89 protein-coding genes, 1 tRNA gene and 7 pseudogenes (1 of these 97 running past the window's edge) are annotated in these 115,343 nt (G+C 38.6%); 72 read left to right on the top strand and 25 right to left on the bottom strand.

The window, feature by feature from the left end; genetic code table 11:
* On the top strand, positions 1–1,877 hold the 3' portion of the coding sequence (locus AAHB15_RS17890; RefSeq protein ID WP_342042996.1) for a triple tyrosine motif-containing protein. 427 nt of this gene lie to the left of the window's left edge; the window shows 1,877 of its 2,304 coding nt (coding positions 428–2,304); its start codon lies beyond the left edge, outside the window; the stop codon is at positions 1,875–1,877.
* 73 nt (positions 1,878–1,950) lie between these two features.
* Here the strand turns inward: AAHB15_RS17890 and AAHB15_RS17885 are convergent, their stop codons facing one another.
* A complete protein-coding gene (locus AAHB15_RS17885; protein ID WP_342042995.1) occupies positions 1,951–2,934 on the bottom strand; it encodes an LCP family protein in 984 nt (327 codons plus the stop codon).
* 393 nt (positions 2,935–3,327) lie between these two features.
* Between AAHB15_RS17885 and AAHB15_RS17880 the strand changes: the two genes are divergently transcribed.
* From AAHB15_RS17880 to AAHB15_RS17765, 24 genes and pseudogenes are all read left to right on the top strand, one after another.
* Entirely contained in the window at positions 3,328–4,080 is a 753-nt protein-coding gene (locus AAHB15_RS17880; RefSeq protein ID WP_342042994.1) for a YveK family protein, read from the top strand.
* Entirely contained in the window at positions 4,070–4,789 is a 720-nt protein-coding gene (locus AAHB15_RS17875; protein ID WP_342042993.1) for a CpsD/CapB family tyrosine-protein kinase, read from the top strand. Before AAHB15_RS17880 ends, AAHB15_RS17875 begins: the two co-directional genes overlap by 11 nt.
* A 375-nt stretch (positions 4,790–5,164) precedes the next feature.
* Positions 5,165–6,058: a UTP--glucose-1-phosphate uridylyltransferase GalU gene (gene galU, locus AAHB15_RS17870; RefSeq protein ID WP_342042992.1), complete on the top strand. Its 894-nt coding sequence runs from the start codon at positions 5,165–5,167 to the stop codon at positions 6,056–6,058.
* A gap of 22 nt (positions 6,059–6,080) precedes the next feature.
* Positions 6,081–6,758: a sugar transferase gene (locus tag AAHB15_RS17865; RefSeq protein ID WP_342042991.1), complete on the top strand. Its 678-nt coding sequence runs from the start codon at positions 6,081–6,083 to the stop codon at positions 6,756–6,758.
* A 20-nt stretch (positions 6,759–6,778) separates the two neighbouring features.
* Positions 6,779–7,720 (top strand): GDP-L-fucose synthase, encoded by a 942-nt coding sequence (gene fcl / locus AAHB15_RS17860; RefSeq protein WP_342043022.1) that lies wholly within the window; start codon positions 6,779–6,781, stop codon positions 7,718–7,720.
* 18 nt (positions 7,721–7,738) lie between these two features.
* Positions 7,739–8,818 carry a GDP-mannose 4,6-dehydratase gene (gene gmd / locus AAHB15_RS17855; protein ID WP_342042990.1) on the top strand — a complete coding sequence of 360 codons (1,080 nt, stop codon included), beginning with the start codon at positions 7,739–7,741 and terminating at the stop codon, positions 8,816–8,818.
* Between the two features lie 82 nt (positions 8,819–8,900).
* Positions 8,901–9,704 (top strand): WecB/TagA/CpsF family glycosyltransferase, encoded by an 804-nt coding sequence (locus AAHB15_RS17850; RefSeq protein ID WP_342042989.1) that lies wholly within the window; start codon positions 8,901–8,903, stop codon positions 9,702–9,704.
* 243 nt (positions 9,705–9,947) lie between these two features.
* Positions 9,948–11,015: a glycosyltransferase family 4 protein gene (locus AAHB15_RS17845; RefSeq protein ID WP_342042988.1), complete on the top strand. Its 1,068-nt coding sequence runs from the start codon at positions 9,948–9,950 to the stop codon at positions 11,013–11,015.
* 92 nt (positions 11,016–11,107) lie between these two features.
* Complete coding sequence (locus tag AAHB15_RS17840) at positions 11,108–12,148, top strand: glycosyltransferase family 2 protein (protein ID WP_342042987.1); 1,041 nt, start codon at positions 11,108–11,110, stop codon at positions 12,146–12,148.
* A 124-nt stretch (positions 12,149–12,272) separates the two neighbouring features.
* Positions 12,273–13,574, top strand: coding sequence for a hypothetical protein (locus tag AAHB15_RS17835; RefSeq protein ID WP_342042986.1), 1,302 nt, complete (start codon positions 12,273–12,275; stop codon positions 13,572–13,574).
* The gene (locus AAHB15_RS17830) at positions 13,567–14,301 is read left to right on the top strand and encodes an acyltransferase (protein WP_342042985.1); all 735 of its coding nucleotides are present in this window, start codon (positions 13,567–13,569) and stop codon (positions 14,299–14,301) included. The genes AAHB15_RS17835 and AAHB15_RS17830 overlap by 8 nt, the downstream gene beginning before the upstream one ends.
* Positions 14,302–14,319: 18 nt before the next feature.
* The gene (locus AAHB15_RS17825; RefSeq protein ID WP_342042984.1) at positions 14,320–15,291 is read left to right on the top strand and encodes a DUF6625 family protein; all 972 of its coding nucleotides are present in this window, start codon (positions 14,320–14,322) and stop codon (positions 15,289–15,291) included.
* Between the two features lie 140 nt (positions 15,292–15,431).
* Positions 15,432–16,466, top strand: a complete 1,035-nt coding sequence (locus tag AAHB15_RS17820) for a glycosyltransferase family 2 protein (RefSeq protein ID WP_342042983.1) — start codon at positions 15,432–15,434, stop codon at positions 16,464–16,466.
* 86 nt (positions 16,467–16,552) lie between these two features.
* Complete coding sequence (locus tag AAHB15_RS17815; protein WP_342042982.1) at positions 16,553–17,563, top strand: glycosyltransferase; 1,011 nt, start codon at positions 16,553–16,555, stop codon at positions 17,561–17,563.
* A gap of 40 nt (positions 17,564–17,603) precedes the next feature.
* Positions 17,604–18,686, top strand: a complete 1,083-nt coding sequence (locus tag AAHB15_RS17810; RefSeq protein ID WP_342042981.1) for a polysaccharide pyruvyl transferase family protein — start codon at positions 17,604–17,606, stop codon at positions 18,684–18,686.
* A gap of 154 nt (positions 18,687–18,840) precedes the next feature.
* Positions 18,841–20,358, top strand: coding sequence for a lipopolysaccharide biosynthesis protein (locus AAHB15_RS17805; RefSeq protein WP_342042980.1), 1,518 nt, complete (start codon positions 18,841–18,843; stop codon positions 20,356–20,358).
* A gap of 142 nt (positions 20,359–20,500) precedes the next feature.
* On the top strand, positions 20,501–21,889 hold the full coding sequence (locus AAHB15_RS17800) for a sugar phosphate nucleotidyltransferase (protein WP_342042979.1): 1,389 nt from the start codon (positions 20,501–20,503) through the stop codon (positions 21,887–21,889).
* 60 nt (positions 21,890–21,949) lie between these two features.
* Entirely contained in the window at positions 21,950–23,035 is a 1,086-nt protein-coding gene (locus AAHB15_RS17795) for a glycosyltransferase family protein (RefSeq protein WP_342042978.1), read from the top strand.
* A 17-nt stretch (positions 23,036–23,052) separates the two neighbouring features.
* A pseudogene (locus tag AAHB15_RS17790) lies at positions 23,053–24,754 on the top strand (phospho-sugar mutase).
* Positions 24,755–25,384: 630 nt separating this feature from the next.
* Positions 25,385–26,407, top strand: coding sequence for an acyltransferase family protein (locus AAHB15_RS17785; RefSeq protein WP_342042977.1), 1,023 nt, complete (start codon positions 25,385–25,387; stop codon positions 26,405–26,407).
* Between the two features lie 433 nt (positions 26,408–26,840).
* Entirely contained in the window at positions 26,841–28,430 is a 1,590-nt protein-coding gene (locus tag AAHB15_RS17780; RefSeq protein WP_342042976.1) for a hypothetical protein, read from the top strand.
* A 530-nt stretch (positions 28,431–28,960) separates the two neighbouring features.
* Positions 28,961–29,131, top strand: a pseudogene (locus AAHB15_RS30250) (DapH/DapD/GlmU-related protein); the annotation flags it as partial.
* A 1,302-nt stretch (positions 29,132–30,433) separates the two neighbouring features.
* On the top strand, positions 30,434–30,580 hold the full coding sequence (locus AAHB15_RS17770) for a hypothetical protein (RefSeq protein WP_342042974.1): 147 nt from the start codon (positions 30,434–30,436) through the stop codon (positions 30,578–30,580).
* A gap of 210 nt (positions 30,581–30,790) precedes the next feature.
* On the top strand, positions 30,791–31,261 hold the full coding sequence (locus AAHB15_RS17765) for a VanZ family protein (protein WP_342042973.1): 471 nt from the start codon (positions 30,791–30,793) through the stop codon (positions 31,259–31,261).
* A gap of 212 nt (positions 31,262–31,473) precedes the next feature.
* On the opposite strand, the gene AAHB15_RS17760 is transcribed toward AAHB15_RS17765, so the two are convergent.
* From AAHB15_RS17760 to AAHB15_RS17735, 6 genes are all read right to left on the bottom strand, one after another.
* A complete protein-coding gene (locus tag AAHB15_RS17760) occupies positions 31,474–32,826 on the bottom strand; it encodes a glycosyltransferase family 2 protein (protein ID WP_342042972.1) in 1,353 nt (450 codons plus the stop codon).
* A 450-nt stretch (positions 32,827–33,276) separates the two neighbouring features.
* Positions 33,277–33,618 carry a helix-turn-helix domain-containing protein gene (locus tag AAHB15_RS17755; RefSeq protein ID WP_342042971.1) on the bottom strand — a complete coding sequence of 114 codons (342 nt, stop codon included), beginning with the start codon at positions 33,616–33,618 and terminating at the stop codon, positions 33,277–33,279.
* A gap of 164 nt (positions 33,619–33,782) precedes the next feature.
* A complete protein-coding gene (locus tag AAHB15_RS17750) occupies positions 33,783–34,352 on the bottom strand; it encodes a competence protein ComK (RefSeq protein WP_342042970.1) in 570 nt (189 codons plus the stop codon).
* Positions 34,353–34,684: 332 nt separating this feature from the next.
* Entirely contained in the window at positions 34,685–34,822 is a 138-nt protein-coding gene (locus tag AAHB15_RS17745) for a YvrJ family protein (RefSeq protein WP_098996039.1), read from the bottom strand.
* Positions 34,823–34,925: 103 nt separating this feature from the next.
* The gene (locus AAHB15_RS17740; RefSeq protein WP_342042969.1) at positions 34,926–35,144 is read right to left on the bottom strand and encodes a DUF2922 domain-containing protein; all 219 of its coding nucleotides are present in this window, start codon (positions 35,142–35,144) and stop codon (positions 34,926–34,928) included.
* A 37-nt stretch (positions 35,145–35,181) separates the two neighbouring features.
* A complete protein-coding gene (locus tag AAHB15_RS17735) occupies positions 35,182–35,400 on the bottom strand; it encodes a DUF1659 domain-containing protein (protein WP_098996041.1) in 219 nt (72 codons plus the stop codon).
* 357 nt (positions 35,401–35,757) lie between these two features.
* Between AAHB15_RS17735 and AAHB15_RS17730 the strand changes: the two genes are divergently transcribed.
* The 3 genes from AAHB15_RS17730 to AAHB15_RS17720 all read left to right on the top strand — a co-directional run bounded on the left by AAHB15_RS17730 (position 35,758) and on the right by AAHB15_RS17720 (position 39,485).
* Positions 35,758–36,282, top strand: coding sequence for a type 1 glutamine amidotransferase domain-containing protein (locus AAHB15_RS17730; protein ID WP_251571366.1), 525 nt, complete (start codon positions 35,758–35,760; stop codon positions 36,280–36,282).
* A 713-nt stretch (positions 36,283–36,995) separates the two neighbouring features.
* Complete coding sequence (locus tag AAHB15_RS17725; RefSeq protein ID WP_342042968.1) at positions 36,996–38,012, top strand: extracellular catalytic domain type 1 short-chain-length polyhydroxyalkanoate depolymerase; 1,017 nt, start codon at positions 36,996–36,998, stop codon at positions 38,010–38,012.
* Positions 38,013–38,612: 600 nt separating this feature from the next.
* Positions 38,613–39,485: an SH3 domain-containing protein gene (locus tag AAHB15_RS17720; RefSeq protein WP_335572052.1), complete on the top strand. Its 873-nt coding sequence runs from the start codon at positions 38,613–38,615 to the stop codon at positions 39,483–39,485.
* A gap of 354 nt (positions 39,486–39,839) precedes the next feature.
* Here AAHB15_RS17720 and AAHB15_RS17715 read toward each other — a convergent pair whose 3' ends face one another.
* The 3 genes from AAHB15_RS17715 to AAHB15_RS17705 form a co-directional block, all read right to left on the bottom strand.
* A complete protein-coding gene (locus tag AAHB15_RS17715; RefSeq protein WP_342042967.1) occupies positions 39,840–40,871 on the bottom strand; it encodes a DnaD domain protein in 1,032 nt (343 codons plus the stop codon).
* A gap of 103 nt (positions 40,872–40,974) precedes the next feature.
* Positions 40,975–41,193, bottom strand: coding sequence for a DUF2922 domain-containing protein (locus AAHB15_RS17710; RefSeq protein WP_342042966.1), 219 nt, complete (start codon positions 41,191–41,193; stop codon positions 40,975–40,977).
* Between the two features lie 37 nt (positions 41,194–41,230).
* The gene (locus AAHB15_RS17705; protein ID WP_342042965.1) at positions 41,231–41,449 is read right to left on the bottom strand and encodes a DUF1659 domain-containing protein; all 219 of its coding nucleotides are present in this window, start codon (positions 41,447–41,449) and stop codon (positions 41,231–41,233) included.
* A gap of 920 nt (positions 41,450–42,369) precedes the next feature.
* Here AAHB15_RS17705 and AAHB15_RS17700 point away from each other — a divergent pair.
* The 16 genes from AAHB15_RS17700 to AAHB15_RS17625 all read left to right on the top strand — a co-directional run bounded on the left by AAHB15_RS17700 (position 42,370) and on the right by AAHB15_RS17625 (position 69,677).
* On the top strand, positions 42,370–45,045 hold the full coding sequence (locus AAHB15_RS17700) for an endo-beta-N-acetylglucosaminidase (protein ID WP_342042964.1): 2,676 nt from the start codon (positions 42,370–42,372) through the stop codon (positions 45,043–45,045).
* 130 nt (positions 45,046–45,175) lie between these two features.
* Positions 45,176–48,184: an endo-beta-N-acetylglucosaminidase gene (locus tag AAHB15_RS17695; RefSeq protein ID WP_342042963.1), complete on the top strand. Its 3,009-nt coding sequence runs from the start codon at positions 45,176–45,178 to the stop codon at positions 48,182–48,184.
* A 201-nt stretch (positions 48,185–48,385) separates the two neighbouring features.
* Positions 48,386–51,085, top strand: coding sequence for an alpha-mannosidase (locus tag AAHB15_RS17690; protein ID WP_342042962.1), 2,700 nt, complete (start codon positions 48,386–48,388; stop codon positions 51,083–51,085).
* Positions 51,086–51,097: 12 nt separating this feature from the next.
* Positions 51,098–52,423 carry a glycoside hydrolase family 125 protein gene (locus tag AAHB15_RS17685; protein WP_342042961.1) on the top strand — a complete coding sequence of 442 codons (1,326 nt, stop codon included), beginning with the start codon at positions 51,098–51,100 and terminating at the stop codon, positions 52,421–52,423.
* Positions 52,424–52,450: 27 nt separating this feature from the next.
* Positions 52,451–53,071, top strand: coding sequence for a YesL family protein (locus tag AAHB15_RS17680; protein ID WP_342042960.1), 621 nt, complete (start codon positions 52,451–52,453; stop codon positions 53,069–53,071).
* A gap of 38 nt (positions 53,072–53,109) precedes the next feature.
* Positions 53,110–54,990, top strand: a complete 1,881-nt coding sequence (locus tag AAHB15_RS17675; protein ID WP_342042959.1) for a beta-N-acetylhexosaminidase — start codon at positions 53,110–53,112, stop codon at positions 54,988–54,990.
* Between the two features lie 25 nt (positions 54,991–55,015).
* Complete coding sequence (locus tag AAHB15_RS17670) at positions 55,016–58,126, top strand: alpha-mannosidase (RefSeq protein ID WP_342042958.1); 3,111 nt, start codon at positions 55,016–55,018, stop codon at positions 58,124–58,126.
* A gap of 176 nt (positions 58,127–58,302) precedes the next feature.
* Entirely contained in the window at positions 58,303–59,232 is a 930-nt protein-coding gene (locus AAHB15_RS17665; RefSeq protein WP_342042957.1) for an ABC transporter permease, read from the top strand.
* 159 nt (positions 59,233–59,391) lie between these two features.
* Positions 59,392–60,270, top strand: a complete 879-nt coding sequence (locus AAHB15_RS17660; RefSeq protein ID WP_342043021.1) for a carbohydrate ABC transporter permease — start codon at positions 59,392–59,394, stop codon at positions 60,268–60,270.
* A gap of 23 nt (positions 60,271–60,293) precedes the next feature.
* On the top strand, positions 60,294–61,751 hold the full coding sequence (locus AAHB15_RS17655; protein WP_342042956.1) for an ABC transporter substrate-binding protein: 1,458 nt from the start codon (positions 60,294–60,296) through the stop codon (positions 61,749–61,751).
* A gap of 158 nt (positions 61,752–61,909) precedes the next feature.
* Entirely contained in the window at positions 61,910–63,706 is a 1,797-nt protein-coding gene (locus AAHB15_RS17650; RefSeq protein WP_342042955.1) for a sensor histidine kinase, read from the top strand.
* Positions 63,699–65,201: a response regulator transcription factor gene (locus tag AAHB15_RS17645; RefSeq protein ID WP_342042954.1), complete on the top strand. Its 1,503-nt coding sequence runs from the start codon at positions 63,699–63,701 to the stop codon at positions 65,199–65,201. Before AAHB15_RS17650 ends, AAHB15_RS17645 begins: the two co-directional genes overlap by 8 nt.
* A gap of 56 nt (positions 65,202–65,257) precedes the next feature.
* Complete coding sequence (locus AAHB15_RS17640) at positions 65,258–66,664, top strand: glycoside hydrolase family 1 protein (protein ID WP_342042953.1); 1,407 nt, start codon at positions 65,258–65,260, stop codon at positions 66,662–66,664.
* Positions 66,665–66,703: 39 nt separating this feature from the next.
* Complete coding sequence (locus AAHB15_RS17635) at positions 66,704–67,612, top strand: ROK family protein (protein ID WP_342042952.1); 909 nt, start codon at positions 66,704–66,706, stop codon at positions 67,610–67,612.
* A gap of 20 nt (positions 67,613–67,632) precedes the next feature.
* Positions 67,633–68,499 carry an ROK family protein gene (locus tag AAHB15_RS17630; protein WP_342042951.1) on the top strand — a complete coding sequence of 289 codons (867 nt, stop codon included), beginning with the start codon at positions 67,633–67,635 and terminating at the stop codon, positions 68,497–68,499.
* 548 nt (positions 68,500–69,047) lie between these two features.
* Positions 69,048–69,677, top strand: coding sequence for an isochorismatase family cysteine hydrolase (locus tag AAHB15_RS17625; protein ID WP_179602073.1), 630 nt, complete (start codon positions 69,048–69,050; stop codon positions 69,675–69,677).
* 735 nt (positions 69,678–70,412) lie between these two features.
* Here the strand turns inward: AAHB15_RS17625 and AAHB15_RS17620 are convergent.
* The 4 genes from AAHB15_RS17620 to AAHB15_RS17605 form a co-directional block, all read right to left on the bottom strand.
* Complete coding sequence (locus tag AAHB15_RS17620; protein WP_335572035.1) at positions 70,413–71,006, bottom strand: dienelactone hydrolase family protein; 594 nt, start codon at positions 71,004–71,006, stop codon at positions 70,413–70,415.
* 274 nt (positions 71,007–71,280) lie between these two features.
* A tRNA-Ala gene (locus AAHB15_RS17615) sits at positions 71,281–71,352 on the bottom strand.
* A 149-nt stretch (positions 71,353–71,501) separates the two neighbouring features.
* Positions 71,502–72,080 carry a recombinase family protein gene (locus AAHB15_RS17610; RefSeq protein WP_342042950.1) on the bottom strand — a complete coding sequence of 193 codons (579 nt, stop codon included), beginning with the start codon at positions 72,078–72,080 and terminating at the stop codon, positions 71,502–71,504.
* 57 nt (positions 72,081–72,137) lie between these two features.
* A complete protein-coding gene (locus AAHB15_RS17605) occupies positions 72,138–72,287 on the bottom strand; it encodes a hypothetical protein (protein ID WP_176541384.1) in 150 nt (49 codons plus the stop codon).
* 284 nt (positions 72,288–72,571) lie between these two features.
* Here AAHB15_RS17605 and AAHB15_RS17600 point away from each other — a divergent pair, with 284 nt between their 5' ends.
* From AAHB15_RS17600 to nagA, 7 genes and pseudogenes are all read left to right on the top strand, one after another.
* Positions 72,572–72,835, top strand: coding sequence for a hypothetical protein (locus AAHB15_RS17600; RefSeq protein WP_342042949.1), 264 nt, complete (start codon positions 72,572–72,574; stop codon positions 72,833–72,835).
* Between the two features lie 615 nt (positions 72,836–73,450).
* A pseudogene (locus tag AAHB15_RS17595) lies at positions 73,451–74,685 on the top strand (IS110 family transposase).
* A 608-nt stretch (positions 74,686–75,293) separates the two neighbouring features.
* Positions 75,294–78,293 carry an endo-beta-N-acetylglucosaminidase gene (locus tag AAHB15_RS17590; RefSeq protein WP_342042948.1) on the top strand — a complete coding sequence of 1,000 codons (3,000 nt, stop codon included), beginning with the start codon at positions 75,294–75,296 and terminating at the stop codon, positions 78,291–78,293.
* Positions 78,294–78,415: 122 nt separating this feature from the next.
* On the top strand, positions 78,416–81,535 hold the full coding sequence (locus tag AAHB15_RS17585; RefSeq protein ID WP_446715883.1) for an alpha-mannosidase: 3,120 nt from the start codon (positions 78,416–78,418) through the stop codon (positions 81,533–81,535).
* 32 nt (positions 81,536–81,567) lie between these two features.
* Positions 81,568–83,850 carry a glycoside hydrolase family 3 N-terminal domain-containing protein gene (locus AAHB15_RS17580; RefSeq protein WP_342042946.1) on the top strand — a complete coding sequence of 761 codons (2,283 nt, stop codon included), beginning with the start codon at positions 81,568–81,570 and terminating at the stop codon, positions 83,848–83,850.
* A gap of 110 nt (positions 83,851–83,960) precedes the next feature.
* Positions 83,961–84,905, top strand: coding sequence for a mannose-6-phosphate isomerase, class I (gene manA / locus AAHB15_RS17575; RefSeq protein ID WP_342042945.1), 945 nt, complete (start codon positions 83,961–83,963; stop codon positions 84,903–84,905).
* A gap of 59 nt (positions 84,906–84,964) precedes the next feature.
* Positions 84,965–86,149, top strand: coding sequence for an N-acetylglucosamine-6-phosphate deacetylase (gene nagA, locus AAHB15_RS17570; protein WP_342042944.1), 1,185 nt, complete (start codon positions 84,965–84,967; stop codon positions 86,147–86,149).
* A gap of 397 nt (positions 86,150–86,546) precedes the next feature.
* Here nagA and AAHB15_RS17565 read toward each other — a convergent pair whose 3' ends face one another.
* The 4 genes and pseudogenes from AAHB15_RS17565 to AAHB15_RS17550 form a co-directional block, all read right to left on the bottom strand.
* Complete coding sequence (locus AAHB15_RS17565) at positions 86,547–86,765, bottom strand: DUF2922 domain-containing protein (protein ID WP_335574645.1); 219 nt, start codon at positions 86,763–86,765, stop codon at positions 86,547–86,549.
* A gap of 37 nt (positions 86,766–86,802) precedes the next feature.
* Complete coding sequence (locus AAHB15_RS17560) at positions 86,803–87,021, bottom strand: DUF1659 domain-containing protein (RefSeq protein WP_098532575.1); 219 nt, start codon at positions 87,019–87,021, stop codon at positions 86,803–86,805.
* A 311-nt stretch (positions 87,022–87,332) separates the two neighbouring features.
* A pseudogene (locus AAHB15_RS17555) lies at positions 87,333–87,639 on the bottom strand (DNA replication protein DnaD); the annotation flags it as partial.
* Between the two features lie 136 nt (positions 87,640–87,775).
* Positions 87,776–87,894 (bottom strand): annotated as a pseudogene (locus AAHB15_RS17550) (YvrJ family protein).
* A gap of 74 nt (positions 87,895–87,968) precedes the next feature.
* On the opposite strand from AAHB15_RS17550, the pseudogene AAHB15_RS17545 reads away from it, so the two are divergent.
* The 5 genes and pseudogenes from AAHB15_RS17545 to rfbB all read left to right on the top strand — a co-directional run.
* A pseudogene (locus tag AAHB15_RS17545) lies at positions 87,969–88,502 on the top strand (phospho-sugar mutase); the annotation flags it as partial.
* Between the two features lie 138 nt (positions 88,503–88,640).
* Positions 88,641–89,519, top strand: coding sequence for a glucose-1-phosphate thymidylyltransferase RfbA (gene rfbA / locus AAHB15_RS17540; protein ID WP_335574644.1), 879 nt, complete (start codon positions 88,641–88,643; stop codon positions 89,517–89,519).
* A 15-nt stretch (positions 89,520–89,534) separates the two neighbouring features.
* Positions 89,535–90,095: a dTDP-4-dehydrorhamnose 3,5-epimerase gene (gene rfbC, locus AAHB15_RS17535; protein WP_335574643.1), complete on the top strand. Its 561-nt coding sequence runs from the start codon at positions 89,535–89,537 to the stop codon at positions 90,093–90,095.
* 3 nt (positions 90,096–90,098) lie between these two features.
* Positions 90,099–90,923 (top strand): annotated as a pseudogene (gene rfbD, locus AAHB15_RS17530) (dTDP-4-dehydrorhamnose reductase); the annotation flags it as partial.
* 27 nt (positions 90,924–90,950) lie between these two features.
* Positions 90,951–91,973: a dTDP-glucose 4,6-dehydratase gene (gene rfbB, locus AAHB15_RS17525; RefSeq protein WP_335574653.1), complete on the top strand. Its 1,023-nt coding sequence runs from the start codon at positions 90,951–90,953 to the stop codon at positions 91,971–91,973.
* Between the two features lie 75 nt (positions 91,974–92,048).
* Here rfbB and AAHB15_RS17520 read toward each other — a convergent pair whose 3' ends face one another.
* Together AAHB15_RS17520 and AAHB15_RS17515 are read right to left on the bottom strand one after the other, a co-directional pair.
* Positions 92,049–92,165 (bottom strand): YvrJ family protein, encoded by a 117-nt coding sequence (locus tag AAHB15_RS17520; RefSeq protein ID WP_335574652.1) that lies wholly within the window; start codon positions 92,163–92,165, stop codon positions 92,049–92,051.
* A 205-nt stretch (positions 92,166–92,370) separates the two neighbouring features.
* Positions 92,371–92,652: a hypothetical protein gene (locus tag AAHB15_RS17515; RefSeq protein WP_335574642.1), complete on the bottom strand. Its 282-nt coding sequence runs from the start codon at positions 92,650–92,652 to the stop codon at positions 92,371–92,373.
* A 508-nt stretch (positions 92,653–93,160) separates the two neighbouring features.
* Here AAHB15_RS17515 and AAHB15_RS17510 point away from each other — a divergent pair.
* The 7 genes from AAHB15_RS17510 (at position 93,161) to AAHB15_RS17480 (ending at position 101,278) form a co-directional block, all read left to right on the top strand.
* A complete protein-coding gene (locus tag AAHB15_RS17510; protein WP_342042943.1) occupies positions 93,161–94,075 on the top strand; it encodes an acetamidase/formamidase family protein in 915 nt (304 codons plus the stop codon).
* Positions 94,076–94,088: 13 nt separating this feature from the next.
* Positions 94,089–95,504: an APC family permease gene (locus AAHB15_RS17505; protein WP_342042942.1), complete on the top strand. Its 1,416-nt coding sequence runs from the start codon at positions 94,089–94,091 to the stop codon at positions 95,502–95,504.
* A complete protein-coding gene (locus AAHB15_RS17500; RefSeq protein ID WP_342042941.1) occupies positions 95,497–96,306 on the top strand; it encodes a carbon-nitrogen hydrolase family protein in 810 nt (269 codons plus the stop codon). The genes AAHB15_RS17505 and AAHB15_RS17500 overlap by 8 nt, the downstream gene beginning before the upstream one ends.
* Before the next feature lie 167 nt (positions 96,307–96,473).
* A complete protein-coding gene (locus tag AAHB15_RS17495) occupies positions 96,474–98,048 on the top strand; it encodes a PucR family transcriptional regulator (RefSeq protein ID WP_342042940.1) in 1,575 nt (524 codons plus the stop codon).
* Between the two features lie 151 nt (positions 98,049–98,199).
* Positions 98,200–99,657, top strand: a complete 1,458-nt coding sequence (locus tag AAHB15_RS17490) for a CoA-acylating methylmalonate-semialdehyde dehydrogenase (protein WP_342042939.1) — start codon at positions 98,200–98,202, stop codon at positions 99,655–99,657.
* Positions 99,658–99,672: 15 nt separating this feature from the next.
* A complete protein-coding gene (locus tag AAHB15_RS17485) occupies positions 99,673–101,022 on the top strand; it encodes an aminotransferase (protein ID WP_446715881.1) in 1,350 nt (449 codons plus the stop codon).
* Between the two features lie 67 nt (positions 101,023–101,089).
* Entirely contained in the window at positions 101,090–101,278 is a 189-nt protein-coding gene (locus tag AAHB15_RS17480) for a hypothetical protein (RefSeq protein ID WP_335574635.1), read from the top strand.
* A 56-nt stretch (positions 101,279–101,334) separates the two neighbouring features.
* On the opposite strand, the gene AAHB15_RS17475 is transcribed toward AAHB15_RS17480, so the two are convergent.
* Positions 101,335–101,661 (bottom strand): winged helix-turn-helix transcriptional regulator, encoded by a 327-nt coding sequence (locus tag AAHB15_RS17475; protein ID WP_342042937.1) that lies wholly within the window; start codon positions 101,659–101,661, stop codon positions 101,335–101,337.
* A 163-nt stretch (positions 101,662–101,824) separates the two neighbouring features.
* Here AAHB15_RS17475 and AAHB15_RS17470 point away from each other — a divergent pair, with 163 nt between their 5' ends.
* From AAHB15_RS17470 to AAHB15_RS17455, 4 genes are all read left to right on the top strand, one after another.
* Positions 101,825–102,751 carry an aldo/keto reductase gene (locus AAHB15_RS17470; RefSeq protein ID WP_342042936.1) on the top strand — a complete coding sequence of 309 codons (927 nt, stop codon included), beginning with the start codon at positions 101,825–101,827 and terminating at the stop codon, positions 102,749–102,751.
* An 81-nt stretch (positions 102,752–102,832) separates the two neighbouring features.
* Positions 102,833–103,672, top strand: coding sequence for an aldo/keto reductase (locus AAHB15_RS17465; RefSeq protein ID WP_446715880.1), 840 nt, complete (start codon positions 102,833–102,835; stop codon positions 103,670–103,672).
* Between the two features lie 16 nt (positions 103,673–103,688).
* Positions 103,689–103,811 (top strand): SDR family NAD(P)-dependent oxidoreductase, encoded by a 123-nt coding sequence (locus AAHB15_RS17460; protein ID WP_335574631.1) that lies wholly within the window; start codon positions 103,689–103,691, stop codon positions 103,809–103,811.
* A 2-nt stretch (positions 103,812–103,813) separates the two neighbouring features.
* Positions 103,814–104,062, top strand: coding sequence for a hypothetical protein (locus tag AAHB15_RS17455; protein ID WP_335574630.1), 249 nt, complete (start codon positions 103,814–103,816; stop codon positions 104,060–104,062).
* Between the two features lie 226 nt (positions 104,063–104,288).
* Here AAHB15_RS17455 and AAHB15_RS17450 read toward each other — a convergent pair whose 3' ends face one another.
* Positions 104,289–104,465, bottom strand: coding sequence for a DUF2187 family protein (locus AAHB15_RS17450; protein ID WP_098532599.1), 177 nt, complete (start codon positions 104,463–104,465; stop codon positions 104,289–104,291).
* Positions 104,466–105,162: 697 nt separating this feature from the next.
* Between AAHB15_RS17450 and AAHB15_RS17445 the strand changes: the two genes are divergently transcribed.
* Together AAHB15_RS17445 and AAHB15_RS17440 are read left to right on the top strand one after the other, a co-directional pair.
* Complete coding sequence (locus tag AAHB15_RS17445; protein ID WP_342042934.1) at positions 105,163–106,596, top strand: MDR family MFS transporter; 1,434 nt, start codon at positions 105,163–105,165, stop codon at positions 106,594–106,596.
* A 214-nt stretch (positions 106,597–106,810) separates the two neighbouring features.
* Positions 106,811–107,797, top strand: a complete 987-nt coding sequence (locus AAHB15_RS17440) for a DUF3231 family protein (protein ID WP_342042933.1) — start codon at positions 106,811–106,813, stop codon at positions 107,795–107,797.
* Between the two features lie 159 nt (positions 107,798–107,956).
* Here AAHB15_RS17440 and AAHB15_RS17435 read toward each other — a convergent pair whose 3' ends face one another.
* From AAHB15_RS17435 to AAHB15_RS17425, 3 genes are all read right to left on the bottom strand, one after another.
* Complete coding sequence (locus AAHB15_RS17435) at positions 107,957–109,132, bottom strand: N-acetylmuramoyl-L-alanine amidase (protein WP_342042932.1); 1,176 nt, start codon at positions 109,130–109,132, stop codon at positions 107,957–107,959.
* 231 nt (positions 109,133–109,363) lie between these two features.
* Positions 109,364–110,434 carry a sensor histidine kinase gene (locus tag AAHB15_RS17430; RefSeq protein WP_342042931.1) on the bottom strand — a complete coding sequence of 357 codons (1,071 nt, stop codon included), beginning with the start codon at positions 110,432–110,434 and terminating at the stop codon, positions 109,364–109,366.
* Complete coding sequence (locus AAHB15_RS17425; protein WP_335574624.1) at positions 110,431–111,111, bottom strand: response regulator transcription factor; 681 nt, start codon at positions 111,109–111,111, stop codon at positions 110,431–110,433. The genes AAHB15_RS17430 and AAHB15_RS17425 overlap by 4 nt, the downstream gene beginning before the upstream one ends.
* A gap of 294 nt (positions 111,112–111,405) precedes the next feature.
* On the opposite strand from AAHB15_RS17425, the gene AAHB15_RS17420 reads away from it, so the two are divergent.
* The 3 genes from AAHB15_RS17420 (at position 111,406) to AAHB15_RS17410 (ending at position 114,944) form a co-directional block, all read left to right on the top strand.
* Positions 111,406–112,431, top strand: a complete 1,026-nt coding sequence (locus AAHB15_RS17420) for an ATP-binding cassette domain-containing protein (RefSeq protein WP_342042930.1) — start codon at positions 111,406–111,408, stop codon at positions 112,429–112,431.
* Positions 112,428–113,234: an ABC transporter permease gene (locus AAHB15_RS17415; RefSeq protein ID WP_144568286.1), complete on the top strand. Its 807-nt coding sequence runs from the start codon at positions 112,428–112,430 to the stop codon at positions 113,232–113,234. Before AAHB15_RS17420 ends, AAHB15_RS17415 begins: the two co-directional genes overlap by 4 nt.
* A 498-nt stretch (positions 113,235–113,732) precedes the next feature.
* Entirely contained in the window at positions 113,733–114,944 is a 1,212-nt protein-coding gene (locus AAHB15_RS17410; RefSeq protein ID WP_342042929.1) for a DUF3298 and DUF4163 domain-containing protein, read from the top strand.
* Positions 114,945–115,343 lie beyond the last annotated feature (399 nt).

Below are 115,343 nucleotides of genomic sequence, written 5' to 3'. Positions count from 1 at the left end.
AGAATGGCGATGCAACAGCCCCGGTATTGGAAAAAGTGGAGTTGGGTAAAACGGAAATCAAAGCAGGAGAAAGTAATACAATCTATATTACGACAAAAGATGATCTATCTGGAGTAGATTATATCTGGTATCAGGTTAAAAGTCCTTCTGGAAGCCAAACTTATTCAACGATTAGCCGGACAAGAGATACGCAAGGCAGATGGTATGGATCCATTCCGACCAATATAAATGCTGAAAGCGGAACGTGGAAGATTACGGCCATTGCCTTGCAGGATAAAGCCGGAAATTCAAAATTCTACTACTACGGACAGGATTATATAGCAAATTTTATAGTAAACAATGAGAATGGAGATGCAACAGCCCCAGTATTGGAAAAAGTGGAGTTGGGTAAAACGGAAATCAAAGCAGGAGAAAGTAATACGATTTATATTACGACAACAGATGATTTATCTGGAGTAGATTATATATGGTATCAGATTAAAAGTCCTTCTGGTAACCAAACCTATTCAACGATAAGCCGGACAAGGGATACGCAAGGCAGATGGTATGGATCGATTCCAACCAATATAAATGCTGAAAGCGGAACGTGGGAAATTTCGGCTATTGCCTTACAGGATAAAGCCGGAAATTCAAAATTCTACTACTACGGACAGGATTATACACTTGGCTTTACAGTTAAAAATGAGCCCTCAAAAGTGAATTCGGTTACTCTGTCAACGGATCTTCCAAGTCCACAAAAAGCAGGTTCGAACATCCAATTAAAAGCAACTTCAGATGGCAGTGACACTCCAGAGTACCGTTTTATGATTCGAGATGAAAAAGGAAACCTGACAACTCTTCAGGAATATGGATCAAGTGATACAGCGGTATGGACACCTGCAAAAGAGGGAACATATACGATCATTGTTCACGCAAAAGATAAAAGTAAGTCTGGTTCAAACTACTACTATGAAGCAAGGTCAGAAATGATCTATAAGGTAGAACCAGCAAAAGTGACCAGCGTTGGATTAACAGTGGACAAACCTTCTCCACAATTGGCGGGAACCTCTATTAGCATAAAGGCATCCTCACAAGGAAGTCCAAATCCAGAATATCGATTCTTCGTTAAAGATGAAAAAGGTAACCTGATTACCCTTCAGGAATATGGAAGCAGTGATACAGCGACATGGACACCAACGGAACCAGGAACGTATACCATCATTGCTCATGCAAAGGATAAAAGTAAATCCGGAGCCAATAATTATTACGAAGCTCGCAGTGAAATGGTCTATAAGATTAATGCTGGAAAAGTATCAAGCGTTTCAGTGCTTGCCAGCAAGTTATCACCACAGGTGGAAGGCACAACCATCAGTTTAAAAGCTGGGTCACAAGGCAGTGCAAACCCAGAATATCGTTTCTATATTCGAGACGAACAGGGGAATCTAACGACCCTACAGGATTTTAGCAGCAATGATACAGCGACATGGGTCCCAACAAAGCCAGGAACGTATACGATTATTGTCCATGCGAAGGACAAATATAAAACTGGATCGAGTAGTTACTATGAAGCTCGGACAGAAATAGTCTACAAGGTGAATTCGGCAAAAGTGACGCAGGTAAGTATGCTGGTAAGTAAGCTGTCCCCTCAATTAGCGGGTACCGCTATCAGTATCAAGGCAGAATCACAAGGAAGTCCAAATCCAGAATATCGTTTCTATATTAGAGACGAACAGGGTAACCTCACAACCCTGCAGGAGTATAGCAGTAATGATTCAGTGGCATGGACCCCAACAAAGCCAGGGACTTACACCATAATTGTTCATTCAAAGAACAAATATAATTCAGGATCGAATTATTATTTTGAAGCTCGGACAGAAATGATTTATCGTGTAGATTAAGATAGTTAAATTAAAAAAGCTACCATCGGCAATCACATAATTATGATTGCCGATGGTAGCTTTTGTCTATTTATTACTGAAAATTATTAGTTATATATTTTACCTGTTCTTGGTTAATAACAATTTGATAGTTGTTTGCTTCTAATATATCATCGTAAAGCTTCTTACTTTCACCACGTATTTGGTGATAAGCCAACTGTGTTTTTGGATCGAAATCCTTTGCAGTTAGTCCAAGGCTTAACATATCAGATGTCGACATATTAGTAGCAATTACAAATTGCGGGATCGTTTTAACAAGGGCTGGCAATTTTGTAATATTGCTAGGACTTAGAGCTTTTTTTGCAATTCCTTTTAGCGCCTCTTCTTGTAATTGCTGGCGCCCGTATTCACCGTTTTTAAGGGAATAACGCTCATGGACAACCTCTGCGACCATTTTTCCATCAAATGAATGAGTACCAGCACTAATTACTTTGTTTTGATTCTCACCATACCATGGATGAGTTAGTTTCACATCGAAAGGTACTTCCATTTTGATTCCGCCTAATGCATCAACCATTGATTGAAAGCCCCAATAGTTGGTTTCGACATAATAATTAATAGGGACACCCATAAATTCACTAACAGCTTCAACCGCAGCTTCTACACCTTTTTGAGAGCCATGTTTAGCTTGCATGATATACTGAACACTTGTTAGTTTTGTGTACCCATAGCCATCTAAGTGGACACGGGTATCACGAGGAATGCTGACTGCTTGATACTTATTTTTATTTAAATCTACATGAACTAGGACCATTGAATCAGAATGTCCTAATTTATCGCCTTTTCTTTGATCGGATCCTATTAAAAGCACATTAAATACAGGTGTTTTTACTTCAACATTTTCATCCGCGGCAGTGGAACCAGATGTCTTCTTTGCTCCCACTACAGGTACCGTTGCAAAATGATTCTTAGGCTGTAATTGATAGTATTCATATCCAAATGCAGCAACTCCTAAAACAAAGATTCCTAGAATGCTAAAGCCAAGAATTATCCACTTTCTTCTTCCATTTTTCTTCATTTTTTCCTCCGATGTATTTTATATGAACTTGATTATTAATTTAGACTTATAATTACTGACTAATCTTACTATTTTTGGAGATTCGGTTCAATATAATTAAATTGGTAATACGTAATATTTGTAGAAAATTCACGAATCAAAATTGGAAATTTGTGGGTAAATAGTAAGCGTTATTTTGCTGAATGTCAATATTCCTAGAGACCATCGCCCCTGAATGGGTATTCATCTTTATAAAAATTGTAAAAAAATTAATTCAAAATTCCTAATACCCCTTCAATTTTCTTACAAAAAGGTGTTTAATAGATAAAGAGCATTTAATGTGACACAAATGTTAAAAATATGACAATTTATGATACAATCATTTTGCACGTTTTATAAAACAGGGAGGACATCATGGAAGAAACAATTGATTTAAAAGAAATATTACAACTATTAAGAAAACGGCTGTTCTTAATACTTGCTATAACCATCGTAGCTGGTATTTTGATGGCACTGGTCAGCTTTTTTTATTTAACCCCCATTTACCAATCATCGACAAAATTATTAATTAACCAAACGAAAAGTGACTTAACAACACAAAATTCATCCAATTTACAGTCAGAGGTACAAGGGAATTTACAATTGATTGATACCTATAACGAAATTATTAAGAGTACTGCGATTCTTGATAAGGTTGCTGATAAGCTTGGTACTGGTATTACATCGGCACAATTAAACAATGAAATTTCAATTGCAAGTACGGAGAATTCGCAAGTCATAACAATCGTCGTACAGGATGCTAATGCTAAACAAGCAGCAAAAATAGCAGATACGACAGCAGAGGTTTTCCAAGCGGAAATCGTAAAAATTATGAAAATAGATAATGTAAATATCCTTGACTATGCAAAGGTAGACCTATCGCCGATTAAACCTCGATCATTAATGAATATTGCCATTGCTCTTGTGGTTGGTTTAATGGCTGGAGTAGCGGTTGCATTCTTACTACATTATTTTGATCGGACCCTAAAAACGGAAAAGGATATCGAAAATGAATTAGGACTTCCAGTCATCGGTCTGATTTCGAAAATAGACGAGTCGAAATCAGTTGATTTCAATCGAGGAAGTTCAAAAAGAACAGCAGCAAGGAGTGAAAATTTTGGCTCTTAAAAAGAAGAAACTTACAAATCATTCAGTAAATAAAAATAAACTAGTGGCAAGTCTTAACCCAAAGTCACCGATTACGGAGCAATTTCGCTCTTTTAGAACGAATATTCAATATTCATCGGTAGATGAGGAATTAAGGACTATTATGGTAACTTCTTCAGAACCCGGAGAAGGGAAATCTACGACAATTGCAAATTTAGCCGTTGTATTTGCTCAACAAGGAAAAAAAGTATTAATTGTCGATGCCGATCTACGGAAACCTACCTTACATTATATCTTTAATGTGAATAATACATTTGGGTTTACCACTGTACTGACAAAACAAAAGACTTTATTAAAAGCAATAGAACAAACGGAAGAAGAAAACTTATTCTTGCTAACCAGTGGACCTACTCCCCCGAATCCAGCAGAACTATTGAGTTCCAAATCGATGGAGCAGTTTATCGTAGAAGCAAAAGAAGAGTTTGATATGATTTTATTTGATACTCCGCCATTGTTAGCTGTTGCAGATCCACAAATCATGGCTAACCAATGTGATGGATCTGTTCTAGTTGTCCTGAGTGGGAAAACGGAAATTGACCATGGTAAAAAAAGCAAAGATTTACTAGAAAACGCAAAAGCTAAATTACTAGGCGTAGTCCTTAACCAGGTAGAAGCGGAACAAGGTGGATACTACTATTATTATGGCGGCTCTAGCAGCAAAAAAAATTAGTTCAGGGCTCCATTTAAGGGGTTCTGACTCCAAAAAGACTAGGAAGAGTATTTTAATAAGGTGTCGAACAAAAGCTGCAAACTTTACTAAACATCAATTTCAGGATGAATTACCTGAACGGCGAGGCTCCCCTGTCCGTTATCCATGGGGGCACTCGGTCATACTGTGGGTCATAGAAAAGGCCTTAGACGCGTGTCGTCAATAGCATGATGTGAGGACGGGTTAGATGCCCATTTAAAACTAGTAAATATCTAATGAAAGAATAAGCGGATGAATTCGCTTGCAATTCCATTAGGTATTTATTTTTTTGCCCCAGTACTTTAATGGAGCAAAGAGTTCAGTAGATAAACAAATGAAAATTGGGGGGTATATGGTTTGAAGAAAGTTAGAAAAGCAATCATCCCTGCAGCTGGGCTAGGGACTAGATTTTTACCAGCAACAAAGGCAATGCCGAAGGAAATGTTACCAATCGTTGATAAGCCGACTATTCAATACATAATTGAAGAAGCAGTAGCGTCAGGTATTGAAGATATTATAATCGTTACAGGTAAAGGCAAGCGTGCCATCGAGGATCACTTCGATATGGCAATGGAGCTAGAGGAAAACTTAATTGGAAAGAAAAAATTTGATCTGCTAGAAAAGGTTCAATTTGCAACGAATCTAGCAGATATCCATTATATCCGCCAAAAGGAACCTAAAGGACTTGGACATGCGGTATGGTGTGCAAGAAACTTTATTGGAAATGAGCCATTTGCGGTTCTTTTAGGCGATGACATTGTTCAAGGCGAGACACCTTGCCTACGTCAGTTAATTAATCAGTACGAAGAGACTTTCTCTTCTGTTATTGGCGTTCAATCTGTACCTGATCAAGAGACGCACCGTTATGGGATTATTGATCCTTCTTCACAGGACGGAAGATTATATCAGGTTAACAACTTTGTAGAAAAGCCAAAACCAGGTACAGCCCCATCGAATCTAGCAATTATGGGCCGATATATATTGACCCCAGAAATTTTTATGTTCCTTGAAGAGCAAGAAAAAGGCGCTGGCGGAGAAATCCAATTAACAGATGCGATTCAAAAATTAAATCAGATTCAAAGAGTATTTGCTTATGATTTCGAAGGGAAACGGTATGATGTGGGTGAAAAGTTTGGTTTTGTCAAAACAACTGTAGAATTTGCCTTGCAGCATAAAGACCTCCATGATGACATGATTGATTACTTGAAAAATCTCGTTTCTACTTTAGATAAAGAAAAAGTCATCTTATAGATAGAGAAGGAAGGGGTCCAGGTTGCCTGATTTAGCAAATCAAGATGTTGTATATTTAGAGAAACAAAATGCCAAGTTTCCGGTTAATAACCGGAAATTCTACTTAATTGTTAAGAGATTGATTGATATCATCGGTGCTTCATGTGGAATTATATTTTTGAGTCTTCTATTTATAGTTATCGCCTTGTTAATCAAGATTGAAGACCCCAAAGGAAAAGTATTTTTCTCGCAAAAGCGTGTTGGTTTGAATGGCAAAGAATTTAAAATGTATAAGTTCCGTTCGATGGTCTTTAATGCGGAGGAAAGATTACAAGAACTGTTAAAGTATAACGAAGTATCTGGTGCCATGTTCAAAATGAAAGAAGACCCTCGCATTACCAAAGTGGGGAAGTTCGTAAGGAAAACAAGTATCGACGAACTCCCGCAGCTATTCAATGTGGTTAAAGGGGAAATGAGCTTGGTGGGACCGCGTCCTCCTCTTCCAAGGGAAGTGGCCATATACTCCAACCATGACAAACAGAGGTTATTCGTTGCCCCTGGCTGTACAGGACTTTGGCAAGTAAGTGGAAGGAATAGTTTAGGGTTTGAGGAAATGGTGGAACTAGATATTCAATATATTCGTGAACGTTCTATATTATTTGATATAAAAATTATTCTCAAAACGGTCTTAGTATTATTTGGTTCGAAAGATGCATTTTAGGAAAGAGGTACAAAAATATGATGAATACAAACTCCAAAATATATGTGGCTGGCCACCGCGGTCTTGTCGGGTCTGCGATTGTTAGAAAACTAGAAGAAAAAGGATATACTAATTTAGTGTATCGTACGAGTAAAGAATTAGACCTTAGAGATAAAAATGCAGTGGATCAATTCTTTGCCGAAGAAAAACCTGAATTTGTTTTTCTTGCAGCGGCAAGGGTTGGCGGTATTGTAGCAAATAATGAATACCCAGCTGACTTTATCCGTGATAATCTTTTAATTCAAACTAATATCATTGATGCTGCTTATCGAAATGATGTTAAAAAGCTTTTATTCCTAGGTAGTACTTGTATCTATCCTAAAATGGCGCCACAGCCATTGAAAGAAGAGTATCTATTAACTGGTGAGCTTGAGCCAACAAATGATGCTTATGCGATTGCAAAAATTGCTGGTATCAAAATGTGTCAATCATATAATCGCCAGTATGGTACAGATTATATCTCAGTTATGCCAACCAATCTTTATGGTGAAAATGATAACTTTGACCTTCACACATCTCATGTGTTACCAGCATTAATTCGTAAGTTCCATGACGCGAAGGAAAACAATTCTCCATTTGTTGAGGTTTGGGGAACAGGTACACCTAAACGAGAATTCTTATATTCTGATGACCTTGCAGATGCATGTGTGTATCTAATTAATAATTATTCTGGTAATGAAATCGTAAATATCGGGGTTGGCGATGACCTTCCTATTAAAGAATTAGCAGAAAAAATTAAAGATGTAGTTGGGTTTACCGGTGAGATTCAATTTGATACAACAAAACCTGACGGAACACCAAGAAAATTAGTCGATGTAACGAAGTTAAACTCATTAGGCTGGAAAGCAACCACTTCATTAGAAGTAGGGTTAAAGAAAGCTTACCAATGGTTTTTAGATAATCAATTAACTAAAGTAAACTAACATATATCGGAGGATAAAATGAAAAAGGCATTAATTACAGGTGTAACAGGACAAGACGGATCCTATTTAGCAGAATTTTTATTAGAAAAAGGCTACGAGGTGCATGGGATTATCCGCCGAAGCTCTTCCTATAATCAAGAGCGTTTAGAAGACCTTCTTACAGAAGAGGAGGCAAATGCATTATTAAACAATAGCAACTTTCATCTTCATTATGGAGATGTTACTGATGCATTAAACGTTACTCGTATTATCGGTGAAATTCGGCCAGACGAAATTTACAACTTAGCTGCGCAATCACATGTTCGTGTTTCTTTTGACATGCCTGGTTACACTTTAGATGTTGATGCTAAAGGAACATTAAATATTCTTGAAGCAGTCCGAATCTTGGGTTTAACCGAAAAAACACGTGTATATCAAGCTTCAACATCTGAACTATTCGGAAAAGTTCAAGAAGTACCGCAAAAAGAGACAACACCGTTTTATCCACGCTCACCTTATGGAGTAGCAAAGATTTATGGTTTTTGGATTACAAAGAACTATCGTGAATCTTATAATATGTTTGCCGTAAACGGGATTTTATTCAACCATGAATCAGAACGTCGTGGCGAGACATTCGTTACCCGTAAAATTACTCTTGCTACTGCACGGATTGTACAGGGTAAACAAAAGAAATTATCGCTTGGAAATCTTGACTCCCTTCGTGACTGGGGGTACGCAAAGGATTATGTAGAATGTATGTGGTTGATTTTACAGCATGATAAACCAGAAGACTTCGTTATTGCCACTGGTGAAATGCACTCTGTAAGAGAATTTGTTGAGTTATCTTTCAAACATGTTGGTGTTGAAATTGAATGGATTGGCCAGGGTGTAAATGAAAAAGGCATTAATAAAGCTACTGGTGAGGTTGTAGTAGATATTGATCCAAAATTTTTCAGACCTGCTGAAGTGGATCAATTGTTAGGCGATCCTACAAAAGCTAAGACTTTATTAAAATGGAATCCTACTAAAACATCATTTGAGGGATTAGTAAAGATAATGGTTAGTAATGATGTAGAGAAAGTTTCAAGAGAAAATCGTGTAAAGAAAATGTTTGACTAAGCTAATGACAGAAGGGAAATAAATTAATATTTCTTTTCTGTCATTTCACTATTTATTGATGTCATTGGGGGGAGAAAAACAGGTGTCAAATTCAAATAACAAAGACAAAGATAATGCCTTTGAGATTGCGGTTAGTAAAGTTGATAAATCGAAAATACCTACATGTAATATATTAGGAGTAAATATAGCTGCTATTAATATGGAGTGGTTGATAGACTTTTTTAATAGTAATATAAAAAGCTTATCAGGTGATTATGTATGTGTTTCCAATGTTCATACCACGGTGACTAGTTTTGAAGAACCAGAATATTGTGCTGTACAGAACGGTGGTATACTGGCAATTCCGGATGGTGGGCCGCTTTCTACTATTGGCAGAATACGTGGCCATAAAAATATGGCTAGAACCACTGGTCCTAGTTTGATGGAAGAAATGTTTAAGATTTCTTCAGAAAAGGGCTATCGTCATTTTTTCTATGGCTCAACAGAAGAAACTTTAAAAAAACTCCTACTAAACTTAAAAAAAAACTATCCCAGTATAGAAATTGCCGGGATGTACAGTCCTCCTTTTCGACCTGTGTCACAGGAAGAAGATCAAGAAATTGTTAAGATAATTAATGCTACTAAACCTGACTTTGTTTGGGTTGGTCTCGGTGCACCGAAACAGGAAAAGTGGATGGCTTCTCATCGAGGAAGAATAAATGGGCTAATGATTGGAATTGGAGCTGGTTTTGATTATATTGCAGGAAACCTTTCTAGAGCTCCTGAATGGATGCAGAAAAGTAATCTTGAATGGTTGTACCGGCTGATACAAGAACCGAAAAGATTGTTTAAGCGATATTTCCATACTAACACAAAGTTTATATGGCTATTAGTCAGTGGAAAATAAAATTTTTAATAATATATTTTTGGTGAAAAAACGCAATGTTTTTTACACTTAATTCTTTAAGGGAATTAGATATAGTTCCTTTTTTTCATATCGAGGTTTAATTAATAAATAATGTCTTTGACCAAAGTACTTTACTTAACTACTTTGCTCTTAAATTATTAAAAAGTGTGATTTTATATAAAAATACTAAGGACATTTAAAGTAAATTAATAATTTATTCTAATAAATATGGTGATACCTATAATGAATAGAAAAAAGAAAATTTGTATGGTAGTACAAGATCCAATGGTTAAAGGTGGAATAGCTGCTGTAGTCAATGGATATAGAGGTTCTATATTGGAGAAGATATTTAGTATCAAATATGTCGAGTCATATAAAGATGGTAGTAAGTTCACAAAACTTCTAAAGGCTATTTTTGGATATCTTCACTTTCTAATGGTTCTGTTACTAGAGAAACCGAATATAGTGCATATTCATTCTTCCTTTGGCCCTAGTTTTTATCGCAAAATACCATATATTTATTTGGCGTACTGGGCAGGAATACCAATTATTAATCATTGTCATGGTGCGGATTTTGATACTTTTTTTTTGAATGCAAGTGAAAAGAAAAAGAGATTAATAAGGAAGATTTATAATAAATGCAATATAATGATTGCCCTTTCTGAAGAATGGAAGGAACGGTTGAGTATGATTGTACCATCCGAAAGAATTGTGATTATTGAGAATTATAGTACCATTCATAAAGACGCAGTCCACGATAAATTGAATCGGAAAAGTAATGGTCAAATACTTTTCTTGGGTGAGATTGGTCTCAGGAAGGGTTGTTATGATATTCCAGAAGTGGTTAAAAAAGTTGTTGAAGAGATTCCAACTGTTAAGTTTGTACTAGGTGGTAGTGGGGATATTGATAATATAAGAGATTTACTAATAGAAAAAGGGGTAGAAAAATACGTAATATTCCCTGGATGGGTTAGAGATGAAGAAAAAGATAAGTTACTTCGCAAAAGTGATGTATTTTTTCTACCCTCTTATAATGAAGGAATGCCAATGTCAATTTTAGATGCAATGGGATATGGACTTCCGGTAGTCAGTACTAGGGTAGGGGGAATACCTAAGATTGTACATGAGGATGAGAACGGTTATGTGTGTGAACCGGGAGACGTAGACGGGTTTGCGGAAGCATTGGTGAAATTACTCACAGAAGCTGATAAGCTGAAAAGATTCAGCAAGAACAGTTATTCTATTGTTTCAAAGGATTATAGCTTCGAAAGCAATATCAGTAAAATAGAACATCTTTATAAATCTATTTAAAGTTAAATTTAGTGAAAATAATTACGCTTACTTATATTGCTTAAGAGAAGAATGGTTCATAGTTATTGAGTAATGCAGAGTGGAGTGAAATAATGAAGCCCTTTTTTAGTGTAATAGTACCTGTATATAATGTAAAAGAATATTTAATACGTTGTATTGAGTCTATTCAAACTCAAAGTAATGGGAATATGGAAATTATACTAGTAGATGATGGTTCAACAGATGGTTCTGGGGATCTATGTGACGAGTTAGCGAACAAATATAATGAAATTATTGCCTTTCATAAGCCGAACGGAGGATTGGCGAGTGCGAGGAACTTTGGAATGCAGCATGCAGTCGGAAAATATATCTGTTTTATTGACTCAGATGATTGGGTTGAACCCAGTATGTTTGAAACTTTAATGAGTGAAGCATTTGGACAAGAAATTGATGTTATAAAGTATGGCTATCAAAAGAGAAGGAATGGTTTGATATTAGAAAGAAAGGTCTCAAGTATACCGGAAGGAAGTTATGAAAAAGAGGAAATTATTAGTTTTCTATTGCCGGATGCTGTTGGCAGGAAGGATCTATTTAATTATTCACAAGACTTTCTGCTTTCTGCTTGGTCTTCTCTTTACCGGTTAGATTTTTTGAAAATAAATAATATCACTTTTACTTCAGAAAGAATTGTATTGAATGAGGATTACCTTTTTAATGTTATGGTAATAAATAAAGCTGAGAGTATTAAAGTTTTACACGAGTATTTATATAACTATGATGATCGTCTGGGATCATTAACACAAAGGTATCGAATTAATATGTACGATCGTAAAAAGGTATTATATGAAAATTACAAAAGTGTCCTTTGTAATTGGCAATTATCAGAAGTCTTAAAGATTAGGCTTAATCATTTTTATATCGATGCTATTTATGATTGTATAACTAACGAATGCTCAAAATTTACAGATCATTCTTCAAAAAAATCAATTGAAAATATATATACATTCTTGAATGATTTAAACCTAATCGAAGCATTAAAAAATTGTGATTTAAAATCTACAGGATTAAAAGGAAGAATAATTGCTCTTTTAATGAAATACAAATCCTCAATGGCTATTTACTATTTATATAGACTATTAAAAAAAAATAAATAATCAACTCTTGTTGTTTCTGGCTTTGTCGTATTTGCTTTTCATAGAGTACTAAGTTGTCATTAAAGTAAAGCCTGAAAAATAGAAAAAAACTCATAAATGTTTTATGAAATGGGGGATAACATCTTTGAATAACTTAGTACTAAGTAAATCACGTTATGAAATAAGACCCAAAAGGTTAATATATTTTATATTAATTCTTACGCTATTGATGGGAACATTAGTTGACGATTTCCATTTTCCAAGCTCAATTAGTTATTTGAATGATATTTGTGTAGTAGCACTGTTTTACTTTATTTTGCCTCGATTTGTACTTACCTTTAAAAATTTGAAACTAACAGGAATCCTTATTGTTATAGGTCTGTTTATCTTAAGTATAATAATTGGAATAATTATAAACCTAGTTCCAATTAACTTGGTTGTTTGGGCCATACGAAATACCTTTCGTTTTTTTACTTTCTTTATAGCGTGTGTATGCTATTTAAATAAGAATGATCTTGACTATCTTTTTAGATTGTTTTATAAATTGCAGTGGTTAAACCTTGTTCTAGCTTTTTACCAGTATTTCGTGTTGGGATTGAGTCAGGACTTTTTAGGCGGCATTTTTGGTCATGGTGGAGGAGCGGGTCTTACCGTTTTTAGTTGTTTGTTATTGGCTTATGCGACCTGCTCATATTTATCAAAAAAATTACCCCTGTATAAACTGATTTTTATTATGCTATCCACTATGATAATAAACGCTATGGCAGAACAAAAAATATTTTATTTTGAGTTTGTTATAATTCTAATTTTAGCTTTGTTATTCTGTAATGCTACTTGGAAAAAATTTAAAATTTTCATTGTTGGGATAGGTGGAATATTTATCGGTTTAACTATATTAAAAAATCTATTTCCCCTTCATTTTGAGATTTTAACTAACTTTGCAATGATTGAGGATTATGCAAATATGACAAGTGGTGGGTATGAAATTAGCAGGTGGGGTGCCTTTAGCCAAATTAATAGTATCTTTTTCAAAAATGATATTATTTTAAATTTGTTTGGCTATGGTTTTGGTAATGCTGAGTACTCAGCGTTTCCGTATTTTACAAGTTCATTTTATGTGCAATATGGACAGTGGCATTATCGTTGGTTTACACATCAATGGACATTTTTGGAGACTGGATATGTGGGATTTATTCTGTATGTTAGTTTTTTTGTCGCTATTTTTGTTTACGCATCATATATTCGGAAATGGATTGTAAAAAAGGAGCAGTATTATATCGTTATAACACAAATTATGGTTGTGGTGTGCATTGTCTCCATTTGGTATAACGCACTATTAAAGATGGATTTTGGGTATATTGCTTTTTTTGCACTAACTTTGAGTGGCATTCTTATGAAAGATGCAATATTTATGAAGAGAAAAGGCGTGGAATTGATTAATGATTAAAGATAAAATAAAAAAACTATTATTTGGACCAAAAGCTTCTTCAGATTTGTATATAGACTATTTACGTAAAATTGGAGTTCAAATAGGTAAAGATTGCATTATTTATTCCCCAAGACATTCTTTGATTGATATACAGTATCCATGGATGCTTGAAATCGGCAATAATGTAAAAATAACCCATGGTGTAATTATTCTTACACATGATTATAGTTGGTCTGTTTTAAAAAAGTTAAAAGTTCCTAAAGGTGAAGGAGCAATATTGGGGGCGTCTGGAAAGGTATCAATAGGAGATAACGTTTTTATAGGTATGAATGCCACAATTCTTCGGGGTGTGACTATTGGTAATAACGTAGTAATAGGTGCCGGAAGTGTTGTCTCGAAAAATTGTCCATCAAATGGTGTATATGCTGGTAATCCAGCAAGATTAATAATGAGTATTGAAGATTTTTATATAAAGCGAGAGGAAAAACAACTTGAGGAAGCTAAGTCATTAGCTCTTGAGTATTATAAAAAGTTTCAGATGGTTCCGGAAAAAGAAGTGTTTCATGAATATTTCATGTTATTTGAAAACACCCCTGAAAAACTGTGTTCTGTTTTTGAAGAAAAGTTGATGCAAACGGGCAATTATAAGGATAGTAAAGCATTTCTTTCTTCTCGTAAAGCGCAATTTTCTGATTATCATGAGTTTCTAAGATTCTGTGGATTTGATATTAAACAGATAAAGTAAGAATTTAGGTGAAGAAAAATGAAAAAATGTATATTTATCTTACCGTATTTCGGTGAATTTAATAATTACTTTGAACTTTTTTTAAAGAGCTGTAGTTATAATCACGATTTTGACTGGCTTATAATAACAGATAATCTCAAAGAGTACTCATTTCCACCAAATGTTTATTTAAAGTATATGGATTTTCAAGAATTTAAAAGATTAATTTCGTCAAAATTCGATTTTAAAATTTCACTCGATAAACCCTATAAACTATGTGATTTTAAACCCGCTTATGGTTATATTTTTGAGAACTTTATTCAGGATTATCAGTATTGGGGACATTGTGATTGTGATTTAATATTTGGGGATCTTAAAAAATTCTTGTTTCCATTATTTGAAATTGATTATGACAAGATCTTTGCTGTTGGACATCTAACTTTGTATAAAAATAATTCTACTAATAATAGAATGTTTATGCAGAGGTACAAAAATAAAACCATTTATAGGACTTTTTTTGCCACATCGGAAATTGGAGGATTTGACGAAGATTTTTTTGATGAAAATGTTCATTCGATCTTTTTAGAAAATGGAGCAAGTATTTATCAAGAAGACTTAAGCATCAATCCTGCGGTCAATAAGGCAAGATTTGAATTGAAAAAATATAACCCTAAAATTCGAAAGTTTATTGACCTAAAATTTAAAGATACACTTTATGTATGGGATAACGGAAAAATAAAGGCTATTTCCCAAAATCCCCAAAGTAATAAACTGATATGTCAAGAATATCTATATATGCACTTTCAAATGAGGAAAATGAAAATTACAGATTCAGTTAAGAATGCTAATCTTATTCAAATAGTTCCTAATCGATTTAAACCGTTAGAGAGGATACCTGACACTTTAACTGAATGGAGAATTATTTCAAAAAGCCCTGTAAATATGCACCTATTTGACCTTTATTCAAATAAAATAAAACGTAAAATACAATGTCTAATAAAAAATTATTAATGTCATAGTGATTTTTTATTCTGTTACTCCGATAGGATCTAACACTTATTTTATATTATTTGTTGAAGTATGCATTGTTCTTATTGGAAATAAAAACGTTTATATAATTCAAAAAGTCCAGATAAGTTTGAGGTGAATAAATGCAACATCTAGTAAGTGTAATTGTTCCAGTATATAATGTGAAGTTATATTTAAATAGGTGTTTGGACAGTTTACTTGAGCAAACATTTAAGAATATACAAATTATTTTAATTGATGATGGATCAACAGATGGTAGCGAAATAATGTGCGATTCTTACGCAGAAAAACATGAGAATATCGAGGTAATTCATAAAAAAAATGAGGGTGTCAGTATTGCTAGAAATCAAGGTATTGACTTAGCTAAAGGAAAATATATTGTGTTTGTTGATTCGGATGATTGGATAGAACCAACTCATGTAGAAGATCTATATAATCTGATAGACAAGAAAGTTCAACTAGGGATTATAGGGTATCGTGAAGTGAATGAAAATGATATTTCAAATAAAAAAAGTGGTAATCACAGTTCATTTGAAAAGAGACTTATATCCAGAAATAAAGCATTAAATGATATTTTTGACTATGTTATGTATCTAGGATATTTATGGAATAAAATATTTGAAAGGAAAATTATTAATCAATATCACTTACGATTTAATCCGCAAATTAAAATTTGGGAAGACCTTGTATTTTGCTGCCAATATATAACACATATTGATAATGCTATTTATAATGAAAAAGTCTCTTATAATTATTTGATTCGTTCCAATAGTACAGTGAATTCAAAAAGCTATGATAAGGAAAGGTCTAAAATTTTTGCTGTGGATATTTTTGAGAGTCTTATGGAAGAGGAAACTCGTAAGAAGAAGTTACAGTCAGATTCAAAATTTTATACACTCGTAAAAAAGTTGTATGCCACTACCTATATTAAGACTATTATTGATGTTGAGTTTGCAAACGGAAATTTTGATGAATTATATGTAGAGAAATATCTATCTAAGGCAAAAAAATATATAGATTATGTCCACTTAAAAGAAAAACTTTTTTATGTTTTACTTAAGCTATTTCCTAATATTTTTTTCTTACTATACAAGAGAGTTCGGTTATTTCGAAGGATAATCTTAAAGATCCAAAGTTTAAAAAAATGGATAAAGTAGTAGAATTTTAGGTTTACAAGACTATTATTTAATAATAAGAAAGAAAAATAAACTATATTTACAGTTTTTTAGTAGAGGTAAACTTAATGAGACCGAAAATAAGTGTAATAATTCCTGTTTATAAAGTAGAGAAATTTTTACCAAGATGTATTGAAAGTATTATTAAACAAACTTATAAAAATCTAGAGATAATACTAGTCAATGATGGCTCTCCCGATAAGTGTGGGGAAATATGTGATTATTATGCAATGAAGGATAGTCGAATTAAAGTAATTCATAAGGAAAATGGCGGTCTTTCTGATGCGCGAAATGTAGGTTTAGATAATACAACAGGGGAGTATATTAGCCTTATAGATTCAGATGATTTTATTCATGTGAAATTTTATGAGATTTTAATGGAGCTAATTCTTAAAAATGACGCAGATATTGCACAATGTGAATTTCAAAAAGTATTTGATGAAGATAATAATTATATAGATAAAACAAAGCAAAACCTTCTAATAAATCACGAAGTTAACTATTTTAATAATTTAGAAGCACTTTATAATTTATATAGTAACAATTATGTCAGTGCTGTAGTTGTTTGGAATAAGTTATATAAAAAAGAGCTATTTTCAGATATAAGATTTCCTAAAGGAAAATTACATGAAGATGAGTATACTACCTATAAACTCTTATATAATACAAAAAAGTTAATTACAACTTCTTTTAAGTTATATTATTATTTGCAAAGAACTAATAGTATTATGGGTGAAAAATTTAATATAAAACGTCTGGATATATTGGATGCTTATTCTAATCAAATATCTTTTTATAGCATAAATAATTTGCCCCAATTAAAATACTTAGCAATAAGAAGATTAAAAGGAATAATTAGAAACTCTATGAGTTCATTATTAAAATCAGACATAGATAATAAGGAACAAGCTTTCCGTTATTTAGTTAGTTATAACAAAAACAATTTCCATTATTTTAAAAGTGATTCTGATATTAGTTACTCATCCAAATTTATTATGTATTTATTAGAGTACAGTCCTATATTTTTAATAAAATTTTTAATTAAACTAATGGATATGAAAATGAAAGTTATTAAATAAATTATATTTAAATCGTTCAAAAACCTAATACTTTTTAGAGGTGATTACTATTATTTCGTTAAAAAATGAAATTTCTAATATTAAAGATTCTGTCATTCGCAAAGTTTGGAAAGAAAAAAAGGCAGATGTAAAACTAGTTAAATTTATAAAAAACAGCAAAAAAAGTAAAATATTTTTAATAGGAACACCCACACATGGAAATTTAGGAGATCAAGCAATTGCTCATGCTGAGATTAAATTTTTACAAGATAATTGTAAAAACTTTGATGTGTTTGAAATACACTTTGAGCAATTTAATTACTATCTAAAAAAATTAAAACAAATAATTAAACAAAATGATATCATAATGTTACATGGTGGGGGGAATATGGGTGATCAATATATACGTGAAGAGGAATTAAGAAGGATAGTAATTTCTAATTTTAAAGAACAAAAAATTATTTCCTTTCCGCAAACAATATATTTTAGTGATACAAATCTTGGAAGGCGAGAACTTGAAAAGACTAAAAATATTTATAAAGAGCATAGCAAATTAACAATTATCGGTAGAGAAACAGTCTCCTATAACAAAATGAAAGATGTCTTTAAAAACAATAATCTAATTTTAACACCCGATATAGTAATGTACCTTAATGAGAATAAAAATGTTGAGGAACGAAATGATATCCTTTTTTGTTTCAGGGATGACCCAGAAAGGATAGTAAGCAATGATTTTAAGCAAAGACTATATAACCAACTATCAATTAAAAATAATGTTATAAAGACAGATACCGTCGTAGATTATTACATCGATGTTGATACTAGGGAGGATGAACTGAATAAAGTTTGGTCTACTTTCCGAAAATCTAAGCTAGTAATTACTGATAGATTACATGGAATGGTTTTTGCAGCAATTACAGCAACACCATGTATTGCTTTAAGTAATTATAATCAGAAGGTTAAAGGAACATATGAATGGATTAAACATCTCCCATATATAAAATTTTTAGAAGATGAGAACGAAATAAATAAGTATATAGAAGAATTATTAAAACTTGATGGAAATCAATATGATAATAATTTTGCATTTGAGTATTATAAAAGAATAATAAAAACAATTAGTTCTGAAATTTTAAAGGTATAGTAAAATTACATTGACTTATACAAAAGTATTCAACTAATTTATAAGTCCAAATTTAAATTACCTGAAGGTCATGGGAATATTATAAAATTGCAAATATGGTGTTAATTTTAAATATCTCTTTTATTGATATTTAATAGATATAATAGGAGAAAATATGAGTGAAAGTAGAACTAAAAATACAACACGTAATGTAGCATTTGGAATACTGAACCAAACACTAACATTATTATTAAATTTTATTAATAGAACTATATTTGTCAAGATACTTGGTGCAGAATATTTGGGTATTAGTGGACTGTTTTCAGATGTCTTAATGATGCTTTCACTGGCAGATTTAGGTTTTGGAACTGCCATGGTCTATAGCTTCTATAAACCTTTAGCTGAAAATAACTATAAAAAAGTAACCTCTCTAATAAATTTTTACAAAAAGGTATACAGTATTATTGCTCTTTGTGTATCGGTTATTGGTTTATCACTAGTGCCCTTTTTGAGGCATTTGGTCAAATTGGACACTTCTATTCCTTATTTAGAGATTTATTATTTATTATTTCTGGCAAACACGGTAATTTCTTATTTATTTGTTTATAAAACATCAATAATAAATGCTGATCAGAAAAATTACCTCATATCTAAATACCAGATTAGCATTAATTGTGCAAGAGTAGTTTTTCAATCATTCTTCTTATTAATAACGAGAAATTATATAGTTTATTTATTAATACAATTATTATCGACATTTATTAATAATATAATTACTTCACGAAAGGCCGATAAATTATATCCTTTTTTAAAAGAGCATAAATTAAAATTAGAAAAAAAAGAGGAAAAGGATATACTTGAAAATATGAAATCAATATTCTTGTATAAAATTTCCGGGGTTTTTCTTAATGGGACAGATAATATATTGATTTCAACTATGGTGGGGACTATATGGGTTGGTATTTATTCAAACTATAATATGGTTTTAACAGCAATAAGTAACTTTATAAATATTTTTTACTCTTCTGCAACTGCTAGTATAGGAAATCTGATAATTACAGAGAAACAAACCAAGCGTTTTGAAATATTTCAGTCAATGCAGACAATTAGTCTTATTATTAGTAGCTTTGTTACCATATGTTTATTTGTTCTAATTAATAATTTAATTTATTTGTGGCTAGGGACAAAATATGTATTAGATTATTTTATCTTGATATCAATTATCTTAAATTTCTATTTAGCTTGTGTCCTACATCCAATTTGGTCATTTCGTGAGGCGACAGGACTTTTTGTGCAAACTAAGTATGTTATGGTATTTTGTGCAATATTGAACATTTTTCTGTCTATTCTTTTAGGAAAATATATAGGAGTTGCTGGTATATTATTTGCTTCAGCTATATCAAGATTATCAACCTACTTTTGGTATGAACCTAAATTATTATTTAGAGATTATTTCAAAGAAAAGGTTAGAGAATATTACTTTCCTTTATTTATGAACTTAATATTTACTTTAGGGTTAATAGTAATTTTAACAATCATATCAAATTATTTTTTAATAGATTCTTGGATTAAACTAATTATTAAATCTGTTGTAGTAGGAATAATAAGTTTAGTAGCTGTAATATTATTTTATCGAAAAACAAGTGGATATAAATTGTTAGTGAATAGAGTAAAAGGAATAATAAGCAAATAATTGAAAATGATTCGAAATTACCTTTAGTAGGTTTTTAACATTTATACAGCGGCAAAGTAAATGGTGTTTGTCAATTTTTCATCTTAGAAATGGGGACAGCTTTTCTAATTAATTTCAGATTCGATTCAAAGTGAGGGATATTATGAAGCTCGTATTACTTTCTGGTGGATCAGGAAAACGCCTCTGGCCATTATCAAATGATACTAGATCAAAACAGTTTTTAAAAGTATTAAAAGGTATTAACGGAGATAAACAATCAATGGTACAGCGTGTATGGGGCCAGTTGGAAAGAGTAGGCCTAGCCAGTTCTTCCATCATAGCTACGTCAAAAATGCAAAGAGATATGATTCATAGCCAAATCGGTATGGATGTACCAATTATTATTGAGCCCGAACGTCGTGATACTTTCCCAGCCATTGCTTTAGCTGCTTCTTATCTATTCTCCGTTCAGAATGTTGTAGAAAATGAAGTCATTGTTGTATTACCTGTTGATCCTTTTGTAGAGGATAACTTTTTTGAGAAAATAAAAGAGTTAGAGAATGTATTGTTGAATACAGAAGCAGATTTGGCCTTAATAGGTGTTAAACCTACTTATCCTTCATCTAAATATGGATATATTGTTCCCAAGGCTAAAGTGGAAGGAGATGTTTACTTTACTGTCAATCATTTTATGGAAAAGCCAAGTGAAGAAATGGCACAAAATTTGATTGATATAAACGCCCTTTGGAATTGTGGTGTATTTGCTTTCAAATTGAAATATTTAATTAATATATTGGTAGAAAAAGGTTTTCCACTCCATTATGATAACCTTTCACAACAGTATATTAATCTACCAAAGATTAGCTTTGATTATGAAGTAGTGGAGAAGGCGAACCGTATTGTGGCACTTCCTTATGACGGCTACTGGAAAGATCTCGGAACTTGGAATACGTTAACAGAAGAAATGGCAACGTCCCAATTGGGAAAAGGTGTTGTAAGTAATGATACAGTAAACACCCATTTAATTAACGAACTAGATATTCCAGTTACGGTTATTGGTGTTAAGGATATTGTTGTAGCAGCAAGTTCGGATGGTATTTTAGTAGCGGATAAAGCTTCAAGTCCTAAAATTAAAGATTTAATTAGTGGATTTGATCACCCACCAATGTACGAAGAAAGAATATGGGGGTGGTCTCGAGTTCTTGATTATGCTAAGTATGATGATGGGGACGAAATGGTAACTAAACGGATTTGTATCCATGAAGGAATGAATTCAACCTATCATTATCACAACCTGCGTGATGAGGTATGGACGATCGTTCGCGGTGAGGGTGAATTAGCATTGGATGATTATATTACTCGAGTAAAAGCGGGAGATATCATTCATCTGCCAGCAGGCAAGAAGCATGGAATTAAGGCACTGTCTGAGCTGGAATTTGTTGAGGTTCAAACTGGAGTCGGCATTAGTGATGAAGATTTTACTCGTCTCTATTTTAAATGGGATGATGTTATTAATCACTTCAATAACTCTAAAGCAAAAGTAATATTATAATTTTTTAAGAGGGAGAGATGAAGGATTCTTCCTCTTTTTGTTTTTATTTGAGGTGATACCGTGAAAACCATAGCTTATTATATATCTGATTATGGGTATGGGCATGCTTCAAGAAGTATTGCAGTTATAAGGAGCCTTCTAAAAGATCCTGAAGCGAGAATTATCGTTTGTCATTCCTTTGCACTATCATTTATTAAAGATTCACTAAACTCTAATCGTGTTAGTTATCGAAACATTAATACGGATGTGGGCTATTTCTTAGTAGAGGATTCAATCCAGCCTGATAGAGCACAATTACTTGAAGAATATAAAAAGTTTGTTGCTAATTGGGGTGACAAGATTGAGCAGGAAAAAGAATACCTAAAACAGAATGAGGTGGACTTGGTTGTTTCAGATATATCTTCACTTCCGTTTGAAGCCGCTGAACGTATAGGTATTCCTGCTATTGGTCTCTCAAATTTTACATGGTATATGGCCTATCAAGGGTTAATTGAAGAAAAAGAGTTACATCCAATTAAAGCAGCCTATCAAAAAATGACTCACTTCTTTTCTTTGGCTGGGAGCTATGAAGCTTGGAATGTTACAACAAAACAGTATGGCTTTTTTTCAAGGGAAGTCAATTTAAAAGAGGTCAAAAGAATAAGAGGTTTAATTAATCCAAACGGTCAGAAGCATGTTGTATTTTTAGGACTTGGAATGAAAATAGGGGTTGATTCATTAGAGATGTTTCCAATTTGGGACAGCCCAGATTGTGTCTTTATCGTTTCTTCAAATGTCCATGTAAACCGTTCTAACGTCTTTCGAATACCTAGCGATTATTTAGAGTCCCAGAATTATATTGCGACATCAGATCTGGTTATTTCAAAAGCAGGCTGGGGGATGATTGGGGAGGCCTTACATGCAAATGTACCTCTATTAATCCTTAATAGACCTTCTATGAAAGAAGATCAAAACACCATCAAATATCTTAAGAACAATTATCTTTGTCATACCATTGATTGGGACGAGTTTAAGTCATATCAGTTGGACCAGTCCTTTATGAAAGGTATTAAGAGAGTGGTTAATGAGAACGGCAGTGTTAATAATCATGAAGCAGACCAGATAGCTATCGACATCTTACAAATTATTAATATTTATACATTGTAGAAAAGGGGGAACACATTGTGACTTGGTTGCGAAATGCAGAAAGATGGCTTTCTTTAAGTGAATTAGAGAATGACTTAAAAGAAGCCTTATTGAAAATAAAAGGCGATAAAAAATTGATAGAGGACCAATTTTATAAACATTTAGAATTTGTTACCGGCGGCATGCGTGGAGAACTTGGACCTGGTATTAACCGTTTAAATACATACACTATCCGAAGGGCAGCTGGGGGATTGGCTCAGTTTATCCTTGAACAAGGAGAGGAGGCCAAAACAGCGTGGAGTCGTTATTGCCTATGATTCACGTCATAAGTCACCTGAATTTGCGTTAGAAGTTGCCAAAACAGTAGGTAAGAATGGAATTAAGGCGTACGTATTTAATGAACTTCGTCCAACACCAGTAATATCTTTTGCTGTTCGGTATTTACAAGCTTTTTCAGGGGTGGTATCACAGCGAGTCATAACCCGCCGGAGTACAATGATTTTAAGGTGTATGGGGAAGATGGAGGTCAAATTCCTCCAGAAGCAGCAGATACGATTATTAAATATGTGAATGCTGTTGAAAATGAACTAACTGTCAAAGTAGCGGAAGAGCAGGATCTTCTCTCAACAGGCTTACTAACCTATGTTGGCGAAGAGATCGACAATGCATATGTAGAACAATTGAAAACATTGCAGCTAAATCATGAGCTGGTAGCGGATGTCGCAAAGGATTTAAAGGTTATTTACTCCCCATTACATGGGACAGGAAATAAGCCTGTACGTGCGGGTCTAAAGGCCTTCGGATTTGAACATGTTACCGTTGTAAAAGAGCAGGAACTGCCTGACGCGAACTTTTCGACTGTTAAGTCACCTAATCCGGAGGAACATGCAGCTTTTGAAATAGCGATTAAGTATGGTGAGGAAATTGATGCAGACATTCTTATGGCGACCGATCCTGATGCAGATCGTTTAGGCGTAGCTGTAAAAAATAGTTCTGGTGAGTTTGTTGTTCTAACTGGTAACCAGATGGGAGCCCTAATGCTTGAATATCTACTATCTCAAAAACAAGCGAAAGGCATACTTCCTCAGAATGGTGTCGTCATTAAAACCGTTGTTACCTCTGAAATTGGCCGGGCCATTGTTGAGCATTATGGTATCGAAACAATGGATACACTTACTGGTTTCAAATTCTTCGGCGAAAAGATTAATGAATTTGAACAAACAGGTAAACATACCTTCTTATTTGGCTATGAGGAGAGCTATGGGTATCTTATTGGAGATTTTGTCCGTGATAAAGATGCCGTTCAATCTGCCATTTTTGCAGCGGAAGTCGCTGCCTATTATAAATCTAAAGGTATGACTATGTATGAAGGCCTTTTAGCTATTTTTGAGAAGTATAGTCTTTATCAGGTGTCACTCGAGTCGATTACTCTTAAGGGGAAAGATGGAGCTGAACAGATTGCTGGGTTAATGGATACTTTCAGAAGTGAATGCTTGAGGGAGGTTGCAGGATTTAAAGTAGAAGCGGTAGAAGACTATGCGACTTCCATAAGAAAAGCTGGTAATCTTGAAAGTAAGATTAACTTGCTGTCTGCGTCTTTCTGGAATAGAGCCTAAGGCGAAGTTTTACTTTGGGGTTAAAGGGCAATCGATGGAAGATAGCCAAGAGAAGTTGACTGCTATTCATACGGCTGTAATGAATCTGGTAAATGATCGATTAGCAGAAAGGGTAATCCTTTAATAAAGCAGCTGTAAGTGGAACAACGTTGGCAATACATGGTCGAACTGACATTATTCTAGAACGTTTTAAAGCCAAGACAGGAACTTATGAGTATATTCTTCTTAAAGGTGGTTTCAATGACCTTTTCGGAAGTTTGACTACAGGTAATTTAATAAGTGGATTTATAGCAACTTGAACGAAACAACTGTTATTGGTGTGGTAGAAAGCATGTGTAAATCTCTTATTACTGAGTAGCCAACTACTAAAAAGTTATTTGTTTTAGGTCATAAATTAGAAACAGCAACATTTGAAGAATATCCAAATCAAAATCAATATTAGGATGCTATTATTACAGCAATAGAAAAATGGTTAATCCCTTACATTGATATGCGAAAAACAATCAATCTCTAAGCGGTATAATTCAACTTGGTTAACGACTTATTTTGGTACAGGCGAAACAATGGGAACACATCCGAACTATAACGGGTATCTATACTTCTATGTCCCACAAATTACAGCAAAGCTAAAAACTTTATAAGTATAAAAACAAGAAAATATTCCTTCTAATATTCCATTTACTAGTAAGAGTAGGGTAAATACTGGTACATTAGGAGGGGCATCATTGGAATATATAATAAAAGGAAGATTCTTATGTTAAATAATAGAAATAGGATTGAATATTTGGATATTGCAAAAGGTATTGCGATATTATTGGTCGTTCTCGGACATACTTGCCAAATTAGTACTATAGGCATTTGGATATATTCTTTTCATTTGCCTTTATTTTTTTTCATATCAGGCTGTATATTAAGTTTAAAAGATTCAAATATTGATATGAAAAAGTCAATTAAGAATAGGCTAAAAAGTTTGCTTTTACCATATTTGGGTTTTTCACTTATTATCTTTTGTTTATGGTTTATAAATACCTATTTAACTGGAAAAATAACGTCAAATATTGTTTCCAACGAAATTATTGCAATTATCACTTTTAAAGGGATAGATGCATTATGGTTTTTGCCATGCTTGTTTTTTGTTGAAATTCTTTTTGTGATATCAATGAAATATATAAAGAAAAAAGAAGTTATTTTACTAATGCTGGTTATATTATCCACTCTGCCTTTCGTTAACTTAGGAATTTCTCATAATGAATTTTATATACAATTTATGAGAATCTTAATAGGATTTGTTTTCTTAGAAGTGGGTTACCTTTCTTTCAAAAATATTCAATCAAATAAATTTAATATCATATTTTTTATTGGATTGATAATTATTAATGTCATATTAGGAAGGTACAATAAACAAGTTGATTTATATTCATTAAATTTAAATAATTACTTTTTATATTATGGCTCTGCTTTTTCGGGGATTCTTGCCATTTTATTAATGTGTAAGGAAATGGTAAATGTCAAAACGATTTCTTTTTTAGGAAAAAATTCTTTAATTATCATGGCTATTCACATTCAGATAATAATTATTGTCAGTAAATTAATTAGTGTTACAACTAAACATGACAATGTTTATATAGCTAATAATTTGTATTTTTCCTTACTTGTGTTCTTTCTAACTGTTTTAATATTGGTACCATTAATAAAAATTATCAATAAATACTTTTATTTTTTATTAGGGAAAAAGCAAGTGGATTCTATAAAAAAGAGAAGTAATAATTCAGCCTAAAAATAATCAGGTGACTAATTTATAACTGTTATATTGTGTAAATAAAATTGTTGAAAGTGTCGTAATTGGAGAAGCTTGTACGCTTGAAGAGCAATTAATATTCACGCTTGATGATGACTTCTATACCCAGGTCAAGTAACAGTTCATGTTGGTGGTGTACGTCAATTGAACGGTTTAAATTTCGTTAAAGACAACCCAACAAGTTTTACTTTACTATCTAACTCGAATTATATAACAGCAGGAATGGATGTTGTTGCAATTTATAAATATGGGTAATCTATTAATTCTATTAATTGTATTAAAGGAGGGAGGATTGAAGTATTATTGGTAATATGAGGTGATTATGTTGAGTCGGAAGAATTTCATATTAAACTTTATACTTTGGATCCTAGCTTTCTTTTTTGGATACACAATCAAAAAGGAAGGTGCGAATTTGGGTTTAACTAAAATTGGCCCCAGAATGGTAGTAGACCAAAATGGTAATAACATTTCAAATCTTTTTGCAGAAAAGGCGAATAAAAAGAGCAATATCGTGTATGTTACTGATTTAATTAAGAGTAACCCAAACACACCAATCGCCACAGTTATTAATCGGCTTTTCACAGACAATAAAAAAAGCGGAATTAAGGTGATTTTGGATACCGATATTACAATTAATTCTACGATTATTATGCAAAACAACTGCCTCCTTGAGGGTGCTACAAGAAAAACACAAATAAAATTAGCCAATGCCTCAAATTGTGACATGATAAATTGGAATTATTCGACAAGAGCCTCAGTGCGTAACTTAACTATTGATGGAAATAAAACCAACAATACATTAGGAAATGGGATTGTCTGTGGTGGTGACAAAAATAGTAATGGTATTGTCGATAGTTCCTTGATTGAGAATGTAGATATTTGGAATTGTATTGATGATGGATTAAAAGTTTTATACCCTATTTGGGTTATTAATTTTAATAAAATTCGCATAGGCTATTGTGATGGGTATGGCTTGTATAATACTGGAACCGATAACTTTTTCAGTGATATTTATATTATGAGTTGCGGCAAAAAAACAACTAAAGCTGTAGGTATGTGGTTTTATGGATCAAATAATAAATTAAGCAATTCTAAGGTTATATTCAGTGGGTTAGCGAGTGTAGCAAGTTCAGTAGGTGTACAGTTAAGCGGATCAAGTCAACAAATTATGAATTTAGAGGCGCAGGAGAATTTACGTGCTGGAATATATCTTTACTATGTAAACAATTCTAATATAAATGTACTTTCCGATGCTAATGCTGATAAAGTAACTCATTTATCTGGTGTTGGCTATGGTGTCCAACTTTCTGGTTGTACTGATAATATTTTAAACATTAACACTACTAACTTTTGTTATTCACAAGGATATTACCAAGATAAAGAACTAATTATAGGAACTGATAATTTTAGGAATACAATTACTTTTCGGTATGATAAGAATAATGTTAATATACCTCTTCAAGATACAAGTTCTACCCCAGAGGATTATAATGTTATTAATGGATACTCTTTGATACATTATATTAAGTTATCAAAAATAAACAAAGCGAATATTGTAACGCAACCGATTCCGAACGGCAGCACTTATTGGAATTTGAATTCTGGAATAACTGCTTCAGACGGGTTGATTACTGCTTCGGCACAAAAACAAGATATTAGTAAATTAATTACTTTTACAGCAGGGAAGGTTTATCTAGCTAGGATTAACTTTAGCTCTTTAACTGGAGGCTGGTTATTCCGTGCTGAAAATACAACAAACTTTACCTCGCCAACATTATATACGTTCGGTAATTCCATGCATATGATTATTAAACAAACCACTACTGCAAACAGAAACTTTTTGTTTCGTTGCAATTCTTTTTCTGGAGGAACCGCTCAAGTAGATGGCATTGCTTTAATTGATATTACTAATGAGTACAATATCCTTAAAAATTATTTTGGTGATGGTACTATCGGAAGGCTATTATGTACTGATCCAATAACTACAACAGTTAATCTATAAAAGTAGAAACTAAATGATAATCATTTAAAAAATTCCCAAAAATCGTAACGAATACAATAAAGGAATAAAGCATAAATACAAAACATTGATTTAAGCATTATAATGGCTCAACTGCTAAGTTTGATAATTTTGAAATTAAGAATATATAATATTATAAAATTCTATTGAACACAAAAAATTTTATTTCTAATATAGAAAGAAATAAGAAAATTTTTAAAGGCGGTAAAACGATGATAGGAAGAATACTTTCTAGACTTAGAAGTAGAAAAGATTACTGGGGAACGGAATTCAGAAAAATACCTGGAGTAATTGTGGCAGGCAGAAACACCTACGTTAATGGAGAAAAAATAACAATTGATGGTTACGTGTATATAGGACCAAACTGTTATTTTCAAGCTCCAGGCGGAATCACTATTAAACAGGGTGTTTGCATAGGGCCCCATGTAACGATTTTAACGGAGAATCATAGATACGATGCACCGGATCTAATGGCTATCCCGTATGATCTTAAAGACATTAGAAAGCCAGTGATAATTGGAGAAAACGTATGGATTGGTCATGGCGCTCTAATATTACCTGGAGTTACCATTGAAGAAGGTGCGGTAATTGCAGCTGGTGCTGTTGTAACAAAAGATGTTGAACAGTGTTCAATTGTTGGAGGCAATCCAGCAAAACATATCAAATATAGAAACAAGGATGTTTATTTTAAGCTTAAAAGCGAAGGAAAGATACTTCGGAAAATTAAAGATGATTTATTTAAAATGTAATATACACTCGGAGAAAAAGGCAAAGTAAAATTTAATTAACGAGGTATTCTTTCTCAATATCCAAATTAATAGTGAGGAAATTAACCGACATTTGACATTTTATTTAGAGGTTTGGGGAGTAAGTTCAGTTATAGAGCGTATTAAGCTATTTTTAATTTAACATAGTGTAATGTGTAAAATAGAAGAATGAAAAAGAGTTGTGTAATTTGGTAAATACCAAGATTCAAATTTTTCGGGAAAATGAGTTTTGTCTACGGGATTCTCATTTCGAAGTCGGCAATCTTTTTTTTCATATTAATGGAATGATGAAAAGAGTAGTAATTGTAACTGATTTAATCAAAAAATTGAATATTATAACACATAAGAAAGCAGTTGTTGAAATGACGTATTGTGTAATTTGTATTTAGAACAAAGGTCAATAGCTAAATTTATTTTTAGTTACAATAAGTTTTGATTTTTTGGAAATGAATATGGCTTATTTTTCAAGGATGGAATGCTTTTTAAACAATTTTTTAATTAAAGGAGAAGGTAGAAGAACCTTGGCGAGATTTGTCGGATGGTAATTTGAAACTGATAATTTAGAGAATAACCAAAAAAATAGAAAAAGCAGGTGAAGGGTCTTGTTAAACAGCCCATTTCTCTTAAAAAATCAATTATTTTCTGCCTTTACTTTTGGTATTACCTGAATTTAATTCATTGATTTCAGGTAATGGAGGTTCGACTCTTTTGTGCGTATAATTTTCTATTCACTTGCAATGTGAATGATACCAGATTCATCAAATGCTCTACCAAGAAATTCAATATTTGCGCAGGTAAGGATGTTCCAGTGCTGGATTTGGCATATCCCATTGGTACTGATATTAGGAAATCCTGTTCCTTAGCTCCATTTGGTGAACGGCTCCGCTTGTTCCTTCCCGATAAGGTCTGTGCAGAAGTAGGATAGGCAATGGCTGAATTCTGTTCTCTGCTATCGTATTGAGTGTCCAATCTTGTAAAGTTGAACGTGCTACAATTCCTTTCTGATAATTGATTTTAATTTCCCGATTATAAGCTTCTTTTGCATATGAAGTGTATTGATCGGTATTATAGAGCTGTTGGAGTGCTTTAACGGGACATTAGAGCCTGGTTCACAAAGAAACTGATTAACATCATGAGAGACTCATAAACTCTTACCAGAAGTCACTTAAGTCAACTACTTTAAAGAGGAAAGACGGTGCAGAACAAATTGCAGGGCTAATGGATACATTTGGAAATAAGAGCTTGAGCGAGGTAGCGGGAATAGAAGTGGAAGCAGTCGAAGACTATGCTACTACAGTAGGAAAGGCAGGTGGTTTGAAAAGTAAGAATAACTTGCCATTCTCTAATGAATTGAAGTACTTTTAGCAGATGGTTCTTGGTTCTGTTTGCGTCCGTTAGGCACAGAGCCTAAGGCTATATTTTACTTTGGTGTCAAAGACCGTTCAATGGAAATGGTCGATTGCTGAAAGGGTATACCACCTTCTTTCCTTTGTAATTGAGAAGGACTACTAATTTGTACCCTTGTCCTGTTAGGACAAGGGTGTAATTTTATCTGTGAAAATAGGAGACAGGATAATGAATAAAAGAAAATGGTGGGTACTTGGAGCCGTAATTTGGATGCTTACGATCTTTACCTTTACCCAGCTGCCATACTTTACTGGGGAGAATACCTCTAAAGCCGTTCATAAGGTTGTCGTAACAGAACATCAAACGATCCATACACCGAGCGTTGACAATACAGAAGTAGATTCCCTGAACTTAGTCATAAGAAAGGCGACACATATTACCGTATTCGGAATTCTTGCCTTCTTATTGTTTAAGACACTTGAATTTTACCGATTCTCTTATATTATCTCTTGGTTTCTAACTGTACTATATGCTATATCGGATGAGTATCATCAATCTTTTATGCCAGGTAGGGTGTCCTCTCTAAAAGATGTATTCTTGTTTGATTCTGTAGGAGCGTTGCTGGTTCTATTTATTACTTATTTAATAAAGAGAAAGAGACAGATAAAAAACCGTAATTTAAGGCCTAAAGGCGACTGATCCAGACAAAATCATAAGCCAATGATCTAGCTAGATGCTATATCTGCTGATTGGCTTAATTTTGAGTGTAAGCGGTTACTATGCAATACTGTTATTTGGGATTGTTTTTATTTTTCTTTAGAATCCAAAAAGTTGGTCTATTAATTTTTATGTATAGTAAATGAATACCCAAATTAATGAAGAAAACAGAGTGTATTTAAAATCACACTCCGTTATTTCCAGTTCCTTTTAAATTTAAAAACCTCTTGTATATAACCATATACCGATACAGGAGACATAATTAATTGGTAACAAAGAATGAAAAATATGAAGCCTGAGATATTTTTTCTAATTCTTAAGTTTAATCGCTTAAATACAACATTTCTTTGATAGAAATAAAGAATACTATAACTAATAAGTGTTAAGGGCAATACAAGTAATGTCATTGGGCCCACAATCCAGTTATAACCAAAAAAGGCCAAAATAAGTCCCGGAATCCAACATAGAGTATAGGTAAGATCTAAATATGGCATGATCAGATTTATGCCTGTTAAATATTTAACGTAAGCCTGAGGCTGCTTCCAAGGCTTTATTTCGTTCAATCCTTCAATCATGCCTCTTGCCCATCTTGATCGTTGTCGTACAAAGTGAATAAACGTACTTGGAACTTCAGTAAAAGAAACAGCCAATGGCTCAAAATATACTCTCCAATTTTTCTGAAGCAGACGCCATGTTAACACAATATCCTCACCTATGGCATCAGGCCAACCGCCTACTTCTTTTATGCACTTCGTTTTATACAGACTATAAGCTCCTTGGGCTACCAATGTCCCTTGGTACAGGCCTTGAAGTCTCTTAATGGATGCAATCCCTAAGAAGTAGTCCCATTCTTGAATTTTTGTCCATAAATTCTCTCTGCTGTTTTTTGTTAGAACAGATCCTGCAACCGCACATACGTCTTCAGGGCTAGATTTCATGCGTGCAACTAGATACCGGATAGAAGATGGATGTAGGAGAGTATCGGCATCAATTGTAATGACATAAGGAGTCTCTACCAATTCTAACGCGTGATTTAGAGCATTGAATTTTCCAGGTTTCTCTTCATTAAGTAACTCAATTTCAATTGATAATTCCCCTTTAGCTTTTACTACTTCATGATCTGTTTTATCTGTCGAAGCATTATTGATAACAAATACCTTTACTTTTCCTGAATAGTCTTGTTTATCAATATAGTTTAAAGTCTGATAGATTTTGTCTTCCTCGTTATGTGCTGCTATGAGTATGGTAATCTCATCATTCGGATATTCATTCTTAAAGGCAGGTTGGCGATCAAGTAATAAGCTTATGACTAAAAAGGCATTCATATAGCCGGGGATATAGGATATACCCCCAATGATAAGCAAGGCTAGTGGAAACGATAGGATTTTTGCGAGATCTTCTAACCATGGAAGTGCTATATATATAGAAAAACACATCCATATAAAAGCTGCTGTATGACTGATCCAAAACTTTGTTTTTATTGGTATATATTTTCTTTTGAACTCTTTCGGTACTTGGGAGTTAATAGGACTTAATACTGGTTTCATAGAACATTAGCCTTTCTTATAAAATGAAATAGTGATAACGTCCTATATTACCATGATTTTAGTCAGAGGGAACTGAGGATTTAATGTAAAATGAGGATTAAATTGGAAGGGATTTTATTTGTAATACGAAAAGTTTCTTTGGATCATTGTGTATTATTTGTTACACAACTTGATACAATTCTTATTCTTAAGACATACTGATTTTTAGGTGGCTGGTATCGGTGATACAGGGTCAACAATCAATGATGTTCGGTCTTTATATGGATCTATCAAGATCTAATCGTTGAGTTTGTTAATATTAATTGGAGCCAGAGTGACCACTTCAATAGTGAGCCACTTTATTCTGGGTTATTTCCAATTTTGGCGGGAGAATAGGGTATCTTGCCCCGAGGGACAAGATACCCTAATGCACCTACTGCTTTAAAGTTGTGAAGTGCTGAACTTAGCTAGTTATTCGTCTTTTTCATCTCTAAATAAATCATCAATTAAACCCAGGTCTTCTATTTCCTTATAAAGCTCAGATCCATCCATTCCAATGGCTTGTGCGATCTTTTCGAATAAAGGTAGACTTGGCAAGCTCTTTCCTGTTTCTATATTACTGATTGCTTTCCTTGTTTTCTTACAGTTAAATGCCAGCTCATCCTGAGACATTTTTATAGCACGCCTTTTCTGTACTATTAATTCTCCAATGGACGATATTTCATGTTCTTTCAGGGGAAATTCCCCTTTTACCCCAATTACATAATTTGGGAAGGGGGGAGCTCCCAAAAGAGCGATACGGTTATTTTTCATATTATTCTCCTTAAGTTTAAGTAATGGATCTATCCTTTATTTGTTCATTCTTATTCTAATTATCTAGCAGGATTTTTTATTATCCCATTCCAAGATACTGATATAGGACCTTTCAAGAGAGCTGTTAAAGGCTAGCTCCTTTTGTGAAAGATTTTGCTTTTTAGTTAACCGCTGTATTCCACTAATGATTTAAAGTTGTATCTGCCTTCTTTCAACTTGTTAATTTGTCTCTGCATTTCTGATTCATTGAAGTATGAGAGGGGATGAGGATGGTTCTCTCTCTCTCTGGAAATATTCTTCAGTAGAAGAGCGGTTTGGATCTTGTTGATAAAATAGTACTTCTTCAAATCGATAATGATTGAAACACCATTGCTAAGTTCAACTTCAGTCTTGCAGCCGCGGGTCTTGGTTTTGACAATATGATCAGGATTAAACCAAACACAATCTTCCTTTTTGGGGGATTTATATGGAAAAAGACAAATGCCCTTATATGGGTTGACAAGGATAGGGCACATATTGATATTGCCAAGTATGTTTTTTGTACCTTTTATAACTCCTTTTAAATCGAAGCCTATGTATTTCAATGTGTCATCCATTACCTGTATTGGCGTTCTGTTTACTAAGAGTGTTTGCCCGCCGACCATGATTCTCGCACAAAACTTCCCTTCGTTGTTATATTCACCTGTCATTAAAATGACGTCCTCATCCAATAAATAAAACTGATCAATAATCATAAAACATCTCCCGATTTGTTTTTTTGAACTACTTAAATTAGATTAGCGCGAACATTTTTGTGAGCAACTAAGTTGAGGTTTACTAGATTTGTGCTTGAACTTCACCTCTTTTGCTGCAGGTTCTTTACCTGGTTATAATAGGTGCATTCGCCAATTCGATTTGTAAACATGGGAGCGATTTCCTCTAACATTATTTAATTATAATTAGGACTTTTTAACCATGTACTAAAGTGCACAAAATTCGTCAAAGTTTGACATATTTGTTACAAAAATTGGGGAATCATGGGGACGGTTCTCTTGCTTCTCTTTACTTATTGCTCTTTCTTAATTCATTACGGCTTCATTCGATCGGGCAGATTTTGTATCGATTGGACCACGAGATCTAACTTCGACTCAATCCGGTAAAGCAGATAAAGGGTCACCACGATGGGGAATCCTACTTCGCTAATGAATGGTATGATTTGTTCCACGAGTCTTCACTCCTTTCACCTAGAGGTATAGTCCTGAAACAGGAGAACCGTCACTCACACTTTAAAAAAAGGCCGGGTTCATGTGAATCCGGCCTCGCTGTTTTTATGCAAGTTCATAGTCAGTTACATTGCGGTCGATGACTCTGGCGCCTTTTGCGGAGACAAGCTTGCCGCTGCCTGTAGTAAATATGTTAGCTGCAATAATCTGCGCCATGGAGAGTTTCACCACATCTTCATCCACTGGCTCCTTTGGATTGTCGATTGTGATTTTCGCAGATTTTCCAAACTCGGTGTCAAATTGCAATTCTAAAGTTTTAGCCATTTATTTTCACCTCCTATCATTGGATTTTTATTGAACATTAACCGATAATCTCAGAGCTGTCATTGCGTTCCACTTTGTTTAGGTCGCCATTGCATAAGACGGAAATTGCTTGAGCTGCTTGGAACAGCTGGTCAGCTGTTGCCGCCTTCGTTACATTGCTAAACGTTTTAGACTTCAAAATTGGATTTCCTTCGTTATCGATGCCTGCTTGAAATACCAACCGAAGCTTTGTTGTTTCTAGTAATCCTTGCGCCATCTTCGATCACCTCCTTTCGTCTTATATATATAGTTTGAGAGACTAAAAGGACAGGTAGGTCGAAAATATTATTTCTTAGTTTGCTAATGTAAAAGCTAGATTTATTGATGAGGTAGTCTTTCAAATAATTAATAACACCAACCTCTAATTTGTTATTGGAGGTAGTAAAGTGAACACCTGTAAGGCATACGTGGAGAGGGAAGTCTCCACCTATGCCTTTTTGACCTATGGTGAAGGTAGCCAGGAAATGAAGGATGGAGGAGGAGGCATAAAGTTTCGAGTTTTTAATGATAGTTTAATTATGGTAAGGTTTATAATAGAAAATCAAAAATAAACGATACGGAAAGGAAATGGGATATGCGTTTACAGGGAAAGAAAATTATCAGCTTGGTTCATCATGAATTTGAGGATTTAGAACTTTGGTACCCGATTTTAAGGCTTAAAGAAGAGGGGGCAGTTGTCCATTTAGCAGGAGAACTTGCTAACGAAACCTATATTGGTAAATATGGTGTACCCGCTAAGTCCGAATTTGCTTATGCTGATGTGAAGGCTGAGGACTATGATGCCATACTAGTTCCTGGGGGATGGGCTCCTGATAAAATCCGCCGTTTTCCTGAGGTCCTTAGTCTACTTCAGGATATGAATGCCAGCGAAAAACCGATCGGTCAAATTTGCCATGCAGGGTGGGTCCTCATTTCTGCAAAAATTCTGGAGGGTAAAAAAGTAACCAGTACACCTGGTATTAAGGATGATATGGAAAATGCAGGAGCCATTTGGTATGACGAGCCTGTCGTCACTGACGGCCACATTGTTTCTAGTCGCCGCCCGCCTGATCTGCCTGACTATTTGCGGGAATTTATTTCTGTATTAGAACGAAAATAAAATTGTGTGTCACACTGGGAAAATCAGTGAGAATAAACTGTTCATTTAAATGGACAGTTTATTTTGATTAAGTCCCTACCAGATTAACTTCTGATGCCTCCAACACTTCTCGACATTTTTTTCCTGCTTCGGGATTCAACAATCCACTATTTAAATGGAATGAAGCTGTTTTTAATTAAACGTTTGATCAATGGTGAAAAAGCTAAAATTTAGTCGGAAAGTGGGGGGAGTGTAGAAATTACTCATTTTCTAGGAAATAATTGCTTGTTTACTAAAAAAAGAATTGTAAATGTAGACAATCTTTTTGTTAAAGGTTGAATGAAAACTCTTTTATAGCGGGGGTTACAGGCGATTTTATCAAACGTTTGATTAGGAATAGCCTTGAACGAATCTTGACGAAATTAGGAAGCACTCATCGTTAATCAAAGAAGGTACTCAGGCTCGTTTATAAAGTTTTAAGTAATGACAGCTATCCTTAATTTATACATTAGTCCAATAGTAAAACTTTAGGTATAAGGGTTAAGGTGATTAGAAGGATGTACTTTCCTCTTTCATCTCTTAAAATACATAGTAGGAGGTAGAGCAGCCTGTTTTTGCCTCAATATTGAATGCGTTTGACGTATAGTGGAATTCAAAAAATGCTATCTTTCGAAAAAAGGAAAATGTAGAAGTATAATAGAAACATGTAGTTTAAATTAGGAGGGTTGATAGAGTTGGGGGAATTTCTAGATTTTTCATATGAGAATTTTAGGTACAAACTTTATGTTCCGAGCGAATATCAAGAAGACAAAGATACACCGTTGATGGTAATGCTTCATGGATGTGAACAATCTCCGGATGATTTTGCTGCTGGAACAAATATGAATGAGCTTGCTGAAAAAGAAAACTTTCTCGTACTCTATCCTGACATGAATCACCTGTTTAATCCTATGGATCCGGCTGGTTATAACCTATTTGGATGCTGGAACTGGTTTTTAGATAAAAATCAGCACCGTGGAGAGGGACATCCCAGGTTAATTAATGCAATCATTAATCAGGTTAAAAGTAGATACCGCATCGATTCAGGTAAGGTGTACGCAGCGGGATTATCTGCAGGTGCGGCACTCGCTTGCATTCTTGGAGTTACCTATCCAGATGTATTTAGCGGTATCGGAGTGTGTTCGGGACTTCCCTATGATGCTGCTAATGTATTTTTTCTAACCGATCCAATGGCTAAGGCAGCTACAGAAAGCATGCAAAAAGGCGTTTCGGACCCCTATGCATGCGGAAACAATGCTTTTCAGGAAATGGGTAAGTTCAAGAAGAAAATGCCTGTCATTGTTTTCCATGGCATCTGCGATACGATTGTACATCCCATTAATGGACAGCAGGTTATCATACAGTGGGCACAAACTAATTTTCTTGTAGAAGGTGGTATAGGAAGAGCTGATATTACACCTTTCGAGGTCAAATCAGACCTTATCAATGGAAGAAGTTGCACTAAACATGCATACGGAGATAGGGGCGGAGAACTTTTAATGGAACTATGGATGATCGATCAAATGGGGCACGCGTGGTCTGGTGGGAGCTCAAATGGTTCTTATACAGATCCATCAGGCCCCAATGCAACAGAAATCATTTGGAATTTCTTCACCAGTCACGAGCAGCCCCATGTTGAAAATCTGGTCGAAGCACCTAAAAAGAACTTTTTTCTTCGTCTATTTACGAAGCTTTTTAAGAAAAGAGGATAAAACTATTTATTAGGAATAATTAATAGTAACTTCTAAAATACGTTTGTAAGCACTAATATAAAGGCTAGGGTCAGGGTCTTGAGGAATTTCACTTCTTCTTTTATCAATTCTTTATTCCATTAATCTACTTCGATAGTGTATATTTCATAAACTATGTAACGGTATGTAGGCTTTTGGAAGCATGGGGACGGTTCTCATGCTTCTTTTTAACAGGCTTTACTGAAGGCTTCCGAAAGTGGAAGCGTTATTGCTAGTCCATTCGAACCTTACTTGTGCCTTCTGATTAAAGCTCTTCGTCCTTTCGTTATTACATGGATTGAACCACTTGGTATCAACAAGTTTGCGGATTTATCAAAGGATACACAGATTTTTTGTACCTAAGCAGATGTTTCTATTAAGGGAGAAAAAAATGAAAGCTGGGGATATTGTAATAGAGAGGGAATACGAAAATTGATTTCCGAATTTCTCTAATCTATTTAAGACTTCATCTTTAATTCCACTTTTAAGACCTTCATACCTATTTTCTATTGAAATAGAAAGATATAATCGTTTTATAATAAAAGATAGATTAATCATAACTAGAATGGGGAAGATAATTAGATGTTTAAAAAGGGATTTGCCATCTTTGTTGCCATGCTTCTTTTACTTTCAGGATTTCTTGTAGCTAAACCGGTAGCTGCAGCAAGCGTAACAAAATATGTAACAGCAACTGCATTGAATGTCAGAACGGGTCCGGGAACGACCTACAAAATTGTAACAACCGTTAAGCAAAATCAAGCTGTGACTGTTTCACAAACGAAAGGGTCATGGGATCAAGTAACTGTTGCTGGTAAAACAGGTTGGGCATCCAATCAATATCTAACCACTAAAAATTTGGCGGAAAGGTTAAAGACAGTAGGAAGCAACAAACAGTTAATTCTTGTGACTTCTAATGGTTACAATACCTCAAATGCTGAAATTCGTACCTTTGAGAGAAATTCCCAAGGGAAATGGGTTCCTGTTTTAACCACCACAGGCCATATTGGTAAGTATGGATTTGCCACCGCTGCAAGTATGCGTGAAGGCGGTAAAAAGTCTCCAATTGGGAAGTATTCAATTGGAACCGCATTTGGACGTTATGGAAATCCAGGAACTAAAATGCCTTATCGAAAAATCACAAGCGATGATGTTTGGGTGGATGATCCGACTTCAAAACTTTACAACACTTGGCAATCAAGAAGTAAAACTCAAGGTCAATGGAAGAGTGCTGAAAACATGAATATCGCAGCTTATACCTATGGTTTCGTTATCAACTACAATACACAACGAACTCCGTATAAAGGTAGTGCGATCTTCTTCCACATTGGAAGTGGCTATACGCTGGGATGTACCGCAACGTCTCAAACGAATGTTGTCAGCATCCTGAAATGGTTGGATCCTAAAAAGAATCCAGTCATCATTCAAACTCCGCTTCAGGAGCTAAACAAATACTGATTCTCCAGAGAGTAATTTTTAACGGGTTTACTTACGAGTACAAAACGTTAAAAAGTAAGTAAAATCACTCTTTTCAGGGAAATCCAAAATTAAATTTGTCCTTCATATCCAGATGAAGGACATTTTTCTTTTTTCAAAGAACAGGACGAGCTAAGGTTATTGACGACCGACCACAGTTACAAAGAACAGGCTGGGTAGTCAATTGGGGTTATTGACTACCGAACTCCGTTTCCAAAGACAGGTTGGGTAGACAATCAGGGCTATTGACGACTGAACTCCGTTACAAAGACCAGGTTGGGTAGACAATCAGGGTTATTGACGACCGAACACCGTTTCAAGGATCAGGTTGGGTAGTCAACCAGCGTTATCTACGACTATAACGTTTCCGCCAGACTCATTGATTTTCTCCTGCCGTAAGGTCGGGTTTTCAAATCCACTTGGAGTATCTCTTCCGGTAGAAAACGCTTTGGTAGATTCGCTATGCTTGGGTACAGGCTTTTGGTTCATATGATAAGAATCAATTTCCTCAACAGTCAGTAAGGATTCATTTTCCCAGTTTTTAAGAATCACAATAACATAACTCAGTCTGCGCTTGTTATTGGCACATGCAATGTTCATCGCTTTCAGTATCACATCTTTTGGCTGAAGGAAACTAGAATCATACAACCAAGATAACAGCTGCTGTTTGGCACTGACGTTCGTAAAACCAAATCCGTTGTAACCCCAAAACTCAATGATTTCTTTTTCATCATCTGTATTTTGATGATCCACTACGAAGGGATTATTCTCTATATTTGGCTGAAGAACTTCTTGTTGTTGTTTTTCTTTTTCTTCTTCTTTTTCTTTTTGTCCACGCATCGTATAGCGATACGTCAGCGTATCGTCATGCGCTCCATATAGAGGATTTAGATATGTATCATTTTCATCTTGCTCGCTAGCTTCATTGTCGAAAACCATCTCTTCTTGTTCACAGAAAGATTCATATAGGCTGCGAATTTCCTGTTTTTGAATGGGGTCCAAAACATATCGAATCAGTGAGAGATCTTCTACCTCCTTTAACTCGGAAAAAATACAATCCATCACCGGTTTTCCGCCTTTTTGCAGGTTATCTTTCCCCCAGTTTTTAATCGCAAGTTCTCTTGTTTCAGGATTGTAACGAATCAACTTGTGATGCTGGATAAATCGTTCCATTAACGCATAAACACTTTCAATTGAATAACCGAGATCAAATGCCATTTGTTTTTTCGTAATCTTATAGATTCCAATTTGAGTTGTATTAGGATTTGTAAGTAGATAGAGGTAAAAAAACTTGTCCTCTGGAGTAAATTTCTCAATAACGATCGGATTTTCCCAAAAATCTGTATGTATTATTCTATATCTCGCCATCCTCAACCACTGCCTTTCTTCTTAAGAGTATAGTTTCGAAGCGTAAGAACCGTCCCCGCGCTTCCAAAAAGGCCGGGTTCAAGAGAACCCAGCCTTGCTGTTATTATGCTAGTTCATAGTCAGTTACATTGCGGTCGATGACTCTGGCGCCTTTGGCAGCAGCAAGCTTGCCACTTCCTGTAGTAAATACGTTAGCTGCAATAATCTGGGCCATGGAGAGTTTTACCACTGCTTCGTCTACTGGCTCCTTTGGATTGTCTACTGTGATTTTCGCAGTTTTTCCAAACTCGGTGTCAAATTGCAATTCTAATGTTTTAGCCATTTATTTTCACCTCCCATCATTGGATTTTTATTGAACATTAACCGATAATCTCAGAGCTGTCATTACGTTCCACTTTGTTTAAGTCGCTGTTGCATAAAACTGAGATTGCTTGAGCTGCTTGAAACAGCTGGTCAGCTGTTGCCGCTTTCGTTACATTGCTAAACGTTTTAGACTTCAAAATTGGATTTCCTTCGTTATCGATGCCCGATTGAAATACCAACCGAAGCTTTGTGGTTTCTAGTAATCCTTGTGCCATCTTCGATCACCTCCTTTCGTCTTATATATATAGTTTGAGAGGATAAAAGGACAGGTAGGTCGAAAATATTTTGGCCAAGTCGAACTTCGCTTAAGACCACGGCGAGTGCTTTATCGGTCAAAATAGGATGTGAATGAATCTCAAACAAGTTGTACAGCCATTTCTTTCAAAATACTCTTTGAACAAATTTAATACTGAAAGAGGGAAGGAAAATGAGTGATGAACATAGTTTTTTACCACCTGATATTACTTCTATGCTAAGGATTAACGGAATCCGGACGGGGGGTGAGGGAGGACCTGTATTTACTAGGGTTCCTTTAAAAATAGTGGACAGCACTCGACATTTATTTCATGCATTTGGGGTATCAAATTCAGAAATGACGTGGATAAGATTGTTTTTAAACAAATGTTTGATTAGTTGCGAAGTATAGGGAATCGACAAGAAGGATGTAGGTTTAGTCGATAACAATAAAATTTTCCGGGAAATTGAAGTTTTATCTGTGAAGTATTCCAACTTTGCTCGACAATCTTTTTTACTAGTTTTGAAGAGTAAATGAAGAGGGATGAACCTTTCAGCTTTTTTAATTAAACGTTTGATTAGTATGGCATATAGGGAATAGGGTCGAAACACTGCGATTCCGCCATTCTTTTGCTCCTCAAAGAACCGTTCTCCTGGCGTTATATTTTTAATGGAAAAACCTTAGAGATAATGGAAAAACTAAATCACATTTTAGGCATACGTTGACGGAGCCCACCACTCAGAATAAGATGTGAGAAAAAAGAACCAAATGGGAATGAATGGCAGAAACGCTAAATCGTAAATTTGGCAGCGCTATCATTTTTGAGTCCAACGCAGTAAAAGGGGAAGCATGCTTACATAAGCTTCAATATAAAAAGTAGACAGAGGGAGAGGAGAAACAATGAAAAACATGAAAAAGGGCTATTGGTGGCTGGTTTTCTTTTTGGGCATCTTTATTGTGGGGTTATCACCTAACACTAGTTATGCCAAACAGCCAGAATCATCTTATTGGTATCCCGAACAATTATTGAACTGGACTCCAGAGAACGACCCGAATGCTGTGTTTAACCGCAGCCAAATTCCATTAGGCAAACGTGAAGTGTTATACAAGGTCAATGACCATGCCCAGTCAGAAGCGAAGCTAGTGGCTTTATCTGCACTTAACCCAACAACAAGTGGTGTTCCTTCACAAGGTGGGAAAGAGTTTTTGGCAAATACCTTCAGTTATTGGCAATACGTTGACCTTATGGTGTATTGGGCGGGCTCTGCCGGTGAAGGAATCATCGTGCCGCCAAGTGCGGACGTCATTGACGCGGCCCATAAAAACGGCGTGCCAATTTTGGGAAACGTTTTCTTTCCGCCGACTGTATATGGCGGAAAGGTGGAGTGGCTGAACCAAATGCTGACAGAGCGGGAGGACGGCTCTTTCCCTGCTGCGGACAAGTTGCTTGAAGCAGCACGCTATTACGGATTTGACGGCTGGTTTATTAACCAGGAGACCGAAGGCGGAGATAGCAAAACGGCTCAAAAAATGAAGGATTTCCTTGTCTATCTTCAGCAGCATAAGTCAGAAGGCATGCAGATCATGTGGTATGATTCGATGACGAAGGACGGGAAGGTTCGTTGGCAAAATGCGTTGACCGATCAAAACTCAAGCTTCCTGCAGGACGGGGGGTCACGTGTTTCTGACAGTATGTTTTTAAACTTCTGGTGGCGCGACCAGCAGTCTTCTTTTAATAAAGCCCAGGAACTTGGCAGAAGCCCGTATGATGTATTTACCGGGATTGATGTGGAAGCAAATGGGACAGGCACAAACGTTACTTGGGAGGGGATTTTCCCTGAAGGTAAAGCACCATTAACTTCTTTAGGGATTTATCGTCCGGACTGGGCCTTTAAAACGGCTTCCACCATGGAGGAGTTTTATCAGAAGGAAAATGAATTTTGGGTTGGAAAATCCAAAAATCCAGCATCAACCAACAATAATGGGTCCTGGAAAGGGATGGCCCACTATTTTGCCGCTAAAACGGCGATTCAGGAACTTCCTTTTGTGACTCATTTTAATACTGGAAGTGGCAAGTTTTTTACGACAGATGGAAAGACGGTAAGCAATCAATCCTGGAATAACCGCAGTCTGCAGGATCTTCTACCGACCTGGCGCTGGCTGAAGGAAGGCGGGCAGGCTGTTGACGTAGATTTCGATTGGGATACAGCCTATTATGGTGGTAGCTCGTTAAAGCTATCGGGAACGATTGAAGCGGACAACCCAACACATATCAAGCTTTATAAGACCAATCTGCCGATTCAAAAGGATACGGAAATCTCGCTGACTTACAAAACAGATTTGAAAAAACCAAATATGAAAGTGGGAGTCAGCTTCACTGACAACCCAGGCCAATTTGTGTTCTTTGATGTAAAAAAGCAAAGTGGCCAACAGTGGATTACTGACACATTTAACCTTAAAAAATACAGTGATAAAAAAATCGCGGCCATTTCTCTTCTTGTTGAAAGTGACAAGGATGTCCAAGATTTTACGACCAATATCGGAGAAATCAAGATTTATAACAAACAGGAAAAACACGATTCCATCCATGCTCCGAATGATGCAAAGGTCAATGAAATTGAGTTTAACAAGGGAATCTACGCGGATGTTCCTCTTGTCTGGAAGGCGTCTGATTCCGATGTTAGCCACTATGAAATTTACCGGAAGCTGCCGAACAATGAAAAAGAGTTTGTCGGCGCTACCCCTAACCAGGTTTATTACCTTTCCAATCTAAAGCGGGGCGGTAAAGAAAGCAGCACTACATTGGAAATTGTTGCGGTGAGCAAAGAGTTCAAACGCAGCGAGCCAACAGCTGTTACGTTCGATTGGCCGCCGTATCCAAAGCCGGAGGCGAATTTCGGTGCGGATAAAACGGTAGCGGCTCCGGGGCAGGAAATCCAATTTCTTAATAGGTCATCTGAAGTAACCGAAGAATTGGAATGGCAGTTTGAAGGTGGAACCCCGGCTGTGAGCCATGAGGAAAATCCGGTCGTCACTTATGAAAAAGAAGGCGTCTACTCTGTTACCCTGATTGCGAAAAACAGCGAGGGCGAAAGTGTGCTCACAAAAAAAGCGATGATTACCATTTCTGAAGCAGCCAAGGACATTAAAAATGTGGCATTGAACAAGACCGCCATTGCCAGCGGACAATGTTCTCCGACGGAAGCTGCGAAGTTTGCGTTCGATGGCAAAGTAACGGACAACAGTAAATGGTGCGCATTGGGGAATCCTCCTCATTGGTTACAGGTAGATATTGGCGCCCAATATGCCATTTCCAAGTTTGTCATTCGCCATGCAGAGGCGGGCGGGGAACCGCAAGCCTTTAACACCCAGGCATATCGAATTGAAGTAAGCACGGATGGAGAAAATTGGACAGAGGCGGTTAAGGTGACCGATAATACAGCGGCTGTTTCGGAGCACAGCATAGCTTTAACAAACGCACGGTATGTCCGTTTGTGGGTTGACAAGCCGACCCAGGGCGGCGATACGGCTGCGAGGATCTTTGAATTTGAAGTCCATGGATACCTCAATCCGTAGTCTATGAGGAAGCAGGGGGACGGTTCTCCTGTTTCCTATTAATACTCCACTGCTATCAAATGAAGGCTGAATTTTACAATTGAAGGAGCTTCCAAAATTGGAAGTAATATAGGTTAAGAGGAGGAGCAAGATGAGGAAAAAAGGAAGCAGGTTGTTCGGCCGCATTTTAACTGTTTCGGCCGCTTTACTGTTACTAAGTTCAAATGGTGCACCTGGGGCAAAGGCCGCCGTGAATGGGGACGGGACGGACGTTGTCAATGAGAATTATGCGGACAAGCTCAGTCTAAAGCCACTGGCCCCGGCCTTTAGGGTTGACACCCTTCTTAAGTGGTCACCTGAAAATGACCCGGATGCCGAAATAAACCGGGCCAGCGTTCCATTAAACAAAAACCGCTTTAAAGGTTCCCAGGTTAATCCGCTGGCAAACCCAAAGGCTGGTATCACCTCCGCGGCAATTACAACGTGGAATCATGATGAAGCTAGTTCGGTCGGTAGCAATGAATTTAATGTATACGCTTTCGATAACTGGCAATTACTAGACTCCTATATTTACTGGGCAGGAACCAATGAAGGGATTTTTGCCATCCCTACACCGGATATCGTCGATGCCGCCCACCGCAATGGGGTGCCTGTTTATGCCACGCTCGGTTTCCCATGGGGCAGCTCAGCTGAAGGAGTCGCTGAAATCGAAAAGTTCACACAACAGAAACAAGATGGCAGTTTCCCAGTGGCCGACAAGATGATTAAAGTGGCGGAATACTATGGTTTTGATGGCTATTTTTTCAATCAAGAGACGTATGGCGTCAGTAAGGAAACAGCCGAACGCATGAATGAAATGATGCGCTATATTAAACGAAATTCAAGTCTAAATGTCAGCTGGTATGACGCCCAGGACAATAATGGAGCCATCAACTATCAGGATTCCATCAACAGCAAAAATGACATGTATGTGAAACCGGCAGGAGATGGGGTTTCTGCCGTGGATGAGTTCTTTCTAAACTATAACTGGACCACCAGTAAGATTAACACCACCGTAGAAACGATGAAAAGCCATAACCGCAGTCCGTTTGATGCCTATGCAGGTTTTGAAATTCAACAGAATTCGTATAATACAAAAATTAATACGGATGCACTGCTGGATGAAAAGAAACAGCCAAAAGTATCGATTGCCCTTTATGCGCCAAATTCGACCATGGGATTAGCGGCTAATCCGGCCGACTTTCATGAAAAAGAAAACTACTTATGGACAGGTCCACAAGGCGACCCTACCCTTGCCGATGATTCGGCAAATTGGAAAGGGATGGCGCGTTTTGTCACGGATTCATCTGTTATTCAATCCAAGCCGTTTACCACGAACTTTAACAGCGGCCACGGAAAACAATATTTTGTGAATGGAAAAGTCGCAAGCCTCCTTGAGTGGAATAACCGCTCCATCCAGGATATCATGCCGACCTGGCGCTGGTGGATACGCAATGAAGGGAGCAGAATCAAGGTAGCCTATGATTTTGATAAAGCCTTTAATGGGGGCAATTCGCTGAAATTTAGCGGTGCACTTGAACCGGGTTCTGTCAATGACACGATGCTTTACAGCTCAAAACTTCCTATTACGGACACAACAAAGGTCCGTGTCGTTTATCAAAACCAATCGGGAGCTGATATGTCGCTGGGTGTCGCCTATAGTGAAGACTATGCACAAAACAACATGAAATATTATTCGCTGCCTAAATCGGGTGATGGCTGGCAGACAGCGGTTGTCGATCTCGGAAAGGATGCAGGGAAAACAGCTTATGCTTTAAGTCTGAAAGTCAACAACTCTGAAAGAATGGAAAACTACTCTATTCATTTAGGCCAGTTGTCCGTCTTTGACGGTGCGGCTGCCGCTCTAACCAAACCTGCTGATGTGAGAATTTTGGAAAAGATGCCGAAAACAGCGTTTGAGGCGGAGGCCCGTCTAAGCTGGTCCGAGCAAAAGAATATTTTGCATTATGAGATTTACCAGGAGAATGCCGATGGCGTCGAAACACTATTAGGAGTAACACCGAATAACTATTTCTATACACCAAACATTACGAGAACGATAGAGAATGCTTCCGATGATAATATGACGAAACTGAAAGTGGTGCCGGTCAATCAGGATTATGTACGCGGTCAAGCTGCCACAGTCTCTTTTGACTGGGGGATAGGTACGGATGCAACAGAGATCGAGCAAAACCCTACTTCTCCTAATGTGGCGTTAGAGGCGAAGGTAACCTCTGTCTCCGCGGAAAATGCGGCAGAACCTGCCTCTAAAGCACTGGACGGAACAGCACTTGGAAATAGTAAATGGTGCGCAACCAATATGAAAACGGGTTATATGACCATCGATATTGGCGAGGAGAAAACCATCCGCCGCTGGCGCGTTGAACATGCTGAATATGGCGGGGAAGCCCAAAATATGAACACCGTGGATTTTGAGCTGCTTTTTAAAAATGAAAACGGCGAATGGATCAGCGCAAAACGGATCACAGGTAATACGAAAGCTGTGACCGATGTAGTGTTAGATCAGCCTGTTACAGCAAGGGAATTCAAACTGCAAATTAATAATAGCGGTACTTCCCCTTGGGGAGCAATTCGTATCTATGATTGGCAGATGTTTGAAAGTGCTGCCCTGCCGAGAACAGAGAATGTGATGATGCATTTTGTAAAGGCGGAAAATAATGCAGGAGCTGAAGATCAGGTAACGATTGAAAGAGTGAAAAAAGGTCAAACGGTTCGATTATTTAAGTCCTTGAATGCAAAGGAAATTCTCGCAGAAAAGACGTCTGACCAAGACGGAACCATTGTTTTTGAGCATATGGATTTCGGTCCTGAGGCTGGAAGAGTCTATTATACTGTCCAGCAGGAAGATGAAAGAGAAAGCCTGAGGTTCAGTTCCGCTTACTTGAACGAACAGGTAACCGAAGTCATTCATCGAATCAGCGCGCTTCCTGATGTGGATGAATTGACGCTTGATGATAAGAGTAAGGTCAATGACTGTAAAGTTGCCTACAACAAGCTTCATCCAACTCTACGAAACCAGGTCACCAACTATGACCGTCTGGTTCAGTTAATGAATCGGATGGAGGAATTAAAAAAGAACTTTAATAATGGAAACCGATAAATAGGAGAAGGGGGCAGTCCTCATTGCACAAAAGCAATGAAGGCGGCCCCCATTTTTCATGAACTATTTTTAGAAACACTGTAAAATCCATAGGACTTACGAGTAATCTATTGCTCCATTTTCTTGGATTGTTAAAATGAAATCAAAGTAAATGATAGCGTTTTCGAAATCGCTGAAATAAAGGAAAGCAGGTAAGAAGCAATGAATAAAACTGCACATATTATCTCTCACTCCCACTGGGACAGGGAATGGTACTTGCCTTTTGAAAAGCACCGTTACTATTTCATAAAGCTGATGAATGAAATGATCGATCAGTTTAAAAAAGAAGGAAATGCCTTTCAAGCATTCCATCTAGATGGCCAGACCGTTCTTTTGGAAGATTATTTTGTTGTTCATCCGGAAAACCGGGAGATTGTTAAACAATTAATCAATGAGAAAAAGCTGCATATCGGACCGTGGTATGTGCTGCAGGATGCTTTTTTAACAAGCTCTGAAGCAAATGTCCGAAACCTGCAAATAGGTCTAAATGATAGCAAAGCCTATGGGCATGTCTCAAAAATTGGCTATTTTCCTGACACGTTCGGCATTTATGGGCAGGCGCCCCAGCTTTTAAAACAGGCCGGGATTGATACAGCTGCCTTTGGAAGGGGCGTAAAACCGACCGGCTTTAATAACACGGTATCCGATTCTCCTGATTATGAATCTCCTTATTCCGAGATGATTTGGTCAGCACCAGACGGCTCCACTGTATTGGGCATTCTTTTTGCCAATTGGTACTCCAACGGAAATGAAATCCCGGTGGACGAAACGGAAGCGAAAAAATTCTGGGATCAAAAGCTGCGGGATGCAGAAAAATATGCGTCCACCAATCAGTTATTGTTTTTGAATGGCTGCGACCACCAGCCGCTGCAAAAAACGATTCCACAGGCCATTGAAACCGCATCGGTTTTATATCCTGATTACACATTTAAACATTCAAGTTTTGATGAATATCGAGAGGCTTTAAAAGATGCTCTTCCTGAGAAGCTGCAGGTCATTGAAGGCGAATTGCGCAATCAGCGGACGGATGGCTGGTCGACGCTAGTCAATACCGCATCCAGCCGGATTTATTTGAAGCAATGGAACAACCGCTGTCAAACCCTTTTGGAGAAGATAGCCGAACCGCTCGCCAGCATGGCCTTTTTAGCAGGCGGGACGTACCCAAGGGAATATCTTCGCTTCATGTGGAAATCATTGATGAAAAATCACCCGCATGACAGCATTTGCGGCTGCAGCGTTGATGAGGTGCATCGTGAAATGGTAACCCGCTTTGAAACCGTTTCGCAAATGGGAGAGGTATTTGTCCAGGAACATGCAGCAGAGCTTGCTGAAAAAATTGATACCTCGAGCGCACCGGAGGGCGGAATTCCTCTTGTTGTCTTGAATACTACGGGATGGAATAAAGATGAAGTAGTCACGAAAACAGTCGATTTGGAGAAGGTGTATTTTTCCCAAATGCATTTCGAACAAATTCCAGTCTATTTACAGGACAAAGATATGCCGGCCTACAAGCTGGTGGATCAAGCCGGCAAGACCATCGAATTTGATTTAGAAAACCCAGTGGTTGAGTTTGGCTATGATTTACCGGATGACAAATTCCGCCAGCCGTTTTTTGCCAAACGGGCCAAGCTGTCCTTCTATGCAGAAAACATACCAGCATTCGGCTACAAGACATTTTATCTTGTTCCCGAGGAGGAGCCTGCCGGGCAGCAACGAGAACACTCGGCTCATGGCGGTATGGAGATGGAAAATGAATATGTTCACCTCCTGTTCCATGAAGACGGGACCTATGATCTGACGAATAAAGCATCAGGCAAGACTTTCTATCGTCTCGGTATTTATGAGGACACAGGGGATGTCGGAAATGAATATATGTTCAAGGAAGCAAAAGGACAGGAGCAGATTACGACAAAGGGTGTTCCAGCCGAAGTTCGTTTCATTGAAAAAACACCGCTGCGGACAGAGCTTGAATTTACACATACCTTAATCATTCCGGTTTCAGCGGACGATCGCTTGGCGATTGAACGGAATCGCCTGATTTGGCATAAGGAACGAGCGGCAGGCCGAGCGTGCGAAACCACGGCAATCACGCTGCGTACAGTTGTGACGCTCGAAAAAGGAATGAAGGGTCCAGCCTTTAAGCTGACCATTGACAATCAAGCGGCCGATCACCGCCTGCGTGTCTTGTTCCCAACCGGATTGCAAACAAAAACACATCAAGCGGACAGTATTTTTGAAATTGTGACCCGCCCGAATACGCCGGAAATAGAATGGGAGAATCCTAGCTTCTGTCATCATCAGCAGCGCTTCTCAAGCCTGGCGGATGACGAGATAGGTTTAACCGTGGCAACGGATGGTCTTCAGGAATATGAAATCCTGCCAGCGGATGGAACGATTGCCCTCACCGTGCTTCGTTCCGTTGCAGAGCTTGGCGACTGGGGCTACTTCCCGACACCGGAGGCCCAGTGCCGGGGTATCCAAACAGCCGAGTGGCAAGTGCTCATGCATGAAAAAGATGTGATTATGTCTAACGCATTTGTGGATGCTTATCAATATAAAGTTCCCCTTCAGGTGATCCAGACAAGCGCTCATAAGGGAACATTGCCAGGCGACCACAGGTTCGTGAAGTGGGAGTCTGAGGGCCTTGCGTGGTCATCGATGAAAGTGGCGGAAGAATGTGATGATGTCATGATCCGCTGGTTTAATCCCGCACCAACGAGCCAAAGTCTTAAGGCTTCAGCACAGCCGGATTTTGCCACCTACAAGAGTACGATACTTGAAGAACAAACCAAGGATTCTAGCGATCTGTATGAAGTGGCTGGCTATGAAATTATTACACTAGGTTTTCAACCAAAAAGATAGGAGAGGGATAAGATGACGGCAGTAATTCCAAAATCGATGCAAAAATTGATCCAACATGTGAAGGAAAGTTTTCCGGGGGATGAAAAATTACACCGTATGTTTGAACAATGCTTTGTCAATACGTATACCACAACACTGAACAAACAAGAAGACGGAAAAACGTTTGTCGTAACGGGAGACATCCCGGCGATGTGGCTAAGAGACTCAGCCGCACAAGTGCGCCCCTATTTAATTGCTGCAGAGGAGGACGCGGAACTGGCTGATTTACTCGAAGGGGTCATTCGCCAGCAATTCGCCTTTATCTTACATGATCCTTATGCAAATGCGTTTAATGAAACGGCTAACAGCAGGGGGCATCAAACCGATCTTACCCAGATGACCCCTTATATTTGGGAACGAAAATATGAAATTGACTCCCTATGCTATCCAATTCAGCTTGCCTATCTATTTTGGAAGTCGACAGGACGTACAGCCTATATAAAAGAAACGTTCCAAGAAGTACTGGAGACGATTATCCAGGTGTGGGGGACGGAGCAGGATCATGAAAAACAGTCATCTTACCGGTTTGAACGGGCGGATGTGCGCCAATCCGATACCTTAATCCGTGATGGAAAAGGAGGGCGTGTGGTACCGACGGGAATGACATGGAGTGCCTTCCGTCCAAGTGATGATGCTTGCACATACGGATACCTGGTTCCGGCCAATATGTTTGCTGTTGTCGTGTTAGGATATGCGGCGGAAATGTGTGAAGAGGTGTTAAAGGATTCTTCCTTGAAACAAGAGTGCATAAAACTTCGTGACGAAATCAAGCAGGGGATTGAACAATATGCAAAATTAGACCACCCGATTTACGGTAAGATGTACGTCTATGAAACTGACGGGGAAGGCCGCGTCCATTTGATGGATGACGCCAATGTTCCAAGTTTGCTTGCGGCCCCATATCTAGGGTATCAACCGTTCGATGATGAGACGTATATCAATACACGAAAGTTCCTTTTAAGCAGGGATAATCCGTACTATTACGAAGGGAAGTACGCCAATGGCATAGGCAGCCCGCATACGCCAGACCACTACATTTGGCATATAGCCCTGGCCATCCAAGGGATGACTGCGACAAGTGAAGAGGAAAAACAGCAGATATTAGCTTATTTTAAAAACACAGATGGCGGTACGAATTTTATGCACGAAGGTTTTAACGCTGATTGTCCTGAGGAATTTACAAGGGACTGGTTCGCGTGGGCTAACACGATGTTTAGTGAATTTGTGCTAAGTCTAACCGGTAAAGCAGTGAAAGGCAGTCCGCTTTATCAGCAATTCCTGATAAAGAATCAAGTGTAGATCATTATCGGAGAGGGTGGTGTAAGGATGGAAAAAAGTCCATGGATCATCGTGGTTTGTGAATGGATCTGGAAGGCAATCTCAGCAAATGTATGCTGGATTGCCTTTACCGCCTTGGGATTAGGGGTTTTTGGCTTTTTCCCTGCAACAGTGGCCCTGTTTACCATTGTTCGTAAATGGCAGAGAAAAGATACCGATTTCCCTGTTTGGAAGACGTTTAAGCATGTGTATTTCAAAGAATGGAAGAGAAGCAATGGAATAGGCCTTGTTTTTTACAGCATTGGCCTTTTTCTTTTTATCGATATCAGGATTACAGAGAGCTTTATGTCAGGTGTTTTTGGCAGTTTTCTTTCGATTATCCTTTACATTCTAGTGATGATCCTATTATTGGCTGTAAGCTATTTCTTTGCCGTCTATGTCCATTATGAGTATTCCAGTAAGGAATATATCAAACAGTCCTTTTTAATTACATTGACCAGTTTGCCTTTCACCCTATTGATTGGAATCGGTTTTTTTGTTATTGGCTATTTGATTAATCAGTATCCAGGCCTAATACCGTTTATTTCCGCGGTGGCTCCTGCCTATTGGATGATGAGGGTTTGTCTCAGCCGGTTTGCCTTTTTAGAGAAAAGAGCCCAGCAGCTTTAACTATTGTTTAAAATTTGGAAAGAACAGGGGGATTACATGTGGAACTGTACTTAAAGGGAGACACATCTTCTATAGCAGATGGTCTTAAGATGGTATCAAAACGATTAAATATTCACCTTTCTACTGATGGTTATCCAATTCAAGTGATAAATCAAAAAGGTCCGTTAAGGGTTTTAAATATAAACGGCCGAGGGGAAATATCGTTTGAAAAGCCGATTCATTTTTTTCGGGCTTTAGGACTGTGGCTTGAACATTTTCAAAAAAGTAATGAATTCGATTTAACAGAAAATCCTCAGTTTAGCATGAGTGGTGTGATGCTGGATGCGTCGAGAAATGCCGTACCAACCGTTAGGGAAGTAGAGAAGCTTCTCGAGCACATGGCGGTGATGGGATTAGATACCCTAATGCTCTATACAGAGGACACGTACGAGGTAAAGGAATATCCTTATTTTGGCTATATGCGGGGAAGGTATACGTTTGAGGAATTAAAAGCATGTGATGAATATGCCGCAAAGTTGGGGATTGAAATGATCCCTTGTATTCAAACCTTGGGACACTTGCGGGAAGCCCTTAAATGGAATTATGCCTCTGGCATGAAGGACACAGATGATATCTTACTCGTTGACGAGCCTAAAACATATGAGTTTTTAGAGAGTTGTCTAAAAGCGGCCTCAGAGCCATTTCGCACCAAACGGATTCATATCGGCATGGACGAGACGTTTCAGCTTGGCTTAGGTAAATATTTAGAGAAGCATGGTTATGAACACCATATTGATCTGATGAATAGGCATTTGCAAAAGGTTGTCTCGATTACCGATAGACTAGGTCTAAAACCGATGATTTGGAGCGATATGTATTTCCCGCTGTTTGCGGAAAACAGCCCCTATAAGGATGACAGCGGCAGCATCCGCCAAGAAATTCTTGAAGGGATTCCGGACGTGGAGCTTGTTTATTGGAACTATTACCGGAAAGAACAAGAAGTGTATGAACGAGATTTTCAAAACCATAAGCTTCTCGGTTCCACTCCGATTTTTGCCGGAGGGGCTTGGACTTGGAGTGGACTGGCGCCGAACTATGGCAAGGCGATTGTCACCACAGAAGCCGCACTGGCTGCCTGTAAAAAGGAAGGAATTAAGGAGATTTTCGTGACACTATGGGGGGATAACGGGGCAGAAACGCCGTTTGCGGCCGCCAGCCCAATCCTGCAATTGTTTGCTGAGCACACTTATCAAAAGGAAGTCCCGATGGAAAGGGTGTCAGAGCGTTTTGAATTTTGCAGTCACGGGCATTTAACCGATTTGCTGAAGTTGAAATTATTGGATGAGACACCGGGTGTCATGAAGGATAACATGAATTCTTCGATGACGTCGAAAGTGCTGCTCTACCAAGATAGTTTAATAGGTTTATATGATGAGAACGTCCGCGGACTTGCTTTAGGAGAGCACTATCAGCAGCTGGTGCCCGTGTTTGAAAAAGCCAAGCAGGAGAATCCGGCATGGGAAGGCTTGTTTGATTTATATGAACAACTGGCGAGGGTTCTCGCTGACAAAGCGGAAATTGGCATCAACATCCTAGAGGCATATCGAAATTCCGATTATGAGCAAATGAAATCCATTCTTATTACCTTGGATAGAATCCAAGCAAATGTTGATCTTTTAAGGAAAAAGCATCGAGACATCTGGTTTGCCGCGTACAAACCATTTGGCTGGGAAGTGATCGATATTCGTTATGGCGGCATCATAACCCGGATTGAGTCCGTCAAATACCGGATTCAGGAGTGGCTCGAGGGAAGGATTCCCCGGTTGGAAGAATTAGAAGAAAAACGGTTGCGTCATGATGGACCATGGGAAATGGCTGACGGGATGGTAGGCGGCAATATATATCACCGGATCGTTACCGCAGGAAACTTTTCATTATAATAACTAGTCCTAACGAGGTGAAATTATGTTCTTAACAGATAGAAAATTTGAAGCACGCATCAGGGAATTAGAGGGTTATCGGTACCGGGACATGACGGCGATCAACTCATTTTACGCACAGGAAGATGATGGGGCCATCGGTGCCTATCCTCCGGCTGCCTATAATGAACAACATGTGCTGAAAATCGGCGACTACTGGAAAGGCCGCGATCGCTATATTTGGCTTCATGCAGAGATTGATACTCATTTGCCCTATGCCGATCAGCAGATTGCGGGTCTTTTCTCGTTTGGAAAAACGGGCGGGGGTAATAATTCAGGCTTTGAATCCCTTCTCTTTATCAATGGCAAGCCTTATCAAGGTGTCGATTCCAACCATGAAGAAGTTCTTTTTGATGACGAAACCGCTAAGGGGCCGATTCGCTTGGATTTCCGGCTCTGGTCAGGACTTGAGGGCGGAGGGAACCCGCAGGAAAATGAATTTAAACTGGAAATGGCAGCGATCGGCTGGCTGGATCGCCGGGTAGATAACCTCTATTACACGCTTTTGGCCGCCTATGAGGTGTTAAAGGAAATTAGTGAGTCCGACTCCGCCTATCCCATTTTGAAAAAGATGATTTCTAATGCATTGCAATGGATTAATTGGACCGAACCTGGCAGTCCTGAATTTTATCAATCCTGTTATAGGGCGGAGGAAAGCCTTACAGAGGCGATTCAGTCATTTTCCAAATCATCCGATATCACCATCCACACAGTCGGCCATACTCATATTGATGTGGCGTGGCTTTGGCGGTTAAAAAATACAAGGGAGAAGGCCGCTCGTTCCTTTTCAACGGTCTTGCATCTAATGAAGCAATTCCCTGACTATTTATTCTTGCAAACACAGCCGCAGCTCTATGACTATATCAAAACGGATTATCCTGAGATTTACGCCCAAATAAAGGATAGAGTGGCAGAAGGCAATTGGGAAGCTGGCGGTGCGATGTGGCTTGAGGCTGACTGTAATATTCCGAGCGGCGAATCGCTTGTCCGCCAAATTCTTCACGGGAAAAACTTTTTTAAAGAAGAGTTTGGTGTCGATTGTAAGTATCTATGGCTGCCGGATGTATTTGGCTACAGTTGGGCCCTGCCGCAAATCTTAACAAAATCAGGTATCAAAACGATGATGACGACTAAAATCAGCTGGAATCAGTATAATCGGATGCCGCATGATACCTTTCACTGGAAAGGTATCGATGGGACGGAGATTTTAACGCATTTTATTACGACGCCGGAACCATGGAATTCCCCGGACTCTTGGTTCTATACGTATAATGGCTTTATTACCGCGAAAACGGTGAATGGCGCTTGGAAAGGGTATCGTGATAAGGATTTATCCAAGGATTTGCTTCTTTCCTATGGATATGGTGATGGCGGCGGCGGTGTCAACCGTCATATGCTAGAAATGCGCCGCCGATTTGATTTGCTGCCAGGGATGCCGAATGTTAAAACCTCGACAGCCGGGGAATTCTTTGACAAGCTGCATCAAAATGTTTCAGAAGCGAATGGCTATATCCATAAATGGGATGGCGAGCTGTACCTCGAATACCATCGGGGCACCTATACAAGCCAAGCATTTATGAAGCAGATGAATCGAAAATTGGAGCTTTTATACAGACGGGCCGAATTCCTCACTTCATGGCTTTCTGAAAATGGCCAATGGATGGGAAATGATGAGCTAAAAGACGGCTGGAAGATTATTTTGCGTAATCAATTCCATGATATTATTCCTGGCTCCTCCATTCATGAGGTGTATGAGGATGCCAAGGAAGAATACAAAGAGGCACACGAGTTAGTTCAAAGCCTGGAATCCCGTATCATCGAGCATGGAGTGGAACAGGATGACCGCTCAATCGTGCTCTTTAACACGACCCACCATCAGAGTAAGAAAAATGTGGCGGTCCCTCAATTTGCCGATCATGCTTGCGGTGTCTGGAAAAACAGTAAGGGAGAATTCCTAACCCATCAAAAACGGGATAACGGCTGGCTCATTGAGGTCGACACTCTTCCATCCTTTGGTGCCAAGACTTTATTATTTGAGCCGGTGGGAACCGTTCAGGAAACCAAATCAAATTTTATCTATCAGGACCTAAAATTGGAAACACCGTATTACCTTGTTGAATGGAATGAATTTGGCCAAATGACGTCTCTCTTTGATAAGGAAGTGGGTCGTCAAGTTCTCGCTGAGAATCAAAAAGCGAATATCCTGCAAATTTTTGAAGATAAGCCGCTTGCCCATGATGCTTGGGATATCGACCTCTTCTATCAAGAAAAAATGGAGGAAATCCGTCATTTAGTGACGTTTGAAGTAGTGGAAAATGGTGAATTGACGTTTACGATTCTTGCCAAGTGGACGTATCACCATTCTGAAATTTCTCAGCGGATCGTATTTTACAAAAATGACCGCCGCATTGATTTTGAAACAACGGTGGATTGGCATGAAAAGAGAAAATTACTGAAGGCAGCTTTCCCTGTGGGTATCCGCGCAACCGAGGCGACCTATGATATTCAATATGGAAATGTAAAGCGCCCGACCCATTGGAATACGAGCTGGGATATGGCCAAATTTGAAACGGTTGGACATCAATGGGCCGACCTGTCAGAACCAGACTATGGGGTAAGTTTACTGAACGATTCCAAATATGGCTATGATATCAAAGAAAATACCATGCGGCTTACCTTGCTAAAATCAGCGGTTCATCCAGATCCGCAAGCTGATCAGGGAACACATTCGTTTGTTTATTCACTTTATCCACATATAGGGGATTGGCGCCATGCGAAGACGGTTGAAAAAGCATGGGATCTAAATGACCCTATTCTGGCTGTGGAAGGGAAATGGGAAAAAGAGGAGTCATTCCTGGCAATCGATTCGGACCATGTTTGGATTGATGCGATTAAGCCGGCTCACGATGGCAACGGGATCATCATCCGCCTGCATGAATATGAAGGACGGAGGGGTAAAGTCTCTCTGGACGTTCTTAGAGGCATCACCTCATGGGTGGAGACCAATTTAATGGAAGAACCAATTGGAGAAGAATCTGCATCCCCAATTGAGGTTGAAATCAAGCCTTATGAGATTAAGACTTTAAGAGTTTTATAGGGAAAAAATGACCGACTGGACCATTCCAGTCGGTTATTGTCTTTTTTCGCCTAATTGTTGTAAAAACTTCTAAGATTTTTGCACTTAATCCTAAATTAGTCAACTATAAATAGTCCTCTTTTCACTATAGAATAAGGGTATGGAAGTGCTTACATAAAAGCGGGAGGAGGACAAAGATGAAACGGATATTGAACGATCTTTATAAAAATCGAGTTTGGCTGCTTATGGTTTTACCAGGCACCATTTGGCTGCTGCTATTCTCGTATTTGCCGATGTTTGGACAGGTTTTGGCCTTTAAAAAATTTCGGATTGATCCAGATGGTTTTTTTGCCAGCGTGATGAATAGTGAATGGGTTGGCCTAGACAACTTCAAATATTTATTTAGTACGAATGATGCGTGGATTATTACAAGAAATACCATACTCTATAACCTTATCTTTATTGTATTAGGGCTAGTAACTGCGGTGGCAACAGCCATCTTGCTCAGTGAGTTAATCAATAAGAGGCTATCAAAGGTTTACCAAACTTCTATCTTGTTCCCACATTTTATTTCTTGGGTTATTGGCAGTTACTTTGTTTTCACTTTTTTGAGTACAGAACACGGTTTGTTAAATCATATCCTTGGCTGGTTTCATGTTGACCCTGTTTCGTGGTATAGCGAGTCGAAATATTGGCCGGTTATTATCGTGTTTATGAGCATGTGGAAAGGTGTAGGTTACGGCAGTATCGTTTATTTAGCATCCATCGTTGGGATTGACCGGAGTTATTATGAGGCAGCAATGATTGATGGCGCTTCAAAATGGAAGCAAATTAAACATGTTACCTTGCCAATGCTTAAGCCATTAATGATTATCTTAACCATCATGAATATTGGCCGGATCTTCAACTCGGATTTCGGGTTGTTTTATCAAGTGCCAAGAGATTCGGGAGCATTATATGGAGTAACAAATGTTATTGATACATTCGTATACCGCGGTCTTATGAATCTTGGGGATATTGGTATGAGTACGGCAGCAGGTCTATATCAGTCGGCTGTTGGATTTATCCTCGTTATCATTACCAACTATATTGTACGAAAAGTGGATGAGGAAAGTGCCTTGTTTTAATGTTCATTTCTTTACGAAGGGAGGAAAAGTCGCCCGGCGGCTACTTATATGCCAAAACTAGAACAAACCCATTCATCGCTTGCTTTTTCAAAACCAGTAGAAGAAATTAAAGGAGGGGAGGCAAAGACAACCAGGAAAAAGTATCGAGACCCTCAACATATGCATCCGGCTGCTAATGCCATTATTGCTGTGCTGCTTGGGATTCTCGCGTTTACGTGTGTCTTTCCTTTTATCTATGTCATTATTATTTCGTTTACAAGTGAGGAAAGTATTGTCAGGAATGGTTTTCAATTGATCCCGAAGGAATGGAGCATGGATGCTTATCATTATCTGTGGAGTATGAAGGAGTCCTTTTTCCGCTCTTATGGTGTCACGATTTTTATTACGATTTTCGGTACCATTATCAGTGTGTTCATGATAACCTTTTATGCCTACGCGATTTCAAGACCGCAATTTAAGTATCGAAGATTTTTCACATTCCTGGCATTCTTTACGATGCTGTTCAGCGGCGGGTTGGTACCGACTTACATCGTCGTCACTCAATTTTTACATTTGAAAAATTCGATTTGGGCGTTGATCCTGCCACTTGCAATGAATGCGTTTTATATTATCATCATGAGAACTTTCTTCTTAAAGTCTGTTTCTGAATCGATTTTAGAATCGGCCAGAATAGATGGAGCAAGTGAATGGCGAATTTTTTTCCAAATCATATTCCCGCTTTCCTTACCGGGAATTGCTACGATTGCACTGTTTAGTACACTGGGTTATTGGAATGACTGGTTTACCGCTTTGCTTTATATTGATAACCCTAATCTGGTACCGCTTCAAGCTTTATTGATGAAAATAGAGGCAAATCTTGAGTTTATGAGAAAAAATATGGATGTAGCTATCATGCAGAAAAGTTTATTTGATACCATCCCGCAAGAATCAGCCAAAATGGCTATGGTTGTGATCGCCACCTTACCAATTGCCGTCTCGTACCCGTTCTTTCAAAAGTACTTTATTAGCGGACTGACAATTGGCGGCGTTAAAGAATAACTAACAGAAAGAGGAGAAAAGGAATGAAGAAAAAGAAACTTGGTATTATTCTCGCATCCGTTCTGGCAGCCGGAACCCTGTTATCTGCCTGCAGCAGCAAAGACAGTGCCACATCAGAAAAGGGCGGTAAAAATGGCGCGCCATATGAAATTAAATGGTACACCATTGGAACCCCGCAAAAAGATACTGATAAGGTTTTTGCAGAGGTGAACAAATATACAAAGAAAAAAATCAATGCCACAGTGAAAATGACGCAAATTGACTGGGGCGATTGGGATCAAAAGTCACAAGTAATGATTAATTCAGGGGAATCCTTTGATATTATCTTTACAAATGGCACCTCTTACGTTCAAAATGCCCAAAAAGGTGCATTCCTCGCCATTGATGATCTGTTAAATAAGGAAGGTAAAGCACTAAAAGACGTAATCAACCCTGACTTATTAGAAGGAAATAAAGTTGACGGTAAACTTTACGGCGTCCCTACTAACAAAGAGGTGGCCAGACAAGATGTATATACATTTAACAAACGCCTTGTTGATAAATATAAATTTGATCTTTCGAAGGTAAAAACGTTACAAGACCTTGAGCCAATGCTGAAGACGATTAAAGAGAATGAATCTGGTGTTACACCAATGGCAACCTTTAAAGCACCTTTACGCTTTGATTATGTCTTCAATAATGAAATGCCTTTTGCCTTCCCGTTTGAAGGTGATACTAACAAAGTGGTCAATCCATTTGACACGGATACTGCTATGAAACAATTTAAAACCATGCGCGAGTACTATAAAGCTGGCTATCTTAAAGAAGATGCCGCAACAAGTAAAGACAGCTGGCCAATGGATGTAGAAAACTGGTTTGTCCGCATGGGCGGTTCCCAGCCATATGCTGATTTACTATGGTCCCGTTCTGCCAAGTATGAATTAGTATCTGTTCCTGCTGAACAACCAACGATTGTAAATGATTCTGTTTCTGGTTCGATTCAAGCGATTTCAGCAACATCAAAGAATCCGGAAAAAGCTATGGAATTTTTAACGCTGCTCAATACAGATCCATATCTCCGCAACCTTGTTGATAAAGGAATTGAAGGAGTACATTACAAGAAGAATGCAGATGGCACGATTGAAGACCTGCCTGCACGTATCGACGGATATAATATGCCATCTTACTCTTTAGGCAACCACTTTATCTTGGATTTGTACAAGGACGATCCAAAAGATAAATGGGAAAAGTTCAAGGAATTTAACGCTTCTGCTGTAAAGGCACCATCACTTGGTTTCAAATTTAATAGTGATCCAGTTCGCTCAGAGCTTGCTTCCATTACCAACATCTCGAAAGAGTTTTACCCGGCATTGGCCACAGGTTCGGTTGATCCGGAAACATACCTGCCAAAATTCAATAAAAAGCTGAAAGAGGCTGGACTTGACAAGGTGTTAAAAGAAATCCAAAAGCAATATGATGAGTGGAAAAGCTCACAAAAATAAGTAAAAAAAAATCAAGCTGGGTGGAGTAGTCCGGCTTGATTTTATTTCGAGGATAGATGAATTTACCTGGAACGGCAAAGAAAGTTAGCTAGTCTTCGATCCTTTCTATTGTGTTACACTTGAACTGAAAAATATGGACAACCCGAGGGATTGGAAAAATGAAATTGAAACAAAACAGCCGTTTTCATCAAAAAATATTTAATAAACTTTTTTTAACTTCCTCCATTACGATTATTGTAACGGTAATCGTCTTAATTGTGACAATTACAAACTATTATTCTGATATCATCATTCAGAAGGAAGTCAATGTCAATATTAGGACGATCGAACGGGTAGAGGATTATTTTTCTGCCAAAGATTCAGATATCAATAAAGCAATCAGGGATATTTATGTTCAAGGGGATCTGATCGATGATATCTCCTTTGCCCTCCATAATGGGTATGGGAAATATTTAGAATACCGCCTTGATCGATTTTCGGAGGACCGCACGTATTTTCCTAGCAATCTTGATACCTATTTTAATGGCTTTTTTAGTCAAGACAGTGATATTAACGCCATTAGCTTACGTTCATTGGATAGTGTAGGAATCGAATATTTACTTATCAATAATTATCTTCGCTGGAACAAGAGTATCGTTGAACCGAAACCGTATACACATGATACCATGCCGGGGGGATACTCTAATCTAAATGAAGCTGGACTGCCACAAGGGAGGGAATTAAAAGATACCATTACAAAAAAGGAGGTCATTAATAACCCAGTCACGCTTGAGAAACTTGGGGAAATCTCCATCTATTACTCTACTGAACATTTAGATAAGATGGTCAAAAGGGATGAAGGTGCACCGGCTTCTTTCTTTTTAATCGATCAAGACGGCAAAATTGTTTATTCACATAATGAGGGAGTCCCTCGCGCTCTTGTCCATCAATTAAAACAAGAAACAAATGAAACGAAAATAAAGTATAAATCTGAAAAGTATTATGTCAATACCATAGCTAACAAGGGTGATTATACGTTTGTCAGTGTTATTACCGACCAAGGGTGGCAAAAGTTATCCATTGTCAGGGGAACCATGTGGATCGTAATCATTTTACTAATTATGGCGGCCATTTTACTGTCTTATTCGTTTATGCAAAATTATTCGAAACGGATTAATAAGATTGTTTCGACGATTCGTCAAGTGGAAAAGGGGAACCTGGATGCACGGATTCCCGAATCCAAACATGAAGATGAATTATCGAGCATTGCTTCTAATATGAATTCTATGCTCAATGAATTGAATAATTATATTGAACAATTTTACATGCTTAATATGAAGCAGCAGCAGGCGGAATTAAAAGCGCTGCAAGCCCAAATCAATCCTCATTTTTTATTCAATACGCTTGAAGCAATCAGAATGGTAGCGGTCTTGGAGGGCTCCAAAACGTCCAGTAAAATGATTTTTCATTTATCCAAATTGTTTCGCTACTCGCTGGAATCAAAAGATACCGTCCCATTCTATACCGAAATGGAATATGTCAAACAATATTTAACCTTAATGCAGTTTAAGCATCCGGATAAGCTCGAGGTCCATTTCGATATTCCAGACGAAGTAGAACAAACACCTGTTCAAAAATTGATTCTTCAGCCGATTATTGAAAATTACTTTGTTCATGGTTTTAAAAAGGATCGGACTGACAACGAATTAACCATTTGTGCGGCCCATCTTGGCGAAAAAATTGAAATACGTATAGAAGATAACGGTAAGGGTATGTCTGAAGAGGAACTGGCCAACATTGTTCAACATATTAATCGTGAAGAGGGCGATGAAATGCAATCAATTGGGTTGAGGAATATCCATCAACGTTTGAAACTCAAGTTTGGGGACCAGTTTGGGCTCTCAGTAAAAAGCAGCAAAGACACAGGAACAATGGTCACTATGTCCATTCCAGCACAGGGGATTTACCATGTTTAGGGTGCTGTTGGTTGATGATGAACCGATCATCACAAAAGGACTGTCGGTCATTTTAGATTGGGAGGATTACGGATTTGAAATAGTCCATACCGCAGAAAGCGGGGAGGAGGCGCTCTCCTATATCAAACAATATCCCATTGATATTCTAATCACGGATATATTGATGGGGGAAATGTCCGGTTTGGACTTGATTCAAGAGGTAAAGTGCATCAGGCCCGAGATCAAAAGTATTGTGTTAACAGGATATCAAGAGTTTGATTTTATTAAACGAGGATTGTTATTAGGAATTGAAAATTATTTAGTAAAACCGGTAGATGAAGAGGAATTATTGAAAACGCTTCAAGCCGTCGGCCGGAAATTAAGGGCGGAAGCATCAGGAACCCGGACGCAGGAATCGACCACCCTGTTGGACAATACCTTATGGAGCTTTCTGACGGGAGAAATAGACCGACGTGATTGTCTGGAAAGATTGGCCTTGTACAACATTGAATTTAACCAGCCTTTTTACAATGTTTCTATTTTAAATATTGAACATTACCAGTCTGAAGTTGTAAAAAACGTTCGACACTTTATTGAAGAGCAGTACCAGGCAATTTGTCTCTTTAGTCCGAATCAAGAGATCGTGATTATTTTTGGCGGTGCCAGTGAAGAAGAGCTTTTAAAGCAAAACCAACGCCTTGTTGATGACCTTATGACTGAACAAAAAGGGACAGGCTTATTCTATTTGGCAATGGGAAAGCCGGTTCGTGTGATGGATGAATTAGAAGACAGCTTTTCCATGGCAAGGGAACATAGCTCCTTACAGTTATATTCAGAACCGAATGTCCTCATTTCAGATAAGCAAGCAATTGATCGTCACGAAGAGTTAAAACGACAACAGGAATTTAAGGAAACGGTTGTCAAACGGCTCATGAATGCGGAGGAAGAATCACTAGAACTGATTGATTTATTTTTTAAGGAATTAACAGAGAAGTCAAATGTGATCTCCCCGCAAGTGGCAAAAAAATACACATTTGATCTCATTTCTTATATCCATTATTCTCTGCAGCCAGATGATTTGTCCCTTTATACGGCTGTCGTCGAACGGATCGTATATAGCTCGGATATCGCGCAGATGAGGGCGATTTTGAATGAATATTGTTATGAGTTAATCTTGACCATTCATAATCATGTTCATTTAAGAAGCCCGATTGTCCAAAATGTGCTTCAGTATATCCATGCCCACTATGACCAGGGGCTGTCCTTAAAAACACTGGGGCAGCAGTTTCATGTCAATGCCATTTATCTGGGGCAGTTGTTTCAAAAGGAAGTAGGGGTTGTCTTTTCGGAATATCTTAATCGCTACCGGTTGGAGAAAGCGAAAGAATTACTGAAAACCACCCATTATCGGGCAGGGGATATTGGAAAAAAAGTCGGGTATTCTGATACCACTTATTTTTATAAACAATTCAAGAAAATCGTTGGCACGACACCGAGTGAGTGGAGGAAAATTTAACGATTCATCAGGTGTTTTTTAGCCATTTACATTTACTAAGAGAAGCGGTGATATGAATGGAAAAAAATATTGATCAACCAAACTATCTTTTTCCGGAAAAATTTTGGTGGGGAAGTGCTGCATCCGGTCCGCAGACGGAAGGGGCCGCGATGATGGATGGAAGAAAGCAAAGTATATGGGATTATTGGTACAGCAAGGAGCCCGATTGTTTTCATAATCAGGTCGGCCCGGAGCAGACATCAGATTTCTACCATCGGTTTAAAGAAGATATTCAGTTAATGAAAGAAACGGGGCATAACTCCTTTCGGACCTCAATTCAATGGTCACGGTTAATTCCGGATGGAACCGGGGAAGTGAACGAGAAGGCTGTAGCCTTTTACAATCAAGTTTTCGATGAGCTGTTGGCCCAGGGCATCGAGCCGTTTGTGAATTTATATCATTTTGATATGCCGATGTGCATGCAGGAAAAAGGCGGCTGGGAAAGCCGGGAAGTCGTCGATGCCTATGTGGATTATGCAAAAAACTGCTTTCGCTTATTTGGCGGTCGAGTGAAATATTGGTTTACCTTTAATGAACCGATTGTTCCTGTCGAGGCGGGCTATTTATATAATTGGCATTATCCTAATGTAACAGATTTCAAACGGGCTGCCGTTGTTGCCCACCATACGATTGTGGCCCATGCAAGGGCGGTAGAGGCCTTTAAGAATTCGAAGGTAGATGGTAAAATCGGCATCATTCTAAACTTAACCCCCACTTATCCAAGAAGCAAGGACGCGGAGGATGTAGCCGCAGCCCATATTTCAGATCTGTTCTTTAACCGGAGTTTTCTTGATCCAGTCACAAAAGGGGAGTATCCGCGTGACTTGGTTGATATTTTAGAAGATAGAGACCTGCTACCAATCGTGGAGGCCAGTGATTTGGCAGTAATTAGAGAGAATCCTATTGATATTTTAGGCGTGAACTACTACCAGCCGCGCCGCGTAAAAGCTAAGGAGCAGCCGGAGCTGGAGAATGCTCCATTTATGCCGGAACATCTATTTGATCCTTATATCATGCCAGGGCGGAAGATCAATCCGCATCGCGGCTGGGAGATTTGCGAGGAAGTCATCTATGACATTATGATGGATCTTCGTGACAATTATGGCAATATCCCCTTCTTCATCTCGGAGAATGGCATGGGGGTTGAGGGAGAGGAGAAGTTTCGCAACGAAGAAGGATTCATTGAGGATGAATACCGGATTGAGTTTGTGAAAGATCACTTAAAATGGGTACATAAAGGAATTCAGGAAGGAGCCAATTGTCTAGGATATCATATCTGGACATTCATGGATAACTGGTCTTGGACAAATGCCTATAAGAACCGCTACGGATTGGTAGAAGTAGATTTGAAGAATGGTCTAAAACGAACCATTAAGAAATCGGGCCGATGGTACAAAGTGCTGGCACAAAACAATGGATTTTAAGTCTGATGGAGCCAAATTTTAAAAGCAGGGGGGATTCCAGTGAAAGCCTACATGGTATTCGATATTGGCGGCACATATATCAAATATGCGGTTATGGATGAAACGGCCAAGAAACTCAAAAGCGGCAAGCTGATGACGCCCAAAGATGGATTGGAGATCTTCTTGCAGACTTTACAAAGAATAGTAGAACAATATTCAGATGACTTTGATCTTCAAGGAATTGCGGTAAGTTCTCCGGGATCTGTAAATGTAAAAACAGGCTTTATTGGCGGGGCCAGTGCGATTCCCTATATACATGGGGTCAACATGGCCTGGCTCATAAAGGAACGGACGGGACTTCAGACAGCGATTGAAAATGATGCAAATTGTGCTGCCTTGGCGGAAGGCTGGTTAGGTGCTGCCAAAGGAACGGACTACTATATTTGTATTGTCATAGGAACAGGAATTGGCGGAAGTATTGTCCTGAACCAATCCATTTTACGCGGGGCTTCGCTTCACGGCGGGGAGTTCGGTTACATGATTATGGGGGCACCGTTCCAGGAGCCGCTGCAAGGAACCTGGAGTTTTGTGGCCTCCACCAATGCCCTTGTGGAGGAAGTGAAAAAGAGAAAATCGTCTGGGAGAGGGAAGTTGGACGGAGAAGAGGTATTTCGTTTGGCCGGAGAAGGCGACTCGATTGCCCAAGAATGTCTGGCTGAGTTTTATAAGAGGCTGGCTATCGGTATCTATAATTTAAAATATGCCCTAGACCCAGAAAAAATCCTCATTGGCGGCGGAATTAGCAAGCGGCAGGACGTGATTGCCGGGATCAATCGTGAATTAAAGGGGCTAAGAAATGAAATTTCCACGTTACCTATTGAAGTGGAAGCGTGTCAATTTGGTAATGATGCCAACTTAATCGGGGCATTATTTCATTTTCTGAATGACAAAGGCCGGTTTCAAGAATAATAGACTAGGAGGAGTTGCAAATGCTTGGTGCGATTGAAGCGGGAGGGACAAAATTTGTTTGTGCGGTCGGCGACGAAAAGGGAAAGATAGCGGACCGGATTCAAATCCCCACCACCACACCGGAAGAAACCATTCCAAAAGTAATCGATTTTTTTAAACAGCATCCAGTAGAGGCGATTGGGATTGGCTCGTTTGGCCCCATTGATGTCAACCGGGAAAGCCCTACTTACGGACATATTACGTCTACTCCAAAACCTGGGTGGAAGGATTATCCGTTAGTAAAAACGTTTCAGGATGCCTTTGATGTTCCAATCGGCTTTCATACTGATGTAAATGCTGCGGCTTTAGGAGAGGCGACTTTTGGTGCCGTCGAAGGGCTGGATAGCTGCTTATATATCACTGTTGGAACAGGAATTGGTGCAGGGGCACTTGTTCAAGGACGGCTGCTTCAAGGGCATTCACATCCGGAAATGGGGCATATTTTGGTCAAACGTCATCCGGAGGATCGATATCAGGGAAGGTGCCCTTATCATGGTGATTGCCTAGAGGGACTTGCGGCAGGTCCTGCCATTGAAGAACGCTGGGGTGAAAAAGGAATTCGCTTGGCGGACCGGGAGGAAGTATGGGAATTGGAAGGCTACTATATCGCTCAGGCCCTGATGCAATATATTTTGATTCTTTCTCCGAAAAAGATTATCCTAGGCGGCGGCGTGATGAACCAAATACAAGTATTCCCTTTTATCTATCAGTATTTGGAGGAGTTTCTGCGTGATTATGTTTCATTGCCGGAGTTGTCGGAATATATTGTGAGCCCTGGTTTAGGGGATGATGCAGGGATTACGGGGGCACTTTTACTGGCCTATCAGGCATGGACTTCAGAGCAGTAAAAACTATTAATAGAAAGAACGAATCTCACAGGTTTACTTTTGGGGTGCAATAATGTTAAAAGTAAGTCAAGTCACTGATATTATCTAGTTTTTTAACTACTTTATTAATGCGGATCATCATAAGGATTTGTCCTTCATTGCGTGGATGAAGGACATTTTTCGTGTAGCCCGACCAAGTTTTGTGTATTTGGTAATTTATATGGCAGTATGATTTATGAATGTAAAAAAGCCTAAAATGAGCAAGTAGTGTATAAAAACTTGCATATTATAGGCTTATTAAAATTATTCGCTGTTGTGGTAAAGCATCCGTTAGCTTAACAAGTACCTTCTGGAAACATTCGTCAAAGTTGCACACTAATTTTCTATAACAAAGTGAACTAAACAAACTACAAATACATATAAATGCCTATAGAGTTTTTAATGACTATGTACTTGTTCGATGCGGCTGTCGTGTCAATGCTGAATTTTTTTAAAAAACAACTTCTCTATCTTTCCTGAACAGGTAACAAACATTTCCGCAAGCTTATGCTGCGAGGGAGGTAAGTAATTTGCCGTTTAAACCACATCCCAATAATACTGCTATTGTAATCACAGACCCACAAAATGACTTTATGAGTCCTGGGGGAAGAGGCTATCATCTGACTAAAGGAACTATTGAACGAAACAATACCATACAAAAACTTGAACTATTAATGAGAACTGCCATCAATAAGGGATACCAACTTTTCATATCGCCCCATTATTTATACCCTCATGATTATGGCTGGCAATTTACAGGAAATGAACAAAAGATGCTATTAGGTCTTAGAATGTATCAAGTGGCAAATGCGTACACACCACCGTCATTTGGAGCTGATTTTGTTCATTCTTTCAAACCTTATATTTTTGATAGAAGAACCGTCATTGCAACTCCTCACAAGGTTGCCAGCCCACAAACAAATGACTTGGAATATCAGTTACGACAACATAGAAAAGAGAAGATAATTATTGCAGGGGTGCTTTCCAACGTTTGTGTAGAGTCCCATATGAGGCATCTAATCGAAACTGGTTTTGAAACAGCTGTTGTATACGATGCCACCGCAACAATTAGTGAAGAGGATTTTCAAGCTGCCGTTACCAATTATAAAGCATTTGCCAGTGCTACTTGGACGACACAGGAGGCTATTTCAAACTTATAAATCATTCCCCAATGGTAATTTCCTATACAACTTGTCTGAACTGTCCCCAAGTGGTTACTTGGTCAGAATAAGAGCTTGGAATAACGGATGAATTTAGATAGCACAACCCCCTCCAATCTGTTCGGAGGGGGCTATTCTTGCTTGGCACAAACATAAAAGAGCCATTTCCATTCTTCAACTAAACTGCCAGTTAGTACAAGAAGATAGGGATAGCCGCAACCATCCCCTAATACAACTCTTGGACCCGTTAGTTACATAAGATATAGACAATAAAAGTTTAAGTGTAAAAAGTTTTTACTTACCTTTTGACCTTTTTTCTTTTTTTCTTGAGTTTTCTTTTTGACTTTGGCTTTATCCAAAATAAAAAGCGATCATAAGACTTTTTTTGAAGGATGAGTATCCAAATAAACTCGAATAGTTGCCACAGCACGATAGAAACAAGATAGGCAAGGCTGATGTAAGACATCCAAAGAAAACATTTTTCAATTGGAATACCACTCATTACAAGCAATCCAAAAATCAAAACATTCAATAGAAAGAATTTCATTTTGTATCTCATAGAGATTTTCACCTATTCATTTTTTTCTCTACTTAATAATTCTATCTTTTACATCGTTTAACCTTTTCTTCTTCAATTTACCTGCTCGTTAGTGCAATAAAAAAAGGGGATTGCCGCAGCCATCCCAATCTTCAACTCTTGCACCCGTTAGCTTAATAACACCTTAGTTAATTTAATTAATGTTTCAAAATAAAATTCACCAATTCGTTAAATGCTTTTTGTGCAGATTTTACATTATATTTTGGAGAGTAGGGGTCACTGAATCCGTGCATTCCGTCAAATTTATATAATTCTATATTCTTTTTATCTAAAGTTAAAATTAACTCGTCCACATTAAATGATTGTTCTTCTTGCGGAAAGAATAGCATTGTAGGACATTGTGGTGTTAATTTTACATAATCCCGAATACGTGAACCATAGTATCCAACTATTCCATCGATACATTCTTCCTCACTACATAACCAAGCAACAGTTGCCCCTACACTAAACCCAATGATAAATATTTTTTGGTATTCATCTTTAACATCTGATAATATATCTTTTATTTTATGTATAGCGTGAGTGAATCCTACGTTCTCCATAAAATTACGGTAAGCATCTTCCTCTTGAGAATAATCAAAAGGTGTCTCTGATCCTAAAAAATTTGGACAAATGACATCAAAACTCTGTTTTGATATTATTTCACAAAAACTCTTCATATGTTGGTTAATTCCATAAATTTCGTGTATAACAATGATAACAGTACCAGACTTTTTATTTATTTGAATCATTTTGTAGCCCCCTTGAACTGATACTCAAATTATACATATTAATACCAAATTATATCATTCCTTCTTCCACTAACCTGCCCAGTTAGGTTAAGTGAAAATATTCACAATCTATTCACCATTACCTTACAATATCGGTAAGAACATAAAAAGAAAAACTCTAATTAATACAGGATTTTAATCAAACTTTATTTTAAAGCTACAGAATTAAAACAATAAAAGCCTACTCATTAACGAGTGGGCTTATTTTCGTTATCTTTATCCAATTTTACATTTACGCGCCTTAGAGGATTCGAACCGCTGACCTCCTGCGTGCAAAGCAGGTGCTCTCCCAGCTGAGCTAAGGCCCCAAGGCCCCATAGTGTTAATATCCAGTTCGACTGGTCGGGAAGACAGGATTATGCTGTTTATGTTAATGCTCTGGTCCATTCTTGTCAGCTTGCAACTATTCTTCCCAAATGCTTTCCCATTCTTTTAAACCATTCCAAATATGGTCCATTATAATACCGGCTCCTTTTCTTCCTGTTCCCTCAAAGCACGATACAAGGCAGATCTAGATACGGAAGTCATTCCCGTGATTTCTTTAACCGTGTATTTGTTCAATTTATAAAGCTCAATGGCGTGTTTAAGACCAGCGTGTTTCTTGTGGTATTTCTTCGGTCTTCCTTCATAAACACCTTTACTTTTAGCAATCTCGATTCCATTCCGCTGTTTCTCTTTTAAAATGGTCCTTTCCATTTCAGCAAAGCCAGCCATGATTGTTAAAAAGAACTTTCCTGTTGGCGTCCTGGTATCTATGTTCATATCAAGAATCACAAGATTAATATTCCTAGCTTCAAAATCCTCAACCAATTCTATTAGCTGTCTGGAGCTTCTTCCTAATCGGTCCATCCGGATTACTACAATCGTGTCTCCAGAATCCAACTTGTCTAATAGCTTGTCTAATTCTGGTCTTTGTTTGGCAACGCCAGAAATTTTTTCGTGTACAATTTCATCGACTCCGAATTTGGAAAGGGCTGCAAACTGAGTGTCCAAATTCTGATCTTTGGAACCGACCCTCGCATATCCGTAAATCATTTTCTTTCCCCCATGTTTCACTTACTCTACCTTGTTCATGCTTCCTTTCCTTATTTCCTATTTAGATTTATAGTTATCACCATAATAATCAATATTCAAATCTGTAATCATACTTTTAAGTTCATGGGCCACACTAGCCACCCATACAATAGCCCCTATGGTGAGCCCTACACACAATAATGTTATAACTCTTTTCTTCTTCTTCATTGACGTTTCCTTCCTTTTATGTAATCTCTTATACTACAAAATTGTATCCTATCCACTTAAGTTTTGGAACAACCTTATTGGGACACTATAAAACATTAATCTTGCGCCCTCTTAAATTATCAGACAATTTGTTTCGCGAGGTAGACTTTTTGGAACAGTAGAAAAAATATTTTTACCTCCCTCTTGAAATCCACCATTTTGGTGGAAAAATAATACAGTACATATTTTAGAAATTTTAGGGGGAAATCACTTGGCGAAAAAAGTTGAATTAGAAAAAGTGACAATTGAGTTTTTTTGATGCTGGATTTGACAAACAGGCCTGGATATCAGGATGTTTGTTTGAACGACTTTATGGATCAAAGCTACAAAATTTAGATCTCAAAAATGAACTTGAAAAACTTAAAGAGAACTTGATGATATTAAAAGCAAAAAAACTGATTAAGTTTGCATATTGTGAGAGCAAACGTCAAAAAGCCCGGTATCTAGGAATAGGAAAACCGGGCTTTTTGCTAGGGTTTACAACTATGTCATTCGTTAGAGATTGGTAGATCTAGGACCGTAATAAATATAACATTGCTTGTTTACAGTTTAGTTAATGGACAGGGACAATTTGGTAACATTTCCATTACTTTTGAGGAAACACTCAGCTTATATGTAAAATGTTTGTCTAGATTTCTTTTGAGATTTCATTTTTGTTAAAATTAATGTTGTTTGTCCAAGACTAATTACAAAAACAAAAAGTGCAAAGCCTAATTGAATAAATTTAGTTGTTCTAGCGTTACTCTAAATTTTATGTGATTGTACTTGAGAAACAGTAACAGCAGTTATCTTTGAACGAGATTAACTAATACAAAAAGTATATTAGTGTTGATGTTCTTCAGCAGTTCATTTTTGTTTTAATAAAGCACCCGTTCGTATTATAAGGTCAGCCAGATATTTCTGGTTGACCAATTTTTATTTGGTTTTATTATAACGGTAGCCGGGGTAGAACATAAGCACCCGTGGGAATTAGATCCCGTAAAGTAAACAGTTCGCCCCCTACTTGTAGAAACATGTTTGAGGCTGGTTGGGACTTTGATCTCGTATAACAAGCGAAGCTATGATGCTGCAAGAAGGAATTAGGGGTACCGGTGATTTTATTTATTAGAGGAGGAGATTTAATAATGAATCCAGTCGTTGGTCTGGATATAGCAAAAGGTGAAAGTCAGGTTCAAGCTTTCTTGGATAAGAAACAACCTTTCAAAAGTAGTTTTAAAGTTTCACATAAGCTTGAGGGATTAGATACTTTACACCAATTTCTTAGAGAAATTGAGAACTTAACAGGAGTTAAACCTCCAATTGTTCTTGAAGCTACAGGGCATTATCATTCTCCCGTTGTTCAGTATTTTGAGGACAGAGATTATTTGTTAATAATAATTAATCCTCTTATCTCCTATCGTGCAAAGAGCTCGAGTTTAAGGAAAGTAAAAACAGATAAAATAGATGCTTATCATCTCTGTGAATTGTACTATAAAGAGGATTTAGAGCCCTATAAAAAAAGGGGAATTCACCTCTTAAACCTTCGTAATCTAACACGGCAACACGAAAACTTAACTGAAATATTTGTACAAGCTAAGCTACAGTTCCAAGCAGTTCTTGATCAGGTTTTCCCTGAGTATAAAGGTGTTTTTGGGGACTTATATTCAGTTGTTTCTTTACTAACACTACTAGAATATCCTACATCTAACGATGTCTTAGAAGCTGGAGAAGAAACGCTAACAACTTGAATAAAGGAAAACTGTAATAGTCGTTCTCGTAAGTGGGCGGCAACAAAGGCAAAGGACTTGATATCTGCAGCTGCTCAGAATCCTTTTCAGAGAACCTTATACCAGAGCCATATTTTAACGCTAAAATGTATATCAATATGCTTTTAGAATATCAAAAGCACCTATCTACGCTTCAGGCTGAGATAGATGCTTTAGCAAAAGAACTTATAGAATATAAGATTATCCAATCAATCCCCGGTATCGGAGAAAAAATCGAGGCAACGATAATTTCTGAAATTGGTGAGATTGATCGGTTTAATCACCCTAAAAAACTTGTAGCTTTTGCCGGAATAGACCCTAGTATCTTTGAATCAGGAAGGTTCAAAGGAACAGTGAACAGAATTACAAAAAGAGGGTCTAGCAGGCTTAGGCGTGCCTTATATTTAGCCGTTAAATGTGCCATTCGTGATTGTCGAAAAAAGAAAACAACCAAAGATATAATCCCACGTAACAAGAGGTTACGAGAGTTCTATGATAAGAAACGTGAAGAAGGAAAGCCTTATAAAGTAGCTGTAATAGCCTGTGCAAATAAGCTTTTACAATGGATCTATGCAATATTAAAAAGCAACTCAACTTTCCGAGATATAGCTTAAATAATAAATAAAACTAAACAATACAAAACCTTCCAAAAGTTGAATTAAGGAAGGTTATTTGGCATGCACATTTTTAGTATATCATGAAATATTTTAAGTTTTTATTGAAAATGTTGACAAACTATAAGCTGGTTTAGCACCATTAGCAAAGATTGAGAAAAATGTATAAATAATAGCGCTTATACAAGAAAGATCATCTATGTAAAATAATTCAAAACGATTAATAAACAGACTGCCAAAACATACATCAATTAATTGCCAGAAAACAGTATCGTCCTTCATTGCGAGAATGAAGGACATTTTTCATGAAGCCCGACTTTAACATCAATACTCAACAGTGTTCTTTATTTTAACCAATGAATCTATGTTTTTGCCAATAGGATGTAAAGAATAGTACTGCTAAAATAATGGAAGGGCTTACATTGGTGCGGTTTATGGCATTAAGAGAAACTATGTCTATTAAAGGAGGTGGAGCTTATCACACAATTAATCTTTTGATGCATTACATAGAGAGTCTTTTGTAAAGGTGCCATCGGTTAGAAAAGAGAGCAATCAATTAACTTCTTTTGTTGACACATACAGTAGTTACAAATAAGGGAGGGAAATGGATGTTTTCTCGATTGGGAAAAAAGAAAAAAACAATAATCGTCACGATTTCAATGCTTTTTACCTTGCAGGCAAGCTTTTCATCCTCAGCCTTGGCAGGGGATACACTGCCCTATACGGGCGGCAGCGCAACCGGATTAAATCAGCCAACCCAGCATGGATATACATCGAATGACATTTTGGAATGGAAACCAGAAACAGATAAAGATGCTGAAATGCTCAGGGCGAGAGTGCCATTACAAGAGCGTAATGAAGCATTTGCCGCCACACAGGCAAACCCAGGGTTGAGCCCGGATACACAAATGTTTAATATTGCTGGAGACTATGGGAATGCTTTTATGGACAGTACGGCATATACGAATAAATTCGGACAATATACATTTCCGTACTGGCAGTATGTAGATTATTACTCCTATTGGCATGGAATGGCGACAGTTGATGTTCCGAAAGATTTATATAATCCGAGCCTGCCATGGTATGAAAGATGGTTTGAATTTGGTGCATTAAATATCCCCAATCCGGCTTATACGAATGCAGCTCATAAAAACGGGGTCAAATCCCTTGCCGTTATTTTCTTCTCGAGCAATGACAGGGGTCCGCAAACCTATACACAAATGCTTGTCAAGGACAAGGAAGGTCATTTCCCTGTTGCTGAAAAACTGATTGAAATGGCTAAGTATTATGGTTTTGACGGATATTTCTTTAACCAGGAAGAGAGTTCAGGGGTAGCTGTGAAAGATATCCCTACTTATAAAGAGTTTTTAAAGGTTTTAAGAAATAGCGGTCTATATGTCCAGTGGTACGATTCAGTCCATAATACAACTGGTAAAACGAGATACGAAAACGAATTTACTGCAGTGAATAGTCCGTTTGTTAAGGATGTGCAATATGGCGATCTTGCCCAGTCGATTTTCTTGAATTACCTTTGGAATAAGCAAAAGATGGAAAATTCAAAGGCCCATGCAGAGAGCTTAGGTTTGGATCCACTGGAGACGGTGTTTGCAGGCGTTGAAGCAGGCGGCGACCGGTTTAATAAACAGCGGAACGATCTGCGAAATAATTTAGACAGCACAGGAAAACCGATGAATAGTATTGCTATGCTTGGAGCGGATTTTACCCATCATGCATTGGATGAAGATCTCGGCGGAGAGGATACTATACGCCGGAACAGCAGCGATTACCAATGGATGTCGTTTATTCGTGACCGTGCATGGTGGACAGGTCCTAATTTGGACCCAACAAGTACGGGCAGAAATGCAAACGCTCCGCTTTCTGATGTAGCGGCAAAAGGGGATAACTGGGATGGTGTTGCCGCGTATATCGCTGAACGCAGTGTCATTCAAGGTTCCAACTTTGTGTCCAATTTTAATATGGGACGTGGGTTGGGCTATTATGTCAATGGCAAGGTTAGTAACTCAGAAGAATGGTCCAATATCAATATTCAGGATATTCCGGTGACATGGCAGTGGTGGATGGAAACATCAGGTACGCCGCTCAAGGCAGATTTTGATTTTGGTCCTAATTACAATGCAGGCCCTCGGTACGATTATCAAAAGGTTGGTGCCTATAACGGCGGTAACTCGCTGGTGGTTAATGGCACGTTAGATGCGGAAAACTTTTTACACCTTTATAAGACCGATTTACAGGTAAAAGAGGGCTCGAAACTTTCGATTACCTACAATAAAACCTCCCAAGATGATGCGTCGGTTATGAGTATCGGTTTACTCTTTAAGGATGACCCTGAAAAGGTTGTGAAAGTGGAAGTACCGAATTCCGGTAAAAAGACCGATGGATGGGTAACAGCAAACCTTGACCTATCCAAATATTCTGGCAAGGAGATCGCCGCATTTGGAATCGTGTTTGATAACGGACAACAGGAAAAGATCGACCATTATCAGGTGAATATCGGACAAGTGAAAATCAGCGATGACTCGATTGAGAAACCGCAGGCACCTACAGGACTTCAGATTAACAAAGCTTTACGCGATTCCAATGAAATGTATATCTCATGGAATCTATCAGATTATGATGATGTGAAACAATACAATGTCTATAATAATGGAGCTTATGTTGGCGGTATTTATGATGATGTCTTTTACATCAAGAATTTAAATGGGCTATCAGGTGAAATTTCTCTGACCGCCGTGAGTCAGGATGGTCAAGAAAGTGCCCCTGCTGTTGTTCATTATGATTTAACAAAAGGTGTTCATAACATAAAGGCTGCCCAATCGGATAACGGCGATATGGTGGTTTCGTGGGAAAATCCTAAGGATGTTGATGGGGAAATTACCATCAATATTTCTACCGAGTACGACTATGCCAAAGAAGTCAACAAGACGATCACTGTTGACAGCGGCAAAACAGAAGCAAAACTGTCCAATATGCCGATTAATGGGGATAAATACCATCTGAAGATAAAAATGGGCAGCCATGACTGGATTAGCTATCGCGGTACGTTTATTGACAAATCGATTGAAGCGTATCCGGCTGAAAAAGTCACCATTAATGGTACTTCCGTGACGTGGGAATTACCGGAGGCGAGGGATTGGCACTACCTGTATGTCTATGAAAATGGTGTGGCTAAAACGTTTAATACCACCTACAGTCAAGGACGCAAACCTTATATTGTGCGCGGACGTACACATTTACAAGAGCTCACCTTCCAAACTCAATCAACAGACAGCATCCTTGAATTTGTGATTGAAGACTATTCGGGCAATAAGGCCAGTACGGTTGTCAGGATCACCTTGGATGGCCTTTACGGTGTCATCAACGGATTGGTTGAGAAAGGAGAATTGACCCAAACAGCCGGTGAGCAGCTAACGGAAACCTTGACCACTGCAAAAGAACATTATGACGGCGGCCGTTTGAAGCAAGCGGCAATTCACTTGGAGAAGTTTAAGTATTCAATTGACCGTAACCAATTTAAGGACGTTCCAGCTGACACAAAGAATATGTTAAAAGCTAGCGCTGATTATTTCTTAAGAACATGGGCGGAGTAAACGGCTGCTAGCATTTTTTCAGCGAAGATTACCATGTTACAGTATGGCAGATACAAAAACTATCTGCCATACTCTTTATTTTTATTAAAAGAATAATAGATTGGGAGGGAACGATTTTGACCTTGCAGAGAATACAGCGATTTGTTCAGCATTTATCAAATCACCAGATTCTGGAGTCTATCCAGATCAAAGATTGGCGGGCAAGACGGGGCCTTTATACGGAACCGGTAAAATATGAATTTGAATCGGAGGAAACCTTTCTTATTAATGAAGGTGATTGGTTAATCAATGCAGGTTCCACCATGTTTCTGGAAAGGGAAGTATCGATCCCAGCTCACTGGCGGAACCGGCCATTTGGACTGACTTTTCTTTCCAGTGCAAAGGGCCGCCGAACCCTTCATGAGGGGTTGGTTTCATTAGATGGCATGCCCCATCACGGAATTGACCGGAACCGAGATTATGTTCCATTCCCGGAGAAGGCACGTGGGAAAGAAAAGATTAACATAAAAATAGAATTATATAACTATGCTGGCCAAACGCTCGATGAGTTAAATTATCAGAATGAACCAGCAGAATTTGATCCGCCGCCGCTAACCCTTTTGAAAGGAAGCCTTGATCTGCCGAATGCAGCTGTCCAAAGTCTGCTGGCCACCGTGAAGTGCTATTATGAGACCGCGAAATTGCTGCCTGAAAGTGACATGGGACGATACAAAATCATCGAGGTTTTGACAGAGGTTGAAAAAAAGATACTGTCTGAAACAATAGAAGCACTAACGAATAATTCATGGGTGGCTGGCATTGAAGAAGAATTAAAGAATAATCTATCCGATTTGGCGGGGGGCGCCCAGGGCCAAATGTTAATGGTAGGTCAGTCTCATATTGATCTCGCCTGGCTCTGGCCGGTAAAGGAAGCGATTCGCAAGTGCAGCCGGACTTTTTCGACGATGAGTACCCTATTGGATGAGAATCCAAGCTTTACCTATGCACAGAGCCAGCCCCAAGCCTATGCCTTTGTAAAGGAGTATTACCCTGAAATCTATGAAAGGGTAAAAAAGCATATTGCCGAGGGGCGCTGGGAGGTCGTCGGGGGTATGTGGGTGGAGCCCGATTTAAATATGCCATCCGGTGAATCTTTAGTCCGTCAACTGTTATATGGGATGAAGTTTTACAAGGATGAATTCGGCGTGCAGCCAAGGATTGAGTGGCTCCCGGATACCTTCGGCTATTGTGCATCACTGCCGCAATTGTTAAAGGGTGCGGGAATCGACTATTTTATGACATCAAAAATGAATTGGAATGATACCAATCCATTTCCTTATGATCTGTTTTACTGGGAAGGGATCGATGGAACAAGGATTCTTTCCTTTTTGAATCATGGATTAAATGAATATACGCATCCTCAAGAAATCCAGAACCATTGGGATAGTTTTAAGCAAAAGAGTGCCCATCCAAAACAAATGCTTCTTTATGGACATGGGGATGGCGGCGGCGGTGTTACACAAGAAATGATTGATTATATTGATCGTTCAGCCTCCCTGCCTGGCCTGCCGGAAGTGGTAAACAGTACAGCGCATGAATTTTTCGATGGTATCCGCGAGACAGACCCGCCTTTGCCTGCATGGGTCGGGGATATGTATTTGGAGCTTCATCGGGGAACGTATACCACACATGCCCGGAATAAGAAATGGAATCGTAAAGCGGAGGTCCTTTACCGGGATGCCGAAATTTGGAGCAGTTTAGCTGTAAACCTTGCTGGAGCCAAGCTTTCTCCATCATTGGAAGAAGGCTGGAAGTTGCTTCTTCTCAATCAATTTCATGATATTATTCCGGGGTCGTCGATTCCGGAAGTATATGTGGATTCGGAGTCCGATTACAAGGGAATTTTTGCATACGGAGAAATGGCGAGACAGGATGCTTTGCATGCACTGGAAAAGCAAATTAACACCGAGGGCGACGGGGTGCCGGTCATCCTCTTTAATAGCTTGTCTTGGAGCAGGTCTGAAACTGTAAGAATTATTGGCGGTTCTGAATTGGCAGGAAAGGCAGCTGTAAATCAGGATGGTCAAGAACTTCCAACGGATGTTATTCAACGGGAAGATGGCCAATTCGAATTATCTGTTTACGTTCCTGCTATTCCGGAAATGGGCTATGCGGTCATATGGTTAAAAGATTTTGAGAAACACGTAATCAAAGAACAAGAGGAAATGACCCGCGAGTGGGAAACAGACTATTATCTGGTGGAATGGAATGAAAAGGGGGAAATTTCCCGCCTTTATGATAAAAAAGCGCAGCGTGAAGTCTTGCCTAGCGGGACTGCCGCCAATCAGTTCCAGCTATTCCATGACCGCCCGATGCTCTGGGATGCATGGGATATTGACCCCCAATTTGAAGACCAGCCGGCGGAAACGGTTGTCCTTCTTGAGCAAGGCATCCGAAAAGGGGAGACGAAGGATGTCATTCGGTTTAAATGGCAGCTGGCCCAATCAACCATCGAACAAGATATGGTTTTATACCACTACAGTGAACGAATCGATTTCCAAACGAAAGTCGATTGGCAGGAGCAACACAAATTATTAAAGGTTGGCTTCCCGGTCGATGTGGTGAGTAACAAAGCCACGTTTGAAATTCCGTTCGGATCGGTGGAAAGAGCCACACATACCAATACGAGTTGGGAGCAAGCACAGTTTGAAGTATGCGGACACCGCTTTGCCGACCTCTCTGAAGCCGGGTATGGCGTCAGTTTGTTGAATGATTGCAAATACGGATATGATGTGAAACAAAATGTGATGCGCTTATCATTGCTGCGGGCATCTAAATGGCCTGACAAGGGGGCAGACCAAGGACATCATGAATTTACCTACTCCCTTTTCCCGCATGAAGGCGGCTGGAGAGAGGCTGAAGTGGTCAAGCGGGGGTATGAGTTGAATCACCCAGCCGTTGTTTACCTTACTTCTGCTCATCAGGGAAGTCTACCAAGTTCGCATTCTTTTATAAAGACAGAGTCCAAACAGGTCATCCTTGATACGGTTAAGCAGTCGGAGGATGGAACGGGGCTCACACTGAGAATGTATGAATCTAGCGGCGGCAGAGAGAACATTCGCTTATCTTTGGCGGGGCAGGTTCATTCCGCGCATGAAACGAATCTGTTGGAAGAAAGACAAGCGGACATTTCCGTGCAAGGGAACAAGCTATCATCATCACTTAAGCCATTTGAAGTAAAAACGATTTTATTAAGCTTGTAGAATCAAAAAAACTACATGAGTCAGGTGGAAAAATGGTACATTCCAATACTGCAAACGAAACGATATTTGATCGAGTAGAAACTTTATTGGCCAACATGACCTTAAAGGAAAAGGTAGGCCAGGTTAACCAGAAGCTGTATGGCTGGGAAGTTTACAGGAAAACAGATACCGGGTACGAGCTAACGGAAAAGTTTAAAGAGCATGTCGAGCGATGGGATGGAATTGGAGTCCTCTATGGGCTATTCCGTTCTGACCCTTGGTCAGCCGTCAATTTTGAAAATGGGATCACGGAGGACGTCAGTGCTGAAGTGGCCAATATGATTCAACAATATGTAAAGGAACATACAAGATTGGGAATTCCCATCCTTCTTTCGGAAGAATGCTCCCACGGTCATCAAGGATTAGATAGTATGATTACGCCGGTCAATTTGGGAATCGGTGCGACATGGAATCCCGAATTGCATGAAAAACTGATGGCAGCTGTTGCAGAAGAAGTCAGGGAAAAGGGTGCCCATTTGGCCCTCGTATCGACCCTGGATATCCTGCGTGATCCAAGATGGGGAAGATCAGAGGAGTGTTTTAGTGAGGATCCCTACCTCGCTTCCCGGTTAACGGAGGCTGTTTTAAAAGGGATGCAGGGTGAACCAAGTGACTTCATTCCAGAGAGGAAAATGGCCGCCGTATTAAAACATTTTGCGGCCCAGGGAAACGGAATAGGAGGTAAGAATGCTGCTCCGGCTTCTATCGGCGAAAGAGAGTTAAGGGAAATTCATCTTCCGCCAATGATCGCTGCCATTCAATCAGGAGCGCTTGCCTGTATGGCAGCCTACAATGAAATTGACGGAATTCCGTGCCATGCCAATGACTATCTCCTCAATCATATTTTGCGGGAGGAATTCGGATTTAAGGGAGCGGTGATGGCCGATGGCTGTGCGCTCGACAATTTGGTCGCTTTAACCCAAAGCCGGGAAAGAGCAGCGGCTTTGGCCCTTGAAAACGGAGTAGATATCAGCCTTTGGGACGATGTGTATACCACTTTGGAAACAGCGGTCGAAACGGGACTTGTCAGTGAAGAAAAGCTTAATGATGCAGTAAGAAGGGTTTTAACGCTTAAATTCAAAATGGGATTGTTTGATCAGCCTTTTGTGGAAGCTAAACTGCGGCAAAATAAAGAACAGGCCGGGAAAATCAATCTCGAATCAGCCCGGCAGTCGATTGTGTTGTTGAAAAATGAGGGAATCCTGCCGCTCAAAAAGGATGTAAAAAAAGTAGCGGTGATTGGTCCTAATGCAGATGTCATCTATAATCAGCTGGGCGATTATACACCGTTCCAACGGGAAGGCCGAGTCATCACGGTCCTGAAAGGGATTGCTTCATTGGCCGAAGAGGCGGAGGTTGTTTATGAAAAGGGCTGTGGCGTTCGCTCCGGTGATCTGGAAGGACTGGAGAAGGCGGTTCGTCTCGCGAGCGGTTCAGATGTGGCCATCGTTGTTTTAGGCGGTTCAAGTGCAAGGAACTTTGATGCCCAATTTGACCTGAACGGAGCCGTCGTCAATACAACTGGAGAAGAAGAAATGGATTGCGGAGAAAATGTGGATGTCGCCAATTTGGAGTTGGGTGGCCTTCAGCTCCAGCTGCTGCAAAGAGTGATGGAAACAGGAACACCGGTTGTAGTTGTGCTAATTCAGGGCAGACCACATGCGATTCCATGGATTGCGGAGCATGCCCCTGTACTTTTAAGCGCATGGTACCCAGGACAAATGGGGGGTCAGGCCATAGCGGAGGTGTTATTTGGAGAGGTAAATCCTAGTGGACGATTGCCCGTTTCCATCCCAAGGTCTTCCATGCAGATGCCTGTTTTTTATAATTACAAGGGCGGGGCCTACAAGAAGGACTATTTCGATATGTCCGGAAATGCTTTGTATCCGTTTGGCTTTGGACTTTCTTATACCGAATTTAAGTATGAAAATCTTCGGGTCACAAGGAAAATCATAACAGCTGACCAATTGTCGGCTGGTGAAAAGTTCAGCATAATGGTGGACGTCACCAATAAAGGGGACCGTGATGGTTACGATGTGATTCAGCTCTATCTAAAAGGAAAGGGCTCAAGTATAACCAGAAGGGTTAAGGAATTAAAAGGTTTTAAGAAGGTATGGCTTACAGCTGGGGAAACAAAAGAAGTGACGCTCGAGCTCGGGGAGGAGGAATTACAAGTATTCAGCAGCCAAAATAACTATAAGCTGGAACAGGGATGGTTTGAAATTGAAGTCGGAAGCCCTGTCGACTTCTTAAGCGATGTCTTGGCTATCGGCTAAATCATTTGGAAAAATGCCAGCAGTTTCTTACAAGAGGAGTAACTTAGTACTGTTTAGTCCTCTGAACTTTGGTTATGAAAATTTTTAGGTTTCATAAGGAGGTATTTTGGTTGCAGCCATTATTTTTAAAGCCTGTTTTTAAAGAGAGAATTTGGGGAGGAGCTGCGTTAAAACAAGAATTTGGATATAACATCCCGTCTGAAAACACGGGAGAATGTTGGGCCATTTCTGCTCACCCGAATGGTCCTTCAGTCATCGAAAATGGACTGTATACCGGCACAACCCTGGACAATCTTTGGCGGGAGCATCCTGAACTTTTTGGGAATCCAAAGGAGGAAGTTTTTCCGCTGTTAACAAAAATTTTGGATGCCGATATGGATTTATCTGTACAGGTTCATCCCGATGATGCCTATGCGCAGGTAAATGAAAATGGCGAGCTTGGCAAAACGGAATGCTGGTATATTATCGACTGTAAAGAAGATGCAGACATGATTTTTGGTCATAACGCCAAGACAAGGGAAGAATTAATGGAACAAATTAACGAGGGGAAATGGAATGAACTTCTGCGCCGCGTGAAAATTAAGCCGGGTGACTTTTTCTTTGTTCCAAGCGGAACTATTCATGCCTTATGCGAAGGAACACTTGTGTTGGAAACACAACAAAGCTCGGACACCACATATCGTGTGTATGACTATGACCGCAAGGACTCAGCTGGAAATTTACGTGAGATCCATTTAGAAAAGGCCATTGATGTAACGACTGTACCGCACCGAGATGGTGGAGTTGTTCTTAGAGCTGAGGAGCGGGAGAATGTTAAGATTACTACTTTTGTAGAGTCAGGGTTTTTCTCGGTTTATAAATGGGAAGTGCATGGAGCTGCCTTGTTTTCTTTTGATGATCACTATTTACTTCTTAGTGTTATAAACGGAGAAGGTTCACTTTTACATAACGGAGAGGTATATGGTTTGATGAAAGGTACGCATCTTATTGTCCCTGTTGGATTTGGTGAATTTGAAATTTCCGGTAAGTGTGAGTTGATTGTATCACATAAGTAGACCCAAGTATGGTTAAAGGAAAAACTCTAAGGGGCAAAATCAAAAGGAAAATAAAGAAGATGATTTCAAAACAAAATAATGTTTTACTAAAGGGTTTCCAAGTGTATACAAATGGAACAATAATCGACAATGGCTATATTAAAATAAAAAATCAAAAGGTAGTTGAGGTAGGTAAAACGGAAGAGCGTACTATTGAAGAAGCAATTGATCTAGTTGAATTTCCTTCAAATTTTAAAGCAATTCCCGGATTTATTGATGTTCATACCCATGGGGTAAATGGTGTCGATACCATGGATGGAACAAAAGAAGCCTTAGAAATAATGACTGAAGCCTTGCCAAAAGAAGGGACAACCAGTTTTTTGGTAACGACGATGACACAAGAGCGGGAGTCGATTGAAAAAGCATTAATAAATGCGGGGGAATTCATCACAAAGCAACGATCCCATGGGAAAGCGGAAATACTCGGAATCCATCTTGAAGGTCCCTTTGTAAACTCCAAAATGGCCGGAGCACAACCAATTCAATATATTATCGACCCTGATTTATCTCTGTTTAAAAAGTGGCAGGTACTGTCAAATGGAAATATTAAGCTTGTTACATTGGCCCCTGAACGGCCTGGCGGGTTAGAGTTGATTCGATATTTAAAAGAAAACGGAATCATCGCTTCCATTGGCCATACAGATGCCACATATGCAGATGTAAACGAGGCTATTGTAGCAGGGGCAAGTCACGTAACCCATCTTTACAACCAAATGAGGGGGCTTCATCACCGGGAACCAGGTGTAGTGGGGACAGCATTTTTACGAGATGAATTGAAAGCTGAAATCATTGTAGACGGTTTGCATGTCTGCCCTGAAATGGTTCAGCTTGCCTTCAAACAAAAACGAAGTGAGGGATTACTTTTAATTACAGATTCCATGCGGGCAAAATGCATGAAAAATGGAAAGTATGATCTCGGCGGCCAAGAAGTTTTCGTAACTAATGGAAAGGCTGTGCTTGAAAATGGAACACTTGCCGGAAGTACCTTAAAAATGGGGTGTGCTGTAAAAAATATGTTAACTTTTACAGAATGCACACTTAATGAGGCTATTGAAATGGCTTCAGTAAACCCTGCAAAGGAGTTAAAGATTTATGATTGTAAAGGCAGTATTGCCCAAGGAAAAGATGCGGACATTGTTATTCTTGATGATCATTTAGAGGTTTTTATGACATTTTGCCGAGGAGCTCTTGCGTTTAAGAAGTAGACTGTGGACCATGGATCATGGGACGTTCTGCCTCAGATTGTTGGCTAAACCTCATCTCATCAGAAGCCATGAGAACTGTCCTTGTGATCATGCAAGAACCCGTCTTAAAACTGCATTTCTATATTCTATTTAAATCTCTTGAATAGGCTTTTAACTTAAAGAGTACATTTTCTACAAATCTATAATCGTCTGCAGTATAAGAGACAATAGAATAGATATCAAATTTTGAAGAATAGAAAGGATACCTTAAGTTATTATGCAACTTTCGATAGTCAATATCACCTAATTTAGATACAATCTCTTCATTCCTTTCTCTTAAAGGGTATGGTCCGAAGCAGAAGAACCGTCCCCGCGCTTCCAAAAAGGCCGGGTTTAAGAGAACCCAGCCTTGCTGTTATTATGCTAATTCATAGTCAGTTACATTGCGGTCGATGACTCTGGCGCCTTTGGCAGAGGCAAGCTTACCGCTGCCTGTAGTAAATACGTTAGCTGCAATAATCTGGGCCATGGAGAGTTTTACCACTGCTTCGTCTACTGGCTCCTTTGGATTGTCTACTGTGATTTTCGCAGTTTTTCCAAACTCGGTGTCAAATTGCAATTCTAATGTTTTAGCCATTTCTTTTCACCTCCCATCATTGGATTTTTATTGACCATTACCCGATAATCTCCGAGCTGTCATTACGTTCCACTTTGTTTAAGTCGCCATTGCATAAGACGGAGATTGCTTGAGCTGCTTGGAACAGCTGGTCAGCTGTTGCTGCTTTTGTTACATTGCTAAACGTTTTAGACTTCAAAATGGGATTTCCTTCGTTATCGATGCCCGATTGAAATACCAACCGAAGCTTTGTTGTTTCTAGTAATCCTTGTGCCATTTTCGATCACCTCCTTCCATATTGGAAGTGGCTATACGCTGGGATGTACCTCCACTTCACAAACGAATGTTGTCAGCATCTTGAAATGGTTGGATCCTAAAAAAGAATCCAGTTATCATTCAAACTCCGATTCAGGAGCTAAACAAATACTGATTCTCCAGAGAGAAATTTTTAATGGGTATACTTACGAGTGTAAAACTTTAATAAGTAAGTAAAATCACTGATTCATTCACACACTTTTTTTCACTCTATTCAGGGAAATCAAATTAAGATTTGTCCTTCATATCCGATGAAGGACATTTTTCTTGTTTCAAAGAAAGATCCTCAACTTCTTTTAATTCAAAATAAATACAATCCATCACTGGTTTTCCGCCTCTATTCAGGTTATTTTCCCCCGGTTTTTAATCGCAAGTTCTCTCGTTTCAGGATTGTAACGAATCAGCTTGTAATGCTCGATGAATCTTGTCATTAACGAATTTACAGTCTCAATGGAATAGCCCAAATCAAAAGCCATCTGTTTTTTGTAATTCGATAGATGCCGATTTGAGTTGTATTCGGTTTGGTAAGAAGATAAAGGTAAAAGTATTTATCCTCTGGAGTAAACCCTTCTATAACAATCGGATTCTCCTAAAAATCTGTATGTATAATTCTATATGTTGCCATCTTCAACCACTGCCTTTCTCTGAAAGATGGAAGCATGGGGACAGTTCGAATGCTTCATTTTACTGATTACTATTCTCCAGCTTTATTACGGCTACATTCGCTCTGGAAGATTTGTATGGATTGGACCACCAGACCTAACTTCGACTCAATCCGATAAAGCAGATAAAGGGTCACCACGATAGGGAATCCTACTTCGCTAATGAGTGGTATGGTTTGTTACACGAGTCTTCACTCCTTTCTCTAAAGGGTATGATTCCGAAGCGAAAGAACCGTCCCCGCGCTTCCTGACTGGTTTTAAATTCATTGGTGAAAAGATTAATGAATTTGAACAAACGGGTCAGCATACATTCTTATTTAGATATGAAGAAAGCTATGGATATCTGATTGGTGATTTTGTCCGTGATAAAGATTTAGTCCTCCATTTTTGCTGCCGAAGTTGCCGCCTATTATAAATCTAAAGGCATGACCATGTATGAAGGTCTTTTAGCTATTTTTGAAAAGTTTGGTTTTTATCAGGAATCACTATAGTCGATTACCTTAAAGGGGAAAGATGGAGCGGAACAGAAAGCAGGGTTAATGAATACATTTAGGAATGAGAGCCTATGCGCGGGGTAGCAGGAATTGAAGTAGAAGCAGTGGAAGACTATGCAATTTCAATAAGAGTAGCAGTTGGTGTGGAAAGTCACATTCAATTGCCGTCATCTAATGTGTTGAAATATTATTTAGCACATGGTTCATGGTTTTGCCTGCATCCGTCAGGAACAGAGCCTAAGGAGAAATTTTACTTTGGTGTAAAAGGACATACGGTTGGACAATGACAAGAGAGGTTAGCTTTAATCCAAACGGCTGTGTTAAGAAAGGTGTATAAGCAGCAAAAGTATAATCTTATTTTAAGAGAGCCGTATTTTTAAAAAAAGATAGACTAGAATTAATTAATCTTAGAAAGGAATTCAAAGATGAAAGGAATAATATTAGCTGGTGGAAGTGGGACTCGATTGTACCCTTTAACAATGGTAACAAGTAAACAATTATTACCGATTTATGATAAACCAATGATATTTTATCCACTATCAACTTTAATGCTAGCGGGAATTCGTGAGATATTAATAATTTCAACTCCAGAAGATACCCCACGCTTTGAGGCTTTGTTAGGCGATGGATCTCAGTTTGGTATTAACCTTAAATATAAAGTTCAGTTAAGTCCGAATGGCTTAGCCCAGGCTTTTTTAATTGGTGAAGACTTTATTGGTGAAGATTCAGTTGCCATGATTTTAGGTGATAATATTTACTATGGAAGTGGTATGCGGAAAATGCTTCAACGAGCAGCACAAAAAGAATCAGGGGCAACTGTTTTTGGGTATCATGTTCAAAATCCCGAACGTTTTGGTGTGGTTGAATTTGATGAGGATGGAAAAGTCTTAAGCATAGATGAAAAACCAGCTCTGCCAAAGTCTAATTATGCTGTTACCGGACTATATTTCTATGATAAACGGATTGTGGACATCGCAAAAAATGTTAAACCATCCTCTCGTGGGGAACTGGAAATTACCTCAGTAAATCAAGCATACTTACGTATGGGTGAACTTGATGTCGAACTCCTTGGACGAGGATTTACCTGGTTAGATACAGGTACGCACCAAAGTTTAGTAGAGGCAACAAATTTTGTTAAAACAATTGAGGAGCATCAAGGAATAAAGATTGCTGCTCTTGAGGAAATAGCCTTTATTAATGGTTGGATTGGAAGAGAACAATTATTTGAATCGGGAAAAAAGTTTTCTAAAACAGGATATGGTCAATATTTGCTAAAGGTAGCAAACGGAAATATAAAGTACTAAAAACGGGGTGTTTCTGTGAATATAGTTGAAACCCTCTTGCCAGGTGTGAAAATAATTGAACCAAAGGTATTTGGCGACCACCGTGGCTGGTTTATGGAGACGTATAATGAAGAAATTCTAAAAGAAGCTGGGGTAGATATTAGGTTTGTACAAGATAATCAATCTTTTTCCGCCGCTAAAGGGACGTTAAGGGGGTTACACTATCAATTAAGCCCTAAAGCACAGACAAAGCTTGTAAGATGCACTAGAGGGTCTATCTTTGATGTGGCCATTGATATCCGTAAAGGAAGCCCAACTTTTGGAAGATGGTTTGGAATAGAGTTAACTGCAGAAAATAAGAAGCAATTATTGATTCCAAAAGGTTTTGCTCATGGTTTTATGACTTTAACTGATGATGTTGAAGTTCAATATAAAGTGGATGAATTGTATGCCACTGAATATGATCGTGGTATTATCTGGAGCGACCCTGCTATTGGAATTGAATGGCCAATGGATATCACACCAGTTCTTTCGGCAAAAGATGAAAAGGCACCACTCCTATCGGATGCTGATAATAACTTTAGTTATGGGGAATAATTTATGAAAATATTAGTAACAGGTGTGACAGGTCAGTTAGGATATGATGTTGTTCATGAAGGGATAAATCACGGACTTAACATGATCGGTATCAGTTCAAAGGATTTAAACATTACGGATGAACAGTCTGTTTATCAGTTTGTAAAGGAAATAAAACCTGATGCTATCATTCATTGTGCAGCTTATACTGCTGTTGATAAGGCTGAGGATGATCAAGAAAGTTGCTGGGATGTAAATGTGAATGGCACAAAGTATCTAGCTGCTGCCGCAAAAGATATAAATGCAAAATTTATGTTTATTAGTACCGATTATGTTTTTGATGGTAAGGGAGACGCTCCTTTTGTGGAAACCGATACACTAAATCCAATAGGTTATTATGGAAATACAAAATATGAAGCTGAAAAGGTAGTACAATCTCTATTATCAAACTGGTTTATCGTTCGGATTTCTTGGGTTTTTGGATTGAATGGAAATAATTTTGTTAAAACCATGTTAAGGTTAGCCGAAACTCGTAATAAGCTTAAGGTAGTGGGGGATCAGATTGGCTCACCTACAAATACCTTTGATTTAGCCAAATTATTAATAGATATGATACAAACGAACAAATATGGCATTTACCATGCAACTAATGAAGGTTTTTGCAGCCGGGCGGAGTTTGCAAAGGAAATCTTCCAAATAGAAAACCAGTCAGTAAATGTAATATCAATAGCAAGTGAAGAATATCCAACAAGTGCTGTTCGTCCAAAAAACTCACGGATGTCAAAACAGAAATTAATAGATACTGGATTTGCTCCATTACCACCTTGGCAGGAATCCTTAAAACGATATTTAAATGCATTGAAACATGTGGCGAAAATGAATAAGAAAAAGATTCTTGTAACCGGTGGGGCAGGATTCATCGGGGGAAACTTTGTTCAATATATGGTAAACAAGTATCCACAATACGACATTTATAATTTAGATTTACTGACGTATGCTGGGGATTTAACTAAGCACCGTGAAATAGAAAAGAAAGATAATTATCATTTTGTTAGGGCAGACATATCTGATCGTGATGCAATTATATCGCTATTTGAAAAAGAGAAGTTTGATTATGTAGCCCACTTTGCTGCTGAAAGTCACGTGGATCGTTCAATAACAGAACCAGAAATATTTGTTAAGACAAATGTATTGGGAACGCAGGTTTTACTTGATGCTTCGAGAAAGATTGGTGTTGCCAAATTTGTTCATGTTTCAACTGATGAAGTATATGGAGAACTGGATTTTGATTCAACCACATTTTTTACAGAGGAAACTCCATTGCAACCAAATAGTCCTTACAGTGCGAGTAAAGCTTCTTCAGACTTCTTAGTACGAGCTTATCATGAAACTTACGGCCTTCCAGTTAATATTACCCGTTGTTCCAATAACTATGGACCTTTTCATTTTCCAGAAAAGTTGGTTCCATTAACTATATCCCGTGTATTAAATGACGAAAGGGTACCGGTATATGGAGACGGAAAGAATATTCGTGATTGGCTACACGTCCTTGACCATTGTGCAGCAATCGATCTTGTCTTACACGAAGGTATAACTGGTGAGGTTTATAATGTCGGTGGACACAATGAACGAACTAATTTAGAAGTGGTTAAAACCATTATTAATACCCTAGGAAGATCAGAAAATCTTATTGAATTCGTTGCTGATCGGTTGGGTCATGATAAGCGCTATGCAATAGATCCTACGAAATTGAAGAAGCTGGGTTGGAAACCGACCTATACATTTGAAATAGGAATTGCTCAAACCATTCAGTGGTATAAGGATAATACGTGGTGGTGGGAGCAAATTATTAGTGGAGAATATCAGAACTACTTTAATAAGCAGTATAGACTAAAATGAAGATACTAATTTCCTGCTTGGAAGCGTGGGGACGGTTCGCGTGCTCCTTTTTACTGATTGCTCTTGCCTAATTTATTACGGCTTCATTCGTTCGGGCAGATTTTGTATCGATTGAACCACTAAATCTAACTTCGACTTAATCCGGTAAAGCAGATAAAGGGTCACCACGATGGGGAATCCTACTTCGCTAATGAAGTTCCGGCATCAATCGCCATTAAGTACTGTTCCATGCTATTCACTCAGTATCAACTACCTAATCTCATGTTGTGAAGTAAAGCTTCTACTTTTGAGTAGGAGCTTTGCTTCATAGATGGTGCCTGTTGAAGTAGCAGTAAATTGTTATGACGCCTCTTTCTCCAAAAACGACAATAAAAAAGACGACAAAATATTGTCGCCTCTAACATTGTCTTTCGATATCTTTTAATTCTTGAAGAAAGTCTTCTCGTACCCAATAATAGGTTTTGGATTGTTTAAATGCGTTAATGCATTCTTTTAACTGTTTATTCTCTTCCATGGAGGTTGCCAATGTTTCTGACGACAAGTTATTAGGAACTCTGTTCAGTAATCTTTTTAAATTTTCATGTGTTACCGGATCTAGTTTGGAAAAAGTAACTTCTAAAGCAATTTCCATGAATGTCTTAAACCTACAGGGGCTTGGAATGACTAAACATGTCTGCATTGAAATATCCTCCTCCTAATTCTTTGTTCTAGCATAACAGGAAGTGGACAAGAAGTTTGTTCTTTTATGGTAAAAAACATAAATAATTTTGTCGTATGGGGACGGTTCTCATGCTTCCTTTTACCGATTGAACATTCATAGAGGGTCAACAATGGGGAATCCTGCTTCGCTAAAGAGTGGTATGATTTGTCCACGAGTCTTTGCTTCTTTCACCTAAAGGTATGGTTCCGAAGCAGAAGAACCGTCCCCACGCTTCCATGGGAGAAAATCTCTCCTTGGCTTTTTCTATTTGTGGGGGCAAAAGAAGAAGCTGGTTAGAAATAAAAAAACATTTAATAGAATACAAAATGTAAAGCAAATTTCTAGATAATTAAACAAAATGTCAATTGAGTATAAGGACAATAACTTTATACAATAGATGAAAGGAAAAGGAGAGTATAGTAATCATCCGTTGTGCGCGTGTAAAAATCTGAATATTGAGAGTAATTAGAAATTGGAGGGAATAAATATGTCTACTAGTTTACCAATTAAAATTCCGAAAGAGCAAGTTATCTTAAAATTTTCGCCATCTAATCCGCCTGTACAGGTAATCAAAAGCGATTCAACCATTATATTCGAAACTTGTGACTGTTTTAGTAATCTCATCCAAAAGGAGGACCAGCTGTTCAGTTCTGTTGGATGGGATAAGATTAATCCTGCCACTGGCCCTTTGTTTGTGGAAGGGGCGGAGCCGGGTGATGTATTAAAAGTGGAAATTTTAAAAATCAAAATTGCTGATCAGGGTGTTATGACTGCTGCCCCTAAATTCGGCGTATTTGGTGATTTATTGGAAGAGGAAAAAACAAAGGTGTTTCGAATTGAAAATGGGAAAGTGCTGTTTAATGAACGAATTCAAATACCAGTTAGGCCGATGATCGGTGTAATTGGAACATCGCCAGCCAATGAAGAGATCCCTACTGGTACGCCAGGTCAGCATGGTGGAAATATGGATTGTAAAAGGATTGTTGAAGGAGCGACTCTTTATTTACCAGTTCATGTTCCAGGTGCTCTTTTGTCTATGGGAGACCTGCACGCAGTTATGGGGGACGGGGAGGTCCTAATTTGTGGACTTGAAATTCCCGGGGAAGTGACCATACGAGTCAGCGTGATTAAGGATAAGATCCTTCCATTACCGATGTTAAGAGAAGGGGACCATCTCATGACGATTGTTTCAGCCGAGACCGTAGACTTAGCTGCTAAGCAGGCAACTATTCAAATGCATGACTTTCTAACGAATGAATTGGGAATGGAATTCAATGAAGCGGCTATGCTGCTCAGCCTTGTGGGTGACCTGAGGATTTGCCAAGTTGTGGATCCGTTAATGACCGTACGAATGGAACTGCCTTTATCAGTATTAGAAAACTATCATTATAAACTTATTTAAAGGAGTGTCGTAGATGTCTGAAACACATAAATCGAAAGAATTAACGAGATCCCTTTCTTTCTTTGGTAACATTTCCATTTCTGTCAGTGATATTAGTCCAACAACAGGTGTTTTCTTAATGTTTCCTTCCGTATTACTAACAGCTGGAACAGGGTCGTTTCTATCTTTCCTTGTAGCAGCCATGATTGCTTTATGTGTGGCTTTATGTATGGGAGAATTGGGAGCATTATACCCCGGAGCTGGTGGATTATACAGTATCGTTTACCGTGTGTTAGGACGTCCGATAGGCTTTCTTGCTCTTTTAAATTATCTTATCCAAGGAATTTTCCTTCCTGCCACGATAGCCTTTGGGGCAGCTGACTATTTAGTTAAAATTTTTCCAAGCTGGACTGAGAATTGGACGGCTTTTGGCGTAATGGTTGCTTGTACTATTGTTACTATTCTATCAATGAAATGGAATGCGAAGTTTGTTGAGGCTTTTCTAATACTAGAATTGGTTGTTGTCGGAGTCATCGCCATTGCTGCTAGTTTTCATTTTAATCAGGGAATTGATAGTCTTTTACATCCAGTAGCCCTGACTGCTGATCAAACATCGACGACCCCTGTATCATGGTCAACTCTCTTTGCAGCTGTGACTGTTGCTCTTTTTTCCTATAACGGATACGATAGTTCGATAAATTTCTCGGAAGAAACGGATCAGAAAGCAAATATCGGTAAGACACTGTTTACTTCTGCCTTTATTGGGGTCATGGCACAAATTATTCCATTGTTTTGTATCCTGCTGTCCGTTCCTGATGTTAAGGCTTTTCTTTCCTCATCGTCTCCAATTAATCTCATTGGCGAAATGTATATGGGTAAAAGTGCTACACTGTTCTTAAATATAGGCGCGGCCATTGCGATGATTAACTGTGTTCTTGCCGTTATTCTTCAGTTTTCCAGGGTATATTATAGTGCTGGCCGTGATAAGGCGTTTCCTGAAAAAATTAATAAATTTCTTACAACGATTCACCCAAAATTTAAAACCCCTTGGTTAGCGACCATATTCATGGGTGTGTTGGGGGCAATATCTTGTTTTAACTCGAACTTGGTAAGTATGGTTACGTTTACTTCCGTTACCATTGTTTTGCTATACGCTACGATTGCTGTGTGCGTGATTATTAGCCGGGTACGGGATAAGCAGCTTTATCGTCCGTTTAAATCACCATTATATCCTGTTATACCCATCATTGCTATTATAGGGTCGATTGCCGCCCTGTCACAACAAGCGGGTAAAGATCTTATTACAAGTGCCATCGCATTTTCCATTGCCCTTTTATATTATTATTTGTATCTAAAACCTCGCAGCCAGACTCACTGGGTGTTAAATGGACAGGTACCAACCCCTGGTTCAGAAAAAATTGAATACACAAAGGAGCAACTCGATGCCTAAAATTCTATTAGCTCAAGCGAAGCCGCGCTTACTAGATAAACGAAGTAACTTGGAAACGATGGAAAGGTTTATAAAAAGTGCTTACAAGCAAGAGGCAGACCTTGTTCTGTTTCCTGAACTGTTTTTAACCGGCTACTTTACTAGAGAGTACACAAGTGAAATGGCTGAAGACCTGAATGGCCCATCTATTCAGCAGATAAGAAACATGGCCAAACAATATAGAATCAAAGTAGTATTTGGTTTCCCAGAAAAGAAAGAGAACCGGCTTTATAATTCTGCCTGTTTCATTGATGAAAAAGGTGAAATACTGGGTTCTTACCAGAAGGTGCATCTGTGGGATGAAGAGCCAAAGTATTTTGAAGCCGGAACATCTTTTCCGGTTTGGGATACGAATATAGGGAAAATTGGTATCATGATTTGTTATGATACAGAATTTCCCGAATCAGCACGCACACTTGCGGTGAAGGGAGCAGAAATCATTCTTGCTCCAACGGCCAATATGGCACCATTCCAACATGTTCAACAGCTTTATATCCAGACAAGGGCTGCAGAAAATCAAATTTTTGTTGCTACAACCAATCAGATTGGAGTAGAAGAATCTACATTATTCTTTGGAGAAAGTGCAGCAGCGGATCCGAATGGGCAGCTTCTCGTAAAAGCAGGCGACCAAGAACAAGAATTATTGGTAGGTATGGACTTGAATTTGGTGAAGGAATCTAGAAAATTTCCATTCTATTTAAAGGATCGACGTCCACAACATTATTCCATCAGCAAGGAAATGGAAAGTATTGAAATAAACTAATTGCTGTAAGCCAGAGTGCCAAGAATTTATTCAGGCACCTGGCTTTTTTATTTTATTTAAATGTCTCAATCTTGCGAAAAAGTTAAAGTAGTATATTTTCTATTAAAAATGTAAAATAGATTTATCAATTGTTCGAATAGTATGAAAAAGTCAAGAGGTGTCCAGTTATGAACCCTGCCGTAAGATTGACTGTACAAGAAATTTTACAAAATAGAAATTTTCAAAATGCAAAGGTGCTAGCTGGAAAGAATGGACTACACCGCATTGTCAAATGGATTCATATTATGGAAGTGACTGCGATTGAAGAACTGTTGAATGGGAGTGAGTTTATACTCTCTACAGGGGTTGCCATGAGTGAAAATGAGGAACTCTTTCTTTCCTTTTTTAAACAGCTAATTGAATTCGGAGCAGCGGGAATTTGTTTAGAATTAGGTACCTATATCCAAGTTGTACCTAAAGATGTAATCGATTTGGCTAATCGTCATGACTTTCCAATCATCGTTTTTAACTGTAAGGTACGGTTCGTAGATATTACACAAGATATCAATACACTATTAATTAATAAGCACTATCAGATGATATCCGAATTAGAGGAGTATTCAAATCGGTTAAATCAACTGTTATTAACGTCTAATTCTCAACAAAAAATTTTAATGTTCCTTCATGAGCATTTAAATATGTCCGTTATTTTTATTCCTAAACAAGGTGAACTAACCATTTTATCAAAACAAAAACGAAAAATAATCGAGCAAATAGTACCCCGGTTAAAAGATGATATGAAAAATGACGAAATCATGGTACGACAGCCCATTCAAGCCATAAATCAACAATTAGCTGAATTAGTCATCATTTCTGATGCAGCTCCCATTTTTGATTATGAAAAACTTATCGTTGATCGTACGGCTACCGCTTTAGCGCAAAACACATTACGTGAATTATATTTTGAGGTACGGAGAGAAGCTAGTGAGTCAGGGTGGATACAAGGCTGGTTGGATGGAATACATAGTGAAGACAAACTAAACAGATACCTAAAAGCCTCTGATCCAGATATGATCTCAAACGGCAGTGTGGTTCTTCTTTTAGAAATAAACCAAGCGGATGTGAGCAATCTTGACATTCCTTATTTAAATATATTATTAAGATCCATATTACAGTCAAAAGGCTTTTCTGTATTTTTTACGACAAGAAAAAGACATCTGATTTTAATCTTGGTCAATAATCGAAAAAAAACGGATTGGAAATTAAGAGTTCAAGCAGGAATCGACGAAATAAAAATAGCGATGGAAACGGAGGTAAAAATCGCTGTTGGCAGGATGGCTAACCAACTAACGGAAGTTAAAAAAAGTTACCAATCCGCGGAAGAGACGTTGATTATTCTAGATAGTAAGACGAATGAATGCCTGCCATCTTTCTACGAGGACCTTTATATTTATCGTCTGATCTCGATCGTTAAGGATCAGGGTGTACTTGAAGATTTTATTGAGGATTACATTGGTCCACTGATTAAATATGATCAGGAGTATAATGGGAAATTGCTAGAAACCTTAAAAGTTTTCTTAATGTGCAATGGGTCAAAGAGTGAAACGGCTTCCAGTTTATTTATTGTTCGCCAAACACTTTACCAACGTCTGCACAAATTATTTGAGCTCCTTGGAGACGATTTTATGAGCAGCTATAAGCGACAGGCTATTGAATTTGCCATTACGGCTTATCTCTATCAAGGCTATTCCAAATCCCAGTGAAAAAGTGAGACCAATCCTTGGTTTCACTTTTTTTAATGGTATCGGCATTTTTGTGCATAAACTTATCTAAATTTACTGACATAATGTCTACTGAATGTAAATGAATTTATCGATATAGTTAAATCAATACAAAAACAACAGGAGGGTTAAGATGACAGTTGCCGAAAATCTTCAAATTCTTAAAAACTATATAGGTGGAGTCTGGGAGGAGTCCTTGTCAAAACAAGTGGACGAAGTGGTTAATCCAGCAACGGGGGAAGTCATTGCCCGTGTTCCTTTTTCAACTAGGGAAGATCTGGATCTGGCGGTTTCCATCGCCAAGCAGGCATTTAAAACATGGAAAAAGGTGCCCGTTCCTCGTCGCGCTCGTATTCTTTTTCGCTATCAACAATTATTAGTGGAAAATTGGGAGGAACTAGCCAAACTCATTACGTTAGAAAATGGGAAAAGTTATGAAGAAGCATATGGGGAAGTACAACGGGGAATTGAGTGTGTTGAATTTGCTGCTGGCGCACCAACTTTAATGATGGGTAGTCAGCTTTCTGATATTGCAAGTGATATCGAATCCGGGATGTATCGATACCCCATTGGCGTCGTAGGAGGAATTACCCCATTTAACTTTCCGATGATGGTTCCATGTTGGATGTTTCCGCTGGCCATCGCTTGCGGCAATGCATTTGTATTAAAACCGTCTGAAAGAACTCCGTTACTTGCGAACCGTTTAGCCGAATTACTGAAAGAAGCTGGACTTCCAGATGGTGTATTCAACATCGTTCATGGTGCACACGATGTGGTGAATGGTCTCCTAGAACACGAGGATGTTAAGGCTATCTCCTTTGTTGGCTCCCAACCGGTGGCGGAGTATGTGTATAAAACGGCGGCCGCCAATGGAAAACGCGTTCAAGCTCTTGCAGGGGCAAAGAATCATTCCATTGTCATGCCTGATGCGGATTTGGATAATGCCGTAAAGAATATTCTGGGTGCAGCCTTCGGTTCAGCAGGTGAGCGTTGTATGGCAGCCTCCGTTGTCGTTACGGTTGGGAACGTGGCAGATGAATTAATCGAACGTTTAAAAATGGCCGCAGATGATATAAAAATCGGAGACGGAAGTAAAGAAGGAGTCTTCCTTGGTCCTGTCATTCGAGAGTCACATAAGCAGCGTACACTTGAGTATTTAAAAATTGGTGAACAAGAAGGGGCAACGCTTGTCCGTGATGGCCGGAATGATCGGGTTGAGGAACAAGGATACTTTATTGGACCAACCATTTTCGACCATGTTCAAACGAATATGAAAATATGGAAGGATGAAATTTTTGCTCCGGTATTATCTGTTGTCCGAGTCGATAGTCTTGAAGAGGCAATCGAGTTAACCAATCAATCTGAATTTGCCAATGGAGCTTGTTTGTATACTGATAGTGCAAAAGCCATTCGAGAATTCCGCGAAGAAATCGATGCAGGGATGCTCGGAATTAATGTAGGCGTACCAGCACCAATGGCATTCTTCCCATTTTCGGGTTATAAGAAATCATTTTACGGAGATCTTCATGCGAATGGGAAAGACGGAGTGGAGTTTTATACACGTAAGAAAATGATGACCGCAAGATATTAATCTATTAAAAAGAGGGTGAATAGGGTGGAAGCAACAGAAGGGAAAATCTATCAAGAAACTGATGAGAAATATCTTTGGCATTCGATGCGGGGAGCAGGACCAAGTCCAGCAAACTTAATTATTACTAAAGCAGCTGGGGCGTGGGTCACAGATATAAATGGAAAAAGATATTTAGACGGGATGTCAGGTCTTTGGTGTGTAAATGTAGGCTATGGAAGGAAGGAACTCGCAAGGGCTGCATTTGAACAACTAGAAGAAATGCCTTACTATCCGTTGACACAAAGTCATTTACCTGCGATTAAATTAGCAGAGAAATTAAATGAATGGCTAGCGGACGATTATGTTATTTTTTTCTCGAATAGTGGTTCAGAAGCAAACGAGACTGCCTTTAAAATTGCCCGCCAATATCACCATCAAAAAGGAAGTCCAGGCCGATATAAGTTTATTTCCCGCTATCGCGCGTATCATGGAAATACCATGGGGGCTTTGGCGGCAACAGGCCAAGCACAAAGGAAATACAAGTATGAGCCATTAGGCCAAGGATTTCTTCATGCAGCACCACCGGATCTTTACCGAAATCCAGCCGATCAAGAAACATTAGCCAGTGCAGAGGAAATCAATCGTATCATGACATGGGAGTTAAATGAAACCATCGCAGGTGTTATCATGGAGCCGATTATTACTGGAGGGGGCATTTTGATGCCGCCTGATGGATACATGGCAAGGGTAAAAGAGATTTGTGAGGAGCACGGCGCCCTTCTCATTTGTGATGAGGTGATTAGTGGTTTCGGTCGGACTGGGAAGCCATTCGGATTTATGAATTATGGCGTAAAGCCGGATATTGTGACTATGGCCAAAGGAATTACGAGTGGCTACCTGCCGTTATCCGCTACAGCTGTCAAAAGAGAGATTTATGAAGCATACGTGGGAAGTGAAGATTATGACCGCTTTCGCCATGTTAATACTTTTGGTGGGAATCCAGCTGCCTGTGCCTTGGCGTTAAAGAATCTAGAAATTATGGAAAATGAAAACCTTGTAGAACGTTCTAGAGTATTAGGGGAACGACTTTTAGAAGAATTAGCGGAGTTAATCGAACACCCAAATGTAGGGGATGTCCGCGGTAAAGGTCTTCTTGTTGGGGTTGAGTTAGTCAGAGACAAAACAACAAAGGAACCTGCACCTGTTGAGCAGGTTAATAAAGTAGTCGCTCTGTGCAGAGAAAAAGGCCTATTAATTGGCAAAAACGGTGATACTGTTGCCGGTTACAATAATATTTTACAGCTTTCTCCGCCATTAAGTATTACAGAGGATGATTTTTCCTTTATTGTGAAGTGTTTAAAGGAAAGTATTCTCAACATTAATTAACTCGATGTTTAATTTCACTTTACTTTTTGCAATATTTTGATAAGATAGCAAAAAGGCGGTGATATGTATGTCCATAAATGTAATTGAACTCCTTGGCTCACCGTATGAAAGCTTGGTTGATGCACAGGTTGATAAGAGTCCAAGTGAAGTGGTGGTAACTGAAACCGGAGAGACGTTTTATATCGTAGAACGTGAGGTTTATGATACCCAGTTAGTGTCCCACGGATATAAAGTCGTAGTAGAAGAAGGAGAGTAAACCTCTCCTTTTTGTATGCTCCCCAGCAAGCCGTTAATGAAAGCCCTTGAGCCATACTATGCCCAGTGAGAACCCCAGTATTTCATTTCTTTTATTATTGTATGTAGCGATTGTCCTTTTTCAGTAAGAGTATATTCAACGGTTACCGGCACTGTGGCGTGAACAGTCCGAATTAATACACCATTGGATTCTAAGTGTCTTAGAGTATCGGTTAAGGCCTTTGGACTTACTTTTGAGATAGCTTTTTGTAATTCTCCAAACCGTTTTTTACCTTCGAATAACTCTCTTAATACGAGAAAAGACCACTTTCCCCCAATTACACTAAGTGCTTTTTCAATGGAACATTCAATCTCTAAGGTTGCCGTTTCTTTTACTTCACTCATAGACTACCTCTTTCTAATTTATAGTAACTATAAATTTCATAGTAATTAACATATAGGTTATTATATCAAAAATATTTCAGTGGTTGTTGTTCCAAAAAAGAAAACGTATACTTTTTTTGTAAAAGGTTTTTTATACATATTGAAAGAGAGGGAGATGTAACAAATGAAATACCGTAAGCTTGGAAAAACAGATTTAAACGTTTCTGTTGTAGGAATCGGTACCTGGCAATATGGCGGCGAATGGGGAAAAGATTTCACACAAAAAGAAGTAGATGAAATCTTAGACAAGGCCAAGGAAATGGGAATTAATTTGATTGATACAGCCGAATGTTACGGTGATCACCTTTCTGAAAAATTCATCGGCAGTTACTTGAAAAATCAAAAACGGGAGGATTGGATCGTCGCCACAAAATTCGGCCATCATTTCCATGAAAACTTTACCCGTACAAATCATTGGTCTGCTGGGGAAGTCGTTAAACAGTTAGATGATTCTTTAAGAGCTCTTCAAACAGACTATGTAGACATATATCAATTTCATTCCGGCGGTGACGACGTTTTTCAGAACGAAGAATTATGGACTGTTCTGGACAAGCAGATGGAGGCAGGAAAAATCCGTCATCTAGGAATTTCAATCGGTTCAAACGAGAATATCTACCAAACGGAATTAGCAACAGAAGTAAATGCCAGTGTGATTCAGGTTGTATATAACCGGTTAGACCGTAACCCAGAGGAACAAGTTTTTCCTTCCTGTGAACGGCAAAATCTTGGGGTCCTTGCTCGGGTTCCATTAGCAAGCGGGTATTTAAGCGGCAAATATAAGCCAGGTGTAGTATTTGATAAAAACGATGTTAGGAATAACCAGTTACAAAGTGAAGTTTTAAAACAGCTTAAACTAGTTGAAGAAATTCAACGAAATGAAGTCCCAGAAGGAGTTAATATGGCTCAATGGGCACTTGCATGGTGTCTAAAGCATCCAGCTGTTACGAGTGTAATCCCAGGTTGTAAAAATGTAGAACAAGTTGAATTAAATGCACGGGCTGCAGACTTGGAATTGGTATCAGATCAGCATCCACAAGCTGTGGAAGTTTAGTAGGAGAAAGTTATTAAACTGGAAGCCGGTTCATCAGTGGAGAAATAATAATTTTTTATAAATGAGAAGGAGAGAATGAGGATGACTAAAAGTTTATTAAGTACTACTACGTTAAATAATGGCGTAAAAATGCCTTGGCTGGGGTTTGGTGTTTTTAAAGTGCAAGAAGGAGAGGAAGTAGTAAATTCCGTAAAGACTGCCCTTGAGGTCGGGTATAGAAGCATCGATACAGCTGCTATTTATCAAAATGAAGAGGGAGTAGGTAAAGCGATAGCTGAATCGAACGTACCTCGTGAAGAGTTATTTGTTACAACTAAGGTCTGGAACGGCGACCAAGGCTATGAGTCTACCTTGGCGGCATTTCAAACAAGTTTGAACAAATTAGGTTTAGACTATTTAGACCTTTATCTAATTCACTGGCCAGTACCTTCTAAAGGATTATATGTTGAGACATGGAAGGCACTTGAGAAACTTTATAAGGATGGGCGCGTCCGTGCTATTGGAGTAAGTAATTTTAATGTTAACCATCTCGAAGACCTTCTTGCAAACTGTGAAATTAAACCGATGGTCAACCAAGTGGAGTACCATCCAGTCTTTAATCAAAAGGAATTACATGATTTTTGTAAAAAGAATGAAATCCAGCTTGAAGCATGGTCCCCTCTAATGCAAGGCAGTCTTCTTAACGACCCAGTCTTAGTTGAGATTGCAAACAAGTACAATAAGTCTACTGCCCAAGTGATCCTCCGCTGGGATATCCAAACAGGTGTCGTGACGATTCCAAAATCAATCAAACCGCATCGTATTGCCGAAAATGCGGATATCTTTGATTTTGAACTTACCCAAGAAGATTTAAATCAAATAAGCACTCTTAATCAGAATCAGCGTCAGTTCGGTGACCCTGCAGTGGTCGGAAGAGATTAATAGGAGGTAACTCTAGGTGGACCAGAAAGTAGTTGTCATAACAGGTGCAACAAGAGGAATCGGCCGTAACACTGCTTTATTTTTTGCGGAAAAGAGATTTTCCGTGATTGGAACTGGCAGAGATCTCGAGACGATATAGACATGACACGTTACCAGCGATATACAGGGGTGGGACAAAAATATTTAACTGGAATCGAGTCACTATTATTCGAGCAAAACATAGATGCACCGCCGCATCAGGTACCACAGTTTGCCTTTTTATTGGCGGCAGGGGAACTAGATGAGTATGTCGGTCGAGTCGTGTCCGTTTATGATGATTTAGAGCAATTAAAAACAGTTGCTGCTAACGCAAGTGATTCCGACTTCTATAAACTGCGGTTAAAGAAATAAATTCAAGTATTATATGAAAGAATACGCAGATTAATCTTTGATACCGAAGATTTGGTCTGCGTTTTTCCGTAATAGGGGTGCCTGTCACGCCCCGAATGCAAAGACAGTTGTGCGAAAGCAAAAGAATTTTCCGGGAAATTGTCTTTTTTTCTGTAAAATATCTAAATGTGCTCGACAATTATTTTGAGAAATCTTTTGGAAAGTTTTTTAACGGTTGATTAGAACATTAAAGGACTACATATTTTTTATGAGAAACAACTGTCTTGTTATTTTCAAAGTTTCGGCCTGAGATATTTTCGAGGATTTCAACTATGACCGAGTTCTCTCCGACCTTCTCCACCTTACCTTTAATTCCATTAATTGATACAATATTGTCTCCAACCATTGCTTTTTTCAAATACATGTAACCACTCCTTACATCTATTAAATTGGTGGATTCATAAAAGAAATAGTGATTACTAGGCATTTTACATGGAAAAAGGCGATGTGTCATAGATATTGTAAGAGTATCTTCCAAAGATATGGAGCCCTTCTCATTTTTTAGATTAAGTAGAAGAGGAATGTCAAAAAGCACTTTTTAAAGGTATATGAGGTGTCTATGTACATATGTCATCTAAGTTGGGAGACAACCATTGACATATTTTTTAGAGGTTAGAAGTAAGTAATTCAGGATTAGAGCGTAGTGAAGGCGTTTTTAATTAAACGTTTGTGTAATGTAGAAAAGGTGTGGATTTAATAGGATTATGTCAGTTCAAGAGAAGACAGTCCAAATTTGTGGAAAGATGAGGTTTTGTATACGGGTTTCTCTTTTCGAACTCGACAATATTTTTACATACTTGGCAGGGGAATGCTTAATAGACGAACATTTGCAACTATTTTAATCAAACGTTTGAATAGTATAGCACATAGGGAATCTAGTCGTAGGGATGTCGTTTCTTGTAAATTAGGTTTAGAACATCAGTAAAAGGAAGCAGAAGAAACGTCCCCGTGCTTTAACAGTGTTCTTTTATTGACTTGGATAATTATGGACACTAAACTGTAACAGATAACACACTTTTAGGAGTGTAAAAATAGCTATCAGAGGGAAGTGGAATCCGAAAATGAAGCAATACAATACCCGTGCCATCATGTCGTCGCTGCTTATCTGTGGTTTCGTTGGCATGTTCAGTGAGACAGCTCTCAACATTGCGATTAGTAATTTAATGGTCGTGTTTCAAATTTCGGCAGCGACCGCTCAGTGGTTGACAACCGGGTTCCTTCTTACTCTCGGCATTTTGATGCCGATGACTGGGTTGCTCCTGCAATGGTTTACGACGAGGCAATTGTTTATCGGTTCGCTCGTGAGCTCAATTGCAGGCACATTGATTGCAGCACTTGCGGTCAATTTCGAAATGCTTATGGTCGCTCGTGTTCTTCAGGCGGCTGGCATGGGCCTATTGATTCCGCTCATGTTCAATACGATCCTCGTTGTATATCCACCGGAGAAGCGCGGGGCGGCGATGGGATTTGTCGGACTTGTGATTATGTTCGCACCAGCGATTGGTCCGACCGTTGCAGGTCTGCTAATTGAATATTTAACATGGCACTACATTTTCTGGCTCTCTCTGCCGTTTTTAGTGATAGGGCTGTTGGTAGGGATAAAGTATTTGGAAAATGTTACTGAGGTCACGAAACCTCGAATCGATCTACTTTCTGTCGTATTATCAACGATCGGCTTCGGAGGTGTGGTCTTTGGCTTTAGCAAGGCGGGCGAAGGGGTTGATGGCTGGTCCAACCCAGCTGTTGTCTTTCCTATAGTCATCGGGCTGGTGGCACTTGTACTGTTCATTCTCCGGCAGGTGTTTATGCATGAGCCGATGATGGACCTTGGTGTCTTTAGGTACCCCATGTATATCGTGGGACTCCTTATGGTACTTGCTTGTATGATGATTATCTTGTCAAGCATGATTATTCTGCCCATGTTCCTTCAAAACGGAATGAAACTAACAGCATTTACGGCAGGACTGATGCTGTTGCCGGGCAGTGCGCTAAACGGCATCCTATCGCCGCGCATGGGGAGTTTGTTCGACAAATATGGGCCGAAGTGGCTTGTTATTTCTGGCCTCGTCGTCGTCGCGATCATGTTATGGCTTCTCTCCACTATATCGGCCTCATCTTCGATTGCATTTATCGTCGCTTTGCATATCGGACTAATGGTCGGGATTTCCATGGTCTGGATGCCGGCGCAGACGAACGGCCTGAACCAGCTGCCGCCGGAGCTTTACCCACACGGTACGGCAGTCATGAACACGCTGCAACAGGTTGCGGGTGCGATCGGAACAACGATTGCGATCATCATTCTAACAAGCGGTATGGAGAAGTATATGCACGCATCCCCTGCTCCAACCAAACCGGCCGAGATGGCTAACGCCATGACGTTCGGCTCGCAGAATGTGTTCTTGTTTGCATTGATCGTGACGTTGATCAGTCTGGTCATTGCGTTCTTTATCCGCCGGGTCATCGTCCATCATGCGGCGATGAATTCTATGCATTAATGGGGGCACGGGGGCGGTTCTCAGGCTTTCGGAAGCGTGAGAACCGTCCCCGTACTTCATCATATAATTACTGAATGCCCTCAAGGATTGTTTTCTGACAATTTTGAGGGCTATTTTCTTGCTGAACATTGTACCTAAAGTAACGGGATTAGTTGAATAAATTAACATGAATATCAACAAAATAAAAGAATCAATTGGTTTATTGAGGTGCAAAATGGAAAAAACACATTTAACTTCTACTGAAAAGGGTTTTTTATGGATTAATAATATAGTTGATAGTATGGCTGTCTGTTGTTTAAGCTACTTTAAGGAAAAATGTGAAGATGAAAAAATAAGTGAAGTCTTATCCTATGCCTTAGATTTATCGAAGATTCATGTCGAATTAACGTCTAAAATTTTTATCAAAGAAAATCACCCCATTCCTGTTGGTTTTACTGAAGAAGATGTGAACCTGTCTGCTCCAAGATTATTTTCAGATGAATTTATCCTGTTGTATCTACATCAGGTGGCTAATTTAGGGCTGGTTTTCTATTCAAAAGCTATTGCGATGACAGCTCGTAAGGATGTACATGATTTTTATAAAGAATGTATAAGTTCCTCTACTGAATTAAATTCAAGAACAAAGGAACTATTACTAACCAAAGGTTTATATGTAAGACCGCCATATATTCCAGATGAATCCCAACCAGAAATGATTCAAAAAATTGGATATTTAAAAGGTTTTTTGGGTGAAAAGCGGGCCTTAACAGCTTTAGAAATCTCCAATCTGTTTTTTAATTTGCAGACGATTGAATTGGTTAAAACATTACTAATTGGTTTTATACAGGTAGTGGAATCAAAGGATGTCAGGGACTTATTGATAAGAGGAAAAGAATTAAGTAAAAAAACTTCAAAAGAATTACGCTCTATTTTGGAAGAGGATGATCTATCTAGTTCACTCCCTTGGTATACATATGTTTCTGATTCCACTGATTCGCCTTTTTCTGACAAACTCATTATGTTTCACCTTGCTATTTTAAATGGCGGAGGGATTGAGCAATATGGTTTTAGCTTAGCGACTATTATGCGTAGGGATGTAGGTACGAGATATTCGCAGCTATTAGTAGAAATGATAACTTTTGCTGATGATGGTATGAATCTAATGATTAAAAATAAATGGATGGAACAACCTCCGATGGCTATTAAGCACAAAGATTTATAAAGATAAGCATGGGGACGGACGTTTCTTGTGCTTCTTTTTTTACTCATTTTTTAGCTTTCTAATTGGTTAATTCTTCATTCGGTCGGGCAGATTAGCAAGGGTAGCAAGGGGACGTTTCTCACGCTTCCGAAGCGCGAGAAACGTCCCCTTGCTTCCTTCTTATTTTGATTGGAAATAGTCTAGTAATCCTAGGTAAATTCCTTGGGCTACGTTATTACGGAAATGAGTGCTTTCAACGATGGAGTTATCTTGTTGATTGGATAGAAAGCCGAGTTCTATTAGAGTAGCTGGTTGTTTGTTGTTCCGGAGAACACCCAAGTTGTTGAATCTTGTTCCAAGGTTCGTTAATTTTGTTTCATTAGCCACCTGATTTAAGATCGCTGCGGCTAATGAGTTACTGGATTTTTGATAGTAAAAATCAGTTATGCCATTAACCAATGGGTCATTGGACCAATTGTAATGAAAACTTATAAACGCATCCGCGTGGTTTTGGTTAGCGACATCGGCTCGTTGCTCTAAGGGGATATACGTATCGTTGGTTCGCGTCAAAATCACTTGGGCCCCTGCAGCTTCAAGTTTTTGTTTCACCACTTCCACTGTTGGTAAGTTCAATGATTTTTCAGGTGTGCCGGCAATACTTTTTGTTCCATTATCTTTCCCTCCATGTCCTGGGTCTAGCACAATGGTTTTTCCTTTCAGGGATCTCTGATTATTTGACATAAGATCCGTTTGATTGGAGGAGGTAGTCGGAGGGCCATCTGAAGCTTTGGCTATTTTTGTTGTGTTACCTGTATTCTTTTTCGCTGTTTGGGCAACGGGTTGTGTGTCAGGGCTGCTAGGTGTATCTTTAGCGATGTACCGTTCGTTCACCCACCCGCTCAAACCAGAAGGCGAGACAATTTTGGCCCATCCATCTTGTTCCAAGTGGATGGTTATTTTTGTGCCCGATTTTAAATAACCTACGACACTGCTAGAGACACTTGGACGTTCCCGGACGTTTAAAGAAAAGGTGTTTATGGTTCCAACGGTCTTATCAGCCGGAGCTATGTAGGAGTCGTTAACCCAGCCAGTTTTGTTGTTTACTAGTTTAATCTGATCCCAATCATTCCGCTTTTGTATGATTTCAAATGTATCTCCTTGATGAACGCGGCTAATAATCTTGCTTGAAATATCGGAAGATTCCCGGACATTAAGCGTAGGTACAGTGACCGTGACCTGAGAAGAGGCGTTATCTGCATTCGCTGCCTGCTGAATATTCAACAAGGGGACTGTAATGGCACCAAGGATTGTCAGAATTTTAATTAGGCCGTTTTTCCGTAGTTTAGTTGTTAGCATTTTAGCAACCTCCCTGTTTTTTAAACTCTAAAACTAGCATGGACAGATTTCGAATAAATAATAATCAAATTTTCAAAAAAATAGAATGCGGAAGGGCCTTATAAAAAACTGCCACTTTAATAGATACGGTGAACATTATCATAAATAAATGAGTTTTTTATGTAATTAAAATCTTTAACAAACTAAAATATCAAAAAAATAGGGTATCCCTAAGTTGCTTTTGGGACACCCTCATAAAAAGTCAATTGGTAATATTACTTTTATTTCAGTACCTTCGTCTGGTAAACTTTCAACCAGTATCTCCCCTTTATGCATTTCAATAATTTTCTTTACAATGGCAAGCCCTAACCCACTCCCGCCAGACGATCGGCTTCTTGATGGATCTGCCTTATAGAAACGCTCAAATATATGCATTTGAACCTCTTTTGTCATCCCAATTCCCGTATCTTTAATGATCACTGCTATCCTATCCGTATCCTTTTTTATTAAGCTTACCGTTATTTTCCCATTATTTGGTGTAAATTTAATGCTATTATGGATTAAATTAATCCAAACTTGATTCATCAGGTCTTCATCAGCAATTATCGTCATTTTGTCCAGAGAAACATCCATTTCAAGGTTTTTATTTCTCCATTGTGGTTCAATCGAAAGGATAACTCTTCGTAATTGCTGGTCTAAACGATAGGTTTTTGGCTCAAATGGCGGATGCTCGGATTCTAGTGAAGTCAGCTTTAACAAGTTATCGCTTAACTTAGAAAGCCGCATACTTTCCACTTCAATGATTTCAAGGTACTGCCTACGTTCTTCATTAGATAAATTTTTATTTTTTAAGGCATGAGCAAATCCAGAGATGGATGTCAGCGGTGATTGGATTTCATGGGAAACGTTGGAGATAAACTCTTGGCGCATTTGTTCCATTTCTCCAAGCTCTTTTGCCATGTGGTTAATACTATTTATAATTTCATAAAAGGGATGACGCCGATTCTTAATCTCCTTTTTGTAAGGAGAAAGATCAATATTAAAATTCCCTCGAGCCATGTTTTTCATAGCATCAATCATGGGACGAAAAAAAACGGTCTGCTGTGCTTGAACAAAGCCAATTCGGGAAATCCCATACATGATAAGCCCAAAGAGGAAAAATCCCAAGAATGAATCGATGATCTGCTTCATATAGAATGATAAATTATGGATTGAAAAAAGTTCCAATATCCAAGGCGTGATGAAAAATGCAGCCGACCAGCATAAAAATAATAGAAGGATTACTGCTGCAATTTCGCCGCTTTTTTTAAAAATTTTTTTCATTTCTTCACCTCTAGACGATAGCCAAGCCCGCGAATGGTGGTTATTTTAAAAGGGCAGTTGTCATCTGAAAAACGCTGCCTTAGACGTTTTATGTGAACGTCAACGGTTCGCTCGTCACCTTCGTAATCATAACCCCAAATATCCTCAATCAACTGTTCTCTCGAAAAAGTTTTTCCGGCATGTGCTATGAACTTAAACAAAAGCTCAAATTCCTTAAGTGGCAATGTACTCTGGTTCCTGCCATCAAACACTTGAAAGGTAGTTCGATCAAGCTCTACAGCTCCAATTCTTACCTTATTAGAAAGAGTGATGTGGTAACGCTTGAGTAATGCCTTAACTCTAGCAATCAATTCGGCTGGTTCAAATGGTTTTACCAGATAGTCATCTGCTCCGAGTTCAAAGCCTCTTACTTTTTGGACGGTTTCTCCTTTAGCCGTCAGCATCAAAATTGGGAGAGATTCAGAATAATAAGTTCTGATATTTTTACAAAGTGCCCAGCCATCCATATTTGGCATCATAATATCCAGAATGATGAGATCGACCTTTTCAGAATCCAGCATGGATAACGCTTCTTTCCCATCTTGAGACTCCAAAATCGAGAAGCCCTCCTTGGTTAATATCACGCCAACCAATTTACGAATATGAGCGTCATCGTCGACGATTAAAATTTTGGTCATTTTATTCCATCCTTACTCATAAAAAAATACTTAAGTCTTAGATAAGTATAAAAGTTTTTGACTTTGAGAATTGTCCAGCTTCAGCGCCTAGCCCCTCGATGGTCTACAGCCAATCCGACCAAAAGGTTAAAAAGCAACCTTTCGGCCGGCTCGTCTTATGCTTGTCGGGGCTGATCAAGGCACTTGCGCTTTTCTTAGCATACACGTTCTTTATGAACTTAGTATGAACTAAGTGTTCATATTCAGTTCATAAAAGCTTGCTACCATGTTCGTAGTGATAAAGGAGGAATGAAGATGGATCATTTACACCGAACAATTTCAGAAAATAGTGAATGGGCTGTTGAAGCTCGTGGTCTAATAAAAAATTTTGGGGAAAACCGTGCGGTCAATGGCGTCGATTTAAACGTGAAGGCTGGTACTATCTATGGCATGCTTGGTCCGAATGGGGCAGGCAAAACCACTACTATCAGAATGCTCGCAACCTTACTGCGGCCCGATGCTGGTTCCGCAAAAATCTTTGGGCATGATGTTGCGAAGGAAGCACAGATTGTTCGTCAATTGATTGGGGTTACAGGTCAGTATGCCTCTGTTGACGAATCGTTAAGTGCAACGGAGAATTTGGTGATATTCTCTAGGCTTCTAGGATTGGGGCGTGCAGAGTCAAAGCGTAAGGCAGAAGAGTTGCTCGAGGAATTTGGGCTAACAGAAGCGGCACGGCGTCCATTGAAAAATTTTTCCGGCGGTATGAGGCGCCGTCTCGATTTGGCAGCTAGTCTCATTGCTCAGCCGCCGCTTATCTTTTTAGATGAACCGACTACAGGGCTTGATCCGCGCACGCGGAATCAAATGTGGGATACGATTCGTCGTTTAGTAAAAACAGGGTCAACCGTTCTGTTAACCACGCAGTATTTACAAGAAGCAGATGAACTGGCGGATAGAATTGCGGTAATCGATAGAGGAATCGTTGTAGCGGAGGGGACAGTAGATGAGCTAAAGTCATCAGTTGGCAGCTCATCCCTGCATCTGAGAATCGAAAATCCCCTGGATATTGGGGCAGCCCGTCAAACTGTAGAACGAGTGTTAAATGCAAAGTCAAATGTGTCTTCTGAAGGCGGCAAGATTATTGCACCGATGGCGGATGCGGGCCGAGTCACTGAGTTGCTTATCGCTCTCCGTGAGTCAGGAATCCATTTGGCAGAGTTAAGTGTACAGAAACCAACCCTTGATGAAGTCTTTTTAACCATCACTGGCGAAGGGGCAAGTGAGGACGTATCTAGTGTCTCACATGAATCGGTCAAAGTAGAGGAGAAAATACGATGAAAAGTACTTTATATGCCAATCATCAACTGAAAAACCATACAAGTTTTCGTCAGTCCGTGCAAAATTCGCTTACTATGGCCTATCGAGGCTTGCTGAAGATTCGACGCACACCTGAGCAATTGTTTGACGTGACGCTTCAGCCAATTATTTTCACCCTCATGTTTACCTACATTTTTGGCGGGGCTATCTCAGGAAATGTGGCAAACTATTTGCCGGTTATCATTCCGGGAATTCTCGTTCAGACTGTAATAACAACTTCCATTGTTACTGGGGTCCAACTGCGGGAGGATATGGATAAGGGGGTATTCGACCGTTTCAAGTCCCTTCCAATTGCACGTATTGCTCCATTAGCGGGAGCACTTTTAGCAGATACGATCCGATATACCATTGCTACCGTACTTACTTTTACGATGGGGTATATTATGGGCTACCGGCCAGAAGGGGGATTTGGGTACGTTGTCTTTGCAGGAGTCCTTGTCATTGCCTGTTCTTGGGCCATCAGCTGGATTTTTGCCTTTTTTGGTGTGATTGCGCGAACAGCTTCAAGTGTACAAGGGATTTCGATGCTTGCGCTGTTCCCCCTCACGTTTCTCTCTAATGCTTTCGTGCCAGTTGATACTATGCCCGACTGGCTCCAATGGTTTGTTAAGATGAACCCACTGTCACATCTAATAACTGCCGTTCGTCAACTTGCTAACAACGGTACCATTGGCTCCGATTTTGTTATTTCCCTCATTGGAGCAGCAGTCATCGTGGCCATTTTCGCCCCTATGACAGTCCGTGCCTATATGCGTCGTACGTAAAATTGAATTATTTCTAGTTTAATAAGGTCCTTAAGATAGGGCCTTATTTAGTTTGGAACCTTACTTTGATACCTAACGGTGAGTCTTACGAAAAAAGAGGAATGTGACATCGAAGAATTGACACATTAAAGAAAACAAAAAATCCAGCACTTTTGGCTGGATCTCCTCCTTCATTGGGTATTGGTTCGTTTACCCAACTTTTATAATACTAATTAAATGTGAATATTTTATTAACAGTTGAAGAAATATGTTGGACATATTTAGAAAATAGTTAAAAGAAGGAAGTATTACCCTCAAGGATTGTTTTCGAACAGTCTTGAGGGCTATTTTTTTGTGTACATGATAACAAAGTTCTTGCGTTTGATCATACCTCATCAAAAGCTAGGAGAAGAACGAAATCCCACATCCCCCTTGACATGAAAAATAAAAAATTCCATATTCTAGGAAACAGGAACCTTGCTATAATTATATAGGATGGATACTAAAGGGAGTGAGCGGATGAAACTGAAGTGGACAGTGGCCATTGTACTGGTTGTTTTCTTTGCCGCGGGATGCAGCGGTATGCAGGAAAATAAGCCTGTTTCAGAACAACCAAAGGTAACTGAAGACAATGAACCGGACAAAACCGGAGGTGAACCGGGGAAGCCTGCTGATCAAACAGAAAAACCTAACGCTCAACCGGATAAAACTACAGGTCAACAAGTAAAACCTAACACAAAACCGGAAACCGCCCAACAAACGATTAAAATTCATGATGAGTCCATTGTGAAAGATAACCCCATTATCAATATTACTTATCCACAAATTGATGGCATGAAAGACAAAATGGCACAAGCTAAGATTAATAATATGTTAAAGGAAAAAGCAACCGCAGCGGACGAGAGTCAAATGACGAACGAGGATCCAAGTGCGCCGTCATCATTTCATTCAAAATACAAAACCGCCTTTCAAAATGATCATCTTATCAGCTTTGTATATGATCAATATTTTTATCTTAGCGGTGCTGCACACGGCATGCCGTCGAGTGTTCCTATCTTGGTTGACTTGGATAATGGCAGGATTGTTGAGCCAAATGAATTGTTTAATGGTTCGCCGCAAACACAGCAAATCATTAGCAGGCTCGTCTTAAAACAAGATGTTTTGCATACGCTTGATGTTATGGGGGAGTTCAAACAAATCAGTTCTGATGATTTAAAACAGGTTTATTTAACGAAGGAAGGCTTAATGATGTATTTTCCTCCTTATGAATATGCCGCTTTTGCTGAAGGTACGCTTCTCTATCATCTGTCTTTTTCGGATATTCAAAGCGTATTAAATACTGAATTTTTTAAGAGTCATGGGATTAATTTATCGAAACCCATTAATTCCACCATCATTTATGTTTCTGAAGGTTATCATTTTTCGGTCCCAAAAGAATGGATGGATCGTTTGAGATTTGAAAGGGCCGAATACTCGGAGAATAATAAATGGTTATCTGAAATCAATGTATATTTCAGTTCTGCTGATAAACCTTTATTGTTTAGCTTCCATATGTATGAAAAAGAAACATGGAGTACATTAAACTCCGGAGCGGAGGTTAAACTTGCTGAAGAAAGTGATCTTATTTATTCATATTCCGTTGCTCAAATCACACAGAGTCACTTACAAGCGAATGATTTCATAAAGAATGTTGTCCCTGAAATTATGAAATCATTTCGAGTTGATTTTTAAAAAATGAGGTAGGTACTTACAAGTGAGCCAAAAATGAGTCCCTGCGCAGGCATTCTGGAGGGACTCATTTTTTAGTTTAAAACCGCTAAAGCTGACTTTTTATATGTATGGAGCTTGTTTTTTAAAAATTATTTTTAATGAAATTCTAGTTATGAAAAAATAATATAAAAAAATATTGACGGATGAAAAATATAATAGTAGAATAATAATCTGTCAGTAAGACAGAAAGAAATATTAACAAAAAAATAGTTGATATTTATTAGCGCTTTTGTTAATATAAATTCTTGTGACTGGTTCAAACGGCTTTTTCTTTTTGAAAAAACGATTGACACCATTCGAACAACATGGTATATTATAATCCTGTCTTTTACAAATTGTTCTTTGAAAACTAAACAAACG

This window comes from Bacillus sp. OTU2372, assembly GCF_038440275.1.
GTDB classification, from domain to species: domain Bacteria; phylum Bacillota; class Bacilli; order Bacillales; family Cytobacillaceae; genus Neobacillus; species Neobacillus bataviensis_B.
This window is presented reverse-complemented; position numbering and strand designations above follow the sequence as displayed.

Coding starts and splice junctions, on each gene's coding strand:
- AAHB15_RS17680 (WP_342042960.1), top strand. CDS start 52,451: ATGGAAAAAAGTCCATGGATCATCGTGGTTTGTGAATGGATCTGGAAG.
- AAHB15_RS17800 (WP_342042979.1), top strand. CDS start 20,501: ATGAAGCTCGTATTACTTTCTGGTGGATCAGGAAAACGCCTCTGGCCA.
- rfbB (WP_335574653.1), top strand. CDS start 90,951: ATGAATAAGAAAAAGATTCTTGTAACCGGTGGGGCAGGATTCATCGGG.
- AAHB15_RS17670 (WP_342042958.1), top strand. CDS start 55,016: ATGTTCTTAACAGATAGAAAATTTGAAGCACGCATCAGGGAATTAGAG.
- AAHB15_RS17420 (WP_342042930.1), top strand. CDS start 111,406: ATGGATCATTTACACCGAACAATTTCAGAAAATAGTGAATGGGCTGTT.
- AAHB15_RS17785 (WP_342042977.1), top strand. CDS start 25,385: ATGTTAAATAATAGAAATAGGATTGAATATTTGGATATTGCAAAAGGT.
- AAHB15_RS17590 (WP_342042948.1), top strand. CDS start 75,294: ATGTTTTCTCGATTGGGAAAAAAGAAAAAAACAATAATCGTCACGATT.
- AAHB15_RS17755 (WP_342042971.1), bottom strand. CDS start 33,618: ATGAAAAATAACCGTATCGCTCTTTTGGGAGCTCCCCCCTTCCCAAAT.
- AAHB15_RS17825 (WP_342042984.1), top strand. CDS start 14,320: ATGAAAAAATGTATATTTATCTTACCGTATTTCGGTGAATTTAATAAT.
- AAHB15_RS17605 (WP_176541384.1), bottom strand. CDS start 72,287: ATGAAGAAGAAGAAAAGAGTTATAACATTATTGTGTGTAGGGCTCACC.
- AAHB15_RS17410 (WP_342042929.1), top strand. CDS start 113,733: ATGAAACTGAAGTGGACAGTGGCCATTGTACTGGTTGTTTTCTTTGCC.
- AAHB15_RS17750 (WP_342042970.1), bottom strand. CDS start 34,352: ATGATTATTGATCAGTTTTATTTATTGGATGAGGACGTCATTTTAATG.
- AAHB15_RS17735 (WP_098996041.1), bottom strand. CDS start 35,400: ATGGCGCAAGGATTACTAGAAACAACAAAGCTTCGGTTGGTATTTCAA.
- AAHB15_RS17830 (WP_342042985.1), top strand. CDS start 13,567: ATGATTAAAGATAAAATAAAAAAACTATTATTTGGACCAAAAGCTTCT.
- AAHB15_RS17505 (WP_342042942.1), top strand. CDS start 94,089: ATGTCTGAAACACATAAATCGAAAGAATTAACGAGATCCCTTTCTTTC.
- AAHB15_RS17765 (WP_342042973.1), top strand. CDS start 30,791: ATGAATAAAAGAAAATGGTGGGTACTTGGAGCCGTAATTTGGATGCTT.
- AAHB15_RS17450 (WP_098532599.1), bottom strand. CDS start 104,465: ATGTATTTGAAAAAAGCAATGGTTGGAGACAATATTGTATCAATTAAT.
- AAHB15_RS17650 (WP_342042955.1), top strand. CDS start 61,910: ATGAAATTGAAACAAAACAGCCGTTTTCATCAAAAAATATTTAATAAA.
- AAHB15_RS17580 (WP_342042946.1), top strand. CDS start 81,568: ATGGTACATTCCAATACTGCAAACGAAACGATATTTGATCGAGTAGAA.
- AAHB15_RS17645 (WP_342042954.1), top strand. CDS start 63,699: ATGTTTAGGGTGCTGTTGGTTGATGATGAACCGATCATCACAAAAGGA.
- AAHB15_RS17730 (WP_251571366.1), top strand. CDS start 35,758: ATGCGTTTACAGGGAAAGAAAATTATCAGCTTGGTTCATCATGAATTT.
- AAHB15_RS17710 (WP_342042966.1), bottom strand. CDS start 41,193: ATGGCTAAAACATTAGAATTGCAATTTGACACCGAGTTTGGAAAAACT.
- AAHB15_RS17685 (WP_342042961.1), top strand. CDS start 51,098: ATGACGGCAGTAATTCCAAAATCGATGCAAAAATTGATCCAACATGTG.
- AAHB15_RS17660 (WP_342043021.1), top strand. CDS start 59,392: ATGCATCCGGCTGCTAATGCCATTATTGCTGTGCTGCTTGGGATTCTC.
- AAHB15_RS17565 (WP_335574645.1), bottom strand. CDS start 86,765: ATGGCTAAAACATTAGAATTGCAATTTGACACCGAGTTTGGAAAAACT.
- AAHB15_RS17820 (WP_342042983.1), top strand. CDS start 15,432: ATGCAACATCTAGTAAGTGTAATTGTTCCAGTATATAATGTGAAGTTA.
- AAHB15_RS17475 (WP_342042937.1), bottom strand. CDS start 101,661: ATGAGTGAAGTAAAAGAAACGGCAACCTTAGAGATTGAATGTTCCATT.
- AAHB15_RS17500 (WP_342042941.1), top strand. CDS start 95,497: ATGCCTAAAATTCTATTAGCTCAAGCGAAGCCGCGCTTACTAGATAAA.
- AAHB15_RS17480 (WP_335574635.1), top strand. CDS start 101,090: ATGTCCATAAATGTAATTGAACTCCTTGGCTCACCGTATGAAAGCTTG.
- AAHB15_RS17720 (WP_335572052.1), top strand. CDS start 38,613: ATGTTTAAAAAGGGATTTGCCATCTTTGTTGCCATGCTTCTTTTACTT.
- AAHB15_RS17510 (WP_342042943.1), top strand. CDS start 93,161: ATGTCTACTAGTTTACCAATTAAAATTCCGAAAGAGCAAGTTATCTTA.
- AAHB15_RS17805 (WP_342042980.1), top strand. CDS start 18,841: ATGAGTGAAAGTAGAACTAAAAATACAACACGTAATGTAGCATTTGGA.
- AAHB15_RS17760 (WP_342042972.1), bottom strand. CDS start 32,826: ATGAAACCAGTATTAAGTCCTATTAACTCCCAAGTACCGAAAGAGTTC.
- AAHB15_RS17815 (WP_342042982.1), top strand. CDS start 16,553: ATGAGACCGAAAATAAGTGTAATAATTCCTGTTTATAAAGTAGAGAAA.
- AAHB15_RS17440 (WP_342042933.1), top strand. CDS start 106,811: ATGGAAAAAACACATTTAACTTCTACTGAAAAGGGTTTTTTATGGATT.
- AAHB15_RS17415 (WP_144568286.1), top strand. CDS start 112,428: ATGAAAAGTACTTTATATGCCAATCATCAACTGAAAAACCATACAAGT.
- AAHB15_RS17435 (WP_342042932.1), bottom strand. CDS start 109,132: ATGCTAACAACTAAACTACGGAAAAACGGCCTAATTAAAATTCTGACA.
- AAHB15_RS17620 (WP_335572035.1), bottom strand. CDS start 71,006: ATGATTCAAATAAATAAAAAGTCTGGTACTGTTATCATTGTTATACAC.
- AAHB15_RS17715 (WP_342042967.1), bottom strand. CDS start 40,871: ATGGCGAGATATAGAATAATACATACAGATTTTTGGGAAAATCCGATC.
- AAHB15_RS17470 (WP_342042936.1), top strand. CDS start 101,825: ATGAAATACCGTAAGCTTGGAAAAACAGATTTAAACGTTTCTGTTGTA.
- AAHB15_RS17740 (WP_342042969.1), bottom strand. CDS start 35,144: ATGGCTAAAACTTTAGAATTGCAATTTGACACCGAGTTTGGAAAATCT.
- AAHB15_RS17425 (WP_335574624.1), bottom strand. CDS start 111,111: ATGACCAAAATTTTAATCGTCGACGATGACGCTCATATTCGTAAATTG.
- AAHB15_RS17515 (WP_335574642.1), bottom strand. CDS start 92,652: ATGCAGACATGTTTAGTCATTCCAAGCCCCTGTAGGTTTAAGACATTC.
- AAHB15_RS17880 (WP_342042994.1), top strand. CDS start 3,328: ATGGAAGAAACAATTGATTTAAAAGAAATATTACAACTATTAAGAAAA.
- nagA (WP_342042944.1), top strand. CDS start 84,965: ATGATTTCAAAACAAAATAATGTTTTACTAAAGGGTTTCCAAGTGTAT.
- AAHB15_RS17610 (WP_342042950.1), bottom strand. CDS start 72,080: ATGATTTACGGATATGCGAGGGTCGGTTCCAAAGATCAGAATTTGGAC.
- AAHB15_RS17700 (WP_342042964.1), top strand. CDS start 42,370: ATGAAAAACATGAAAAAGGGCTATTGGTGGCTGGTTTTCTTTTTGGGC.
- AAHB15_RS17845 (WP_342042988.1), top strand. CDS start 9,948: ATGAATAGAAAAAAGAAAATTTGTATGGTAGTACAAGATCCAATGGTT.
- AAHB15_RS17690 (WP_342042962.1), top strand. CDS start 48,386: ATGAATAAAACTGCACATATTATCTCTCACTCCCACTGGGACAGGGAA.
- AAHB15_RS17630 (WP_342042951.1), top strand. CDS start 67,633: ATGCTTGGTGCGATTGAAGCGGGAGGGACAAAATTTGTTTGTGCGGTC.
- AAHB15_RS17445 (WP_342042934.1), top strand. CDS start 105,163: ATGAAGCAATACAATACCCGTGCCATCATGTCGTCGCTGCTTATCTGT.
- AAHB15_RS17495 (WP_342042940.1), top strand. CDS start 96,474: ATGAACCCTGCCGTAAGATTGACTGTACAAGAAATTTTACAAAATAGA.
- AAHB15_RS17430 (WP_342042931.1), bottom strand. CDS start 110,434: ATGAAAAAAATTTTTAAAAAAAGCGGCGAAATTGCAGCAGTAATCCTT.
- AAHB15_RS17665 (WP_342042957.1), top strand. CDS start 58,303: ATGAAACGGATATTGAACGATCTTTATAAAAATCGAGTTTGGCTGCTT.
- AAHB15_RS17490 (WP_342042939.1), top strand. CDS start 98,200: ATGACAGTTGCCGAAAATCTTCAAATTCTTAAAAACTATATAGGTGGA.
- AAHB15_RS17770 (WP_342042974.1), top strand. CDS start 30,434: ATGGATACATTTGGAAATAAGAGCTTGAGCGAGGTAGCGGGAATAGAA.
- AAHB15_RS17455 (WP_335574630.1), top strand. CDS start 103,814: ATGACACGTTACCAGCGATATACAGGGGTGGGACAAAAATATTTAACT.
- AAHB15_RS17640 (WP_342042953.1), top strand. CDS start 65,258: ATGGAAAAAAATATTGATCAACCAAACTATCTTTTTCCGGAAAAATTT.
- AAHB15_RS17705 (WP_342042965.1), bottom strand. CDS start 41,449: ATGGCACAAGGATTACTAGAAACCACAAAGCTTCGGTTGGTATTTCAA.
- rfbA (WP_335574644.1), top strand. CDS start 88,641: ATGAAAGGAATAATATTAGCTGGTGGAAGTGGGACTCGATTGTACCCT.
- AAHB15_RS17560 (WP_098532575.1), bottom strand. CDS start 87,021: ATGGCACAAGGATTACTAGAAACAACAAAGCTTCGGTTGGTATTTCAA.
- AAHB15_RS17885 (WP_342042995.1), bottom strand. CDS start 2,934: ATGAAGAAAAATGGAAGAAGAAAGTGGATAATTCTTGGCTTTAGCATT.
- AAHB15_RS17465 (WP_446715880.1), top strand. CDS start 102,833: ATGACTAAAAGTTTATTAAGTACTACTACGTTAAATAATGGCGTAAAA.
- fcl (WP_342043022.1), top strand. CDS start 6,779: ATGAATACAAACTCCAAAATATATGTGGCTGGCCACCGCGGTCTTGTC.
- AAHB15_RS17840 (WP_342042987.1), top strand. CDS start 11,108: ATGAAGCCCTTTTTTAGTGTAATAGTACCTGTATATAATGTAAAAGAA.
- AAHB15_RS17655 (WP_342042956.1), top strand. CDS start 60,294: ATGAAGAAAAAGAAACTTGGTATTATTCTCGCATCCGTTCTGGCAGCC.
- gmd (WP_342042990.1), top strand. CDS start 7,739: ATGAAAAAGGCATTAATTACAGGTGTAACAGGACAAGACGGATCCTAT.
- AAHB15_RS17695 (WP_342042963.1), top strand. CDS start 45,176: ATGAGGAAAAAAGGAAGCAGGTTGTTCGGCCGCATTTTAACTGTTTCG.